Here is a 110,467-nt window from a genome sequence, read left to right as displayed (position 1 = left end):
CCGAGTCCCGTGGTGCCGACTTCCGTGGTGCCGAGGCAGTCGGTCGAGGTCCGCGACCGGCTGCGCGGTCTGGAGCTGGACGAGTGCGTGTTCGTGAAGGCCACCGGGCTGCGCAGCCGCTCCCTCGCGCCGTACGGCGAGGCGCACTTCGAGCGGGAGCGGGCCGAGGCGGTCGAGGAGGGCGGCGAGGTCCGGCGGCACTTCCTGCGCATCAGGGTCGGAGCCTGGAAGGAGGAGGTCGTCACCACCGTCTTCGTCCGGGTGCACACCCAGGGCGGCATGCTGATGCTGGAGTTCGCCCCGCATGTGCTGCGCCCGATCCGCCCGGACTTCCGCGCGATCGACCGGCTCACCGACTCCCACCGCCGAGGCGGGCTGCCGGGCAAGGCGCTGTGGGCGCTGGCCCGGACGCCCACGGCCGCGGGCCGCGTGCTGGTCCACGGCTTCCGGATGATCGCCTTCTTTGTGCGGATGTACACGGGCGCCTATGGCGCGGCCATCCCCGACGGGCCCTGGAAGTCCGTGCGCGAGCTGGGCAGCGACCACAGTGCCTCGCTCTTCCAGGAGATGGACGTCAGCCGCTATCTGAAGAGCGTCGAGGACCGGGTGGCCAACGGGGTCCGGCAGGCGCTGGACGAAGCCGGATGGGAGACCGGCGAGTTCGAGCAGAAGATCATCAACGTGAGCGGTGGCGGCATCTTCATCGAGTCCGCACAGGACAGCGCCATCACCGTCGGCGACAACAACACGGTCAGCAACACCAGGGGCAACAGAGGGGGAGGCGGCGATGGGGACGGCTGAGAGGGACGAGGAAAGCGGCGCGGGCACGGCCGGAGGCCAGGGCGGGCGGCGGTTCGGGAACATCCGCATCGGCAATGTGCGCGACGGTGTCGTCGGCATTGGCGACAACAACCGCATCGTGAACGGGCCCCAGGGCGGCGCCGTCTGCGACCCCGCGTACGAGGAGCTGCTGCGCGCCGTCGGGCAGCTCTCCGCCGATCTGGCGCGGCTGGTCGACAGCCCGCAGGTCAGCGCCCTGTCGGACGAACTGACCAGCACTCAGGACGAGATCCAGCGCACCGGTCGGGCCGGGGCGGGCCGTCTCGCCCGGCTCCGGGTGCTGCTGCAGGACGCCGGGGCCGGTGTCGGCATGCTGGCGTCGGGCGTTGCCGTCGGCCAGGCGGTCGGCGCGCTGCTGGGCGGCTGAGATGAGCACGCCGAGCGATGAGCGCGGCCCCCGCTGGGACGAGGCCGCGCAGCGCTGGGTGGGGGAGGGCGCCGAGCCGCTCGCCCCGGGCAGACGGCCGCCCAGCCCGCACCGGGGGCCGGTGCTGCTCGTGGTGCTGGCCGTGGTGCTCATCGGCGGCATCGGCGTCGGCGCCTGGCAGCTGCTGTCGGACAACGGCGATGACACGGCGCAGGAAAGCAGCGGCGGCCCGAGCGCGACCGCGTCCGGCTGGGACAGCGGCTCGCCCGCGCCGTCGGATGTGGTGCCGTCGTCGGCGCAGCCGTCCGTATCGCCGTCGGGGTCGATCGCCGCGGGCAGCGGTCCACCGCCGCAGGGGTATCAACGCACCGCCGATCCTGAAGGGTTCACGCTGGACGTCCCGGAGGGCTGGGACCGCGTCAAGCGCGATACGGGGGTCTTCTACGAGTCGTCCGACGCGAGCCGTCTGATCCAGGTGTTCGCCCTGACCAGCCCACAGATCACCCCGTACGAGGCGCTCAAGCAGGCCGAGACCAGCCTCAAGAAGAACCCCGGCTACAAGCGGTACGGGCTCAAGCGGCTCGGCGCGGGCGACGACTCCGAGGCGCAGCTGGAATACGGCTATCGCAGCGAGAAGTACGGCCCGCGCCGCGTCGTCGACCGTGCCTTCACCGGGCCGGACGGGGTGCAGTACGCGGTGCTGGTGGCGGGCCCGTCCGACGAGTGGCCGGATCAAGTGGAGCGGCAGCGGATCGTGTTGGACGCCTTCTGCCCCACCGCGTACTGCCCGGCGGGCTGAGCGCGCACAGCTGCCGCACATCTCCGGTGGCCAACTATCCGGCATCGGGGCGGTAGCGGAGGTGGCCGCGGCGCGCATACTGGGTACACCGTATGTCGGCTAACTCGGTTAACTCAGCTTATCGGTAGAAGTATGCGATTTAGGGGGAGCGGGCATGGCTGACGGGGGTTCGGGGGAGCGGTGGGAGCCGGGCGGCGAGGGCCCGGCGGAGCGGCCGGACACCGGTCCCGGAGCGGGGCCCGGAGCGGGGGACGAGACGCGGCGGGTGGTGCAGGCGGTCGCGGTCACGCTGTTCCTGACCGTCGGGATCGCGTTCTCCGGCTGGGTGGCCTTCGGCGGTGACGGGACGACCGGGAAACAGGCGGGGCCGCTGCCCTGGGACCGCGCGACCCCGACGCCCTCGGCGACCGCGGACGCCACCGCGCCCGGCGATGTCTATCCCGCGCCCGAGACCGGCGCGCCCACCGATCTGCCGTCGGGGCTGCCGAGCGCGGCGCCGTCCGGGCTGCCCTCGGCGTATCCGTCCGGGGCGCCGTCCGCGTCCCCCTCGGCGGGTCCGTCCCTGACGGGCTCCGCGCCGCCCGCGGGCTTCAGCACCGCGCGGGACCCCGAGGGCTTCGACATCGCCGTCCCCGAGGGATGGCGGCGGACGGTGGAGGGCCCGAGCGTCTTCTACACCTCGCCCGACGACTCGACCCAGATCCAGGTGTTCGAGCTGCACGGTCCCGAGGCCACGCCGTACGAGTCGGCGCAGGAGGCCGAGCGGCTGGCGTCCCGCAACCGCGGCTACGAGCAGATCACCCTCGCCCAGCTCGGCGCCGCCGCCATGGACCCGGCCCAGCTGGAGTACACGTATGTGAGCAAGGATTCCGGCGACCGCCGGATACTCGACCGCCGCTTCGCCGCGCAGAACGGCACCATGTACGCGGTGCTGATCATCGGCCCCGCCGGTGACCGGGCGCAGGAGCAGTCGCTGCACGACACCGTGCTGGAGACCTTCTGCCCCACCGCCTACTGCACCGCTTCGTAGGCCGCACACCTGCCTCGCACACGCCTGACACCCCGTGTCGCGCGTCCGTCCCGCGTGAGCCGGGCCACTTTCAAGGAAAAATTGCGCATACGTTTCCCGGTTCCGGTAAGGGGTCCCTGTTGCTGGCGTGGCCAGCGCAAACGCTCGCAACACCGGAAGGCTGAGGTAGACGTGTCGGCAGTCGAGACCATTCATGTGGACGGGGTGTGGCGAGCGGCCGCATCCAGCGCGCAGCGGGAGGTTCTCGACCCCGCGGACGCCAAGACCCTCGCGGTCGTCGCCGAGGGCGGCGCCGAGGACACCGACGCGGCCATCGCCGCCGCGCGCCGCGCCTTCGACAGCGGCCCCTGGCCGCACACCCCGGTCGCCGAGCGGTCGGCGCTGCTGCGGCGGGTCGCCGATCTGCTCCAGCGCGACCGTGAGGAGATCGCGCTCCTGGAGAGCCGCGACACCGGCAAGACGCTGGAGGAGGGCCGGGTCGACGTCGACGACGTGACCAACGCCTTCCGCTACTTCGCCGAGCTGGTCGCGGGCGAGTCGGCGGGCCGTGTGGTCGACGCGGGCAGCCCCGATGTGCACAGCGTCGTGGTGCGTGAGCCGGTCGGCGTCTGCGCGATGATCACCCCCTGGAACTACCCGCTGCTCCAGGCCAGCTGGAAGGTGGCCCCGGCGCTCGCGGCGGGCAACACCTTCGTCATCAAGCCCAGCGAAGTGACCCCGCTGTCCACCGTGCACCTGGTGAAGCTGCTGGTCGAGGCGGGCCTGCCGAACGGTGTGGCCAACCTGGTGACCGGCGCCGGTGACCCGGTCGGCGCCCGGCTGTCCGACCACCCGGATGTGGACCTGGTGTCCTTCACCGGTGGCCTGGCCAGCGGCACCAAGGTGGCCCAGGCCGCCGCGCCGAGCGTGAAGAAGGTTGCCCTGGAGCTGGGCGGCAAGAACCCGAACGTCGTCTTCGCCGACGCCTGCGCCACCGAGGAGGGCTTCGACACCGCCGTCGACCAGGCCCTCAACGCCGCGTTCATCCACAGCGGCCAGGTCTGCTCGGCCGGTGCCCGGCTGATCATCGAGGAGTCGGTGCGCGAGCGGTTCGTCGCCGAGCTGGTCAGCCGCGCCGAGAAGATCAAGCTGGGCCGCGGCACCGAGGAGGGTGTCGAGTGCGGCCCGCTCGTCTCGGCCCAGCAGCTCGCCAAGACCCAGGCGTACGTGGCGTCCGCCCTGGAGGAGGGCGCCGTGCTGCGGACCGGCGGCAAGCAGCCCGAGCCGTCCGACGTCCGCCCCGCGACCGGCTACTTCTACCTGCCGACCGTGCTCGACCAGTGCCACCGCGAAATGCGCGTCGTTCGCGAAGAAACGTTTGGCCCGATTCTTTCGGTGGAGACGTTCAGCACCGAAGATGAAGCGGTGGCCCTCGCCAACGACACGGAGTACGGCCTGGCCGGCGCCGTCTGGTCGTCCGACACCGCGCGCGCCCGCCGGGTCGCCGCGCGGCTGCGCCACGGCACCGTGTGGATCAACGACTTCCACCCCTACCTCCCGCAGGCCGAATGGGGCGGCTTCGGCAAGTCCGGCGTCGGACGTGAGCTGGGCCCGGCGGGCCTGGACGAGTACCGCGAGACCAAGCATGTCTACGAGAACCTGCGGCCCAGCCCGGTGCGCTGGTTCGGCGGCTGACGCCCCGCCGCCGGCCCCCGCCCGGGGCGGCACCGCCGGGCCCGGACCTCCCGCCGGGCCCGGGCCCTGTCGCGTCCGGTGACGGCGCCCGGCGGCTCCCCCTTCTCTCCCCTTCGTCCGAAACCCCCCAACCCTTCCGGGGGCGGCCCCCGGCCCGCACCCGTGTGTGCCGCCCCGGAAGACCGGAAGACCGCGAGGAGTAACCCCCACCATGCCCGTACCTGACGCATACGATTACGTCGTTATCGGCGGAGGCACCGCAGGATCGGTGATCGCCTCCCGGCTCACGGAAGATCCGGACGTCCGCGTCGCCGTCATCGAGGGTGGCCCCTCCGACATCGACCGCCCGGATGTCCTCACCCTGCGCCGCTGGCTGGGGCTGCTCGGCGGCGACCTGGATTACGACTACCCCACGGTCGAGCAGCCGCGCGGCAACTCACACATCCGGCACAGCCGCGCCCGGGTGCTCGGCGGATGCTCCTCGCACAACACCCTGATCTCCTTCAAGCCGCTGCCGGGCGACTGGGACGAGTGGGCCGAGGCGGGTGCCGAGGGCTGGGACGCCGCCGCGATGGATCCGTACTTCCACAAGCTGCGCAACAACGTCGTGCCGGTCGACGAGAAGGACCGGAACGCGATCGCCCGGGACTTCGTGGAGGCCGCCCAGGCCGCCGCCGACGTGCCGCGCGTCGAGGGCTTCAACAAGCAGCCGTTCCATGAGGGTGTCGGCTTCTTCGACCTCTCGTACCACCCGGAGAACAACAAGCGCTCCTCCGCGTCGGTCGCCTATCTGCACCCGTTCCTGGACCGGACGAACCTCCACATCATGCTGGAGACCTGGGCGCACAAGCTGGAGCTGGACGACAGCGGCCGGGCCACCGGCGTGCACGTGCGCACCAAGGACGGCGAGGAGATCCTCGTCTCGGCGAAGACCGAGGTGCTGGTCTGCGCGGGCGCGGTGGACACCCCGCGGCTGCTGATGCACTCCGGCATCGGCCCCAAGGCCGACCTGGAGGCGCTGGGCATCCCGGTCAAGGTGGATCTGCCGGGCGTCGGTGAGAACCTGCTCGACCACCCCGAGTCGGTGATCGTGTGGGAGACGGACGGCCCGATCCCGGACAACTCCGCGATGGACTCGGACGCCGGTCTGTTCGTGCGCCGGGACCCGGAGTCCAAGGGTCCGGATCTGATGTTCCACTTCTACCAGATCCCCTTCACCGACAACCCCGAGCGGCTGGGCTACGAGCGGCCCGAGCACGGGGTGTCGATGACCCCCAACATCCCCAAGCCGCGCAGCCGCGGGCGCCTCTACCTGACGAGCGCCGACCCCGAGGTCAAGCCCGCCCTCGACTTCCGCTACTTCACGGACGAGGACGACTACGACGGCCGCACCCTGGTCGACGGCATCAAGCTCGCCCGCGAGATCGCCAAGACCGAGCCGCTGTCCGGCTGGCTCAAGCGCGAGGTGTGCCCGGGCCCGGAGATCACCTCGGACGAGGAGATCAGCGAGTACGCCCGTAAGGTCGCGCACACCGTCTACCACCCCGCGGGCACCTGCAAGATGGGCGCCGCGAACGACGACCTGGCCGTGGTCGGCCCCGATCTGCGCATCCGCGGCCTGTCCGGCATCCGGATCGCCGACGCGTCGGTCTTCCCGACCATGCCCGCCGTGAACCCGATGATCGGTGTGCTGATGGTCGGCGAGAAGTGCGCGGACCTGCTGGTCGGGGAGCGTGATCAGGTCCGTTACCGATCGCGCGAGCGAGCCGCCCAGCTCGCCCCGGGAGGTGAGGCGTGATGGCGACGACCCTGGCCCCCGAGACGCCCGACACCCCCAAGACCCCCGAGACCGGCGATCGCACCCCGGTGTTCTCGGTCCGTGACATGTGGAAGGTCTTCGGTCCGAAGGCCGACCGCGTCCCCGGCTCGCCCGACGCCGAGCTGTCCACCGCGGAGCTGCGCGCCCGCACCGGCTGCACGGCCGCCGTCCGGGACGTCTCCTTCGACGTCGAGCCGGGCGAAGTGTTCGTGGTGATGGGGCTGTCCGGCTCCGGCAAGTCCACCCTGGTGCGCTGCCTCACCCGTCTGATCGAGCCGACCTCCGGGACGCTCAAGATCGACGGTGAGGACGTCATGGCCATGGACAAGGCCCGGCTGCGCGAACTGCGCCGCCACCGCGCCGCCATGGTCTTCCAGCACTTCGGGCTGCTGCCGCACCGCTCCGTCCTCGACAACATCGCCTACGGCCTGGAGATCCAGGGCGTCGGCCGGGCCGAGCGCCGCGCCAAGGCCGCCGAGATGGCCGAGAAGGTCGGTCTCAACGGGCTGGAGCGCCGCCGCCCCGGCCAGCTCTCCGGCGGTCAGCAGCAGCGTGTGGGCCTGGCCCGGGCGCTCGCCGTCGACCCCGAGGTGCTGCTGTTCGACGAGCCGTTCAGCGCGCTCGACCCGCTGATCCGCCGCGACATGCAGGAGGAGGTCATCCGGCTGCACCACGACGAGGGCCGGACGATGGTGTTCATCACCCATGACCTCAGCGAGGCGCTGCGGCTCGGCGACCGCATCATGCTGATGCGGGACGGCGGCATCGTGCAGCTCGGCACCCCGGAGGAGATCGTCGGCTCCCCGGCCGACGACTACGTACGGGACTTCGTCCGCGATGTGCCGCGCGAGCAGGTGCTGACCGTGCGCCGCGCGATGCGCCCCGCGAAGTCCGACGAGAAGGACGGCGGCCCCGCGCTGACCCCGAGCACCACCGTCGCCGACGCGATCGAGGCCGTGGCCCGTTCCGGCGGCCCCGCGCGCGTCGTCGACGGCGGCCGCTGCCTGGGCGTCGTCGACCACGCCTGCCTGCTCAGCGTCGTCGCGGGCCTGGACGGGAAGGAGGCGGCAGCGGCATGAGTACGCCCCTGACCTCCCTCCCGCGGGGCGGCACCGGGGGGCGCGTGTGAGCGCCACGACCACCCGCCCCCGTACCGACCCCGGCACCGGGCCGCCCGCGGGCAAGACCGGCGCGGACGAGTCGCGCCCGTCGCTGTGGCACACCCTCGTCCGCAGCCGCGCCGTCCACAAGCTCGCGGTGCTCGTGGTGATCGCCGCCGTGGTGATACCGCTCGCGCACGCCCAGTGGTCCGGCGGCAGCTGGCCGAGCGCGCTGAGCGTCGATGTGTCCGGACCGCTGGAGAAGTCCAGCGACTGGATCCTCGACAACCGCGACAGCCACTGGATCTTCCTCTACTTCTTCGGCCACATCAGCCAGGCCGTCATCACCGGCGTCCGCATCGTCTACGTCGCCCTGCTCGCCCTCGGCTGGGCCGGTGTCACCGCCGGTCTGACCCTGGTCGCCTGGCGGCTCGCGGGCGTGCGGGTCGCGGTGACGACCCTCGTGTCCCTCGCCGTCTGCGGACTGCTGGGCATGTGGGTGCCGACGATGCAGACGCTCGCGCTGATGGCCATCGCCGTCACCACGTCCGTCATCGTCGGCGGACTGCTGGGGCTGGCCGGCGGGCTCTCGGAACTGGCGTTCCGGGTGCTGCGGCCGGTGCTCGACACCATGCAGGTGCTGCCCGCGTTCGCGTATCTGCTGCCGGTCGTGATGATCTTCGGCAACGGTGTGCCCGGCGCGGTGCTGGCCACCGTGATCTACGCGGCTCCGCCCATGGCCCGGCTCACCGCCCTCGGCCTGCGCGGCGCGGACGCCGGGGTGCTGGAGGCCGTGACCTCGCTCGGCGCGACCTGGCGGCAGCGGCTGCTGTCCGCCCGGTTCCCGCTGGCCCGCAAGGAACTGATGCTGGGCATCAACCAGACGATCATGATGGCGCTGTCCATGGCCGTCATCACGTCCGTGATCGGCGGCGGTGGTCTCGGTGACCGCGTCTACCAGGCGCTGTCCAGCGTCGACGTCGGCAAGGCGCTCGCCGCGGGACTCCCGATCGTGCTTCTCGCCGTCGTGATGGACCGCACCATCGGAGCGGCGGGCGAGCGGCTCGGCACGCCCCCGGCCGAGGGCGGCTCCCGGCTGCTGCGCGGCTGGCCCGCGTGGGCGGGCGTCGCGGTGATCACCGCGGTCGTCACCTTCGCCGGACGGCTGTCCGGCTCCCAGACGTGGCCGGGCGGCTGGACCGTCGCCATCGAGGGGCCGGTCAACGATTTCAAGGAATGGATGGTCGACCACCTCTACACCGGTGTACCGGTCGTCGGTGGCACCGCCGAATGGGCCGCGAACTACCTCAAGTGGGTCCTCGACCCGCTGCGTGAGGGGCTCCAGGGCATCCCGTGGTACGGGATCCTGCTGATCGTCGGGGCGCTGGCCTGGCTGATCGGCACCTGGGCCACCGCGCTGACCGCCACCGCCGCGATGGCCGCGATCGGTGTGCTCGGCGTGTGGGAGGCGTCCATGGACACCCTCTCCCAGGTGCTGGCGGCCGTCTTCGTCACGCTGGTGCTCGGCTTCGCGATCGGCATCTGGGCCGCGCGCAGCGCCCGGCTGGAGCGGATGCTGCGACCGGTGCTGGACGTGTGCCAGACCATGCCGCAGTTCGTGTACCTGATCCCCGTGGTCGCGCTGTTCGGCGTCGGCCGCGCCCCGGCGGCGGCCGCGGCCATCGTCTACGCGCTGCCCGCCGTCATCCGCATCACCACCCAGGGGATCCGGGACGTCGACCCGTCCGCGCTGGAGTCGGCGCGCTCGCTCGGCGCCACCCAGGGGCAGCAGTTGCGCCAGGTCCAGTTGCCGCTGGCCCGTCCGGCGCTGCTGCTCGCCGTCAACCAGGGCGTGGTGCTGGTGCTGGCCGTGGTCGTCATCGGCGGTCTGGTCGGCTCGGGCGCGCTCGGCTACGACGTGCTGTTCGGCCTGGCGCAGGGTGACCTGGCGACCGGTCTGGTGGCGGGCGCGGCGATCGTCTGCCTGGGGCTGATGCTCGACCGGGTGACCCAGCCGACCGCGCGCCGCGACAGGAAGGGGGCCTGAGATGGCTACGGCCCATAACCCTCGCCGTCGGCAGCTGCTGATGGCCGCCACCGGGGTCACGGCCCTGCTCACCGCGACCGGCTGCGGCGCGGCGGACATGTCCAAGCAGTCCTCGCCGTACGCCAATGTGGGCGGCGCGAAGAGCGTGACGCTCTCCGTCCAGTCCTGGGTCGGGGCACAGGCCAACGTGGCCGTCGCCCAGTACCTGCTGGAACACGAGATGGGCTACCACGTCGACACCGTCCAGGTGGACGAGATCCCGGCGTGGGACGCGCTCAGCCAGGGCCGGGTGGACGCGATCCTGGAGGACTGGGGTCACCCGGAGCAGGAACAGCGTTACGTCAAGGACAAGAAGACGATCGCGTCGGGCGGCGGCCTCGGCGTCACCGGCCACATCGGCTGGTGGGTGCCGAAGTACTTCGCCGACAAGCATCCGGACGTCCTCGACTGGAAGAACCTCAACAAGTACGCCAAGACCTTCAAGACCGCGGAGAGCGGTGGGAAGGGCCAGCTGCTGGACGGATCCCCGTCCTATGTCACCAATGACAAGGCGCTGGTGAAGAACCTGGATCTGAACTACCAGATCGTCTTCGCCGGTTCGGAATCCGCCCAGATCACCCAGCTCAAGCAGTTCGCCAAGCAGAAAAAGCCCTTCCTGACGTACTGGTACGAGCCGCAGTGGCTGTTCAACCAGGTGCCGATGGAAGAGGTGAAGCTGCCCAAGTACACGGACAAGTGTGCGTCCAAGGGCGAGGAGGACCCCGACTCCATCGACTGCGCCTACCCGACCACCCCGCTGCAGAAGTACCTCAACGCGGACTTCTCGAAGAAGGGCGGCAAGGCCGCCGCCTTCCTGAAGAAGTTCCACTGGACCAAGAAGGACCAGAACGAGGTGTCCGAGCTGATCGCCTCGGACGGGATGTCGGCTCAGGACGCGGCCAAGAAGTGGATCAAGGCGCATCCGGACGTCTGGAAGAAGTGGCTGCCGTAGTCACCTTCTGAACGAGCCAGTCACCTTCTGACGGATGCACCCGGCGGGCCCCGCCCGGTCGCCCTCATGCGGTTCTTCCTCATGGGGCGGACGGAGCGGGGCCCGGCTGTCAGCGGCCCAGCTGCTCGGCGAGGTCCCGCGCGGCGGCCATCGTCGCGCGGAAGAGCCGGGGGCCGAAGGTGACGCGGGCGGCGCCGAGCCGCCCCAGCTCGGCAGGCGAGGGGCCGTCCGGTGCGAAGGCCGCCGCGTTGACCGGGGCGCCGATGGCGGCCGCGAGCCGGGGCAGCAGCTCCGGGGGCGCGAAGATCGGATAGATACAGTCCGCGCCCGCCGCCGCATAGGCCCGCCCGCGCTCGATCGCCGCCTCGGCCGCGCGCTCTATGTCGTCGGCCCCGCCCTCGAACTGGCCGTGGGCGAAGACGTCGATCCGGGCGTTGATCACCAGCCCGTCGCCCGCCTCGGCCCGCACCTCGGCCAGCCGGTCCGCCTGCTCCCGGGGGTCGGCCAGCCGCTTGGTCAGCGGGTCGGAGTCCTCCAGGTTGCAGCCCACCGCCCCGGTCTCCAGCAGCCGCTCGACCAGCTCCTTGGCGTCCAGGCCGTAGCCGCTCTCCAGGTCCGCCGACACCGGCACCTCGACCGCCCGGACGATCCGGGCCACCGCGGCGAACATCTCCTCGGCCGGTATCCGGCCGTCCTGGTAGCCCAGCGACGCCGAGACCCCGGCGCTCGGCGTCGCCAGGGCCGGAAAGCCCGCGTCCGCGAAGGCGCGGGCCGAACCGGCGTCCCAGGGACCGGGCAGCACGAGCGGCGCCTCCGCCTCCCGGCCGTGGTGCATCGCCCGGAACGCCCTGGCCTCGGCCGTGTCACTGGCCGTCATGAGAACCCCCTTGGTAGAGCCCGGTGTCAGCCCGCGGTCGGCTTGTAGGAACCAGGGACCAGGCGGGTGGTCACCCCGATCCGGTTCCAGGCGTTGATGGTGAAGATGACTGCGATGAGCTGGGCCAGCTCCTCCTCCTCGAAGTGCTTGGCGGCCCTGTCGTACACGTCGTCCGGGACGCCGCCGGTCAGAACGGTGACGGCCTCGGTCAGGGCGAGCGCGGCCTGCTCCTTCTCGGTGTAGACACCGGCCGCCTCCTCCCAGGCGTTGAGCAGGTAGATCCGCTCCTCGGACTCGCCCGCCGCCCGGGCGTCCTTGATGTGCATGTCGATGCAGAACGCGCAGTGGTTGATCTGCGAGGCGCGGATCTTGACCAGCTCGGTCAGCGACGGCTCCAGCCCCTTACGGGCCGCCACGTCCAGCTGGACCATGGCCTTGTAGACGGCGGGTGCCGTGTGGGCGAAGCTCATCCGGGGGCCGTGGTGAGGGGTGCTCTCATGCGTCGTCATGCGGTCCACGCTAGAAGCTCGGCAGCCCAGAGGTATGGTCCATTTCCATGGAGGATTCGTGGGCCACTTCCGGGTCCGGAGAGGCCCCTTCCGGGTCCGGAGAGGCCCCTTCCGGGTCCGGAGAGGCCCCTTCCGGGTCCGGAGAGGCCAGCCCCGGGCCCGGGGAGGCGACCGGGCTCGGCGCCGATCTCCATCTTGACCTGCCCCGGGGCGGGACCACCGGGGTGCGGGCCGCGCTGATCCGCTCCCTGCGCGACGCCGTACGCGGCGGCCGCCTCGCCCCCGGCACCCGGCTGCCCTCCTCCCGCTCGCTCGCCGCCGACCTCGGCATCGCCCGCAACACGGTGGCCGACGCCTACGGCGAACTCGTCGCCGAGGGCTGGCTCACCGCCCGGCAGGGCTCCGGCACCCGGGTCGCCCGGCGCGTCGTGCCGCCCGAGCCCGCGCCGCCGCGCACCCCGCCGCCCGCCGCCGTGGCCGCCACCCACCCGAAGTACGACCTGCGGGCCGGGTCGCCCGATGTCTCCGCCTTCCCCCGCTCCGCCTGGCTGTCCGCCGCCCGGCGCGCCCTCACCGCGGCCCCCAGCGACGCCTTCGGCTACGGCCACCCCAGTGGGCGGCCCGAACTGCGCCGGGTCCTGGCCGACTATCTCGCGCGCGCCCGCGGGGTGCGGGCCGCGCCCGAACGGATCGTGGTCTGCGCCGGGTTCATCCAGGGGCTCGGCCTGCTCAGCCGGACGCTGCACGGGGACGGCCACCGCGCACTGGCCGTCGAGTCGTATGGACTCGACATCCACTGGAACGTGCTGCGCCGCGCCGGACTGCGCACCGTGCCGCTGCCGGTCGACGGGCGGGGCGCCCGCACCGGCGAACTCGACGGCCTCACCGACGTACGCGCCGCGCTGCTCACCCCGGCGCACCAGTTCCCCACGGGGGTCGCCCTGGACCCCGACCGGCGGGCCGCCGTGGTCGACTGGGCGTCCCGGACCGACGGGCTGGTGCTGGAGGACGACTACGACGGCGAATTCCGCTATGACCGCCAGCCGGTGGGGGCGCTCCAGGGGCTGGACCCCGAACGGGTCGTCTATCTGGGCACGGCGAGCAAGAGCCTGGCGCCCGCGCTGCGGCTGGCCTGGATGGTGGTGCCGGACCATCTGCTGGACCGGCTGCTGGCGGTCAAGCGGACGGGGGAGTGGCAGTCGGGCGCCCTGGACCAGCTGACCCTCGCGGAGTTCATCGCCTCGGGCTCGTACGACCGCCATGTGCGCGGGATGCGGCTGCGCTACCAGCGGCGGCGCGACCAGTTGGTGGCGGCGCTGGCCGAACGCGCGCCCCAGGTGCGCGTCACGGGCATCGCGGCCGGACTGCACGCGGTGCTCGAACTGCCGCCGGGCACCGTGCGCTCCGTCCTCCAGGGCGCGGCCTGGCAGGGCCTGGCCATGGAGGGGCTGAACCGCTACCGGTACCGCGAGGAGAAGGAGCCCGGAAGCGGCGGATCGGAGCCGGAGGGACTGGTCTTCGCCTACGGGGCGCCGCCCGAACACGCCTTCGCGGGCGCCCTGGAGGCGCTGTGCCGGGTGCTGCCCTGAGTAGGAGCGCGGGCGGGCCGCTCCCCACCCCCGGCGTTCACCTGTGCGATAACCCCCTCTAGGGTGGGCGGTCAAACGAACGGGGGAGCAGTACCCATGGAACGGAAAAGTCCACGTCGGCTGCGGTCGAGCACGGTGATCCTCGGCGGCATGGGAGCCCTCGCGGCGGCCCTCACCTCCTGCGGGTCGGAGCCCGACAAGCGCTGTGTCGACCCGGACAGCTACGACATCAGGGGCTACCGCATCGTCGACTCCAGCGCCTGCAACAGCTCTTCGGGCTCCACGACCGGCAAGAAGAAGCGCGGCGGCGGTACCGGTACCAAGCAGCGGGTCGACGGCGACTGGTACTACGACGCCGACGTCGACGGCCGCTGGGCGGACTACGGCACCTTCAGCAAGAGCCAGGCCGCCGACCGCGGCGGCTTCGGATGCTCGGGATCCGGCGGCGGCTGACCGGACGACGACCCCATGAAGCGTCACACCATGGACCCCCGCCCCGGCTGGCAGGCCACGGTCGAGGAGCAGGGGGTCATCTACCCGCTGACCCGCTACCCGGACGGCTCGCTGCGCCCGTACTGGGACGAGAGCGCCTACTACGTCTTCTCGCTGCCCGAAGTCGAGGCGCTGGAGGAGGTGGTCGAAGAGCTGCACCGGATGTGTCTGGAGGCGGCCGCCCACATCGTCGACGCCGACCGCTTCGCCGACCTCGGCATCGAGGAGCCGCGAGTGGCCGGGCTGATCGCCGAGTCCTGGCGCCGCCGGGCCGAACAGCCCAGCGTCTACGGCCGGTTCGACCTGCGGTACGACGGCGGCCCGGAACCGGCGAAGCTGCTGGAGTACAACGCCGATACGCCCACCTCGCTGGTGGAGGCGGCGAGCGCCCAGTGGTTCTGGATGGAGGACCGCTTCCCGGGCGCCGACCAGTGGAACTCCCTGCACGAGCGGCTGGTCGACGCCTGGAAGCGCCAGGCGGCCCTGCTGCCGCCGGGTGTGCCCCTGTACTTCGCCCACTCGGCCGGGGACGAGCTGGGCGAGGACCTGATGACCGTCGCCTACCTGCGGGAGACGGCCGAACAGGCGGGGCTGCGGACCGAGGCGATCTCCATGGAGGACATCGGCTGGGAACGGCTCTCCGGCCGCTTCGTGGACATGCGGCACCGCTTCATCCGCGGCTGCTTCAAGCTCTACCCCTGGGAGTGGCTGGTCAGCGACCGGTTCGGCAGCCATGTGCTGGACACGATCGACAACGGCGGCGGCACCGGCTCCACCCTGTGGATCGAGCCCGCCTGGAAGATGCTGCTGTCCAACAAGGCGCTGCTGGCCATTCTGTGGGAGCTGTACCCCGGGCATCCCAATCTGCTGCCCGCCTACCTCGACGGGCCCCGCGAACTGGCCCGCGCCAACGGCTACGTGGCCAAGCCGCTGCTCGGCCGGGAGGGCGCGGGCGTGACCGTGCATCAGCCGGGCGCGGAGCCCGTCATCCGGGACGAGGCCTGCTGCTACCAGGAGTTGGCCCCGCTGCCCGACGTGGACGGCAACCGGGTGGTGCTCGGCGCGTGGGTGGTGGAGGACGAACCGGCGGGGCTCGGCATCCGGGAGTCGGCCGGGCTGATCACGGACGAGTACGCGCGCTTTGTGCCGCATGTGATTCTTTAAGCGGCGCCAGAGCGACCCGGGCCGCAGCCGTTCGCGGTTCCGGGTCATTCCGCCAGCACCGCCCTGAGCTGGTCCAGGCCCCAGTCCAGATCCTCCTTGCCGATCACCAGGGGCGGTGCGATCCGGATGGTGGACCCATGGGTGTCCTTGACCAGCACCCCGCGGTCCATCAGCCGCTCGGAGATCTGCCGCCCGGTGCCGCGCGACGGATCGATGTCCACACCGGCCCACAGCCCGCGCCCCCGCACCTTCACCACCGCCCGGCCATCGGCCATATGCGCCAGCTCCCGGTGCAGATGCTCGCCCAGCTCCGCCGCGCGCCCCTGGAACTCCCCGGTCCGCAGCATGGCGATCACCTCCAGGGCGACCGCGCAGGCGAGCGGATTGCCGCCGAAGGTCGACCCGTGCTCACCGGGGCGGTGGACGCCCAGCACCTCGGCGGAGGACACCACCGCCGACACCGGCACCACCCCGCCGCCCAGCGCCTTGCCCAGCACATAGACGTCCGGCACGACGCCCTCGTGCTCACAGGCGAAGGTCTTCCCGGTGCGGCCCAGGCCCGACTGGATCTCATCGGCGATGAACAGCACGCGCCGCGCCCGGGTCAGCTCGCGCACCCCGGCCAGATATCCGGGCGGCGGCACCAGCACCCCCGCCTCGCCCTGGATGGGCTCCAGCAGCACGGCGACCGTCTCCCCGGCCCCCGCGTCGAGCGCGGCCTCCATGGCCGCCAGATCGCCGTACGGCACGATATCGAACCCCGGGGTGTACGGGCCGTGGTCCGCGCGGGCCTCCTGATCGGTGGAGAAGCTGATGATCGTGGTCGTGCGGCCGTGGAAGTTGTTGTCCGCGACGATGATCCTGGCCCGCCCGTCCGGCACGCCCTTGACGCGGTAGCCCCATTTGCGGGCGGTCTTGATCGCCGTCTCGATCGCCTCCGCGCCGGTGTTCATGGGCAGCACCGTCTCCATGCCGCACAGCGCGGCCAGCTCCGCGCAGAACGCGGCGAAGCGGTCGTGGTGGAAGGCGCGCGAGGTCAGCGTGACCCGCTCAAGCTGTGCCTTGGCGGCGTCGATCAGCCGCCGGTTGTGGTGCCCGAAGTTGAGCGCGGAATACCCGGCGAGCAGGTCCAGATACCGGCGGCCTCCTACATCGGTCATCCACGCCCCCTCAGCGGAGGCGACGACGACCGGAAGCGGATGGTAGTTGTGCGCGCTGTGGGCCTCGGCGGCCGCGATGGCGCGCGCTGAGTCCTGCGAGGGGTTCGGGGAGCGTTCGGTCGAGGTCAAGACGTCCTCCGTTCTGTGACACCGTTCTGTGACACCCGTTCTGTGACACCCGTTCTGTGACACCACCGAGGGGCTGCGACACCACCCAGGGTGGGGCTGTGCACCGTGACTGGCGAGTCGGCCTCGCCACGGTCAGGGGCGAGAGGTCAGGGGCGAGAGGTCAGCGGCGAGAGGTCAGGGGCGGGGGCGCCGGGCCGGGGGCGGCCTGTCGCACCCCTGGTCCCGGTCCGCCGGTCGGCCGGGGCGGCCCCGGCCCGTGGGGCCCTGCCCGGCCTCAAGCCCCGGCAGGGCGTGCCACCACTGCTCCTCCCGGAACCGCCCGCCGGGCCCCGCCCTGTCCGACAGGCCCACGATCCGGGCCAGCACCCGCTCGGCCAGCGTCTCGCCGCCCGCCGGGAGGCCGCGCCCCGGCACCTCGGCGGGCGGTGGCTCCTCCAGCGCGCGCCCGAGCGCCCGCAGCTCGCCGGGCAGCCCTTCCCCGTCCATCCCCTATGCCTCCCTGCCGTGCCTGCCGTGTCTGCCGTGCCCGCTCCGGCCCCGCCTCCAGTAGCAGCTCCAGCCGCCGCAGCGCGCGGCTCAGCCGCGACTTCACCGTGCCGCGCGGCCAGCCCAGGGCCGCCGCGGTCTCCGCCTCGTCCAGATCCAGCAGATAGCGATAGGTGACCACCCAGCGCTGCGGCTCGCTCAGCTCTTCCAGCGCGGCCATCAGCCGCGCCCGCCGCTCGTCCGCGAGCGCCATGGCCGCCGGATCCGCGCTCTCCGGTATCGCCGGACCCTCCGGACCGACTCCGGCCATCGCCGCCTCCCGGTCGACCGCCGTCTGCTGACGGCGCGCCGAGCGCACCGCGTTCCGCGTCTCATTGGCGACGATCCGCAGCAGCCACGGCCGAAAGGCCGCGTCGCCCCGGAAGGTGCCGAGCGCGAGATACGCCTTCACGAAGGCGTCCTGCACCACATCCTCGGCGTCCGCGCCCGCGCCCATCAACGCTGCGGTGCGCACCGCTATCGGCGCGTGGGCACGCACCAGCTCGGCATAGGCCTCGGCATCCCCGGCCCGCACCCGAGCGATCACGGCCGCATCTGGTCCCGCAACGTCTTGCGTCGCTGCGTCTTGCTCTTCGTCCCGCGCGACGAGGTCCCCCTCCCGCGCCCCCTCACGAGTCCTCACACCTTTGATACACCGGCGGACCGAGTCTGGTTCCACACCTGAGAGAATGGGTGGCATGGCCCTTGATCGTCCCCGTGCGCTCTCCGGTATCCAGCCCACCGCAGGCTCCTTCCATCTCGGGAACTACCTCGGTGCGATCCGGCAGTACGTCGCGCTGCAGGAGACCCACGACGCGTTCTACACCGTGGTCGACCTGCACGCGATCACCGTTCCGCAGGATCCGGCGGAGCTGCGAGCCAACAGCAGGCTCGCCGCCGCCCAGCTGCTCGCCTCCGGGCTCGACCCGGACCGCTGCACGCTCTTCATCCAGAGCCATGTGCCCGAGCACGCCCAGCTCGGCTGGGTGATGAACTGCCTCACCGGCTTCGGCGAGGCCTCCCGCATGACCCAGTTCAAGGACAAGTCGGCCAAGCAGGGTGCCGACCGCTCGACCGTCGGCCTCTTCACGTACCCGATCCTCCAGGTCGCCGACATCCTGCTCTACCAGGCCAACCACGTCCCCGTCGGCGAGGACCAGCGTCAGCACATCGAGCTGACCCGCGATCTCGCGGACCGTTTCAACGGCCGCTTCGGCGAGACCTTCACCGTTCCCGACGCGTACATCGTCAAGGAGACCGGGAAGATCTACGACCTCCAGGATCCGACGGTCAAGATGAGCAAGTCGGCCTCCACGCCCAAGGGCATCGTCAACCTCCTCGACGAGCCGAAGGTCTCCGCGAAGAAGATCAAGAGCGCGGTCACCGACCTGGAGACCGAGATCCGCTTCGACGAGGAGAAGAAGCCCGGCGTCAGCAATCTGCTGACCATCTACTCCACCCTCACCGGCGACTCCATCGCGGAGTTGGAGGGGAAGTACGAGGGCAAGGGGTACGGCGCGCTCAAGACCGACCTGGCCGAGGTGCTGGTCGAGTGGGTGACGCCGTTCCGCGAGCGGACCCAGGAATACCTGGGGGACCCGGGGGCGTTGGACAAGGTCCTGGCCAAGGGGGCGGAGAAGGCGCGTGCCGTCGCCGCCGAGACGCTGGCCCTCGCCTACGACAAGGTGGGGTTCCTGCCCGCGGCGCGCTGACCGCCCACGGCGGGGCAGCCACGGGACAGTCGGAGGCGGGCGCCGCCGAAGTGTACAGCGGCTGACCCCTGACCAGGGGGTTCTTCGGCCCGTGTGCCCAAGAATCGAGGAATCTAGCCGCGAAGGCGGCACAGCCGCCACACTGGCACCGGTGCAGCGGACTGAAGCCCAGCAGCCCGGCAGGGCCAGGAGGGAGAACGCAGTGGGGACCGTAACGCTCGGCGTTTCGATCGCGGTCCCGGAGCCGTACGGCAGCTTCCTCCAGGAGCGGCGCGCGGGCTTCGGGGACCCGGCCGCTCATGGCATCCCCACCCACGTCACCCTCCTGCCACCGACCGAGGTCGAGGCCTCGGCGCTGCCCGCCATCGAGGAGTATCTGGCCCAGGTCGCGGCCGAGGGGCGGCCGTTCCCGATGCGGCTGGAGGGGACCGGCACCTTCCGGCCGCTGTCGCCCGTCGTCTTCGTCAAGATCGTCGAAGGTGCGGACGACTGCGCGACGCTGCAGGAGCGGATCCGGTCGGAGTCCGGGCCGTGCGCCCGTGAGCTGCAGTTCCCGTACCACCCCCACGTCACCGTCGCGCACGGTATCGACGAGGAGGCGATGGACCGGGCGTTCTCGGAGCTGAGGGACTTCGAGGCGGCCTGGACGATCAACGGCTTCGCGCTGTACGAGCAGGGCGAGGACGGGATCTGGCGGCTCGACCGCGAGTACCCCTTCGGGCCCGGCGGTTCGGGCGAACAGCCGGGCGCGGCCTCGCCCGTGGTGCCCCGTCAGGCCGATCTCACCCGCCCGGCCGCCCCCTCGCCCTGGTAGACCGCGCCTGCCCGCCCTGGAAGTCCCTGAGCCGGACGGCGTAGCGGAGTCGTGGAGCAGCGGATAAACGGGAACCCGCCGCCGAGGAGTAAAACTCGGCGGAAGGGTAGTTGTTGATCATGGACTGGCTGACCCGCTTGCCGCTCATCGGTCCCGCCCTCGCCCGGCTGATGCGCACCCACGCCTGGCGTTCGTACGAGCGCCTGGAACGCGTCCACTGGTCCCGACTGGCGGCCGCGATCACCTTCATCAGCTTTCTGGCCTTCTTCCCCCTCATCACCGTGGGGGCGGCGATCGGCGCCGCGACGCTCACCGAGGCGCAGATGCATCAGCTGCAGCGGAAGGTCGCCCAGCAGATCCCCGGCATCTCCGGTCAGCTCGATCTGAGCGGTCTCATCCAGAACGCGACGACCATCGGGATCGTCGCGGGCGCCCTGCTGCTGTTCACCGGCATCGGCTGGGTGGGCTCGCTGCGCGAGTGCCTGCGGGCCGTCTGGGAGCTGGAGGAGGATCCCGGGAATCCCGTGGTGCGCAGGCTCAAGGACGGCATGGTGCTCATTGGCCTGGGCGGCGTCACGCTCGCCTCGTTCGCCGTCTCGACGCTCGCCGTCACCGTCGTCCACCGGTTGACGCAGCTCCTCCACATCCCCGAGAACGGGGTGGGCGGCTGGCTGCTGCGGATCGCCGCGTTCCTGATCGCCGTCGCGGCCGACTTCCTGCTGCTGTGCTACGTCCTGACCTGGCTGCCCCGGGTCGAGCCGCCGCGCCGGAGGGTCGTGGTCGCGGCGCTCATCGGCGCGATCGGCTTCGAGCTGCTGAAGCTGCTGCTGAGCAGCTATCTGCGCGGGGTGGCGGCGAAGAGCATGTACGGGGCGTTCGGCGTGCCGATCGCGCTGCTGCTGTGGATCAACTTCACCGCGAAGCTCACCCTGTACTGCGCCGCCTGGACCGCCACCGGATCCGCCGCCGAGGAGGCGGGGGACGAGCCGGGGAAGGAGCCCCAGGAGGACTCCCCGTCCCTCGGGCCGAGCGACCGGGCCGATGGGCCCGGCCGCTCGGCGGCGTAACGTTCAGCCCCGGCGCGGCCAGCGGCGGTGCACCGCGTACGCCACCGCGCCCAGCACCGCCAGCGAACCGGCCGCGATCCCCGCCGCCGTCCACATGCCGCCCGAGTCGCCGCCGCTGGAGACGGACGCCTGGGTGTGCTCGTCGCCGTTCTTCTTGCCGTCCGCCGAGGTGTGGCTCTGCTCCAGGCCCGCCGGGCCGGGGCGGACGAGGGTGCCGACCGGATTCACCGAGTCCGCCGCGTTGAACCCCCAGTCGAACAGCTTCGCCGTCTCCTTGTAGACCCCGTAGGGCTCCGACTTCTGCGGGTTCATGACCGTGACCAGCAGTACCCGCTTGCCGCGCTGGGCCACACCGGTGAAGGTGGAGCCCGCCTTGCTCGTATAGCCGTTCTTGACGCCCGCCAGGCCCTTGTAGGCCTTGATGTCGATACCGGTCAGCAGGCGGTCGGTGTTCTGGATCCCGAAGCTCATGCGGACCTTCTTGCCCTTTTTGTTCTTTTTGTATTCCCCCGGGAACTGGGCAGTCGCCGTCGCGGCGTACTCCCGGAAGTCCGCCTTCTGCAGCCCGGACCGGGCGAACAGCGTGAGGTCGTACGCGCTGCTGTACTGGCCCTCCTCGTCGTAGCCGTCCGGCGTGACGACATGGGTGTCCAGCGCGTTCAGCTTCTTGGCGTGTGCCTGCATGTCCCGCACGGTCGCCGGGACGCCGCCGTTCATCGCGGACAGGACGTGCACCGCGTCGTTGCCCGAGCGCAGGAAGACGCCCAGCCACAGGTCGTGCACCGTGTAGTCGAGGTTCTCCTTCACCCCGACCAGGCTGCTGCCCGAGCCCATCCCGGCGAGGTCGGCCGCCCGCACCGTGTGCTTCTGATCCTTGGGGAACTTCGGCAGCACCGTGTCCGCGAACAGCATCTTCAGCGTGCTCGCGGGCGGCAGCCGCCAGTGGGCGTTGTGCGAGGCCAGCACATCGCCCGACTCGGCGTCCGCCACCATCCAGGACTTACCGCTCAGCCCCTTCGGCAGCGCGGGCGCGCCCTTCTTCGGATCCACCTGGGTACCGGGTCGGCCGAGCCGCGTCCCGCCCACCGTGGACATCCGGGCGGGCGGCTTCGCGGCCTCGGCGCCCTTGGCGCCGCCGGGGTCGTCGGCGGCGAGCGCGGGGGAGGCGAGCAGCGGGGACAGCAGGGTGGACAGCAGCAGGGCGGCGGTGGTGGCCAGCGGCGCGGCGGCGCGTCGCGACGTGAAGGTGTTCGAAGAGATCGGCACGTCTGCGAACGTACCCGTCGCCGTTCCGGACGGCGAAAGCACCGCCGTCTTACGGGCGGTGGCCCCCCGCGTGGAGGTACGCGACCGGGTGCCCATACTGGAGACCATGAAGCTCAGCCGCCCCGTGTCCTGGTTCCTGCTCGCCTTCGGGGTCTGGAGCTGGGTCATCTGGTTCACCTTTGTCAAAAACTTGTGGAAGGACGCCAGCGGGCTCGCTTTCGACGACGCAGGCGACCCCACCGCGTACTTTTGGGTGCATCTGCTGCTCGCGATCACGTCTTTTCTCTTGGGGACGGCCATCGGGGTGATCGGGTTGCGCGGGCTGCGTGCTTTGCGCCGAAATGACGCCGAAGAGTAGCCGTTCCGGGCGTTCCGGATTAGTCATACAGCCGCATAGGGAGGACCGGGGATGGTCGTGCTCTTCGCCTTGATCGCACTGGCCGTCGTCGGTCTGCTCGCCGGGGTGCACTGGTACGTGTGGCGGCGGCTGATCCGCGATACGACGGCGCCCGGCGGACGGGCGCGCCGTACGGGCACGGCGGCGGCCTTCGCGCTCCCGCTGATCAGCGTCGGGGCCCTGGTCGCGGGGCGTACGGGGGTGCCCTTCCCGGTTCAGCGGGTGCTGGCCTGGCCGGGCTACCTGTGGCTCGCGCTGCTGCTGTATCTGACCCTGGCCCTGCTGGTCGGCGAGGCGATACGCCCCGTCCTGCGCGCCTGGCTGAAGCGCCGTGCCGACGCAGTGGCCGGGCCGGACGCCGACGTTGCGGGGGTACGCGCCGAGGCTGCGCCGGTCGCCGTCGCGCACGCGGCACCGGCGGTGGCCGCGCCTGCGGCCGAGGTGGCGGGTGCGGCTACGGAGCCCCCCGCTCCGGCCGGGGTGGGGCCGGACGGCGCCGCGCCGGTCGCACGGCCCGCCGGGCAGGCGGCGCATCCCGTGGACGCCGCCCCGGAGGCCAGCCCGGTGGCGGGTGAGGGCGCGGCCGCCGGGGGTTACGACGCGGCCGCCACAGACCCCGCCCCCTCCCGGCGGCTGTTCGTCGCCCGGGCCGTGGCCGTGGGCGCCACGGCGGCGGCCGCCGGGACGGTCGGGTACGGGACGTACACCGTGCTGCGCGGCCCGCGCGTCAAGCGGGTCACCGTGCCGCTCGCGAAGCTGCCGCGCCGCGCGCACGGCTTCCGGATCGCCGTCGTCAGCGACATCCACCTCGGCCCGGTCCTCGGCCGCGCCCACACCCGGCGCGTCGTCGAGACGATCAACCGTACGAGCCCCGACCTCATCGCCGTCGTCGGCGACCTCGTGGACGGCAGCGTCGCGGACCTCGGCCCGGCCGCCGAGCCGCTGCGCGGGCTGCGCGGCAGGCTCGGGAGCTTCTTCGTCACCGGGAACCACGAGTACTTCTCCGGCGCCGAGCAGTGGGTCGACCACGTCCGCGAACTCGGCGTCCGCCCCCTGGAGAACGAGCGCGTCGAGCTGCCCTGGTTCGACCTCGCCGGGGTCAACGACGTGGCCGGGGAGGACGAGGGGCAGGGGCCCGACTTCGGGCGGGCGCTCGGCGACCGCGACCGGGCGCGGGCGTCGGTCCTGCTCGCCCACCAGCCGGTGGTGATCGACGACGCGGTGGAGCGCGGCGTCGATCTCCAGCTGTCCGGCCATACCCATGGCGGGCAGGTCTGGCCCGGCGAGTACGTCGCCGCTCTGGCCAACCCCACCGTGGCGGGGCTGGAGCGGTACGGCGACACCCAGCTCTACGTCACCCGGGGAGCGGGCGCCTGGGGCCCGCCGGTGCGGGTCGGGGCGCCGCCGGACGTGACCGTCGTGGAACTGGCCTCAACGCGCGCTTGAGGTGAGTTCCGGGCGGGCTCCGGGTCCTGTTCGTCGGCCGACCGCGCGCGGCTGTGCGGCAGCGCCTCGTTGCGCAGGCCCGAGGCGTGGTCGTGCGGGCCGAGCAGCTCCGGGTGGCGCAGCGTCTCCAGCGCACAGGTGACGGTGAGCGCGAACCCGGCGGCCACGGCGAGCAGTTGGACGGGGCCGAGCGTGGTGAAGACCGCCTCCGCGCCCCGGGCGCCCGCGTCATGGGCGAAGTCGAACAGGTCGCCCGGCCACGGCTCGTCCAGCACGATCAGCACGGCCAGGAACAGCGCCGCCAGCAGCGGCAGGACGAACGCCCCCAGCAGCAGCGCCCGCAGGGCCAGCCGCCAGGGCACCAGCGGGCCGCCGTCGGCCGCCACGAGCCGCAGTCGCAGCAGCCACTTGCCGGGTGTCGCGCCGGTCGCCAGCGGCACCAGGACGAACCAGGCCACGAAGGTCCCGGCGAGCAGCAGCCAGGCCGGGACCGCCGCACCCCGAGCGGTCAGCACGAAACCGGCGAATACCGTCGCGAGTACGTATCCGGCCAGGTCGACGGTCAGCGCCGCCAGCCGCCGCCCGAACGGCACCGGCCGCCGCCCCAGCGCCCGCCCGTCCAGCGCCTCCAGTACGGGCAGCAGCCGCGCCGCCGGTCCGGCGAGCAGCCAGCCGACCAGCGCGCCCGAGGTGTTGATGATCAGGTCGTCCACGTCGAAGAGCCGGTACGGGCAGTTGTACATGCCCCACACCCCGGTCACCTGCGTGATCTCGAAGAACAGCGCCGTTCCGGCCCCGATCATGGCGGTGGGCCGCAGCCCGAGCCGGAAGTGGTAGCGCAGGAAGAGGCCGAGCGGCACGGTCAGCAGCAGGTTGAAGAGCGCACCGGCGACGGCGGGATTCTGGAACACCAGCGCACCGGGGGCGAGCTGACGCCCCGCCTCCTTCCAGATGTCCGCGAAGGTGTTGCCCGGTATCCACTGCGGATGGGAGGCGGCGGCGAAGCGCGCGCACGTGATCGACGCGTCCTTCGGCAGCGGCACGACCGTCATGCAGAAGGCGGTGATCCCGTAGGAAAGCCGGGTAGGCGGTGGCCATGGCGGGGACTATACGTCATGTGTATACGCGGGGTGTATAGCGGGACGGGGGTGGCCCCGCCGCCGCCCCGCGAGGCCCCGGGGACGGCGGTAGCGGCAGTACGACCCCTACGAACCCTTCGTCGTCTTGGCCGGGGTCTTCTCGAAGGAGCTGAGGAAGATGCCGAGCGCCCGCTTGTTCTCCTTGGCGTTCCAGTCGTGCGCCGGTGTCGTCCACCGGATGGAGAAGCCCCGGCCGCCGCCGACCAGGAAGCCCCGGCCGAACGTGCGGAGCCGGTCCTGCCCGACCGCGGTGCTCCACTCCATGTCGGCGGCCTTCCAGTCGCGGTAGTCGACCGGGCGGATGTCGTCGATCCGCTGGAAGCCGGGGTAGATCTTCTCGATCGTCGGGATCAGGCGGCGCCAGCCCTCCACGGGGTCCTCTTCGGGGCCCTTCCCGAAGGTCACCACCAGATTGCGGGGGTCGCCCTCGGCGGCGAACTTGATGTGGAAGCGCGACCCGCTCTTGACCTGCTTCCAGCCCTTGGGGAGGTCGATGGAGAACCCGCCCGTCTCGCTCGTGTAGCGGTAGTAGCCGGGCGGCGGCGGGTCGTCGGGGCCCGGGTACGCGCCGCCACCGCCACCGGCGGGGGGCGCGGACGACGACGGCGGGGGCTGCTCGGGGGCGGACGAGCCGGGCGGGCGCGGGGTATCCGGCGCGGAGGGCGGGGGAGTTTCGCGGGGCAGGCTCGGGGCGGCGCCGCCCGCCGGTGGCGCGGAGGGGGAGGGGTCGGCGGCGCGGTCGTCGCCGCCGCCCAGACCGCTGGTGGAGGCCAGGGCCACCACCGAGACCGCCGTGCCGAGGACCAGGGTGGCCAGCGCCAGGGCTAACGGGGCGATCCGGCGGCCCTCGCGGCCGCCCTCCCGTCCCGCCTCCCGTCCCCCCTCCGGTCCTCCCTCGCGCTCGCCGTCGCGCCGCGCCGAGGGGAACCACGCCTCGTAGGTGGTACGCAGCCACGGCAGGCGCGGCGCCGCGCGGATCGGGACGGGCTCACCCTCGTTGAGGATGCGCTCCAGGGCCTGGCGCACCACCGGCGCGGTCAGCCGCTCCCGGGGATCGTCGCGCAGCAGCCCGTGGATGACCTGGACGAGCGGTCCCGCGTGCGGCGGGGGCGGCACCGGCACCTCCCGGATGACCCGCAGCGTCTCCTCCGGTGAGTCCCGGCTCCGGTGCGGCGGGCGCCCCTCGACCATGGCGAACAGGACCGCGCCCAGCGCCCACATGTCGGACGCGGCGCACGCGCCGGTCGCGCGCGCCTGCTCCGGGGAGGCGTACGCGGCGTCGGTGACCCGCCGGGACGGCTCGGTGCCGACCTGGCCGAAGCCGGAGAGGACGACCTCGCCGTCCGAGCGCAGCAGGACCCGCGCGGGGCTGATGTCCCCGTGGACGATGCCCGCGCGATGGGCGGAGTCGAGGACGGCGAGGAGTTGCAGGCCGATGCGGGTGGCGCGGACCGGTTCCAGCCCGCCGCGCCAGGCGAGTTCCTCGCTTAATGGGCGGCTGTCGCTCATGGGCCGGCCGATTCGTTCCGCTGTGCCGCGCTCCTGCGTGCCGGTCACGCTGTCACCCCTTGATGAACGTGCCCCATCCACCCTCTTCCCCAGGAGGTACGTCGAGGTCGCGGCGGGCGTTCAACGGCTGTGAAAACGCTATGAGCCGCCACAACGCGACGGGCCCGCCCCCGGATGAGGGGGCGGGCCCGTACGAACCAACTGGGGGCTCAGAAGCGCCGCGTGATCAGCGCGCGCTTAACCTCCTGGATGGCCTTGGTGACCTCGATGCCACGGGGGCACGCGTCGGTGCAGTTGAAGGTGGTGCGGCAGCGCCAGACGCCGTCCTTGTCGTTCAGGATCTCCAGCCGCTGCTCACCGCCCTCGTCGCGCGAGTCGAAGATGAAGCGGTGCGCGTTGACGATCGCCGCCGGGCCGAAGTACTGGCCGTCGTTCCAGAACACCGGGCACGAGGACGTGCACGCGGCGCACAGGATGCACTTGGTGGTGTCGTCGAAGCGCTCGCGGTCCTCGGCGGTCTGCCGCCGCTCGCGCGTCGGCTCGTTGCCCGTCGTGATCAGGAAGGGCATCACATCGCGGTAGGCCTGGAAGAACGGCTCCATGTCCACGACCAGGTCCTTGAGGACCGTGAGGCCCTTGATGGCCTCGACCGTGATGGGCTTCTCCGGGTTGATGTCCTTGATCAGCGTCTTGCAGGCCAGCCGGTTGCGGCCGTTGATCCGCATGGCGTCGGAGCCGCAGATGCCGTGGGCGCAGGAACGGCGGAAGGTCAGGGTGCCGTCGTGATCCCACTTGATCTTGTGGAGGCCGTCGAGGACGCGCTCCTTGGGGTCGATGTCGAGCTGGAAGTCCTCCCAGTACGACTCGGCCGCGATCTCCGGGTTGAAGCGCCGGATCCGGAAGGTGACCGTGATCGTGTGCGCGGCGGTGGCGTCGGCCGGCTCCGGGGCCTGGTCCTGCTTCTCAAGCGTGGGGGTGCTCATCAGTACTTACGCTCCATCGGCTGGTAGCGGGTCTGCACGACCGGCTTGTAGTCGAGGCGGATGGACTCGGCGCCGTCCGCGCCCACCTCTCGGTACGCCATGGTGTGCCGCATGAAGTTGACGTCGTCGCGGTTCGGGTAGTCCTCGCGGTAGTGACCGCCGCGCGACTCCTTGCGGGCCAGCGCGGAAATCGCCATGACCTCGGCCAGATCGAGCAGGTTGCCCAGTTCGAGGGCCTCCAGCAGGTCGGTGTTGAACCGCTTGCCCTTGTCCTGGACGGAGCAGTTCTTGAAGCGGGCGCGCAGGCTGCCGATCTCCTCGACGGCCTCCTTGAGCGTCTGCTCGGTGCGGAAGACCATGACGTTCTTGTCCATGGTCTCCTGCAGCGCCCGGCGCACCTCGGTGACCCGCTCGGTGCCGGTGGCGTCGCGCAGGTTCTCGACCTGGTCGCGGACGAACCCGGCCGGGTCCTCGGGGAGTTCGACGAAGTCGGCCGTGGCGGCGTACTCGGCGGCGGCGATGCCCGCGCGGCGGCCGAACACGTTGATGTCCAGCAGCGAGTTGGTGCCCAGCCGGTTGGCGCCGTGCACGGACACGCACGCGACCTCGCCCGCGGCGTACAGGCCCGGCACGACGGTGTCGTTGTCGGAGAGCACCTCGCCCTCGACGTTGGTCGGGATGCCGCCCATCGTGTAGTGCGCGGTCGGCTGGATCGGGATCGGGTCGGTGTACGGCTCGATGCCCAGGTAGGTGCGCGCGAACTCGGTGATGTCCGGCAGCTTGGCGTCCAGCTGCTCCGGCGGCAGGTGGGTCAGGTCGAGGAAGACGTGGTCGCCCTCGGGACCGCAGCCACGGCCTTCGCGGATCTCCGTGTAGATGGAGCGGGACACCACGTCACGGGAGGCCAGGTCCTTCATGACCGGCGCGTACTTCTCCATGAAGCGCTCGCCGTCCTTGTTGCGGAGGATGCCGCCCTCACCACGGGCGCCCTCCGTCAGCAGGATGCCCATGCGCCAGATGCCGGTCGGGTGGAACTGGAAGAACTCCATGTCCTCCAGCGGCAGCCCGCGCCGGTAGGCGACCGCCTGGCCGTCACCGGTGAGGGTGTGGGCGTTGGAGGTCACCTTGAAGAACTTGCCGCAGCCGCCGGACGCGAAGACGACGGACTTCGCCTGGAAGACGTGCAGCTCGCCGGTGGCCAGCTCGTACGCCACGACGCCCGCGGTGCGCTTGACCCCGTCGACCTCGGCCATCAGGAGGTCCAGGACGTAGAACTCGTTGTAGAACTCCACGCCCTCCTTGACGCAGTTCTGGTACAGCGTCTGGAGGATCATGTGGCCGGTGCGGTCCGAGGCGTAGCAGGACCGGCGGACCGGGGCTTCGCCGTGGTTACGGCTGTGGCCGCCGAAGCGGCGCTGGTCGATCGTGCCGTCCGGGGTCCGGTTGAACGGCAGACCCATCTTCTCCAGGTCGAGGACGGAGTCGATGGCCTCCTTCGCCAGGATCTCGGCGGCGTCCTGGTCGACCAGGTAGTCGCCGCCCTTGATCGTGTCGAAGGTGTGCCACTCCCAGTTGTCCTCCTCGACGTTCGCGAGGGCGGCGGCCATGCCGCCCTGGGCGGCGCCGGTGTGGGAGCGGGTGGGATACAGCTTGGTGAGCACCGCCGTGCGGCTGCGCTTCGTCGACTCGATGGCCGCGCGCATGCCGGCGCCGCCGGCGCCCACGATGACGGTGTCGTACTTGTGGATCTTCATGAGTGGTTACCTCAGCCCCGGGGCCTAGCGGATGTTCGGGTCGAAGGTGAAGATCACCAGGGTGCCGAGCACGATGGTGAATCCGGCCGCCGTGTAGAGCAGCCCCTTCAGCCACAGGCGGGTGTTGTCCCGCTCCGCGTAGTCGTTGATGATCGTGCGCAGGCCGTTCGCGCCGTGCAGCGTGGCGAGCCACAGCATGATCAGATCCCATGCCTGCCAGAACGGCGAGGCCCAGCGGCCGGCCACGAAGGCAAAGCCGATCTTGGTGACACCGCCGTCCAGCACGAGCTGGATCAGCAGATGGCCCAGGACGAGGACGACCAGCACGATGCCGGACAGGCGCATGAAGAGCCAGCCGTACATCTCGAAGTTGGTCCGGGTCGTCTTGGGCGTCTTACGGGTACGGGCCCGGGGCGGCTCGATGACCGGCGCCGGGTGGTCCACGTCGTACGCGCTGACCGCGTCGGTCGCGGGGGTGGTGGTCTCGGCGGACATGTGCGTCAGCTCCCGAACAGTTCGCGCAGCGTGTGCTGGAGGATCGGGTAGAAGGCACCGGCCATGAGCACGGCCCAGATACCGACCACGGACCACAGCATCTGGCGCTGGTACTTCGGGCCCTTCGACCAGAAGTCCACGGCGATGACGCGCAGGCCGTTGAGGGCGTGGAACAGGATGGCGGCCACCAGGCCGTACTCCATCACGTTCACGAGGGGCGTCTTGTACGTCGCGACCACGTCGTCGTACGCCTCGGGGGACACCCGGACGAGCGAGGTGTCCAGGACATGTACGAACAGGAAGAAGAAGATGAGGACGCCGGTGACTCGATGAGCCACCCAGGACCACATACCTTCCCGGCCGCGATACAGCGTTCCAGCCGGCACGGAAAACCCTCCGGAAGCGGGGACTGGGGCCTGCCGGCTTGACTGTCGGTCGGGCCCGGCCGGGTACGGTCCACCGGCCCTGGCCATCGTAGCGACGTGTTGTCGGCGGGTTCGCGCGGGGGGCTCAGGTGTGATCAAAGAGGCACGGGTGGGCGCTTCGCGTGCGCTTCACGCCAGGTCGAACCGGGCGATATCCGGCATAGCGCCATCCGGGGTCACCATCCGGGTGAGCCGCCCGCGAGCGATGCGGCGCAGCTCCTCGGCGGCGTGGGCCCGCTCCTCCTCGGGTTCGTTCCCCAGCCGGTCCCGGATTCCGGTCAGCAGCCGGTTCAGCCGCTCCTCGGGGGCCAGGCCGTCCAGGCAGATCACGAAGGCGTGGCCGAACCGCTGCTCGTACGCGGCGTGCGCGGCCCGTAACGCGGTGTGCGCGGCCAGCGAGCCGATCCCGGTCTCGGTGTCGGCGGGCAGCGGATGGCCGGTCATGGTCTCGTCGGCCAGCGCCTCGGCGAGGTCGGCCGGGGTGAGGTCGTAGCTCGCCTCGTCCCCGGCGGCCAGCAGCGCGCCGAGATCGGGATAGGGGCGGTGGTCCGCGATCAGCCGGGCCCAGCGGCGGCTGCCGCAGCAGGAGAGCAGCGCCGCCTCGGCGGCGTCGGCGGTCAGCCGGTTGAGCCGGTCGAGGCCGCCTGTGGTGCTGGCGCGGGGACGGGACCTGGGCAGCGTGGACTCCTTGGGCGCGCGGGGACACACGGTGGCGCGTGGGGGAGGTGTGCTGGGAAGCGTGAGCAGTACACGGTAACGACGTGGAGAGGTGGGTGTGGCGGAGAGAGCGTAAATTCACTCGTAGGGGGACGTTTTGTGGCGTGAAGTAGACAACGGCCCAGCACAGTCCGATAGCAGGAGGTGCGCGCCATGGGGTTGCCCGTCAGAGCCGCCAAGGCGGCCATCCTCCGCGGCGGCATCGCCGGTGCCGCCGCGACCGTCGTCCTGATCGGCCTCGGCTGCCAGCAGACGCAGTCGACGAACAACGGCTCGGGCTCCCCACGGGCGCCCTCCCTCCCCACGCGACACACCGCGGGCTCATCGGCCACCCATGCCGGTACGGCGCCCACGTCCACCGCGCCGCACTCCGCCGCACCCCGCACGATCCCCTCCGTACGCGACTTCACGCCGAAGTCAGGACCCGGCTGGAAGCCCGGCAAGAACAGCCGGGTGGTCGCCGACCTCAAGGGCCCGCTCGCCGACGAGGCCCGCATGATCGCCGACGAGCTGGGACTGCGCACCGCCTCCGGCGCCCCGCGCCGAGGTGATCTGTCCCTCGCCGTCGCTCCCGGTCAGGGCGGCGGCGCCGAGGCGTACCGGCTCACCGTCCGCAAGGGCGCCGCCCGCGTCACCGGCCCGGCCACCGCGGGCGTCTTCTACGGCACCCGGACCGTGAAACAGGCCCTGCGCTCCGGCGGCAAGCTCCCCGAGGGCGTCATCGACGACCGCCCCGGCCGCTCCCAGCGCGGGCTGAACCTGGACATCGCGCGCAAGTTCTACACCGCCAGCTGGATCGAGGCGCGGCTGCGCGAGATGGCCGACCTCAAGCTCAACCAGCTGGGGCTGCACTTCTCGGACGACCAGGGATTTCGTATCCAAAGCGATACCAACCCCGAGATCGTCTCGCCGCAGCACCTGACCAAGGCCCAGGTCCGCCGGATCGTCGCGCTCGCCGGGCAGCTGCACATCACGGTCGTGCCCGAGATCGACTCGCCCGGCCACCTCGGCGCGGTGATCCGCCAGTACCCGGACCTCCAGCTGCGCAACGCGGGCGGCACCTCGTTCCAGGGCGACGTGGACATCTCCAAGCCGGGCTCGGCCCGGATCGTGGACCAGCTGATGCGCGAGTACGCCCCGCTCTTCCCGGGCCGCTACTGGCACCTGGGCGCCGACGAGTACCTGGCGCTCACCGTGAAGGACCCCGAGGCCTCGTTCCCGCAGCTCGAAGCCGCGGCGAAGCGCAAGTACGGCTCACAGGCCACCGTCCAGGACCTGGCCACCGGCTGGCTGAACGACCGGGCGGCGGTCGCCCGCTCGCTCGGCAAGGAGCCCAAGGCGTGGAACGACGGCTTCTTCAGCGGCGGCGTCATCACCCCGGACAAGAACATCGAGGTCGAGTACTGGACGGGCCGCACCCGGTGGTCCGCCCGGCCGCCGGTGGAGTACCTGCGCGAGGGCCGGAACGTGGTGAACCTCAACTCCGAGTACCTCTATTACGTGCTCGGTGAGCCCAACGGCTTCTACTACCCCACCGGCAAGCGCATCTACGACGAATGGACCCCCGGCACCCTGCGCGGGACCCAGCCCGTCTCCGACAAAAAGCTGACCGGCCCGAGCCGCGTCCTCGGCGGCCGCTTCGCGGTCTGGTCCGACCAGCCCGAAGCCCAGACCGAGCAGCAGGTGGCCAAGGGCATCCGGCTGCCGCTCGCCGCGCTCTCCCAGCGCCTGTGGGACCCCGGGACACCCCCGCTGAGCTGGGCCGACTTCACCCGTCTCGCCAACCGGCTGGGAGTCTGAGCGGCAACGGCCTGAGCGGCAGAGGGGGAGAGAAGGAGGGACGGCCGGGGCCGCCACCCCCCACAGGAGAGGCCCCGACCGCCGTCCAGCTTGGGCCAGCTAAGGCCCTTGCTCCTTATAGCGTCGCACGCTTCGAATACGTCACACCCGCCGTGGACTCGAAACCTGACCGTTACGGGCACGCCGGTCGCGTCCATGCCCTGGGCCGACTCTGGACGGGACCGGTCGGATGCCCGTAACGTGCAGGTCCGCGCTGTGGGCGCGGTCAGCTTTATTTTCTCGCGTGGTTCCGGTCGGGCCACGTCCCCAGGGGGATCAAGAAATGTATCCGTGCGGGAACTGCCGCGCTGCCGCCGTCGGCCCCGACGGTCGCTGCGCTGCGTGCGGCACCTATCAGCAGCAGCAGCCGATGGCCGGGCCCGGGGGCTACCCCGCTGCGTCGCCGATGGGCATGCCGCCCGGCGGTGTCGATCTGCGGCGCGGGCTGGCCACGACACTCACCGTGCTGTTCGGCGTGACCATCGCCGTGCTGATCCTGGCGTTCATCGCCCGCGTCCAGCAGTACAACCTCTACGGGGACATCCTGGACGGCGGGTCGGTGTCCGGCTCGGACGCCGACGACGCCGACGACTTCTACGCCACCGCGCTGGTCCTCTCCACGCTGTCCATGCTCGCGGTCGCCATCGTGTGGCCCATCTGGTTCCGGCGGCTGCGGGTGAACGCCGAGACGTTCGCACCGGGCCAGCACCGCTTCAGCTCCGGATGGGCGGCGGGTGCCTGGTTCACCCCCGTGGTCAGCCTCTGGTTCCCCAAGCAGATCGCCAACGACATCTGGCGCGCCAGTTCCCCGCAGGGCCCGCACCAGGCCAACCGCAATCTGCTCAACGGCTGGTGGGTGTGCTGGGTCATCAGCGGCCCGCTCTTCAGCCTCTCCCTCGGGCAGTGGAGCAACGCCCGGCAGCGGGCCCTCGACAGCGGCATCTTCGGGGCGCGGGGCGCCATCGAGGACATGCAGACGGCGATCGGCACGAACTGCTTCGCGTACCTGCTCACCATCGCCGCCGCGATCCTCGGCCTGCTGCTCGTCCGGCAGATCACCGCGATGCAGGAGCAGCGCGCCGCGCTGCCGCCGCAGGCCCCGTACGGCCAGACGCCGCCGCAGGCCCCGATGGGTTCGGGTGCCCCGTACGGCGGCGCCCCCGCCAATCCGTACGGCGGTGCCCCGGCCAACCCGTACGGCGGCGGAGCCTCCGGCAACCCGTACGGCGCGCCCGCCCCGTCCCCGTACGGCGGCGGCGCACCGCAGATGCCGCCGGTCGTCCCGCAGGCCCCGCCCGCCCCGCCGTCCGGCCCGCCCGCCGGGCCGCAGCCGCCGTACGGGCAGGGCTAGCGCGCCGCCCGGCATCGCTGGACCGAGACTTCTCCGAGTGGGGCAGGAAGAGAGCGTGCAGGGGGACGACGCGGAACTGACCGCCGCGGTGAACGCGGCACAGGCCGGGGACGAGACCGCGTTCCGGGCCGTCTACCGGTCTGTCCACCCCCGCCTGCTCGGTTACGTGCGCACCCTGGTCGGCGACGCGGACGCGGAGGACATCACCTCCGAGTCCTGGCTGCAGATAGCCCGCGACCTCGGACGGTTCCACGGCGACGCCGACCGGTTCCGCGGCTGGGCCGCCCGTATCGCCCGTAACCGCGCCCTCGACCACATACGGATGCGCGGCCGCCGCCCGGTCATCGGCGCCGACGAGACCGAGCTGGAGTCCCGGGCGTCCGAGGCCGACACCGCCGGTGAGGCGCTGGAGGCCCTCGGCACCGGCCGCGCGCTCAGCCTCATCGCCCAGCTCCCGCAGGACCAGGCGGAGGCCGTGGTGCTGCGGGTGGTCCTCGGCCTGGACGCCAAGAGCGCGGCCGCGGTGCTGGGCAAGCGCCCCGGCGCGGTACGGACCGCCGCGCACCGTGGCCTGCGGCGGCTGGCCGATCTCCTCGGCGACACACCCGTGCTCGACGGGATACCCGGGCAGCGGGAGACGGGGGTGGCCAGGTCCGCGGGTGTGACGGAATCGGGCGCGCCAACGCAGAAAGACATGTGATGGCCGACGACCACCGCTACAGCTGGCTGGATGACAAGGCCGCGGAGCGGCTGCTTCGAGGTGAACCGGTCGAGGGGCAGCACGGCACCCCCGACGGCCGGAGCGATCGGCCGCACGCCGAAGCGGAACGGCTGGCCGCCGTGCTCGGCGCCGTGGCCGAGGAGGCCCGCCGCCCGGACGGCGCCGCCGAGGGCGCGAGCCCGCTTCCCGGCGAGGACACGGCGGTGGCCGCGTTCCGCGCCGCACACGCCAGGCCGACCCCGCCGACCGTGGTTCCCCTTTCGATAGAAGCCCAGGTCGGCGACAAGTCAACGCGCATAGCGCGACCGGCCGGAGGGCGCTGGACGCGGCGTCCGCTGCGCGCGGGCATGGTGGCCGCGGTCGCGGGCTGCGCGCTGAGCGGTTTCGCCGTCGCGGCGGCGGCCGGTGTCCTGCCCTTCGGGCAGAGCGGCGGCACCCCGGGCCCGGGGTCGAGCGTGTCGGACACCGGCCCCGGGGACTCCGTACGGCCGGAGATCTCCCAGGAGGGCGGCGCGTCGACGGCGCCCGACGACACCGGCGGGACCTCCGAGGGCCCCCAGGGCCGGGGCGTGCCGGGCGGTGGCGAGGGCCACGGCAAGGACAAGCACGGCAAGCACGACGGGCGCGACAAGCCCGGGAAGCGCGGCAAGGGGGAGAAGGGCGCCCCCGGGGCCTGGAAATCCGGCACCGGCATCGGCGACGGCAAGAACAACGGCACCGGACAGCGCGCCCTGGGCGCCTGCCGCCGCTACCTCGCGGCGGAGGCCGGTACCGGACCGGACGTCGGCCGGAAGGCGATGAACAAGCTGAAGCGGGCGGCGGGTGGCCGGTCCGCCATCCACGACTACTGCGTGCGGCTCGTCGGCGAGGACGCCGGTACGGGTGGCGGTACGGACGGCACGGGCACGCCCTCCGGTACGGGCAGCACCAACGGCAACGACGACTCCGGGAGCGGCGACGGCGGGTCCTCCAACCCCGCGCCCCCGCCGCCGTCCGGAGGCGGCGACGGTACGCAGAGCCCGGAGCCCACGCCGAGCGATGTCCCGTCGAACACCCTGTCCGGTACGCCGTCCGACAGCCCGTCGAGCACCCGGTCCGGCGCCTCCTCCGACAGCGCCTCCACGACTCCGTCGGACGCCGCGAAGCCAGCGAAATCGAGCACCCCATGAGGCTGGGGGATCTAGGTGTGACGTTTTTTTCAGGGGCGACGCAGTAAGAAACGGGCCGACTGGTCATCGGCCGCGCGAGAGCCGAGGTTCCCCCCGTACCGACGGCTCCGCGCATCGGCGCGGGCAGAGCACGTTCCCCCGGCTCTGCCCGCGCCACTTACCTCAGCCCCGCGTGGAGCCCTACTTGTAGACCACGACCTTGTCGCCCGCCTTCACCTGCTTGAAGACCGCCGCGATCTTCTTCTTGTCGCGCACGTTCACACATCCGTGCGACGCCCCGCTGTAGCCCCGGGCGGCGAAGTCGGCCGAGTAGTGCACCGCCTGGCCGCCGCTGAAGAACATCGCGTACGGCATCGGGGTGTCGTAGATCGTCGAGACGTGGTCCCGGCTCTTGAAGTTGACCTGGAACAGCCCCTCCCGGGTCGGCGTGTACTGCGAGCCGAAGCGCACGTCCATGGCCGACACGACCCGGCCGTTGATCATCCACGCCAGCGTCCGGCTGTTCTTGCTGATGCACAGCACCCGCCCCGTCAGGCACCGTGAATCCGGCTTGGCCAGCGGGTTGGTGGTCGGCGGGTACAGCTGGTCGCGGGTGGGCGGGGTGGTGCGGGACCGCAGGGAGGTCCAGGTGCGGCTGTCCACCGAGCCGGTGGCGGCGAGGCCCCGGGCGCGCTGGTACGAGGCGACCGACGCGCGCGTCACCGTGCCGAAGTAGCCGGTCGGGTTGCGGTCGAAGTGCCCGAGCTGGCGCAGCCGGGCCTGGAGTTCGCGCACCCGTTCGCCGCTGGTGCCGAAGGCGACGACGGGCGGCGCCACCCGCGGCGCGGTGCGGGGCTTCGCCGCCACCCGGGTGCGGGGCGGGGTCGCCGGGCGGTGGGTGGCCCGAGGGGTGTGGGTGTACGTGCGGTGCGGGCGCGGCGCGGCGGCCGCCGGGGTACGGGGCGCCGTGCTCGCCGTACTCGTGCCCGCCCGTGGCTCCGCCGCTCTGGTATGTCGCTGTCCGTCCAGGGTCACCGTCTCGCCCCGGCAGCCCGCCACGAGGGCCGCGGCGGCGGCTGTGGCGAGTGCGGTGCGGACGACCGATCTTCCGTGCATGCATCCCCCTATCGCCGGTTCGTCGCCCGGAATGTTGCCCGGGGCTGCCGTGCCGTGAACATCGGCGCATGCTGTGAAGAAGGCCCTGAATGGGTACAAGGGCAGATATAAGCCACCGGAAGGCAGGGACTCATGGCGCGCGAGTCGGAGTCGGGCTTCCCGATCGAGCCGGTGTACGGGCCCGCTGCTGATGACGCCCGCGTCGGTAAGCCCGGTGCGTACCCGTTCACCCGTGGCGTCTATCCGTCGATGTACACCGGCCGTCCGTGGACGATGCGTCAGTACGCGGGGTTCGGCACCGCCGCCGAGTCCAACGCCCGCTACCGGGAGCTGATCGAGCACGGCACGACCGGTCTGTCGGTCGCGTTCGACCTGCCCACCCAGATGGGCTACGACTCCGACGCGCCGCTCGCGCACGGCGAGGTCGGCAAGGTCGGCGTCGCCATCGACTCGATCGAGGACATGCGCGTCCTGTTCGACGGCATTCCGCTCGATCGGGTCTCGACGTCGATGACGATCAACGCGCCCGCCGCGCTGCTGCTGCTCCTCTATCAACTCGTCGCCGAGGAGCAGGGGGTGCCGGGGGACCGGCTGACCGGCACCATCCAGAACGACGTCCTCAAGGAGTACATCGCGCGCGGCACGTACATCTTCCCGCCCGCGCCCTCGCTGCGGCTCATCGCGGACATCTTCCAGTACTGCCGGACCGCCCTGCCCAAGTGGAACACGATCTCGATCTCCGGCTATCACATGGCCGAGGCCGGTGCCTCGCCCGCGCAGGAGATCGCGTTCACGCTCGCGGACGGCATCGCGTACGTCCGTACGGCCCTCGCGGCGGGCATGGGCGTGGACGACTTCGCGCCGCGCCTCTCCTTCTTCTTCGTCTCCCGTACGACCCTGCTCGAAGAGGTCGCCAAGTTCCGCGCCGCGCGCCGGATCTGGGCGCGGGTGATGCGCGACGAGTTCGGGGCGCGCGACCCGAAGTCGCAGATGCTGCGCTTCCACACGCAGACGGCGGGCGTCCAACTCACCGCCCAGCAGCCCGAGGTGAACCTCGTCCGGGTCGCCGTCCAGGGGCTCGCGGCGGTCCTCGGCGGCACCCAGTCGCTGCACACCAACGCCTTCGACGAGGCCATCGCCCTGCCCACCACCGCCTCGGCCCGGCTCGCGCTGCGCACCCAGCAGGTGCTGGCGTACGAGACGGACGTGACGGCGACCGTCGACCCGTTCGCGGGCTCGTACGCGGTGGAGGCGCTGACCGACGCCGTCGAGGAGGCGGCGGTGGACCTGATGCGCCGGATCGAGGATCTGGGCGGCTCCGTGGCCGCCATCGAACAGGGCTTCCAGAAGGACGAGATCGAGCGCAACGCGTATCGCGTCGCCCGGGAACAGGAGGCGGGGGAGCGGGTGGTGGTTGGCGTGAACCGGTTCCGGATCGACGCGGAGGAGCCGTACGAACCGCTGCGCGTGGACCCGGCCATCGAGGAGCGCCAGCGCGACCGGCTCGCCCGGCTCCGGGCCGGGCGGGACCGGGCGGCGGTGGCGGCGGCGGTGGCGGCGCTGAAGAAGGCGGCCGGGAGCGAGCCGGGCACGGCCAATGTGCTCTACCCGATGAAGGACGCGCTCGCCGCGCGGGCCACGCTCGGCGAAGTGTGCGACGCGTTGCGGGAAGTGTGGGGCACGTATGTCCCGGCCGATGCATTCTGAGCGGTAATCGCTTTATCAGGGGGGATGGTCCGATGAGGGCTTCATGGGGGCGAGCTGTGGCAGCGGTCTGGTGCGCGCTGGCCGTCGCGGGCTGTGGGGGCGGGGACGGGGACGGGGACGCGGGCCGGGTCTTCGACAGGCCGGGCGGAAGCGCCGTCGCACGCCCCTCCTCCGCGCCGCCGTCCTTCGCCGCGCCCTCCGCCGTGGCGCGGGACGCGGAGCCGCTGCGGTTCCTGCCCGTCGCGTCGTCCGTCCAGGGCCCCTGCCCGGGGCGTACGGCGCTGGGCGCGAGCCCCGGCGCGTACGCCACGTACCGCGACGCCACGACGGACACCTGCTACGTCGTCACGCCCGACTCCGGTATGACGGCGCGGCCCGCCTGGGCGAAGGCGAGCTACGAGACCTCGGGCGCGGGCTGGGTCGTGACCGTCGGCCTCACCGCCCGCGACCGCGCCCGGTTCGCGCAGCTCACCGGCACGCTGGCCGCCCGGCAGCCGCCGCGGAACCAGCTGGCCATGGTGCGCGAGGGCACGCTGCTGTCCGCGCCGTCCGTCGCGCAGGCCCTCACCGGCGGCACCGTCCAGATCTCCGGGAGCTTCACCGGGGACTCGGCGCGCCAGCTCGCCCGGGACATCCGGGGCGGGTGAGCGGGGTGGGTGAGCGGGGTGGGTGAGCGACACTGGGATCATGTCTGCTCCCCGCCGCACCTGTCCGGTCTGCACCCGTGAGATCGCGGTCGTCGGCGGTCGCTTCGCCCGCCACGACCCGCCGGGCCGCCGCTCCGACTACGAGCTGGTCTCCTGCCCGGGGTCGCGGCGGATCGCGCCGCTGCTGACCACCCCGCCGAAGCTGTTCGGCGGGGACGAGCCGCCGGCCCCGGGCCAGCAGCCGCTGTTCTGAGGCGCGGCCGGCGCCAGAAGCGGCGGCGCTAGAACAGGCCCAGCTGGGCGACGAACATCGCGATGGAGATGGCGAGGACCCAGCCGATGGCGTGCTCCATCAGTTTGTCGTGGTCGGAGCCGGAGGGGCCGCCGGTGCCGGTCCGGTGGACCGCGATGTCGGTCATGCGGGTCTTCCTTGCTGCTCGGAGACGCTGAGTCTGCTTGGGGATGTCGGGGAGGATAGTGATGATGGTGATGAAACGGGCAACCACTGTTGCCCAGGGTGCGTGGCCTTCCCCGCTCGGGTAAAGGGGGAGTGGTGTAACTCACCCACATGTTCGAGCGCGTCCGAGCGAGGAGGTCCATCGTTGACCAGCGTCATTCCGAAGGGGCTGGGCGAGCAGGTCAGGGCGCTGGCCGACGGCGAGGTGACCTCGCGGGCGCTGGTCGAGCAGGCACTGAGCCGCATCGCCGAGACCCAGCCCACGTTGAACGCCTTCCGGCGCGTCCGGGCCGAGGCCGCGCTGCGCGAGGCCGCCGACGCCGACCGGCGGCTGGCGGCGGGCGAGCGGCTGCCGCTCCTCGGGGTGCCCCTCGCGGTCAAGGACGACACGGACGTGGCGGGCGAGCCGACCGCGTTCGGCTGCTGCGGCGACTTCCCGGCCAAGACGGAGGACGGTGAGGCGGTACGGCGGCTCCGGGCGGCCGGGGCCGTGATCGTCGGCAAGACGAACACGCCCGAGCTGGGCCAGTGGCCGTTCACCGAGGGCCCCGCCTTCGGCGACACCCGCAACCCCTGGAGCCTCGCCCACACCCCCGGCGGCTCCTCCGGCGGCGCCGCGGCCGCCGTCGCCGCCGGGCTGGTCCCCGCCGCGCTCGGCTCGGACGGCGCGGGCTCGGTCCGTATCCCGGCCGCCTGGACGCATCTCGTCGGCATCAAGCCGCAGCGCGGCCGGATCTCCACCTGGCCGGACGCCGAGGCCTTCAACGGCATCACCTGCAACGGCCCGCTCGCCCGCACCGTCGCCGACGCCGCCCTGCTGCTGCACGCGGCCAGCGGCAACCGCGACGGCGACCTGCACTGCCCCGACCCCATCGACGTGCTGTCAGCCCCGGGGCGCGATCCGGGGCGGCTGCGGATCGCCCTGTCGTTCAAGCCCGCGTTCACGGGCACGCCGAAAAGCCTGGACCCGGCCGTCCGCGCCGCCGTGACCGGCCTCGCCGAGCGGCTGGCCGCCCTCGGCCACGAGGTCGAGGAGGCCGAGCCGCGCTACGGCGCGGTCGGGCTCGCCTTCCTGCCCCGCGCCACGGCGGGCCTGTGCGAATGGGCGGCGCGCGTGCCCGATCCGCTCCTGCTGGACGTCCGTACGCGCGCGGCCGTCCGCAACGGCCGCCTCCTGCGCGGCGGCGCCCTGCGGCTGGCCCGCGCCGCCGAAGGGCCCCTGCGGCGCCGGGTCGGCGCCATCTTCCGCCGGTACGACGTCGTCCTCTCCCCGACGACCGCCACCCCGCCGCTGCGGATCGGCGCCATGGCCCGGCTGTCCGGCTGGCACACCGACCGCGCGATGATCGCGGCCTGCCCGTACGCCTGGCCCTGGAACGTCTTGGGCTGGCCCGCCGTCAACGTCCCCGCGGGCTTCGCCGACCCCGCCGCCACCCTCCCCCTGGGCGCCCAGCTCCTGGGCCCGGCCTGCAGCGAACCCCTGCTGATCTCCCTGGCCGCCCAGCTGGAGTCCGACCAGCGGTGGTACGAACGCTGGCCTTAAGAGGTTGCTGTTTCTACTTTTTGCGGCGATTTGGGTTTCCAGGTTTTTCGAGAGGAGGTGCGGGCCTCTTTGCTCCGCTCAGGTCGCTTTGCTTGCCCTCGTTGGTCCCCTTGAGGGGTGCCGAAGAGCTGGAGGCGTTGGTCGCGGCTGACGGTTGCATCCACGCATATTGCTTCTTCACCACCCCTTGCGTCTCGAGTGCCCTATTCATGTTGGACGCGTTTTCTATCTCGAGTGCCCTGCTTACGGTGTCTCGCTCTCCAGGGGAAAACGAGTGGCTTTTTAAGGTGGTCCACTTCTGTATGGTGTCGCTGTCGACTTCGAAGTCCTGTCCGAATTGCTCAAACGAGTAACTCGGGTCTTCAATTTTCCTCCGCGCCCATTCTAGTGTGAATTCTTTTTTGTCCTTGGCTGACTGCTTGGCGTTTTTCTTTATCGCGTCGTCCACAAGGCCCCGTTCTTCGGGCGTGAGTGGAATGGTCTTGGGGGTATTGTTTGCCAATTCCCACAGCTGCTTGTTGCCGATATCGTTTCGCTTTCTCGCAAAAGTGCTGTAAGAGGTTTTGGTTGCTATGTTTTCTTCCGCCCACTGCATGAGAAGTATCTTGGCCCGTTCGTCCGAAAGTTCGGAATTGCTGGGCACGTGATATACCGGCATCCGTTGCCTCCATGTAAAAAGTTTTCACTTTGTGGCTGGGGGTGAGCCATCCGACCTTGCTGCACAAGGCTGCTACGGATGTGGCTGTCTGATGGTTCACTTGCCTCGACGTGTTGGCATGAAGCCACGCGATGGATGGCCACCGCGTCCGCCTGATGCCCGGAGGGCTCCCGACCGGCGGGTTCCACCGCATGTGGGGGCGGCGGACGGCGGGCCGGTCCGCGACCTCACCCTCTCGGGCGGGGGCCCAGCGCCGCGGCGATCGCGGACAGGTGGCGGTCCACAGGGCCGAGGGTCAGGAGGCCGCTGCCCGCGCCCGCGAGCTGGCCCGATGCCGGGAGGAGGCGGGCGTGGGCGCGGTGGAGGGCGTCCCGGTCGCCGAGTCGTAGGGCAGCCGCCGCCTCCAGGCAGCACAGCGCCTCGTACAGCAGGTCCGCGGGCGGCTCCGGCAGGGCGCGCAGGGCCGCCCGCGCCTTTTCGGCGGGCAGGGCGAACGGCTCGGCCCAGGGGCGGTACGGGCCCCAGTCCGCGTCCAGGTCGACGCCCAGGTCGGCCCCCAGACCGACGCCCCGGCCCGCGCTCGGGTCGATGCCCCGGTCCGCGCCCGGGTCGGCGCTCCGGTCCGTGCTCGGGTCGATGCCTTGGTCCGTGCTCGGGCCGACGCCCAGGCCCGCGCCCGGGTCGGTGCTCCGGTCCGCGCCCGGGTCGGCGCCCTGGCCCGCGCTCGGGTCGGCGCTCCGTCCCACGCCCAGGTCGACACCCAGGCCCGCGCCCGGGTCGGCGCCCTGGCCCGCGCCCGGGTCGGTGCTCCGGTCCGCGCCCGGGGCGGCACCCCGGCCCGCGCCCAGGTTGGTGCCCCAGTCCGCGCCCAGGTCGACACCCAGGCCCGTGCCCGGGTCGGCGCCCTGGCCCGCGTCCAGGTCGGTGCTCCGGCCCGCGCTCGGGTCGGCGCCCCGGGCCGCGCCCAGGTCGACGCCCCCGCCCGCGCCCGGGGCGACGCCCCGGTCCGCCGCCTCCCGCGCGGAGCGCTCGCCGCCTGACAGTCGCAGGCACAGCAGCGCCAGCGGCAACAGCCCCCGTTCCACCCCCGGCATCCCGGCCCCCGCCAGCCGCCCGGCCGCCGCCCGGTACGCGGCCTCGGCCCGCGCCGTCCGTCCGGCCGCGGCGAGCCGTAGCGCCGCGTACCACTCGGTGAAGACGCCCACCAACGGCAGCTCATGGCGCGCGGCCAGCCGGTCCGCGACGGCGGCGTGGCCGTCCGCGGCCGCGAAGTCGCCGAGCGCGCAGCGCGCCTGGAGCCGGACCAGGTGGCCCAGCACCTCGTACGTCACCAGCCCGTGCCGGGCGGCCACCGCGACCAGCTCCGCCCCGATCGCGTCCCGCCTCGGCGCGAGCCCGGCCCGGGTGCAGGCCTGCATGAACGCCCCGTTGAGGGCGAAGACCAGCAGCGCCGGATCGTCCAGCCGCCGGGCGATCCCCTCGGCCTCCCGCGCCGCCTCGGGCCCGCGCGGGGAGCGGGTGCCGCGCGACTCCAGCGCGATGGTGGCCAGCAGCCGACAGCGCGCCGCGCTGCCCTCGGGCGGCGAGGGCAGCGCGGCCAGGGCGCGCTCGGCCGCGCCGACGATCCGGGCCGCCAGCTCCGGGTCGTCGCCACGGGTCCAGATCGCGGGTACGTCGTACGCGCCGATCACCCGCGCGGTGAGTTCCGGATCGCCGCACTCCTCGGCGGCGGTGATGGCCGCCAACCGGTGCTGCCGGGCGGCCTCCAGCCCGTCGCCGCCGGTCACGGCGAGGTTCCGGATGAGCCCGACCGCCGCCTCCAGCCGAGCCCGCGCCCCACCACCGACGGTCCGCCCGTAGACGTCGGCCGCCTCGGCCCACACCCGAGCCGCCGCCCCGGGCGGCTCTTCGGGAGCGGCCCGGGTCGTTGCTTCGGCGGTGGGTGGCGGGCCGGGTGGCGGGCCGCTGCTGGGCGCTGGCCCGCTGTCGGTCGTGGCCTCCCGCGCCAGGCCCAGGCGGGAACCGGGGGCGGGGCCTCGCCGGGGTGCGGGGCAGCGCCCGGGCCGGGGGCTGGGGCGGAGCCCCAGGGGGGTCCGGGGCGGAGCCCCGGGTTCGGGAAGGGGCGGGGTGGGGGACGGCTCGCCGCAGGCGGGGGCGATCATCCCGGGCGGCGCCTCCAAGGCCGGATCCTGGGCCAGGATGTCCGCTTCCAGGCGGCGGAGGCGCGGGCCTGGGTCCAGGCCCAGGTGGGTGGTCAGGGTGGTGCGGGCCCTGCGGAGGGCGGACAGGGCGTCGGCCTGGCGGTCCGCGCGGTAGAGGGCGAGGGCCAGCAGGCGCCAGGCGTCCTCGCGCCAGGGGTGGTCGGTCAGGTGGGCGTTGAGGTCGGGGACCGCCTCGGCGGGGCGTCCGAGGGCGAGCAGGGTTTCGGCGCGCTGCTCGACGGCGCGGAGCCGCAGTTCGGCCAGGCGGGAGCGTTCGGCGCGGGTCCAGGGCTCCGCCTCGAACTCCGCGTACGCCGGACCGCGCCACAGCTCCAGCGCCTCGCCGAGCCGCCGCAGCGCCGCCGTGGGCGGCAGGGTCGCGGCGGCGCCCACGGCCGCCTCGAAGCGCCACGCGTCCACCGCGTCGGGCGCCGCCCGCAGCGCGTACCCGGGGCCCTCGGTGACCAGCAGCCGGGCCCGGGTGCGCGGCGGACGGTCGGGTTCCAGGGCGCGGCGGAGGGCGCCGACGAAGGTCTGTACGGCGCCCACGGCCCCCGCCGGGGGCTCGTCCCACAGGTCCTCGACCAGCCGCGCCACCGGTACGACCCGGCGGCGGGCCACGATCAGCCGGGCCAGCACCGCCCGGTGCCGGGGCCCCTTCAACGCGAGCGCGCCGCCGTCGCCCTCCGCCACCACCGGCCCGAGCACACCGAACGCGACCCGTTCCCACGTCACCCGGCCACCGTAACCGGGCGCGGAGTTGCCGTACCGACCAAGCCGGACTCCCCGCGCCCGGCCGGGCCCGATCGGCAAGGCGGCCCCCGCCCGCGCTGATCAGCTGCTGATTGGGGCGCGGCAGCCTCGTCCCATGCCACAGCACACCACCCCTGCCATCCCCGGCTTCGACTATCACTGCCTCGCCGCCCACGACGGCGTCAAACTCAACGTCGCCGTAGGCGGAACCGGCACCCCCGTCGTCCTCCTGCACGGCTTCCCGCAGACCCACCTGATGTGGCGGCACGTCGCCGCCGACCTGGCGGCCGACCACACCGTCATCTGCCCCGACCTGCGCGGCTACGGCGCGAGCGACAAACCGGCCGAGGCCGACGACGGCACCGCGTACGCCAAGCGCACGATGGCCGCCGACATCGTGGCCGTAGCCCGCGCGCTCGGCCACGACCGCTTCGCCCTCGCCGGGCACGACCGCGGCGCCCTGGTCGCTTTCCGCGCCGGGCTCGACCACCCGGAGGCCATCACCCACCTCGCCGCCCTCGACGTGCTGCCGACGCTGGACATGTGGGACGCGATGCACGGCATCACCGCGGCTGTCGGCTTCCACCTCTACCTGATGGCGCAGCCCCCCGGCCTGCCCGAGCGGATGATCGCCGCCGCCCCGGACGACTTCTTCGGCCACTTCCTCGACCTCTGGGCCACGGACCCCGCCGCGATCCCCGCCCCCATCCGCGCCGCGTACCTGGACGCCTGCCGCGCCGCCGTCCCGTCGATCGTCGCCGACTACCGGGCCTCCGCCGGGATCGACGCCGAACACGACCGGGCCGACCGGGAGGCGGGCCACCGGCTGCGGATGCCGGTCGCCGTCCTGCAGCAGGACTGGGGCGCCGCCCTCGGGTTCGACGCGGAGGCCCTGTGGCGCGCGTGGGCGCCCGATCTGCACCACGCGACCGTGTCGTACGGCCACTTCATGGCCGAGGAGGCGCCCGCCGACGTCGCGAAGGCGCTGCGCACGCTCCTGGCCCGCCCCGCCTGGAGGCCGTAAAACCGCCCTACGGGAAGTCAACTCCGGCTAGCTTGGCGGTAGATCATCCGAACGTACGGCCCCCACCCGTCAGGAGCCCGCTCCGTGTCCGACGATGTCGTGCAGCGCATCGACACCACCAAGCCGCACTCCGCCCGCTTCTGGAACTACTTCGTGGGCGGCAAGGACCACTACGAGGCCGACCGCGAGGTCGGCGACCAGATCAAGGAGATCTTCCCGGGCCTGGCCGACGTCGCGGTGGCCAGCCGCCACTTCCTCGCCCGCGCGGTCACCTGCCTGGCCGCCGAGCACGGCGTACGGCAGTTCCTGGACATCGGGACCGGCCTGCCGACCGCCGACAACACCCACCAGGTGGCGCAGCGCGTCGCGCCGGACGCGCGGATCGTGTACGTCGACAACGACCCGCTCGTCCTCGTACACGCCCGCACCCTGCTGAGCAGCACACCCGAGGGCGCCACCGACTACCTCGACGCGGACCTCTACGCCCCGGACACCGTCCTCGCGGCGGCGGCCGGGACGCTGGACCTCACCCGGCCGGTCGCGCTCGTGCTGCTGAACGTCCTCGGCCACGTCGCCGAGCCCGCCGAGGTCCGTTCCCTGGTGGGCCGTCTGATGGCGGGGCTGCCGTCCGGCAGCTATCTGGTGATCGGCGATTCCACCGCCACCAGCGAGGGCATGATCGCGGCCTCGGCGGCGTACAACGCGAGCGGCGCGGTGCCGTATTACGTGCGTCCGGTGGACGAGATCGCGTCGTTCTTCGACGGGCTCGACGTGCTGGACCCGGGCATCGTCCCGATCACCCACTGGCGGCCGGAAGACACCACCCACGCGGTAGACGCGTACGGAGGCGTGGCCCGCAAGCCGTAAGCCACCCAGGCACCTCAGGCCCGCGTCACCGCCACCGCCTGTCAGGCGTCGGGCACGTCGGGCACGTCGGACGCGTCGGCGTCGAGGTCGTCGGCGATCCTCCGCAGCCCCGCCGCCACGTCCCGCGCCGACGGAGCGTGCTGCGGATCGATCAGCCACTGCTGGGTCAGCCCGGCGACCAGCGCCATGTGCACCGACCCGACCGCGCGGGCCAGTTCACGCGCCTCCGCGCTGTCGGTGCCGTCGATGCCGTGCAGATCCGCCGCCATCTCCGTACGGGACGCCTCGAAGGCCTCCGCGATCTGCTGCCGGATCTCCGGGAAGCGCTCGGCCTGCGCGAGCGCTTCGGCGCTGGCCACCAGCAGCGGCCGGTCCGTGGCCTCGGACCCGACGACCCGCTCCCACATCGACTCGACGCGCCGCCCCGCCGCCGACTGGGCGCGGACCTTGTCGCCCCACTCCTGGAGCATCTCCAGGAGCGCGGCGTTGAGCAGCGCTTCCTTCGAGTCGTAGTGGTAGTTGATCGTGCCGAGCGGCGCGTTGGCGGCGGCGGCGATGTCGCGCGAGGTGGTGCGGGCGTATCCCCGCTCCTCCAGGCACTTCTTCGCCCCGGCCATGAGCTGTTCGCGGTGTCGCATGCGGGGCAGCGTACCTCACTTCTGAACGAACGTTCAGGACGTCTGTTCAGAAGGGTGTGCTGAAACGCTCCTGCGCAGCAGCGATAGCGAAGCGTGAACGGGGTACGGAGGTCTCATGCCTGCCAGCTTCAGTTCCGCGAGAACCCGCGCCGCACTCCGCTCATCAGCGCGCGTTTCCCTTGATTTCCTCCTGGTCCTCGTGGCGACGGCGGTGGTCCTATGGCTTCTGGGCCAGATGTGGTCGGTCGTCTGGCCGCTCATCGTCGGCTTGCTGCTCACCACGCTCACCTGGCCCCTGGCGCGCTTTCTGCGCGGACACGGGTGGCCGCCCGCCGTGGCCGCGTCGGCCGTCACCGTGCTGTTCCTCCTGCTCGCGACGGGCGTCGTGGCGCTGATCGCGGTCCCGGTGGCCTCCCAGTCCGGCGACCTGGTCGACGGCGTGACCCAGGGCGTGCACAAGGTGCGCGACTGGGCCGCCGGGCCACCGCTGAACATCGACGACGCCCAGATCGCCGACGCGACGGACAGCGCGGCCGCCAAACTGCAGAAGAGCGCCAGCAGCATGGTCGGCACGGTCATCACCGGAGTGAACGCCGTGGTCGGCGGTCTGGTCACCGCCGTCCTGGCCCTCTTCCTGATGTTCTTCTTCCTCAAGGACGGCCCGCGCTTCCTGCCCTGGCTCGCCCGCCAGCTGCCCGGTCGGCTCGCCACCGACATCCCCACCGTGGCCGCGCGCGGCTGGGACACGCTCGGCGCGTTCGTACGGTCCCAGGCGCTGGTGGGCCTGCTCGACGCCGTCTTCATCGGCCTCGGCCTGCTGATCCTGGGCGTACCGCTGGTGCTGCCGCTGGCGGTGCTGACCTTCGTATCCGCCTTCGTACCGATCGTGGGCGCCCTGTTCGCGGGCTTCGTCGCGGTGCTCATCGCGCTGGTGGCCAACGGCCCGATGGACGCGCTCCTCACGCTGGGGATCATCGTGGTGGTGCAGCAGCTTGAGGGCAATGTGTTCCAGCCCATGATCCAGAGCCGCGGGCTCGGCCTGCACGCTGCCGTGATCCTGCTGGCGGTGACGCTGGGCGCCAGCCTGGCCGGTGTCGTGGGCAGCCTGCTCGCCGTACCGGTCGCCGCGCTGATCGCGGTGGTCTGGAACTACCTGCGCGAGCAGCTCAGCGACCCGCCGCAGGAGCCGGAGCCGCTCGGTTAGCCGGACGTTAGCGGAGCGGTAGCGGGCGCCAGCGGAGCGGCAGGTTCGCGGTAGCGGCCCCGGCCAGAGTGGTTGTCGTACCGAGGAAACAACGACACCAACTGTCCCGGGGGGGACCTGAAATGAACTCCACCGCCACCGCCACCGCCACCGCCACCGCCACCACCACTGCCCGCACCGCCCGCCGCCGCACCCTGCGCGTCGCCGCCGCGGCCCTCACCGCGGCCGCCGCCCTGACCCTGACCGCGTGCAACGGCTCGGAAACCGGCGCGAAGGCCTCGGACAAGGCGGACTCCGCCGCGGCAGCCAAGGACGGCGCGGGCTCCTCCGAGGTGCAGGGCTCGGAGTCCGGCTCCGAGTCCCAGGCGGACTCCGGTACGAAGGCGGGGGGCGGGGGCAACCAGTCCGCCCCGACCTGCCACACCGACGGCCTGAAGGCGGCGTTCGCCACGGGCGAGGACGCGGTCCCGGACCCGAACGCGGAGGGCTCGACCACCACCTCCATCGTGCTCACCAACACCACCGGCACGTCGTGCAAGATCGGCGGCTTCCCGGGCGTGGACCTCAACACCGAGCACGGCAGCGCGGACTGGTCGCTCCAGCGCTCCTCGACCAAGTACAGCTCGATCACCCTGGGCCCGGGGGACAGCACCGACTTCACCATCAACCTCGCCCTGGCCCCCGAGGACGACGAGGACTCCTGGACGCCCGCCTACGCGGTCATCACCCCGCCGAACCAGACCAAGTCGATCACCCTCGACTGGCCCTGGGGCGGGCTCGTCGACCAGCGGAGCGCCACCCGCCCGGCCACCTTCGTGAACCCCATCGGCTGAGCCGAGTACGTAAGGCCGCCGCCCCGGTGTGACGCGACGTCACGCCGGGGCGCGCAGCTCTCCGTAGAGGCGTACGAACGCCCCGCACACCAGCGGCATGACCACCGGGGGCAGCAGGAGCAGGGCCACGCCCGTGGGCAGGATCTTCACCAGCACGCCGGTCATCCACACGTTGTCGTCGCTGAGCCACAGCATGCCGAGCCCGGCGTAGTGGGCGAGGGGCGCGGCCGCGTACTGGGCCAGTACGAAGACGACCACGGCGGCCACCATGCCCAGCGCGCCCAGGCCGAGCGTGCGCCACCGCGCGCGGCGGGTCAGCACCCACGAGCGGGACAACGCCCTGAACGGGTTACGGCGTTCCACCACCGTCTCGGCGGTGGCCAGCGCCAGCCGGGAGTACAGCAGCGGGCCGAGGCACCAGATGGCGATCGGCAGCACCCACCCCACCAGCGTGTACTGCCAGGACGCGGTTTCGCCCAGCGGCGTGGTCTCCACACCGGGCACCTTGTTGCCGTCGACGAGGGTGAACAGCACCAGCCCCGCCATCACCACGGCGCCCACGGCCAGCGCGGTCAGCGCGTTGACCGCGAGGGCGGCGGGAAACCGCCGCCGCGTACGCCGCCACAACTCGCGGATGGTCAGCGGCCCGTCGTCCCGCGTGGCATGCGAGCCACCGACGGCGTACGCGGTGTGCAGTACGGAGAGAGCGAGCAGCCCCAGCACGAGCAACAGCGGCGCCACCACGAACCCGACCCGCACCAGCGGCTCCAGGCCACCGTCCGCGTAGGCCACGTAGGAGTCCTCGTTGGCGATGTTGGCGTCCGCGTAGTCCCGGACCCTCTCGAACCCGTCCCACGCCGCCGCGAACCCACCCCCCACGATCGCGCACCCGACCACGGCGGTCAGGCCGGACACCCACAGCGTGAACCCGTACAACACCCGGCGCCCCGCCCGGTCGGCCGACTGATTTCCCTCGTGCCCCATCGACCTGCCCTGACCTTCGTACGACTCCGCGATAACGCCCCCCAAGACGATCACCGGGCGCCAGGGGTTCCACCGCCGCACGCCCGGGCGGCGATGCGTTCGCCGAGTTCGGCGGCTGGGGCACTCGGCGCTCGGTCTCCACCGGCACTCCACGAAAACACTTCCCCGCCCTGGTCTGCTCTCCTCTCACCATCGGAGAGAGAAAGAGCAGGCCATGCGAACCTCTGTACGCCGCACCAGTCGCGTCCTCGCACTCGTCCTCGGCGCCGTCACGTCGGTGACCGCGCTGTCCGGCAGCGCCTCGGCCGACGACATGGACGCCCCGTACGCCCGCGCCGCCGCGAAGGTGGCCCAGGACGGCACGGTCCTCGCGTCCAAGAACGTCGCCTCGGTCACCCGGGGGACCGGCACGAGTGCCGCAGGCGTCTACTGCGTCAGGGTCTCGGACCCCAACGTCATCGATGACCTGGCCGACGCGGCGGTCGTCGCCACGGTCAACGACTTCCGGGGCGAGATCACCGCCATCGGCGCACCGCACGGCTACTGCGGCAGGGCCACCGACACCATCACGATCGTGACCGGCGACAGCGCAGGCAGGGTGGTGGACAGGCCGTTCACCGTCGCCGTGCTCTAGCCCTGCTCGCGCGTTGAGGGCCCGACTGCCTGGCGTCGGGCCCTCAACGCGTTTCCGCCTCAGGCGTGGGAGGCGTAGCCGACGAAGGCCGTCCAGGCGGCCGGTGTGGCCGTCAGTTGGGGGCCATCGGGGACCTTGGAGTCGCGGATGTGGATCGTGCCGGTGGGGGTGGCGGCGACCTCGACGCAGTCCGGACCGTCAGCTGTGCTGTGCGTGCTCTTGGTCCAGCCGACCTCGACACAGGCCGGGCCGTCGTCGGTGCTGTAGCTGCTCTTCATCCATGCGACCTCGACGCAGTCCGGGCCGTCGGGCGTGCTGTAGCTGCTTTTTATCCACTCACAGGGCTTGAGGGTCATGTCTCTCCCAGCACTTTTTCGATGAGGGCCAGCGACTCCCGTGGCGTGAGAGCCTGCGCCCGGATGATCCCATAGCGGGTGTCGAGGACTTGCGCCTCTTTGGGGTTGGCGATCAAGCGGCTGAATAGCTGAACTTCGACGTATCCGACCATGGTGCCGTCCTTGAGCTTCAGCAGCCGGAATGATCCGTCGAGACCGGGGTTCTCCTGACAGCCCAGGGGGAGGACCTGGAGGTCTACGTTCCGCAACTCGCCCAGTGCCAACAGGTGTTCGAGCTGCCTCCGCATCACCATCTTGCCCCCGATGGGGCGGCGCAGAGTTGCCTCGCACTGCACGAAGTTGAGAACAGGGCGTGTTCTCGTCGGGTCGAAGATCTCCTGGCGCGCCATACGAGCCGCCATCCGCCGATCCACCTCTTCTTCGGTGAACCTTGGACGTCGGGTGGTGAACGACGCCAGCGCGTACTCCTCGGTCTGCAGCAGGCCATGGATGATCGAGTTGTTGTAGGCACACAGCTCGACCGACTCATCCTCCAGCTTCTTCAGGTTCCGTACCTTCTTGGGGTACCTGGCCTCGGCGACGTCCTTCTTCATCTCGGCGATCTTGCCGCCCGCCCCCAGGACCTCATCCGCCGCGTCCAGGAACTCCGGCTTGGGGATGCGCCTCGCGCGCTCGACGGCCGAGACCTGCTCCTCGCCGTACCCGATCCGCGCCCCCAACTCGGCCTGCGTCAGCCCTGCCGCTTCGCGCCACAGCTTGATCTGGCGGCCGACCGTCCGCAGCACCGCACCACTGTCGTCTTCGTCCAGGCCCAAGTCCTCGCTCATGTGTTGCCCCACCTCCGATGTGCCGTTCGTGCCGGTCACGGCGGACGGGCCGGACGGAATCCGACCAACGCCGGACAGTCACTTCACGTATTGGCGTCGCTACTTTTCAGCCTAAGCACGCACGGCCACTCTGAGTGACGTGAGCCAACAAATCACCCGAACCAGCACTTCCGCTTCGCACTACACCGTGCTGCTCTCCGCCACCCGCAAGGGCGCCCGCCTCGCCCGGCTGCTCGCGACCGAGCGCATCCGGGCTTGGGAGTTGCCCCACGAGAAGGCGGCGCTGATCGTCGCCGAGCTGGCCGCGAACGCCGCGCTGCACGGCCGCGTGCACGGGCGGGACTTCCGGCTGACGCTCAGCAGGACCGCCGACACGCTCCGCATCGAGGTGAAGGATGCCCGTACCGAACGGCTGCCTGCCGTCCGTCCCAAAAGCGACACCGACGAGCCACACGAATCGGGGCACGGGCTGCTGCTCGTCGAGGAGTTGGCGGACAACTGGGGTGTCCAGTCTGAGCTGATCGGCAAGACCGTCTGGGCCGAACTCGCCCTGCGTCCCTGACCCCTTCCCGCCGGAGGCCGGGAACCCTGGCTCCGGTGGGCCGCGTATCGGTGCGGCGGGCCGTCAAAGACCAAGAACTCGGGGAAAGAAACCCTCCCAACCCATCCAAACCTCATACTAGTCACCCGGACGGGTGATTTCGCCCAACTCGGCTGGCGCGGGAGCGGATTGGCACGGCAGGCTCGGCCACAACAACCCCAGACATGCGACGGCCCCCGGCCGGGACTGGCATCCCGAGTCGAGGGCCTGACCAACGAGGAAGACGGACCTTCCCGATGGCTGAGCAGCACCCTAGCGCGCGTTCGCGCGCCCTATCCCTTGTCCGCCGATTCACCGGCGGAGTCACCCAAGTGAGGGAACGCCACCCGAACCGCTATACGGTCGTCGGCAATCACCTCACCCAGCACCGCCACCTCTCCCTCACCGCGATCGGCCTCGGCGCGCACATCCAGTCGCTGCCGGAGGGCGCGTCCGTGGACATCCGCACGCTGGCCGAGCGGTTCCCGGAGGGGCGGGACCGGATCGCCGCCGCGCTGCGGGAGTTGGAGGCGTACGGCTACCTGGAACGCGTCCGGGAGCGCACTCCGGACGGCCGGATGGTCACCCTTACGCTCGCGTACAACCACCCGGAGGCCACCCGCGCCCGCCACGCCCGCGAGCCGCAGCCTGCGCGTCCCGTACGCGAGCCGCAGCCCGTACGCCCCGTACGGCCCGTACGCGAGCCGCGTCCCGAACCGCCGCCGCCCGCCGACGCCCCCGAACCCACCCCGCACCCCGCCGCGAACGCCCTCCTCGCCACGCTCCGCCGCGACGACGACCGGTTGCTGCTCTCGCAGCGCGAGGTGCACCGCCTCGCCCCGGCCGTGGCGGCGTGGCTGGTGCGCGGGGCCGCGCCCGCAGCCGTACGCCGTACCCTCACCGCGAACCTGCCGCCGGACCTCCGCCACCCCGCCGCGTTCCTGGCGCACCGCCTCACCGCGCTGCTCCCGCCACCGCTCCCGGCGGCGCCCACGCCCACACCTCGACCGGCGTTCGTACCGCTCCGGAACTGCGGCGGCTGCGACCGGGCCTTCCGCGCCCCGGCCCCCGCCACCCGCTGCCGGGACTGCCGCGAAGTCGCCGCACCTCTCGCGCCGCCCGTGGCCGTATGAGCGGTGCGTCGGCGTGGCCCGTCAGCTGCTGCGCCCGGCAGCCTTCCTGACCCTGCTGGGCACCTGGTCTTCAGCGCGGACTCTCCCCGTCCGGTGAAGCCGGGAGAAGGCGCCCCGTTCCAGCCCTTCGTGTACACCCTCGACCTCTTGATCCCCATCGGTGGCCTGGGACAGCGCACGGCCTGGTACTGGTCGGACGACAGCCTCCAATCGCTGGCCTATCTGCTGATCGCCTTGGGGTGGGTGCTGACGACCGCCGTCATCGCGGGTGTCACCCGCACGCTGCAGAAGAACTAGCGGGCGACAGCTGGGCTCCCAGCGGATCCACAGGCGGCGGTACGCGCCTGCTATCGCGCCCCCGGTGAGCGCCACGCGCCCTTGACCGGGGCACCGCACGAGCGGAAAGTCATGCGCTGTCGTGGAAGGCGGACGGCGCGACACTGAGGCACTGCCAGGAGGTGGGGCCTCGATTCCTGGTCACACCACCGACGAGCCCGACCACGAGACGGTGATCCGGCTCCCGGTGAACATGCGGCAGTTCATCCCTCAGCCTGATAGCGAGGTCAACAGTGGCAACGGCGGTACGTGAGGCTCTGGCTTCCGCACAACGTTCGGCAGTTCATCTTGAGTTGCGCGACATGTACACGCCCGGCGACCCCGATTTCGCCGACTGGCGCGCCGGGATCAGCTTCGACCCCGCCGAGCGGTGGCAGAGCTGGTTCGACCTCGTCGTGGCGACGGTTTCGCGCGGTGTGCGGATGAAGCGCGCCCGGGTCGTCTCGGAGCCCGTCAGCGAGTACATCAGGTTCGAGTACGACGTGACGGAGCGCCATAACGTGGCTGCCGGAGAAGAGGTGCGCTGGTTGCCCCGCAGACGCGCGGCCGATCTGGCGCTTCCTGGCGCGGACTGCTGGCTGATCGACGAGGAGATCGTCATCTTCAACCACTTCGACGGCGACGGGAACTGGAATCCCGCCACGGGGATGGAGGTGCGGTCCGACCCGGACACGGCAACGATGGTCGCGGCGGCATTCGAAGCCGTCTGGGAGCGGGCAGTTCCGCACGCCGCGTACCGGCCACGGTGAACCGCCCGCTCCACGCGACCTGGTGACGATTTCCTGTTCCGGAAACGGATGTCCCTTGCGCGAGGGCACTGCCACTCGCGAGCATCGACTCAACACAGCACACCAGGGAGGGGACTCATGAAGGTTTCGAAGCTCGTGAGTACGTGCGACATCAAGGACTGCCCGACCATCTACGCCACCGACCGGGATACCCTCCTCGTGCAAGGCGAGGTCCCCACCGACCACGGGTTGACCATTCCCGCACACGAGGGAATCGTGGAGATCCCGATGCAACTCATCCTCGACCTCATCCGGAAGGGCCTTCGTGACAAACTCGTCTAAGAACCTCGGCGAGCTGTTCGATACCTTCGAACGTGAGGCATTCCGGCTGGAAACGCTGGATGATTACGGCGGGTCGGGCAATACGGGGGCGTACGGGAGGTTCCTGGCGGGAGATCCCCGGCCGGAGGGCTACAACGCCGAGTGGGTTGCAGAGCTTCGCTCTCACACCGGCCAGGGGAAGCGCGTCTACCGGGTGCACATCCTTTCTCGGCCGCTCACGCCCTACCTCCGCTTCGAACTCGGCTGGGGGTACCGGACGAACCAGACCGGCGGTGAGGAGTTCTTCATCCTCGACACCACGGACAAGGCCAACCCACTGGCAGGCGTGGGGGACTTCTGGCTCTTCGACGCGCAGACTCCGGTCACCATGTACTACGACGCCTCGGGGACCGTCACCGGGCGCGAAACGCTCCCCGATGAGCGGGCGCGAGAGTTCATCGGCTACCGGGATACGGCCCTCGCTCACGCGGAGCCGTTCTCTGAATGGTGGTCGAAGCACGGGGAGTGAACAGAGGAGAGCTGGGAGCGGCGCTGCGGGCGCTTCGGCTGGCATCTGAGAAGGAGGCCAAAGCCGTCGCCCGCAGCGCTGTCATGTCCACCAGTAAGCTGAGCAAGATTGAGACCGGGAAAGTCGCTCCGTCCGTTGTGGACGTCGAGAGCATCCTGGTAGCGCTCGGTGTCTCTGACGAGGTCAAGGCTGAGTTTGTTGACGTCGTGCGGGTGGCGGCGACAGAGACCACGGCATGGCGACTCGTGCGCCGAATGGGAGTACACAAAGCGCAACAGCAAACGAGAGCGCTTGAAGCTCGCATGACGCTCTTGCAGCTGTTCCAACCCGCTTTGGTTCCCGGCTTGTTGCAGTCGCCCGAGTACATCCGCGCTGTCCTCGCTCGCCATGACCTCAGCGACGACACCCTGACGCGCACCATCGCAGCCCGCCTCGAACGCCAGCGGGTTCTGTACGACGACAGCAAGAGCCTACGTTTCGTCATCACCGAGAACGTGTTGCGCTGGCGCATCGTCTCGCCCTCGCGAATGGCCGAGCAGATGGACAGGCTCATCTCGCTGTCACGGCTGCCTCATATAGATATCCGCGTCGTGCCGTTCGCCGCCTTGCAGAGTGATATAGCGAACCACGCTTTCGTGATCCGGGACAACAGGACCGTTACCGTTGAGACCGTCCACGCCGAGCTGGTGGTGACGGACCCGAGAGACGTTTCCCTGTACGTCAATAAGTTCGAAGGGTTTGCGTCGACGGCCCTTTGCGGTGACGGCATGCGGAGAATGGTCGGGAGCGTGCGAGACGACTTCTTGCGCGAACGGGAAACCGGCTAGAGCCTCTTCCAAGGTGCCCATAGATTGAACCGAGTCCACACCGGCCGGGAGTGCGATCTATGAAGATTACCGAGGAACACATCGATGCCATGCGTTCTGCGCGCCATCGGGCGGCTGGTGCGGAGGCGAGGGTGGTTGCCGAATTGCTGCGGGAGGCGCTGGGGCGGCTCGGTTTCACTCCCGATGTGGCCGTTCCCCACGGCGCGCAGCGCGAGGACCTGTTCTGGCCGGTCCTGCGCGGAGAGGTAACGGTCTCGGGACACCCCATGGTCGCCCTGGGCCGCATTCCGCTCGACAGTGCCAACCGCCTCGCGGACATCCTCATGCGCGCCGCGCTGGAAGAGCAGACCAAGAAGGCCGCCACGAGCTGAGCGGCCCCCTTCTGAAGACCCCCGTCCCGGCTGGACCGGAGCCCTGGCAGGTCGAGCCCAGCGCGGAACGGGTGCACGTGCACGACGGCGCGAGGAGAGCCCCCGCGTCCGACAGCACCGAGAGGAATCATCCCGATGCACTTACGCGGACACAAGGCCGCCGTCCTCCGGCAGGACCCCGAGGACGACGAGCCGACCGAGGGCGGGCAACAGGGCGGCTGCGGTGACGGCGACGGCTGCGGCCGCCAGTAGCGGGTGAGACAGCACGCGGCCCCCGCCTCGGGTGGGGGCCGCTCTGTACCGAGAGAGCGAGCACATGCACCACCACGGCTACACCTGGCTCGGATCCGCCCACGACTTACACAAAGACGGCCCCCGACGCCCCCTGCACCCCGAATTCAGATCCAGCAAAGTCGTCCCCCTGGAACTGGCCCACTGGCTCCTCAAACCCACATCCTTCATCCAGGGCACCTGGACCGACCCGCAGCAGGCAGCCGATTGGTTCGGCGGGCAAGCGCGGGCCTCCGCAGCGTCATTCGCATCGGAGCACGAACGCGCCCGCCTCGCTGACTCGGCCAGCCGGGCAGCGGATCGGGCCGCGCACGGCGAAGACGTGGTCGGCGGGTGGTACCTCACCGGCCAGCGATTCCTGTCCGTATGCCTGATCGCATGCAGCCCACACCGTCTGCGCCCGGAGATCGCCTGTCCGCGAGGGTGACGCTGCCCCTACATGTAAAAACGGACGGTCGTGCCATCGGGGCCGGTGTGGACGCGGACGAGGTCGGCGAGGCTGTGGACCATCAGCAGGCCCCGGCCTCCCGGTTCGTCGGGCGGGGGCGGGCGGCGGCCTGCCAGGGGGTCTCGCAGCCATCCCCGGTCCCTCACCTCGCACACGATCTGCGGGCCGTAGCCCCAGACCGAGACGGTGCCCGAGCCGCCGCCGTGCTGCACGCTGTTGGTGGTCAACTCGGTGACGGCGAGGGCGAAGTCGTCCATTCGCTCGCCTGCCAGGCCGAGACGCCTGGCCAGTTCGACGGCGAGATCACGCGCGCCGGACAGACGGCCGACGTCGAAGGTGAAGACGACGGCCCAGGGCGGTGGGACGAGGAGTTCATTGAAGGTGGAGGCGGCGCGGTCGGCGTCGTAGGTCGTACTGCGCTCCTCCCTGCCGTCGACCACGACAACGGGGTGGGTGGTGTACGCGTCGGCAAGCCATCCGGCGTTGAGCCGTTCGGCGTCGTAGGGGCACAGGATGGTGACGTTCCGGCCGCGGAAGGCCTCGTTGATCAGTGCCTCGTGCTGCACACAGGCCGGGTATTCGGTGGGGGTGCGGGCGGGCCAGATCGGCTCGCCGATGATCCGTACCCGCTTGGCGAGATACGGGTCGGCGAATTCGCGCAGCACCTTGGGAATGATCCGCCCCGGATTCCGCCCGGCCCGGCTCATGTCGGTGAACCGCACCAGTTCGGCGCTCGCGCCCAGCTCCGCGCGCAGGGGCCCGAGGTTGCTCGCGGGAACGGCCACCGCCACCGGCTCGCCCGCGGCGAGGCCCTCCAGGATGAACGGGACCGTCCCGGCCACATACTCCTGGACGCCTCGGTAGAACAAGGCCTGATGCGCGAAGGGCTGGGCCGCGCACATCACGTGGTCACCTCGATCGCCACCAGCTCGGGCAGGAAGGCGGCCAGTGCGCGGCGCAGAGTGGGCGGCGGCCCCTTGATGACCAGGCGACGCCTGCCGTCCAGGCCCTGGGCGGCCAGCACCAGAGCGGTCGCGCCGCCGACATCGATGAACGTGAGCCCGGACAGGTCCAGCGTCACGTCGCCACTTCCGCGGACGGCGTCTTTCAGCGCCTGCTCCCACGAGGGCCGGGTGGTCAGGGTGACCTCGCCGGAGACGCGTATGCCAGCCCGATCCGAGAGCGGGCGGACCTTGAGTGCGCTCACTCTCTTCTCGGCGACCGGCCGTGGGCCCGACCGGTCCGAGGCGCCCACGTCGTCACCTCCAGCGGTCTCGACGCCGGAGTACCACCGCTTTCACCGTAGCGCGGTAAGGGGGACCTACCAAGGGGCTCCTTTTCTCAAGATCCAATGGCGTCCGGCCGCGCTGCTAGCGTGCTGACCTCAACGGGAGACGGGGGCAGCGGATGACATCGATGAGCCTTCGCATCGGCGGCGATCTGGAGGTACGGCGGCTCGGGTTCGGGGCCATGCGGTTGCCGACCGAGGCCGGACCGGAGCGGCAGGGGGCCATCGCGGTCGCCCGGCGGGCCGTGGAGCTGGGGATCACGCTGATCGACACCGCACACCTGTACGGCGGGGGAGCCAACGAGGAGCTGCTCGCCGAGGCGCTGTACCCGTACGCGGACGGGCTGCTCGTCACCACCAAGGTCGGCGTCGCGCGGACCGGGCCCGGCGGGGAATGGAAGCTGGACGGGCGGCCGGAGGTGCTGCGGGACCAGGTGGAGCAGGCGTTGCGGCGGCTGCGCGTCGAGCGGATCGAGCTGCTGCAGCTGCACCGTATCGACCCGGACACCCCGCTCGCCGACCAGCTCGGCACGCTGCGGGACCTGCGGGACGAGGGCAAGGTGGGCAGGCTCGGGCTGTCCGAGGTCACCGTCGCCGAACTCGACCGGGCGCGGGAGATCATCGACGTGGTGAGCGTGCAGAACCGCTACAACGTGCTCGACCGCGAGCACGAGCCCGTGCTCGCGGCCTGCGCGGCGGCGGGCATCGCGTTCCTGCCGTGGCGGCCCGTCGCGGCGGGGGCCTGGGAGGACGGGTCCGAGGTCGCCGCCGTGGCGGCCGAGACCGGCGCCACCCCGACCCAGGTGTCCCTGGCCTGGCTCCTCGGCCACTCGCCGGTCATCCTCCCGATCCCCGGCACCGCCCGGATCGACCACCTGGAGGAGAACTGGGCCGCGACGCACCTCCGGCTCACCCCGGAGCAGCGCGACCGCCTCGACCGCCTCGACCGCCTCGACCGGTTGGCCGGGCAGGCGTAGCGCCGTGCGGCTCAGCCCCTGGTCAGGGTGCGGTCGAGGAGGGGGAGGAGACGGTCCCAGTGGTGCTGGAGGGCGGTCGGGCTGAAGGCGTCGGTGTCGGACATCGTGAAGCCGTGGACGGTGCCGGGGTAGATCTCTGAGGTGTGCGCGGCACCCGCCGCGTCCAGCGCCTTGTTCAGCTCGTCGAGCGCATCCGGTGTGATGTCGGTTTCGGCGTGGCCGAGGTGGACCTCGGCGGTGATCTTGGAGAGGAGGCGGTGCAGGCTCTCGGGGCCGTCGGCGCCCACGGGGCCGTGGAAGCTGGCGACGGCGGCCACCTGATCGGGGTGGGCCGAGGCCGTACGCATCGCCAGGAGACCGCCGATGCAGTACCCGGTCACCGCGACCGGTCCGGGGCTGGCCTGGGGCTGGGCGCTGAGGAAGCCGAGGTAGGCGTCGGCGTCGCTCAGGATGCGGTCGTCGGTGCGGGTGTGCGCCTCGATCAAGGGCATCAGCTGGGCGATGATCGCGGGCCGTGCCTCTTCGCCGATGTGCTCGGGAAGGTCGACCACCGGCGTGGGGCCGTGCCGGTAGAAGAAGTTGGGGACGAGGACGTAGTACCCGTGCCCGGCCAGTTCGCGGGCCATCTCCTTCAGCACGGGCCGGATGCCGAAGGCGTCCGCGTACATCAGCACCCCTGGGTGCTGCTCGCCGTCGTCGGGGAAGGCGGCGAAGGCGTCGGACTGGCCGTCCGGGGTGGGGATGCGCAGGGTTTTGGTGGGCATGGCTGATCATCTTGGCGTGGCGGGCGCCGGTGCACAACAGGATCAGTGAGGCAGCGGGCGCAATCCCGCGATGAGCAGCTCGACCAGGCGGCGCGGGTCGTAGCGGTCATCGCTGTCCGCGCCGATGCACAGGTTCCCGACGCCCCGCATCACCTCGTACGGGTCCAGGCCCGGGCGGATCTCACCGGCCGCGGCCGCGGCGTCGAACAGCTCGGTGCAGACGGGCAGCAGGCGGTCGAGGAAGTAGGTGTGCAGCGTGTCGAAGCCGGAGCTGTCGGACTGCAGTACGGCGGCGAGGCCGTGCTTGGTGACCAGGAAGTCGACGAAGAGGTTGACCCACTGCCCCAGCGCGGCGTACGGAGTCGCGCTGGACGCCAGCAGCGCAGGACCGGCCTCGGCGCACGCCTCGACCTGGTGCCGGTAGACGGCGATGATCAGGTCAGCCCGGGTGGGGAAGTGGCGGTAGATCGTGCCCATCCCGACGCCCGCCTCGGCCGCGATGTCCCGTACGGGCGCCTCCACGCCTGACCGGATGAAGACCGCGGCGGTCGCGTCGAGCAGCGTCTCCTTGTTGCGCTGGGCGTCCTTCCGCTTGGACGGGGCGGCGCGCCCCGCACCGCCCCCGCCCCCGATTTTGGCGCCGTCGCCCACCGTGCCCTCCCTTTCCGCCGTCGCGCTCGCTCATACGGAACAGGGTTCCGTTTGCCCATGATGCCAGCTCCGCCGCCAAGACGGTGAACCGGTGTTCGTGGCGACCCGTGGTGCCAGGTAGGTCGGGGCGCTGACCGTTCTGGTCGCCGCATCGCGTCGGATGAAGGAGATGGATTGTCCAGCAAGCAGGAACGGGCGACTCGCCCGGCAAGTGGTCAGGAAGAGGAGGCCACGCCTGATTCGGAGCAGACGAACACGTCCGCGGCTTCGGCCGCGGAAGCGTCGTCGAACGCCGCGGACGCGGTCGACGCCATCGACGACGTTCTGGAGGAGTTCGACAACGTGATGCTGGATGAACTCGGACTCCGGGAAAAGGAAGTGCTCGACCCTGCCGAGGTGGACGAAGCCATCCAGAGGAAACTCGCGGAGTATGTGCAGAGGGGCGGTCAGTAGTCGATGGACCGGCCCGCATCCAAACCTGCGCTCTTGCTCAACGCCGAAGGACTCGGCGGACATGCCGGCCTGGCGAGTGAGCTGCTCGCCGCCGGTGTCGAGGTTGTCTTCCGTAGTGTCGAGGAACTCGCCATCAATGTCGGCCCAGAGGGAGTCTGCATCCGCGAGACGGTGAGCGGACGGGATCTGGGCGACTTCGGTCTCGTGCAGGTCGTCGCCTACCGCCGACCCACCACGATTCTGTTGAACGTGCTCGCGGACTATCTCGCCGCTAGGAATGTCCGCGCCGTCAACGTCGCGGGAATCGGCGCGCCCACCAAACTGTTCACCTACGTCCGGCTGGCCAACCGAGGGCTGTCTGTGCCCTCCACGGTGTATCTGCCGCTGCCCTTGCTCCACGGCGCGTTTCATGATGTGGCCCTGCAGCTTGATCTGCCGTTCGTACTGAAAACGGTCACGAGCGGCAGAGGCAGCAGGACGAGCCTCATCAGCAGCGAGGAAGCGTTCACCGAAGAACTCCGGGATTCCCGCCGTACACGCGGGTTCCTCGCCCAGGAACTCGTGCCGCCTGATGGGTCGTACTTCCTGCTCGTGCTGGGAGGCCACGCCGCGTTCGCCCTGCGGCATAGCCGCATCGGTGGCGGCGAACTGCTGGCGAAATCGGGCTGGGAGGACGCCACTCTTGTCGATCTGCGAAGGCTGGATCCAGAGGCGCGGGAGGTCGCTGTGCGGGCTGCGACGTCATTGGGGTACGACATCGCCGGTGTTCACCTCGTCCGGCACTGGACCACTGGGCGATGGTGCGTCCTGGACGTGAGCCCGAACCCGCCGATTGCCAGCGGCGCGTACACCGCCGACCGGGTCAGCGCATACTCGGCCTATCTGGAAAGACGACTCGCCTTGGATCCCGATGTCACTGGGCTGCGGGCCCAGTCGTAGTGCGGCCGTTGCGACCGCTATGCTCGGCCGGGTGACTGCCGGGTCGGCCCCTGAGGGCCATTCACGAGTGAGGCGCCCGGCCTCGGCGTGAGGCCGGGGCGGGCCGCCAGAGCCCCGCCCGTCCCTCTCCGCGTTCTCCGTTCGCACCGCGACCACGACGACACCGGAGAGACCTCACATGAACGACATCCAGCTGAACCACACCGTCATATTCGCCTACGACCGCACGCTGTCGGCCGAGTTCCTGGCCACCGTCCTCGGCCTGGAGGTAGGGGCCCCGTTCGGGCCGTTCCTCCCCGTCGACCTCGGCAACGGCGTCACGCTCGACTACTACGAGAAGCGCGACGAGCCGATCCAGTCGCAGCACTACGCCTTCCTCGTCCCCGAGGAGCGCTTCGACGGCATGATCGCCCACCTGGAGGCGGCCGGGGTCACCTACTACGCGGACCCCAGCCACACCCAACCCGGCGAGATCAACACCCTCTTCGGCGGCCGCGGCGCCTACTTCGGCGACCCGGACGGCCACAACCTGGAGATCCTGACCCGGCCGTACGTCCGCCCGTAAGGCCACGCGCTACGGCGCCAGGATGTCCAGCTCGCGCATCGCGCCCACGGTGATCTCGCGGGTGTAGCGCTCGGCGCGCTCCGGGTCGCCCGCGCGGATGGCTTCGGCGACCCGGACGTGGAGGGTGACCGCCTCCGGGTCCGGGTCGGTGAACATCACGCGGTGCTCGGTGCGGCCCGCCAGTACCTCGGCGACCACGTCGCCCAGCCGTGCGTACATCTCGTTGCCCGAGGCGCGCAGGATCGTCCGGTGGAAGGCCACGTCGTGGACGAGGTAGGCGGGGAGCTGCTGGCCGCGCGAGGTGGCGACCATGTTGAGGGCGTGTTCGGTCAGCTCGGCGCACTGGGCGGCGGTGGCGTGCTCGGCGGCCAGGGCGGCGGCGGCCGGTTCGATGGCCGAGCGCAGGGAGGTCAGGGAGCGCAGCTGGCGGGGGCGGTCGGGGCCCGCCAGCCGCCAGCGGATGACCTGCGAGTCGAAGACGTCCCACTCCTCCGGCGGGAGGACGGTCACCCCCACGCGGCGGCGGGAGCGGACCAGGTGCATGGCTTCCAGGACCCGCACCGCCTCGCGGACCACGGTCCGGGAGACGTCGAAGCGGCGCTCCAGCTCATCGGTGCGGAGCACGGTGCCCGGCGGGTAGTCGCCCGCGGTGATCGCGGGGCCGAGGGATGCCAGCAGCCGAGCGTGCAGTCCCCGCCCTGTCGTGGGCCCCTGGTTGTCCATGGGGGTGTCCATGGAGTCAGACTACGTGGCCGCCCCGCAGCGTTTAAGTATGACTTTTACATCACGAACTCTTGAATACGTCGTATCAGTGGGGTTGAGTGTGCTGCCAGCGGTGCCGAGGTCGAGAACGACAGTCGAGGCAGACAGCCGAGACAGACGGCAGCACCGGAGCAGACAGCGAGGTTTTCCACATGCATGCCCCCCTGGTCGTCGTCATGGGAGTGTCCGGCACGGGCAAGACCACGGTCGGCCCCCTGCTGGCCGACGCGCTCGGTGTGCCGTACGCCGAGGCCGACGACTTCCACCCGCCGGCCAACATCGCCAAGATGTCGGCCGGTACCCCGTTGGGCGACGAGGACCGCAGGCCGTGGCTGGACGCCATCGGCGCCTGGGCCCATGAGCACGTGGCCCACGGCGGCGTGGTCAGCTGCTCCGCGCTCAAGCGGAGCTACCGGGACCGGCTGCGCGCGGCCGAGCCCGGGGTCGTCTTCCTGCATCTGACCGGCGACCGCAAGCTGATCGCGGACCGGATGCAGGAGCGCAAGGACCACTTCTTCTCCGGGGCGATGCTCGACTCGCAGCTCGCCACCCTGGAGCCGCTCCAGCCGGACGAGAACGGCGTCGCCGTGGACATCGAGCCGGGCCCCGAGACCGTCACCGAGCACGCCGTCGCCGCACTGCGGCAGCGGTAGCCCGGACACCAGTAGCGCACGTTAGGAACCCCTCCGTGACACGACTCAGCGCCGAGTTGCTGGCAGCGGACACCGTCGACCCGATCACGTCGGCCGGTCACGCACAGCTGGGCATAGCCGTCCTCGTCGGCATAGCCGTTCTCGTCCTGCTCATCACCAAAACCAAGCTGCACGCGTTTCTGTCGCTGACGATCGGCTCACTGGCGCTCGGCGCCATCGCGGGGGCCCCGCTCGACAAGGTCATCACCAGCTTCTCCGGCGGGCTCGGCGACACCGTCGCGGGCGTCGGCGTGCTGATCGCCCTCGGCGCGATCCTCGGCAAGCTGCTCGCCGACTCCGGCGGCGCCGACCAGATCGTGGACACGATCCTCGCCAAGGCGAGCACCCGGACGATGCCCTGGGCGATGGTGCTCATCGCGGGGATCATCGGCCTGCCGCTCTTCTTCGAGGTCGGCATGGTGCTGATGATCCCGGTGGTGCTGCTGGTCGCCAAGCGCGGAAACCTCTCCCTGATGCGGATCGGCATCCCGGCGCTCGCGGGCCTGTCCGTGATGCACGGCCTGGTGCCGCCGCACCCCGGCCCGCTCGCCGCGATCGACGCGGTCCACGCCGACCTGGGCGTCACCCTGATGCTCGGCGTCCTCATCGCGGTGCCGACCGCCGTCATCGCGGGCCCGGTCTTCTCGCGCGTCGCCGACCGCTGGGTCGACGTCACCCCGCCGGACCGGCTGATACCGACGCGCCCCTCGGAGGACCTGGAGCGGCGCCCCGGATTCGCCGCCACCGTGGTCACCGTGCTGCTCCCGGTCGTACTGATGCTCATCAAGGCGCTGGTCGACATCGCCGTGGACGACCCGGAGAACACCGTCCAGCGCGTCGCCGACGTCATCGGCAACCCCCTGGTCGCGCTGCTCGCGGCGGTGATCGTGGGCATGGTCACGCTCGGCCGCGCGGCGGGCTTCACCCGCGACCGCATCTCCACCACCGTGGAGACCTCGCTCGCCCCGATCGCCGGAATCCTGCTGATCGTCGCGGCGGGCGGCGGCTTCAAGCAGACGCTGATCGACATCGGCGTCGGCAACATGATCATGGACATCTCGAAGGACTGGAACGTCTCCGCGCTGCTGCTCGCCTGGCTGATCGCGGTCGCGATCCGGCTGGCGACCGGTTCGGCGACCGTGGCCACCATCTCCGCCGCCGGGCTGATGGGGCCGCTCACCGCCGACATGTCCACCACACACGTCGCCCTGCTGGTGCTGGCCATCGGCGCCGGGTCGCTCTTCTTCAGCCATGTCAACGACGCTGGATTCTGGCTGGTCAAGGAGTACTTCGGGATGAGCGTGGGGCAGACGGTGCGGACCTGGTCCGTGATGGAGACGATCATCTCGGTCGTCGCGCTGGCCTTCGTCCTGCTGCTGTCACTGGTGATCTAGCACCGAGCTGACACCGGGGATTCTGAGAACCGAGAGGGTACGAACGCCATGACGACACATCCGCTCTTCGACATCGCGGGCCGCACCGCGCTGGTCACCGGCTCCAGCCGAGGCATCGGCCACGCGCTCGCCCGCGGGCTGGTGGAGGCAGGCTGCACGGTCGTCCTCAACGGCCGCGACCAGCAGGCCCTGGACAAGGCCGCGGCCGAACTCGGCGGCGCGGCGGCGGGCGTGCACACCGCCGCCTTCGACGTCACCGACGGCCCGGCCGTCGCCGCCGGGATCGCCGACGTGGAGGAGCGGGTCGGCCCGCTCGACATCCTGGTCAACAACGCCGGGATGCAGAACCGCGCACCGCTGCTGGAGTTCACCGACGAGGCCTGGCGCCAGATCGTGGACACCAACCTGACCAGCGCGTTCCTGGTCGGCCGGGAGACCGCGCGGCGCATGACCGCCCGTGGCCACGGCAAGATCGTCAACATCTGCTCGCTGCAGAGCGAGGTCGTACGCCCCGGCATCGCCCCCTACTCGGCGACCAAGGGCGCGCTGAAGATGCTCACCAAGGGCATGTGCGCCGACTGGGGCCAGTACGGCATCCAGGTCAACGGGGTCGGCCCCGGCTACATCGAGACCGAGCTGACCCGGCCGCTCGTCGAGGACGAGCAGTTCAGCACCTGGGTCCGCGGCCGCACCCCGGCGGGCCGCTGGGGCCGCACCGAGGACCTGATCGGCGCGCTCCTCTATCTCGCCTCGCCCGCCGCCGACTTCGTCAGCGGGCAGGTGCTGTACGTAGACGGCGGCATGACGAGCGTCCTGTGAACCCCGCGAACCCCGTGAACGCCGTGAAACCACTTGAGGAGGCTGGGCGATGGTGCTGGGCTGTGTGATCCATGGGCAGGGAGACCTGCGGGTCGACGAACTCCCCGAACCGGAGGTGGCGCCCGGACAGGCGCTGGTGGCCATCCGGTACGGCGGAATCTGCGGATCCGATCTTCACTACCACGCGCACGGCGGCGTGGGCGACTTCCGGCTGAAGCAGCCCATGGTGCTGGGGCACGAGGTCGTCGGCACGGTCGTGTCCTACGGCGAGGGCGCGAGCGGGCCCGCCCCCGGCACCCCGGTCGCCGTGCACCCGGCGACCCCGTGCGGGGTGTGCCCCGAGTGCGCGGGCGGCCGCGCCAACATCTGCCGCGACACCCGCTACCTGGGCAGCGCGGCGCGCTTCCCCCACGTACAGGGCGGCTTCGCGTCCCGTATCGCCGTACCCGCAGGACAGCTGCGGGTGCTGCCCGAGGGGCTGGAGCCGCGCCGCGCGGCGCTCGCCGAACCGCTGTCCGTCGCGCTGCACGCGGTGCGCCGCGCGGGCGATCTGGCGGGCCGTAATGTCCTGGTCACCGGGTCCGGCCCGATCGGCTGCCTGGCCATCGCCGCCGCCCGGGCGGCGGGCGCGGCGAGCATCACCGCGACCGATGTGCTGCCCCGGGCCCTGGAGTTCGCTGCGGCGGCCGGTGCGACGGCGTGCGTACGGGCCGACGACCCGGACGACCCGAACTGGCCCTCTGCCGAGGTGGACGTCGCGATCGAGGCGTCCGGCGTGGCCGCCGGGCTCGACACCTGCCTCCACCGGGTGCGGCGCGGTGGCGTGATCGTGCAGCTGGGCATGCTGCCCCCGGGGCAGAGCCCGTTCGCCGGAAACCTCCTGGTGGCCCGCGAGATCGACCTGCGCGGCGCGTTCCGCTTCCACGAGGAGTTCGACGACGCGCTGCGACTGCTGGCGGCGGAGCCGTCGTTCGACGCGCTGATCAGCGGGGTCCGGCCGGTGCGGGAGGCGAAGGAGGCGTTCGCCCAGGCCGCCGACCGCCGCGAGTCCTGCAAGGTGCTGCTGGACTTCGAGGCCTGACCCTCTGCGACCTACGACCTACGTCCGCCGCCCCGGTGCCGCACCGGGGCGGCGGACTGCTGTGCCCGGCCGCCTCCAGCAGTGAACTCGCCGCACCACGGCGCTGGAAGGACTGGAAGGATACGTCCAATGACTGAATGGGGGGTCGTGGATAAGCACCGCCATATGGACCACGATGGGGGCTATGGACCATTCGTTCGATCGCTCGTCCCTGGGGGCTTTCCTGCACAACCGGCGTGCGGCGCTGCAACCGGAGGACGTCGGATTGCGGCGTGGACAGCGCCGCCGCGCTCCGGGCCTGCGCCGCGAGGAGGTGGCGGAGCTGTGCGCCATGTCCGCCGACGACTTCGCCCGGCTGGAGCGCGGCGACGGGCCGCAACCGTCGGAGCAGCTGGTCGCGGCCATCGCCCGAGGTCTGCGGCTGACCCCGGACGAACGCGACCACCTGTTCCTGCTCGCCGGTTACCGCACCGCCCGCCGTAACCTGCGGCTCCAGCATGTGAGCCCCGGGCTGATGCGGGTCATGGACGGCCTGGCCGACGTCACCGCGCAGGTCATGGGCCCGATGGGCGAGACGCTGCTGCAGACGCCGTCCGCGGTGGCGCTGCTCGGCGACCAGACCCAGTACACCGGCCACGCCCGCAGTGCCACGTACCGCTGGTTCACCGATCCGGCCGCCCGCGAGCGCTACCACCCCGACGAACACGACACCACCAGCCGGACCAACGCCGCCCTGCTGCGCACGGCCGTCACCCGCGACGGCCCCGACTCCCCGGCGGCGGACCTGGCGGACATCCTGCTGCGCACCAGCGACGAGTTCGCCCGGTTGTGGGGGCGACACGAGGTGGGTGCGCGGTGGAGCGAGACCAAGCGCTTCGTCCACCCCGAGGTCGGAGAGCTGGGCCTCTACTGCCAGACCCTCCTGGAGCCGGACCAGGGCCAGTCGCTGCTCATCATCACCGCCACCCCGGGCACCGAAAGCCACGAGAAGCTGGCCCTGCTCACCGTGTTGGGCACCGACCACTTCTGCACCGACACATGACCTATGACGAAGGGGTCTGCTCGCGCGGTTCGCGAGCAGACCCCTGACGTGCTGCGTGCGTGACTACTTCTTGAAGCCGTAGTCCAGCAGCTTCTTCGCGTCCGTGGTGCGCGTGGGGACCGAGGAGGAGGCGAGGACGGTGCCGATGACCGTCTTGCCGCTCCGGGTGGCGGCGAAGACCAGGCAGTACTTGGCCTCCGGGCCGGAGCCGGTCTTCACGCCGATGGCGCCCGAGTAGGTGCCGAGCAGCGGGTTGGTGTTCTCCCACGTCATGTTGCGGTAGCCGCCGCTCTTGGTGACGGTCTTCTGCGTGGTCTTCTTCGTCTTCACGACCGTGCGGAACGTGGAGTACTTCATCGCGCTGCTCGCGAGCTTCGTCAGATCGCGCGGCGTGGAGTAGTTCTTGCCGTGCCCTATGCCGTCGAACGAGTCGAAGTTCGTGTTCTTCAGCTTGAGGGTCTTGGCCATGGAGTTCATCTTGCCGATGAACGACTTCACCCGCGCGGCGCGGGTCGAGCCGGTGCCGAACTTGTCGGCCAGCGCGTACGCGGCGTCACAGCCGGACGGCAGCATCAGACCGTAGAGCAGCTGGCGGACGGTGACCTTGTCGCCGACGATCAGCCGGGCCGAGGAGGCCCAGTTGTTGTCGACGATGTAGTCGCTGTACGCCTTCTGGACCGTGACCTTGGCATTCAGGTCCAGGTTCTTCTGGGCCAGCACCACCCGAGCGGTCATGATCTTGGTGGTGGAGCCGGTGGAGAGACGGGTGTCGGCGGCCTTCTTGTAAAGGTCCTTGCCCGTCCCGTTGTTCATCACGTACCCGCCCTTGGCGGTGATCGTGGGTGCAGCGGGCGCAGCCTGGGCGGCCGGGGCGACGGCCACGGAGGACAGCACGGCCCCCGCGGCGAGAACGCTCAGCGCGGAGAGGCGACGCATGCGCTTGGTGGTGGTTTTCAAATGAATACTCCAAATGTCCCCGTCGGCGCGGCCAACCAGAGGGAAAGCCGTAAGGCCAGGGACGTATGAGAGCGGTCAATGGATGTGCGCCCCGCGATGTTATCCGTACTCGCTGTGCGGTTTCCCGTCGTATCGTCTTACGCGCCCAACCTGGTCAGATATCCCGTCATCTCGGCCGTGCGGTCGGTTGCGCTGTCCGCTGTGTATCCCAGATATCCGTCCGGCCGGATGACGAAGACCCCCTGATCGCCGTATCCGGCGCGGATGTGTCCGTCCGGGTCGAGCAGATCGGGTGCCGGGCCGCCGACACGATACGTACGCACGGACGCGCGGCCGGGGGCGGGCGGTTCCGCGCCGCCGAGTGCGAGCACCGTCACATGCGGGCCGCGGAAGGCGTCGAAGAGGCGGAACGGGGTGCCGTCGGGGAGGGCGCAGGGGGCGTCGGGCGCGCGGTCGCCCGCCCGTAGCGTGGCCTCTTGCTGCCTTTGGTCGACCGCGAGCGCCGCGCCCCGGTACGTCAGCCCCAGCTGGTGCACCTCCGCCGTGCGCCGGGGCTCGCCTCCCGCTTTCGCGGCGCGCTCCGTCTCGGCGCGGTGGATGCGGGTGCTGATGCCCAGCACCCCGGCGGCGACCGGCATCCGCTCCTCCTCGTAGCTGTCCAGCAGTACGGGATCGGCGCCGCCGCGCAGCACGGCGCCCAGCTTCCATCCCAGGTTGTACGCGTCCTGGACGCTGGTGTTCAGGCCCTGGCCGCCTGCGGGGGAGTGGATGTGCGCCGCGTCACCGACCAGGAAGACCCGTCCGTCGCGGAACCGCTCCGCCATCGCCGCCCGGGCCCGGAACGGTGACGCCCACCGCACCTCGCCCACCTCGGCCTCCGTGAGGTGCGTCCGTTCGGTGATCAGCCGCCGCACCGCCTCCGGGGCCGGGTCGGGGGTGGCGTCGGCGTCCTCGTACTGGGCGACCGCCTGGAAGACGTCCGTCCCGGCGAGCGGGCACAGGGCGAGGACGCCGCCCTTGGCGTGCTGCCAGACGTGCCAGTGGCCGCGGTCCAGGCCTGCCAGTGTGACGTCTGCGACGAGCAGCGGGTGCGGGTCGACGGTCTCGCCCGCCATGCCGATGCCGAGCGCCTTGCGGACGGTGCTGCGGCCGCCGTCGGCCGCCACGGCGTAGGCGGCCCGTACGGTGCCGGTCGAGCCGTCGGCGTACGTGAGGTGCGCGGTGACGCGGTCCGCGTCCTGCGTCAGGCCCGTGCACGCCGCGCCGAACTCGACCTCGCCGCCCAGCTCGCGCAGCCGCGCGTACAGGATCTCGGCGGTGCGCCACTGCGGGAGCATCCAGATGTCGTGGTACGGGGTGCCCGGCGCCGGGCCGGTACGGACGATCATCTCGAACGCCCCGAGCCGCCGTCCGTCCTCCCAGCCCATCATCGGCGGGTACGGGCCGCCCGCCGCGCGGACCGCGTCCATGACGCCGAGGTCGTCGAAGACCTCCTGCGTCCGGGGCTGGAGCCCCTTGCCGCGCGACCCCGGGAACAGCCGCTCGCCCCGCTCCACGATCCGCGCCGCGACGCCGCGCCGGGCGAGGTCGATGGCCAGGGTGAGCCCGGCCGGGCCCGCGCCGATGATCAGCGCTTCCGCTTCCTTAACGTTGTTAAGTTCCATGCGTCCGAGAGTGCGCTTAACATTGTTAAGTTGTCAAGGGGGGTGGGGCTGAGCTGGGAGGATGACCACATGGCGACGACACGACTGGACCGGGACCAGGTGGTGGACACCGCGCTGCGGCTGCTCAACGAGGTGGGCCTCGAAGGGCTCACGCTGCGCCGGATCGCCAAGGAGCTGAACGTCCAGGCGCCCGCCCTGTACTGGCACTTCAAGAACAAGCAGGCGCTTCTGGACGAGATGGCCACCACGATCTTCCTGCGGTTGGCCGAGGAACCGGCGGACCCGGACGAGGCCACGACCTGGCAGGGACGCCTCCTCAGCTCCCAGCGCGCCCTGCGCCGCGCCCTGCTGCGCTACCGCGACGGGGCGAAGGTCTTCAGCGGCACCCGCTTCACCCGCACCGACCACGCCGTCTCGATGGAGGCTCACCTGCGCGTCTTCGTGGCGGCGGGCTTCACCCCGGGCGCCGCGGCCCGCGCCTCGTTCATCGCGTACGCCTTCACCCTCGGGTTCGTGATCGAGGAGCAGGCCGTCGAGCCGATGGCGGGCGAACGCCACCCCGGCTACGACGTCGAGGAGCGCGCCGACCTCATCGGCCCGGACTACCCCCTCGCGGGCGCCGTCGGCGCGGACCTCTTCCTCGACTACGAGTCCCGCTTCGAGGAGGGGCTGCGCACGATCGTCGCGGGCATCGAGGCCACGCTCGGCCCGGCTGGGCCCGGCGGCACAATGGCCCCATGACACCCGATGCCGCGACCGCCCACGCCTGGTCCGCCCTGGGCGGCGAGCCGTTGCTCGCCGAGCGGGTCTCGTACACCCCGGCGGGCGACGTGCTGCCCGCCCGGCTGCCGGTCCGCCAGCTGGCCCGGGCCACGGTCGGGGTCTGCTCGCTGGCCGCCGCCGAACTGGCCGCGCGGCGCGGTGGCGGCGGGATCCCCGCCGTACGGGTGGACGAGGGCGCGGTCGCCACCGCGTTCGTCAGCGAACGCCATCTGCGCATCGACGGCCGCCGCCCGACCAATTTCGCCCCGCTGTCCGGCTTCTGGCGCGCGGCGGACGGCTGGGTACGCACCCACGCCAACTACCCCCACCACCGGGCGAGGCTGCTTTCGGCGTTGGGCCTGCCGGAGGAGGGCGACCCCGACGCCCTCGCCGCCGAACTGGCCCAGCGCCCGTCCCGCGAAATCCAGGAGACGGCGTACGCGGCGGGCGCCCTGGCCGTGGCAGCCGTACGGCCAGGCGAACTCCCTGTCCGCACCCTCCCGTTGGTGGAGTACCGAGAGGTACGGAACGGCGGTAGCGGCGCGTGGCGGCAGTCCCTGCCGACGGTCGATGGTGCCCGGCCGCCACGCACGGCGGAGCCGCCCAGCGACGAGGGCCGCACAGACCCGTGCGGACGTTCACTTCCGGCAGAGGCGCACCCCTTCGGCTTCGGCTCACTCGCCTCCGCGCCCGCCGCAGGCGTCCGCGTACTCGACCTGACCCGGGTGATCGCGGGCCCCGTGGCCACCCGCACCCTGGCCCTCCTGGGCGCGGACGTGCTGCGCGTCGACTCCCCGCACCTCCCCGAGGACCCCGACGCCCACGCCGACACCGGCTTCGGCAAGCGCTCGACCCGCCTCGATCTCACCGACCCCCACGACCGCCGGACCTTCGACGAACTCCTCGCCCAGGCCGACGTGGTGGTCACCGCGTACCGCCCCGGCGCCCTCGACCGCTTCCTCACCCACCACCCCGGCCTGATCGTCGCCCAGCTCAACGCCTGGGGCTGGACCGGGGAGTGGGCCGACCGCCGCGGCTTCGACAGCCTGGTCCAGGCCGGAACCGGCATCGCCCAGCTTGAGGCTGGGGACGACGGCCACCCCGGCGTACTCCCCGCCCAGGCCCTCGACCACGGCACTGGCTACCTCATCGCCGCCGCCGTGCTCCGCGCCCTGGCCGACCGCTTGGACACCGGCGGCGGCCGCCACCTCCGCTTCTCCCTGGCCGGAACGGCGTCGTGGCTCCTCCACAACATCACCCCCACCCCGCCCCAGGACGGCCCGTACACCCCGGAGCCCTGGCTGTCCGAGCGCCCATCCCCGTACGGCCGCCTACGCCACGCCCTCCCCCCGATCGCCTACGACGGCGCTCCCCGCGACTGGACCAACCCACCCGGCCACTGGGGCACCGACACCCCGACGTGGGCCTCATGACCCGGGAGGTAATCGCGGGGCCGGTGCTCTCTCCGCGACAGTAGGGCGCAGCCAAGAAAAGGGAGTGATCAGCCGTGTCGTCAGCCACTGATACCACTGGTACGACCACCCGCGCCGTCGTGGAGGAACTGCTGCACCGCATCGCCGAGGGCGAACCCGAGCGCATCGCGGAGCTGTACGCCGAGCCGGGCGACTGGAAGCTGGCCTGGCCGGAGACCGAACACGGCCGTACCGCCACCCCGTGGATCCGCCACCGCTCCACCCGCGCCGACGCCGCCGCCCACTACCGCGAGCTGGCCGAACACCATGTGCCCGGGCAGGCGGCCACCGAGATCGAGCGCATCCTCATCGACGGCGACGACGCGGTCGTCCTGGGCGAGATCCGCCAGACCGCCCGCCCCACCGGCCGCGCCTACCGCGCCCGGTTCGCCCTGCACCTCACGGTCGAGGACGGCCTGATCACGCGACACCACGTCTACGAGGACAGCCTCGCGGTAGCCCAGGCCTTCGCCACCGGGCGGAGCCCCCATGACCAGTGACCACGCCGCGCGACGCAAACGCCCCTTCCTCGTCCTGCACGACTACGGCATGGGCGGTGTGTGGTGGCGGGTCCACGCCCGTTCCGAGCGGGAGATCCTCGAAACGTTCGCCTGGGTCGAGGTCGTCACCGACCCCGAGATCGTGGCCCGGTTCGAGGACAAGGAGCTGGACGAAGTCGACATCGACGCTCCCCACATGCCCGCCGGACTCGACGACCTTCGTGCCGAACGTGACGCACAGCGCGGACGCGAGGGCTTCGGCGCCCTCGCGGACCGGGACATCGTGCACCTGCGCCGCCGCTGGGACGAGGACGACGAGGAGCCCGTCGTGTACCTGATGGAAGTGGAGCCCGACGGCCGCCGGACTCGCCAGGTGGAGCTGGCCGAAGACGGCACCGCCGTGCGCAGCGGCCCCGACGACTGGGTGTTCAACACGCCGATCGTTGACCTCTACGACCCGGCGCTCGCGGCCCAAGAGATCACCCGGACCGAGTTCGAGGACCACTGGGCGAGGGCCCGCCACGTAGACGCCGACGGATAGGGAAGCCCCAGCGTGACCACACATGGTCGCTGGCATGCGCTGGGATTCCGGGTCAGGGGTGGCCGGGGGCGACGTCGAAGAGGGGATCGAGCGGATCGCCTTCGTACCCGACGACGAGGCAGGCAGTAGCGACCGGCCCCCGGGAGAGCTCCACGAGCCGGGCCAAGACCGTGGCCTCGGACGGCAGCCCGGCCGGGTCGAGGCCGAGCGCCTGGGCCGCGCGATCGCGTCGTTGGTCGAGGTCGGGCCAGCTCTCCCGGTACTCGTCGGCGACCGCCTGGAGTTGTTCGGCTGTCTGCCTGCGCGCGTCCCGCCACCACGGCGCCACGAGGCACAGCCGCACCAAGTCCGGCAGCCCGAGCGCGAGCGGTCCTGCCTCGCCGTCCAGGCTCACGTACACCACCGGGCGTTCCTCGCCGCCCTCGCCGACGAAGCAGAACGCGTCCCCCGAGCCCGCCCGCGCGAACTGCTCCAGCCGGAGTCCGGATGCGAGCCGTATGCCGTCTTCCAGCACATGGTCAGCCGGGTCCGTCGCGTCAAGGTCCGCGATCGCGGCGAAGAACGCGACGACTTCTTCGTCGGTGCCGAGGAGGGGGAGCAACGCGCCCGGCGCATCGGGTCCGACCGGTGCCTTCGATCCGTTCATCCAGCCACCGTAACCGGGGCCTCTGACACTGCCTCAGGTCTCTCCTCTATTCACTCTCCGTGCTTCGACCACCATTCAGAGAACGGCTCCGCGTGGGCGAGGGCCGTATCCCGGTAGCCGATGAACTCTTGCGCTTGCTCATCGGGGAGCGTTTCGCGCCCGATGACGGCCCCTGCGACGTCATAGCGCATGGTGACGGCAGTCTGTGCGTCGAAGAGCCAGAAGTCCCCTACCCCTGCGAGCGGGTTGGGCTTGTCGGTGGTGTCGAGGACGAAGAATTCCTCACCGCCGGTCTGATTCGTCCGGTAACCCCAACCGAGTTCGAAACGGAGGTAGGGCGTAAGCGGCCGAGAAAGGATGTGCACCCGGTAGACGCGCTTCCCCTGGCCGGTGTGAGAGCGAAGCTCTGCCACCCATTCGGCGTTGTAATCCTCCGGCCGAGGGTCCCCGGCGAGGAACCTTCCGTACGCCCCCGTGTTGCCCGACCCGCCGTAATCGTCCAGCGTTTCCAGCCGAAACGCCTCGCGCTCGAAGGTGTCGAACAGCTCGCCGAGACTCTTCATGCGTCCCCTCCTGGCCGGTACGTCGCGTGCGGAACTGCCCGCTCCCAGACGGATTCGAAGGCTGCGGCGACCATCCTCGCCATGGCCGGGTCGGACCGCACCTCCATGCCCGTGGCGGGGTCCCAGTTCCCGTCGCCGTCGAAGTGGTTGAAGATGACGATCTCTCCGTCGATCAGCCAGCAGTCCGCGCCCGGCAGCGCCAGATCGGCCGCGCGCCTTCGGGGCAACCAGCGCACCTCTTCTCCGGCGGCCACGTTATGGCGCTCCGTCACGTCGTACTCAAACCTGATGTACTCGCTGACGGGCTCCGAGACGACCCGGGCACGCCTCATCCGCACACCGCGCGAAACGGTCGCCACCACGAGGTCGAACCAGCTCTGCCACCGCTCGGCGGGGTCGAACCGCACCCCGGCGCGCCAGTCGGCGAAATCGGGGTCATCGGGTGTGTAGATGTCCCGCATCTCCAGATGCACCGCCGAGCGCTGCGCCTTCTCTAACGCCTCACGGACTGCTGTGGCCATCGATGTTGAACTCCTCATGAGGAATGGAGCGTCGCCAAACTGACTCGAAAGCGGTGGAGCAGAGCTTTACGACACCGGGGTCGTCGCTGAGCGACGGCCCGGCGGACGCACCGTCGCCGGTGAAGTGGTTGAACTCAACGAGCCGATCATCGAATACCCAGAAGTCATTGCCGGGCAGGGCCAGGTCCGAGGCCTGTCTGCGGGGCAGCCAGCGCACCAGTTCCCCGGCCTCGGTATTGTTGACCGTGCCCGCGTGTTCGAAGCGGATGTACTCGCTCACCGGCTCCGACACGATGCGCGCCCGCCGCATGATCACGCCTCGTCCGGCCGCTTCCGCGACGAGGTCCTTCCACGGCTGCCAGTACTCGGGGTTGTTCCATTCCCCGGTTTCCCGCCATTGGGCGAAGTCGCCAGTCTCGTAGTCGACCGCGTAAGCGTCGCGCATTTCCAGATGGACGGCCGACCGGCGGCAATCGGCTAGCAGTTCAGCGAAAGCCGGTACCTTCTGCGACATCGCACCCCTCCTTCCTGCGCTGCTCGCGAGCCCTACACGGCCTGAGGGCAAGGAATGTCCGGCCGCATGCGGTGGGGGCTGCATGCGATCAGGCACACGGACAGGAACCGTTGCCCGGTGAGGTACCAGCCGCCGACCACGTCCTCGCCCTGCGCGGCCCGGTCCACTGGACGGTTGACTGTATTGGCGAGGCGGTCGTCGTCGCGTTCGTGTTCCGATGCGAATGATGGTGCGGAAGCCCGCGCTTGTCCGCCGAACCATTCCGCTGCCTCCTGCGGGTCGGTCCAGGTTCCCTGGATGAAGGATGTGGGCTTGAGGAGCCAGTGGGCCAGTTCCAGGGGGACGACTTTGCTGGATCTGAATTCGGGGTGCAGCGGGCGTCGGGGGCCGTCCTTGTGTAAGTCGTGGGCGGATCCGAGCCAGGTGTAGCCGTGGTGGTGCATGTGCTCGCTCTCTCGGTGCAGAGCGGCCCCCACCTGAGGCGGGGGCCGCCCCGGAAACAACGACCCGGGCGACGAAGACGACACGCGGCCCCATCTGAGGCGGGGGCCGCGTGCTGGGTCACCTGCTACTGGCGGCCGCAGCCGTCGCCGTCACCGCAGCCGCCTTGCTGCCCGCCCTCGGTCGGCTCGTCGTCCTCGGGGTCCTGCCGGAGGACGACGGCCTTGTGTCCGCGTAAGTGCATCGGGATGATTCCTCTCGGTGCTGTCGGTCGCGGGGGCTCTCCTCGCGCCGTCGTGCACGTGCACCCGTTCCGTGCTGGGCTCGACCTGCCAGGGCTCCGGTCCAGCCGGGACGGGGGTCTTCAGGGGAAACGCGGCGCCTACCGACCCTGGGATGGGGCCTTCGGTTCGCCGAGGGCGCGGTAGCAGACGCGAGGGCCGTCGAAGGCAGTCCGGGCGTGCAGCCACCGGGTGTTGTCCAGGAGGTAGCCCTCTCCGGGCCGCAGGTGCCGCACCTGCTGGTGGCGGGCGATCACCGCCCGCAGGACGCGTAGGTACGGCTGGACCAGCGGCGAGAACCGCACCAGGGAGTCCCAGCGCAGCCGCAGCTCCGGACGCCCGTCGGGGCGGGTGCCGAAGACCGCGCCGAGATGGCCGTCCGCACCGCCGAAGTACGCGCTGCGGGGTGCGGAGAGGGCAGCCAGAGCATCGGGATGGTGCGCGGCAAGGTCGTCGCGGACCGTCCAGCCATCGGCGAGCAGGCACTCCCCGCCGCGCGTGGCGGGCCGATGGCAGACCAGCATCATCAGCCGTGGCGGCATGAGGGTGCCGGAGCGTTCGGTGTGCGGGAGGACTTCGGCGCTGGTGAGGCCCGTACACCCCGCCTGGTCGGCGTGATGCCCGGTGTCGCGGATGACGGTGAGGCCATCGGCATCGCTGTCAGGGTGCAGAGCGATGCGCATGATGCGGGACGCGCACTCAAGGACCGACCGGCGGGTAGCGAGTCCGTCGAGGTGGACCAGACCGGTGGTGTGGAGCCAGCCGACTGGTACGGGGAGTACGGCGCTGTCGACCTGCGCCGGAACAGGACTCATCCAAAGGCTCCTTGACGTGCGGGCATGGGAACTCTCTGGTCTCACTGTCGGGACCAGAGATCGCGACGTAAAGTGACTGATTGTCAACCTGCCGTGATGCCCGGAAGCCACAGTTGTGCTGTGGGCAGTGCTACGTTCCGGATGCCGCATCGTCGCCCTCGCGAAGGACTCCATGACACACGTGCCGCGCACCTTCCCCGTCTCCGTCAAAGGTGTCGCCATCGGCGGCGACGGCCGCGTCCTGCTGCTGCGCAATGAACGCGACGAGTGGGAATTGCCGGGCGGACGCCTCGAACTGGGCGAGACCCCGGAGCAATGCGTCAGCCGCGAGATCAAAGAGGAGTCCGGCTGGAGCGCTGACGCTCAGGCGCTGTTGGACGTCTGGGTATATCAGCCGATTCCCGATCGACACGTCTTGATCGTTACGTTCGGCTGTCGCGTCCTGAACCCGGACGTGGTTCCGGTGATGAGCGACGAACACAAAGAGATCGGGCTGTTCACCGCCGACGAGGTCCCTGGCTTGCGGATGCCCGATGGATACAAGGCGTCGGTCGCTGCCTGGTACCAACAGCACACCGGGTTGTAGGCGCCATGAGCGAGGGCGCAGCTGCGGCAGAGGACAATGGCAATCAGCTGCCGCTGCCGCGTGTGCTGCTCCCGCACGTTCAGTGGCACTGGGCGACCCCGCAAGCCGAATCCGTGCTGAGGTGTGGTGACCTGGGAGCGGTTCTGCGGTTCCACCGCCAGATTCACGGGTTGTCCCAGACCACGCTCGGGAACCTGCTCGGCTACGACAAGACGTACATCTCCATGGTCGAGAACGGACGGCGCACTATCGACGACGTGCCGTCACGGCGCCGCATCGCGGCCACGCTGCGTCTCCCACCCCACGTGCTCGGAGTGACCGATCCGACTGACGCCGACCACGTCGCCATGCTGCAGTTCGGAGACTCCACCGTCCGGCTTACCGAGATCGCCCGGCAGTCCGGCCACGCCAGGGAGGCGGTCGCAGAGCTGTGGCCGCTGGTCGCCCGGTTGGAAGGGCGCGTCGCCGATGGACACACCGAGCGCGAGGTTCTCGTCCTGCTGGCCCGCGCACGTGTAGGCCTCGGTGTCGCTCTGGGCCATGTTCTCCCCGAGGAACGTTTGCCCGTCGCCGCACGGTGGACCGGCCAGGGGCTGGCGGTCGCTCGGCACCTTGGCGATCCGGCGATGACCTCGTACGCGCTGCGCATGCACGGCAACGAACTCCGCAAGGCACGCCTCATCGGGGCCGCGGTGGACCGGCTTCGGCACGCGGTGGCCATCGCGCCGGGCGACGCGGAGCGGGCCGCGGCGCTCACACTGCTTGCCCGTGCGGCGGGAGAACTCGGCGATGGTGAACTGTTCGATGAGGCATTACGCGGCAATCGGGGCCTTCTCGAGCAGGTCGCGCACACGTCGCTGGTCAATCCCTTCGCACTCCACGAGATCCAGTTGCGCGGGCTGCTCAAGACCGGCCGGGCGGAGCGCGCGGTGCGGCTCATCGACTCGCAACCTCCGGCAAGTTACGCGGTCACCCCGCAGTGGCGCGTGATCGAGCACATCACCGCAGGCAGTGTGCTCCTGCGCCGAGGTGACCCCACCGGCGCCGACGAACGGCTCTCCGCCGCGGTCACCGACGCCACCGCGCACCGCCTCCCCCACCAACTGCAACGCGTCATCCGCGCCACCCGCCACGCCCTGCCCGCGACCCGCGAACGGGCCGAGCAGGGTCTGCAACGGCTGCGGCAGGACATGGCGGCCTGAAGGCTGACCTAGGCACCGCGCATTTCCAGATGTACGGCTGACCGGCGGCAATCGGCTAGCAGCTCGGCGGCCCGGCTGGCCGCGTCGGTGAGGCGGGCACGTTCGTGTTCCGACGTGAACGAGGCTGCGGAGGCCCGTGCTTGGCCGCCGAACCATTCCGCTGCCTGTTGCGGGTCGGTCCATGTGCCTGGATAAAGGAGGGCGGTTTGAGGAGCCAGTGGGCCAGTTCCAGGGGGACGACTTTGATGGATCTGAATTCGGGGTGCAGGGGGCGTCGGGGGCCGTCTTTCATGCGCCGCGTTCGAGGCGCCGGGCCACGCCAAGGGCATCCCGGAGAACGAGGCCGTGATCCGTATCCCCGCCAGGATGGTGCACATGATCAGGGAGGCTTGTGATGCCGTCGAGTGCGCCGACATTCGATGAGCTGATCGCCAACTGCACGCGCTCTGCCGTGCACCTGGAGATGCGCGACGCTTACGCCGTCGACTACGAAGAGGGCCCGTTCGCCGCATGGAGGAACGGTTTCCGCCACGACCCGGCGGACCGTGCGTCCTGGTGGCGTCCGTGGCTCGACTTGATCCAGGAGACCGTGAGCCGCGGCATCGTGGTGCGCCGGGCCCGTATCGTGTCCGAGCCGGTCAGCGAGTACAGCCGTTTCCTGTACGACGGCACGTTCACGAACGTCGCGGCTGGCGAACACGTGCGGTGGCTGCCTCGCCGACTGGCCTCCGACATCGCGTTGCCGGGCAACGACTTCTGGCTGTTCGACGGCCAGTGGATCCACTGGAATCACTTCGCCGGTGACGGATCGTGGACCGGCGAGGAGATCACCGACGACCCGGCCGCAGCCAAGCTGTGTGCCGAAGCGTTCGAAACGGTGTGGACACGCGCCACTCCGCACGACCAGTACGACATCCACTGACAGCGCGCACCGGACAGGCCAGCTCATGCCCATCTCCCCGTCCTCGTCCGCCCAAGCCGCACGCGCAGTCGTCGCGCGGAGGCTTCGCGACCTTCGCAAGAGCGCCGGGCTGACGGTCGTCGAGCTGGCCAACCGGTGCGACTGGCACCACTCCAAGACCTCCCGCATCGAGAACGCCCAGACCGGTCCGTCAGCGAAGGACATCCGTGCGTGGACCCATGCCTGCGCGGCAAGCGATCAGGCGGAAGATCTCATTGCTCAGTCCCTGCACGCCCGATGATGGTCCCGGGACTGTTGCAGACCGAGGGGTATGCGGCCGCGCTCCTGAGCAACATCGCAGACTTTCGCGGCATCCCGTTCAACGATGGCGCCGAGGCCGCAGCCGCGCGCGTTGAGCGATCCCGCATCATCCATGAACGGGGCCATCGGTTCGTGATGCTCATAGAGGAGGCAGTCCTATATGCCCAGTTGGGCGACGGGGACGCGATTGTGGCACAGCTTGGCTATCTGCTCACCGCCGGTGCACTGCCCCAGGTGTCGCTGGGCATCATCCCCATGGCCACACGTGAGCGGCGGCAGTGGCCGGTCGAGACGTTCCACGTGTATGACGACGCCCTCGTGTCGGTGGAGTTCGTTTCGGCGGAGGTCAACATCACCCAGCCTTCCGAGGTCGCCCTGTACCTGAAGGTGTTCGAGCAGTTGCGCGACATGGCCGTGTACGGGGCGGAGGCGCGGGCGTTGATCCTGAAGGCAATCGAGGCCCTGTACTGACCCCGGGCGCGACAAAAGCCCCCGCCTGGCCCAGCCCAGAGTCAAGACGGGCCCCCGCGACAGGGGCGGGGAGGGAATTCAGGAAGTCCAGCGGGCACATCGATCGGCGACGTGATCCAGCTGGCCCACCTTGGCGGCGCGTATGAAGGCTCTCAGGGGTGCCCGGGTGGTCGAGAGCACGGCCTCGGGGTGTTCGCTCTCGCGGAGCATGATGGTGTCGCGTTCCCCCGCCGCGACGTTCACGCAGGAAGCCGACTCCTGGCAGTACGAAGACTGGCGCCATGGGGACACGTTCATGTGCTGCTCCTTGTCACAGTTCTCGGATGAGGCCGTGGATGAAGTCGCGGGACTCCTCCTGGGTGAGCGCGATGCTCTCCATCTTGCCGATCACCAGCCGATACTTCTCCAACTGCGCCTCCGCGTCGAGGAGAAGCGAGCCGTGGGCCTGTTCCAGCAGGACCGTGTCGAGTTGGGGTACGGGGCCGGAGAAGTAGTTGATGGACTGGCCGGACCCGGCGAACGTGCCGTTGCGGAAGGGGATCACCTGGACGGTGATGTGTTCCCGCTCGCTCATGTCGATCACGTGCTGAAGCTGGGCCCGGGCCGTCTGCGGTCCACCGAATGGCATGCGCAGAGCGGCCTCGTGGATCACCGCTTTGCAGGGAGTGGGCTCGTCGCCGTAGAGGATGCGCTGCCGCTTGATGCGGTAGGACACGCGGTCCTCGATGTCGGGTGGCGGGAGGGCGGGGACGCCTTCGGCGAAGATCGCGCGGGCGTGGTCGACGGTCTGGAGCAGGCCGGGGATGTGCAGCACGGTGGCCAGCGCGATTGCTGATGCGTGGTGTTCGAGCTCGGCCAGGTCGAGCTGCCCCAGGGGCAGCAGGTCCCGGTACTCCTCCCACCAGCCGCGCTGCTGCTTGCCAGTCATGGCGATGAGAGCGGTGATGAGGTCTTCGTCGCCGCACGCGTAGTTCCCGGCCAGGGTGCGGATGCTGCGCTCACTGAGGCCGAAGCGGCCGGTCTCGATGTTGCTGACGCGGGCCTGCTTGGCTCCGATCAGCTCAGCGGCTTCCCGGGTGTTCAGACCCGCGCGCTCGCGCAGTTTGCGCAGCTCGGCGCCAAGGCGAAGCTGACGTGCGGTCGGAGTTGCTCTCGGCGGCATGCGGTTCTCCGTGTTCGAACTGGCGCTGTTGGCGTCACTGGAACGAGGGAAAGGTTAGATACCTCTCGTCATTCCGTAGAAGTAATTCTACCTTGCGCTCTACCCTGTGAGCCAGGCCACTTCGTGCGGCGGTGGTCCGCAACTGCCCAGACTCGGTCTTCCTTTGACCCAACTCCACCTCCCGGCAAGGAGACACGCATGGTCACCGTATCCCCGGAGCAGCCCGGCCCTGAGTCGTTCGACCTCGGCAAAGAACTCCGCGCTCTCGCCCTCGCCACCGCGCCGCGCCTCTTCGCCGTGGCTCGCATCCACCCGTACGAGGGCACCGACGAGGTGGACGTGGAGATCGCGGCGTGGGGCATGGACTACGGCGATGGGCGCACCGAAGTGGTCGGGTCCGGGCAGCGGTTGGTGCTGTCCTCGCCGGAGCGGGTGGAGGCGTGGTTCTCGCGGGGTGCGGTCACCGCGCAGCTCGTGTGGCTCGCGCCGTCGACGGGGGCCTCGCTCGACCCCGGCTTGGCGGCCTGACCTGCGGCCGCTGGCGCCTGACCTCCGGCTGCTGAGCTGATCCGCCACTTCCGCCGTAGTCTGAGACGCGCGCCTGAGGGACAGGAGAACACGGTGGCCGAGACGACGCTGACCGAGGTGATGGCCGAGCTGGCCGCGCTTGAGGATCCGAAGATCCGCGCGGTGAACGAGAAGCACGGTGACGATCACGGGGTGAACCTCACCAAGCTGCGCGCGCTCGCGAAGCGGCTGAAGACGCGGCAGGACCTGGCGCGTCAGCTCTGGGAGACGGGCGACAGCGCGGCGCGGCTGCTGGCGCTGCTGATCTGCCGCCCGAAGGCGTTCGAGCGGGACGAGCTGGACGGCATGCTGCGCGGGGCGCGCACGCCCAAGGTGCACGACTGGCTCGTGAACTACGTGGTGAAGAAGCATCCGGAGGCGGAAGAGTTGCGTCTGGCCTGGTTCGCCGATCCGGATCCCGTCGTCGCGAGTGCGGGCTGGGCGCTCACCACCGAGCGGGTGGCGAAGAAGCCCGAGGGCCTCGATCTCGGGGGACTGCTCGATGTCATCGAGGCGGAGATGAAGGACGCCCCGGACCGCCTGCAGTGGGCGATGAACCACTGCCTGGCACAGATCGGGATCGAGCACGCCCGGCACCGCACCCGCGCGCTCGGCATCGGTGAGCGCCTGGAAGTGCTCAAGGACTATCCGACGCCGCCGGGCTGTACGTCCCCGTTCGCGCCGATCTGGATCGGTGAGATGGTGCGTCGGCAGGAAGACAAGAGCTGACCTGTCCGGCAGCGGGCCTGTGAACCTTTCTGCCTCCCCTGCCGACTGTCTCGGTGACGTGTGGCGCGAGACAGGGAGGTGCGGTGAGCGACGACGGACGACGCGACGGGCTGCTGGTGGTGCGCTGCCAGCTCGGGGAGCGAGAAGCGTTCCGCGAGCTGGTGGGTCTCTGGCACGCCCCGTTGTGGCGTTACGTACGGGGCATGGTCGGCTCGCCGCACCTCGCGGACGACCTCGCCCAGGAGGCGTGGGTCGCGGTGGTGCGCGGACTGCCCCGGCTGCGGCAGCCGGAGCGGTTCGCCCCGTGGCTGTTCACCATCGCCCGGCGCGCGGTCGCCGACCACCTGCGGCAGGCGTACCGGGTGTCGGAGACGTCCGTGTCGGAGACGTCCGTGGAGGAGGCGGGCGCCGTCGTCGATGACGACGACTCGCTCAGCGGCGTGCTGACCACGATGCAGGTGGAAACCGGCCTGAACGGGCTGCCGCCGCTGGAGCGTGAAGTGCTGATCCTGTTCCACCTGCAGGATCTGTCTCTGGCGGCCTGCGCGGAGGTGCTCGGCGTACCGCCCGGCACGGTCAAGAGCAGGTTGCACCGCGCGCGCCGCATGGTGCGGAGCGTCCTCGCCGAGAGGGGATACGAGGCATGAGCGAGCAGAACCCCGCGGCCCAGAACCCCGCGCCCCAGAACCCCGCGGCTCAGCGGGACGTGCCCGAGGAACTGGACCGCGCGCTGGCCGCGGAGGTCTCGCTGGGCTCCCGCATGCGTCACGTGGCCGTGGGGCTGGTGGGAGGCTGCGCGGCGGCACTGATCGCGGTGCTGTGGGCCACCGAGCCGCAGTCGCTTCCCGCGCGCACCCGGGCCGCCTTCGCCGGGCTGATCGCCATCGGGCTGGCCTGGGCCGCCTTCGCGGGCTGGGTGCTGAGCAGGCGCCGCCCGCTGTTCGCCCGGGACCGGGTGCTCGGAGCCCGGCTCGCGCTCGTGGCCACGGCGGTGACTGGCGTGGCCGGGACGGCCCTGGCCACGGCACGCGCCACCCCGGCCGCTGCCCTGACCACCGCCCTGGCCGGTGCCGCCCTCGTCGCCATGGCAGGGCTCGCCCTGGCCCGGGCGCGGTCCCGCCGCCGCGAACTGCTGCGCCTGCGGGACGCTCTGCGACACGAAGCCTCGTGAACCCGCACGCCTCCGCGTCGCGAGCAAGCGCACCGCCGTCCTGGTCACCGTGCTGGCGTGCACCGCGCTGCTGATCGGGATCGGCCTGCTCCTGACGACCTGAGCCTTCGAGCGGGCCCACGCCCACCTATGCGGTCGCGCGCCTGCGGATCAGCAGCTTGATCTCCTCCGGCAGCGCGTCGGCGGCCAGCAGCCCCGGCAGAAGGGCCGGTTCGCGGGTCAGGGCGCGGAAGGCGAGGGCTATGGTCACGTCGTGGTCCGGGCGGTGGCCGATCTCGACCGGGTCGCCGGGGCGGATGGCGCCGGGGGTGAGGACACGGAGGTAGGCGCCCGGCAGCGCGGCTTCGGTGAAGCGTTTGATCCAGCCGTCGCGCTCCAGCCAGCCCTGGAAGGTCGCGCAGGGGATGCGGGGGCAGGAGACTTCCAGCACCACATCCGGCCCGATGTGCCAGCGCTCGCCGATCAGGGCGGCGTTGACGTCCAGCCCGGTGGTGGTGAGGTTCTCGCCGAAGACGCCGTTGTGCAGCGGCCGGTTGAACTCGGTCTCCCAGCCATCCAGATCCTCGCGGGCGTAGGCGTAGACGGCCTGGTCGGAGCCGCCGTGGTGCTTGACGTCGTACGCCCGGTCGCCGTCGAGACCGACCGCCCCCGTGCCCTTGGGGCCGGGGGCGGTGACGGTGACCGGGCCGTCGACGGGGCGTTTGTCGATGCCCGTCGCGCCGAGGCCCTTCCACGGGTTGGGCCGGGGCTTGCCGACGTTCACGGAGAGCAGCTTCATGGGGGTGACGGTATGGACCGCCGCCCCCTGGAGCCACGTATTTTCAGCGCACCCGGCCCGTGCGGCTCTGGTACGGCGGCTCGGCACGTGGGTCAGGCGCGGAACTGGAACTTGTCGAGGTCCCAGTGCTGGTTGCCCCGCTCAAGGAAGACCAGGGCGTTCAGCCGGCCTTCAGCGAAGTTGTAGTCGCAGGTCTTGGACTTGCCCTTGCCGCCCACCTTGCACACGTAGGTGTTGTCCGAGGCGGGTCCGAAGACACTGATGGCGAAGCTGCGCCCGTCCGCCTTGAGGTCCTTGACCTTGATCGTGTCGGTGGCCGCGTTGTACGTCACGGAGCCCTGGGCGTACGACTCGCTCACGTTCGTGGCGTGAATGTCGGCCGCACTCGTGCCCGCGCCGACCGTGAGGACGAGGCCGAGGGAAGCGGCGGCGACGGGGGCGGCGATCAGGGCCCGGCGTATGGACTTGCGCATATGTGGTGCTCTCTCTGTTGAGGCTCAACTGGCTTGATCGTTCATGTGATCGTGACGATCAAGGTTGACCATTTGGTTCCGGCCCGGCGCGCCCGGCTCAGCGCACCCGGGCCGCCGAGAGGGACCGCTTCAGCACGGGGGTGAGGCGCTGCTCTACGAAGCGGTAGAGCACCCATGCGAGGGTCAGCATCAGCAGCACGGTCAGCGGGAACGTCCCGTAGGCGGGGATGCCGAGGCTGCGGTGCAGGTACTGGACGACGACCCAGCCCAGGTGTTCGTGGACCAGGTAGAACGGGTACGTCAGCGCGCCCGCGACCGTCAGCCAGCGCCAGTTGGCCCAGTTGAGCTTGCCGAGCGCGACCAGGGCGACCGCGACGAAACCGAAGGCGACGATCGCCACGATGCCGAACGTGGACCGGTAGGAGAAGAAGTCCGGGTTCGGGCGGTGCCACAGCTCGGCGACCGCGTAGTGCTGGCCGATGAGGAAGCTGAGGGCGACGATGCCCCAGGCCGTGGCGTCGTGGCCGTAGCGGTGGATCAGGTAGAGGCCGATGCCGCCGATGAAGAACGGGGCGTAGTTCGGCATCAGGATCAGGTCCAGCATCGGCTGGTCCGCCGCGTCGGTGATCGCCGCGCCCAGGGTCCACACCGCGCAGAACAGGACGACGCGCTGACGGGTCGCGCCCGGCAGGACGACGAAGAGCGCGAAGAGGGCGTAGAAGCGCAGCTCTGCCCACAGCGTCCAGCACACGCCCAGCACCCGGTCCGCGCCGAGCGGTTGCTGGAGCATCGTGAGGTTGAGCAGGGTGTCGCTCGGCGAGACCGTCTCGAACGCCACCCAGGGGAGCGCGAACACGGCCGTGACCAGCAGGATCGCGGCCCAGTAGGCGGGGAACAGCCGGGAGACGCGGGAGGCGAAGAAGGAGCGCAGCGGGCGTCCCCAGCCGCTCATGCAGATGACGAAGCCGCTGATGATGAAGAAGATCTGGACGCCCAGGCAGCCGTACGAGAAGTACGGCGAGGCGGTGGGGAAGATCTCGCGCGGGGACGCGCCCCACGCCTCGGCGATCTCCCCGTCACGGCCGCCGTAGTGGTACGCGGCGACCATGAGCGCGGCCAGCAGCCGCAGCCCGTCCAGGGCGCGCAGCCGGACCGGCTGCCCCTTGCGCCCCGGGGACGGCTGGCCAGGGCCCTGGCCCGGCTCGCGCTGCGAGGGGACCGTACGGGATATCCGGCCCGCTTCGGGTGCGGGCGGCGCGCCCGCGCTCATGACGCCACCCCCGAGGCGCCGTGACGTATGTGGCTTGCCCCGTGGTCGGCGGTCACGCCGTTGCTCCTTCGCAGTCAGCAGTCAGCAGTCAAGTCAGCAGTCAGGGGACGACAGACGGGCGGCTCAGCCCGTCGCGGCCTTCTTCAGCGCCGCCTTCTTCAGCGCCCGGGCGCGCCGCGCGACCCGCCGTACCGTCTCGTTGCGCGGAATGAAGCCGAGTTGCGAGGGGACCGCCCCGGGCAGGGCGAGCGCGGTCAGGCGGCGGCGCTTGAAGTAGCGCCAGGTGTGGGCGTCGAGATGGGCGGCGAGATACCGCTCCGCGGCGGGCCGCAGCTCGGGGTAGATCTTCGCCTGCATGCAGAAGCCCACGGCGGCGACCAGGCCGGTCAGCTTCTGGCCGGACCGCTCGTCCACCGCACCCGCGCCAGCGGCCACCGCCCGGTGGTCCTCCAGGTCCGGCAGCAGCGCGTCCACGATGGTGACCGGCACCCGGTTGCTGTTCTGGTACGGGGTGAGCCGCTCCAGCAGCGTATCGGTGCCGATCCGGGCCACCGGAAGTCCGTAGAAGACGCTCGCGGTGAGCAGCGCGGTGGAGAAGCAGCCGATGACCAGGGCCGGTTCCATCCGCTGGTAGAGCACCTCGGCGAGGACCGGGGTGTCCATGACGGTCAGCTCCGCGCCCAGCTCGGCGGCCTTCTTCTCCAGCATCCGCGACCAGCGCGCCGGGGCGGTGGGGTGCGGCTTGAAGACGACGGTGCGGTGGCCGAGCGCGACCGCGCCCCGCAGCATCCGCACATGCAGCTCTTCCTCCTCCTCCGGGGTGAGGATGTCGAGCGCGGACAGGTACTGGCCCAGCATCAGGGCGGGTCCGGTGCCGGTGGCGACCCGTTCGGTCGCGGAGGCGACGGAGCGCGGGGCGGCCTCGCCGACCTCGGCGAGCACCTTGGTGAACGTCTCGGTCGGCAGCACCTCGGCCGGTACCCCGAACTCGGTGAGCAGCAGCGGCTTCAGCCCCGGTACGAGGTCGAGGTGGAGCAGACGCCGGATCCGGGTGCCGACCAGCGGGTGGAGCTTGTTGCGGGTCGGGCCGTAGCTCATCAGCCCGTCCGCGTAGACGTCGATGGGGGCGCCCTGGAACACCTGGGCGATCGCCATCGCCGGGTTGACCTGGATGGACTCCAGGACCAGTTCGATGTCGTCGTCGCCCAGGTTCCACAGCAGCCGCAGATGGCGCTCCCACAGCGGGGCGTCGTCCTGGCGCGGGCCCCAGCCGCCGGGGTGGAAGGGGCTGATCGTCTCGTTCCAGGACAGCACCCGGTCGAAGCGCGACCGCAGCCGCTCGAAGCCCGGCATGTCGTCGACGGCGGGCGTGGTCTCCGGCGTCGCCGCGTTGTTGCTGACCAGCAGCAGACGGCGGTCGGCCGGGCCGACGCTGCCCGCGTCGATCGCCGCGGCGAGGGTGGCCGCCCCGTACAGGGTGGAGGCCATGAAGATCTGGGTGCGCTTGCGCTCGCCGCGCGGGGTGTACGTCAAAGGCGTCACGGGTGTCAGGTTCGCGGACATCAGGCCGCCACCTCCGCACCCGCCGCGCCGCGGCGCTTCACTCGCCGCAGGCGCGCGGCACGCTCGTAGTCCATGGAATCCAGCGCGTCCTTCAGTACGTCCTGGGGCATGCGCTTGAGCGCAGCCGCCGACATCGAACGGAGCTTGCGGGCCACCTGCGGCTCGAAGCGTTCGATGTTGCCGAGATGGTGGGAAATGATCGCGCAGTAGGTGCGCACGGCCTTCGGCAGCAGGGTGTCCGCGTCGCGGTCCCGCGCCGTTTCGTCGATGACCTGGTCGAACGCGCGGATGAAGTCGAGCTGCCGCACATCGCCGATCTGGGTGAGCGAGGAGGAGACACCGCGCCGGTAGAAGACGCCGTGCAGGCCGAGGACGGCGAAGCTGCGCGCCTCGCGGTGCAGCCGCCAGATCCAGGGCCGGTCCTCGGCGGTGCGCAGCCCGTGGGTGAAGTGGAGAAGCCCCTCGTCGGCGAGGCGGCGGTGGTACATGCCCGCCCAGGCGAAGGCGTAGTCGACCGAGGTGGAGCGGTCGGCGGGGAGGATCACGTCCCGCGGGTTCATCACCTGGTCGCGCAGGCCGTGCGGCACCCGGTGGACCGAGCGCTTGCGGCCGGTGCACTGGACATGGTCGGTGCGGACGAAGTCGCACCCCAGGTCCTCCATGGCGGCGACCAGCTGCGCGTAATACCCCGGGGCGAGCCAGTCGTCACCGTCGAGGAAGGTGATGTACTCGCCGGTAGCCGCGTCCAGTCCGGTATTGCGCGCGGTGGCGAGCCCGCCGTTCTGCTCATGACGGATGTAGACGGCCCCCGGAAGCTCGCGTTCGGCGCGCTCCAGGATCTCCGGAGTCCCGTCGGTCGCATGGTCGTCGACGAGAATGAATTCGAAGTCCTCACGCGCGTTCGCACGAAGACTTCTGAGCGTGTCAGGGGCATAGGTCTGCACGTTGTAGAACGGCACGATGACGGAGAGCTTAACCACGCGGGTGACGCTAGGTCGCCGGGCGGCATTCGTCTTGACCGCAGGTGTACGTAAAGGTGAACGAAGAACGTCGGAACGGTTAACCCGCTGCTCCAGCCAGCCGATTCGCCATTCGTCGACGCGCTGTTAACCCTTTGTTGCTTCTGCGTTGGGCCGTCAATCGGAATCCCTTCCTAGCGTCTCCGACGTGTCCTCACGTATCAAATCCCCCGTGCGAGTAGCCGTGCTCGCCGACTCCGACACCCGGTGGAAATGGGGCGCGCTCACCGCGCAGCGCCTCGTCCCCGACAGCTCGGATTCCACGGAAGCGGGTTCCGCTGGTTCAGGCCGACGCCTGGACGGCTACCTGCTGCGCGGCCGCGCCACGCCGACCGTCCGGCAGCTGGCCGAGGTCGGGGTGCGTACGGACTCGCTGCGCGAGGTGACGGGCATCGAGTTCATCCGGTCCATGGACCGCGAGCGGTACGACGTGATCGTGCTGTCGCTGGTCGGCGGCGGCGTCCAGGCCATGCTGCACGGTCTCGCCCACGCCTGGGAGGGCGCCACCCGCCGCCCGGTGATCGTCACCGGCTATGTGGGCGTCGTCTACGAGAAGCTCGCCGACGGCCTGCTGCTGCGGCACGGCGCCGATGTGGTGCTCGCCAACTCGCGCCATGACGCGGACCGGTTCCGCGAGGTCTACACCGGCGTCGGCACCTCCGGGGACAGCGTCACCGAGTGCGCGCTGCCCTTCCTCGGCGGCGCCCGCTATGACGAGAAGGCCCGGCAGGCGCGGAAGTACCCCGGCGGCACGGTGGTGTTCGCCGTCCAGCCGTCCGTCCCGGACAACCGCGCCGACCGTACGTACCTGCTGCGCCGGGCCGTCGACCACGCGCGCCGCCACCCGGACCGCGAGGTCGTGGTCAAGCTGCGCTCCAAGCCGGGCGAGCACACCACGCACATCGAGGAACTGCCGTACCAGAAGCTGATCGCCAAGTTCGGCGACGGGCTGCCGCCCAACTTCCGTCTCGCGTACGGGAACATGGGCGAGGTCCTGGACACCACCGATCTGCTGGTGACCATCAGCTCCACGGCCGCCCTGGAGTCCCTGCACCGCTCCATCCCGACCGCGATCCTCACCGATCTCGGCATCCGGGAGCCGCTGGGCAACCACCACTTCCTGGGCTCCGGCTGCCTGGCCTCGTGGGACGAGCTGGACGCCGGATACCGGCCCGAGCCCGACCCGGAGTGGCTGGCCCGCCAAGGCGTGGCCGCCGACGGGTCGTACGAGACCGCCTTCGACACCGCCCGGCACAAGGTCTCCGCCCTGGCCGCAGCCGTTGCCCTCCCGGCGCTCGCCCCCTACTACACCCGGGCCACCGCGCCCGGCTATCTGCCCCGGATCCTCCAGCGGTACGGCTTCGAGCCGGACGGCAGCCCCCGCCCGGGCGCCGCCGTGGACGAGGCCGAGGTCAGCGGATTGCGGCGGGCCGTACGCAACACCATGCGGGACGCGGCGCGCGGCGCCTACCGGCATGGCGTGCAGCGCGTGGCCCCGGTCATCCGGCGGATGGGGGAGCTGTGACAGCCATCGATGAATCCCCTGAAGGAGCCGCCATGCCCGCATCGAGCCCCTGCGTGCTCGCCGTGATCCCCGCCCGCGGCGGATCGAAGGGCGTGCCCGCCAAGAACCTCGCCGCCGTCGGGGGTGTGCCGCTGGTCGCCCGCGCCGTCATGGAGTGCCGGGCCTCCCGCCTGGTGACCGACGTGGCCGTCTCCACCGACGACGCGGGCATCGCCGCCGCGGCGCGCGGCGCGGGCGCCGTGGTCATCCAGCGGCCCACCGACATCGCGGGCGACACCGCCACCAGCGAGGCCGCGGTCATCCACGCGATGGACGCGTACGAGGCGACGCACGGCACCACCGTGGACGTCGTCCTCCTGGTGCAGTGCACCAGCCCGTTCATCGCCCGCGAGGACATCGACGGGGTGGCGGGCGCGGTCGCCGAGCAGGGCGCGGACAGCGCGCTGACCGTGGCCCCGTTCCACGGCTTCGTGTGGCGCGAGGGCGAGGACACTCAAGGAGACGCGGCGAACGGCGTCAACCACGACAAGTCGTACCGCCCGCGCCGCCAGGACCGCCCCCAGGACTTCCTGGAGACCGGCGCCGCCTACGCCATGGACGCGCGCGGCTTCCGCGAGGCCGGGCACCGCTTCTTCGGCCGCACCGAGCTGGTGCGCACCGACGCCGCCCGGGTGCTGGAGGTCGACGACCCGCACGACCTGGCCCGCGCCCGCGCCCTCGCCCCGCTGCTGGACGCGGAGCGCCCGGGCGCCCTCCCCACCCGCGACGACATCGACGCGGTGGTACTCGACTTCGACGGCACCCAGACCGACGACAGGGTGCTGATCGATTCCGAAGGACGCGAACTCGTCTCCGTGCACCGCGGCGACGGGCTCGGGATCGCCGCTCTGCGCCGAGCGGAGCTGGCGCTGCTGATCCTGTCCACGGAAAAGAACCCGGTCGTCGCCGCACGGGGCCGCAAGCTGCAGGTCCCCGTGCTCCACGGCATCGACCGAAAAGATCTCGCACTGAAGCAGTGGTGCGAGGAGCAGGGCATCGCGCCAGAGCGCGTGCTCTACGTCGGCAACGACGTCAACGACCTCCCGTGCTTCGGCCTCGTCGGCTGGCCCGTGGCGGTCGCAGGTGCGCACGACGTCGTGCGCGGCGCCGCACGTGCGGTCACCTCCACGCACGGAGGAGACGGCGCGATCCGCGAGATCGCCTCGTGGATTCTCGGAAAGGAACTGTCTTAAGTGAGCTCCAACTCTCGCCTCCGCACCCTCGGCGCGAAGACCGCCGGCCCCGGCAACCCGGTCTACGTCACCGGTGAGATCGGCATCAACCACAACGGCGACCTGGAGAACGCGTTCAAGCTGATCGACGCGGCCGCCGACGCCGGCTGTGACGCGGTCAAGTTCCAGAAGCGAACCCCGGAGATCTGCACCCCGCGTGACCAGTGGGACATCGAGCGGGACACCCCCTGGGGCCGGATGACTTACATCGACTACCGCCACCGCGTGGAGTTCGGCGAGGACGAGTACCGCGCCATCTCCGAGCACTGCGCCAAGCGCGGCATCGACTGGTTCGCCTCCCCGTGGGACACCGAGGCCGTCGCCTTCCTGGAGAAGTTCGACGTCCCGGCGCACAAGGTGGCCTCCGCCTCGCTGACCGACGACGAGCTGCTGCGCGCCCTGCGCGCCACCGGCCGCACGATCATCCTGTCGACGGGCATGTCCACCCCGAAGCAGATCCGCCACGCGGTGGAGGTGCTGGGCAGCGAGAACATCCTGCTGTGCCACGCCACCTCCACGTACCCGGCCAAGGCCGAGGAGCTGAACCTGCGCGTGATCAACACGCTGCAGGCCGAGTTCCCCAACGTGCCGATCGGCTACTCCGGCCACGAGACCGGTCTGCAGACCACGCTGGCCGCCGTCGCGCTCGGCGCCGCGTTCGTCGAGCGCCACATCACCCTGGACCGCGCCATGTGGGGCTCGGACCAGGCCGCCTCCGTCGAGCCGCAGGGTCTCGCCCGTCTGGTGCGTGACATCCGCGTGGTCGAGGAGTCGCTCGGTGACGGCGTCAAGAAGGTCTACGAGAGCGAGCTGGGCCCGATGAAGAAGCTGCGCCGGGTCTCCGGTGTGGTCGCCGAGACCGAGGCCGCCGACCGCGAGCCCGTCTCGGTCTGAGGCTCATCTCCGTGATGCCTGTGGCCGGTCGGACCGGCCCGCGCCCGGAAGCGGCGGGATCCCTCGACTTCTCGGGGGACACCCGCCGCTTCCGGGCCCTGCCCTTGGACGGTGTGATGTCTTCGGACGGTGTGATGTCTGTGGACGGTGCAACTGTGGACGGTGTGATGTCCGGGAGCGGCGCGAAGTCCGCCACCACCCTCGCCTTCGTCGAAAGCCCGGTGCAGCTCCTCAACGTGCTGGAGTGGGCGTACGCCGACTCGCTGCGCGCCCCGGGGCAGGACGCCGCCGCGCTCACCGTCGTCGTGCTCTCCCCGCACGATCCGATGACCCGTGGCCAGCTGCGCCGGATGGCCGAGCTGGCGCGCGACGAGGGCGTCACGGTGCGCTGGGAGGACGCGCGGGGCGGGGCCGGTGCCCCGCTGAAGACCATCGGCGGGCTGCGCGGACCGCTGCGCCGGGCCTCCCGGGTGGTGATCGGGGATCCGTTCTCCCGCTACGTCCAGCTGCTGCTGACCCTCACCAAGGCCAAGGACCTGGTCGTGGTGGACGACGGCACGGCCACCATGGAGTTCATCTCCCAGCTGGCCAACGGGGAGCGCCTGGAGCGCTGGCACCGGCGCGGCAACAGCCGGGGCGCGCGCGACATGGTGTTCGCGCCGTTCTCCGCCACCGCGCGCCGCAAGCTCACCCCGGGTCAGAAGCGCCGAGTCGAGGTGTTCAGCTCGATGCCGGTCGAACCGCCCCCCGGGGTCACCATCACCGCCAACGACTTCGCCTGGACCCGGGCCCGCTTCGGCCCGCCCCGGCTCACCCGGGGCACCGACCTGGTGGGCACGTCCCTGGTGGAGACCGGCGTGGTCGACCTGGAGCGCTATCTGGAGGCGGTCGCGGGGCTGGCCGAGGCCCACGGGGCCACCCGCTACTTCGCCCACCGCCGGGAGAGCGCCGAGAAGCTCAGCCGGGTGTCGCACGAGGTGGGGCTGGAGATCGTACGGCCCGACCTGCCGCTGGAGCTGATAGCGCGGCGCGGCCCCATCGGGCACACCATCGTGAGCTTCCCGTCCACCGTGGTGCACACCCTGCCGCTCGCGCTCGCGGGCACCGAGGTGAAGGTCGCCGTGTACGACGTCGACCCCGCCTGGCTGACCAGCGACGCGTCCCCGCGCGCCCAGGGCTTCCTGTCGGGCGTCACCGACACCGCCCGGGACGTCCAGCGGCCCGGTACGGTGCCGTCCACCGCGGCCCCCGACACCCCGCTCGCCATGTCGTAGGGCCCCTGTCGCAAGCCAGGGGGTACCCCATGTGGCGCTTCTCACGAAACGATCACACGCTCGCCGAGAAGCGTAGCTTTCTACCCCCTGACTAGGCAGATCATGCACCGGCCGGGGTACTTTCCCGCCCCGAACGGGTTGAAGTTTTGTTGATCGACATTCGCTCCACCCCATGGTCGTTCTACGCTTCATTGGGTGAAGCAATTGATGTCCCTCGACGAGACCGATGCCACACCTTCCGCCGACGCGGCACTGCCCGGCGCGCTCCCCGATGAGCTGCGCGCCGAACTGATCGCCTTCCGGCGGGACTTGCACATGCACCCCGAGCTGGGCAACTGCGAGTTCCGCACCACCGCCGCCCTCAAGGCGCGGCTGGAGAAGGCGGGCCTTGAGCCCCGCGTCCTGCCCAGTGGCACCGGCCTCATCTGTGACATCGGCCCGTGGGACGGAGTGACCCCGGCGCTCGCCCTGCGCGGCGACATCGACGCCCTCCCCATCCCGGACACCAAGACCGTCCCGTACCGCTCCACCGTCGCCGACCGCGCCCACGCCTGCGGCCATGACGTCCACACCACCGTGGTCCTCGGCGCCGGTCTGGTCCTCGCCGAGCTGGCCCGCGAGGGCAGGCTGCGGCGCCCGGTGCGGCTGCTGTTCCAGCCCGCCGAGGAGGTCCTGCCGGGCGGCGCCGCCGACGCGATCGAGGGCGGCGCCCTGGACGGTGTGGGCCGGATCCTCGCCCTCCACTGCGACCCCAAGGTCGAGGTCGGCCGGGTCGGGCTGCGCACCGGGCCCATCACCTCCGCCTGCGACCGGCTGGAGATCTCCCTCGACGGCCCCGGCGGCCACACCGCCCGCCCCCACCTCACCACCGACCTGGTCACCGCGACCGCCAAGGTGATCACCGAGGTGCCCGCGCTGCTGGCCCGCCGGGTCGACGCCCGCTCCGGCCTCGCCGTCACCTGGGGCCGGGTCGAGTCCGGCCACGCCTGCAACGTCATCCCGCAGCACGCCGAGCTGTCCGCCACGGTCCGCTGCCTGGACCTGCCCGCCTGGCGCGCCGCCCCGGACCTGGTGCACGCCGCGATCGACGAGGTCGCCACCCTCCACCGCGCCAAGTCGGAGATCAACTACATCCGCGGGGTCCCGCCGGTGGTCAACGAGGAGACCTCCACCGAGCTGCTGCGCGACGCGATGGTGGCCCGCCGGGGTTCGTACGCGGTCGAGGACACCGAACAGAGCCTCGGCGGCGAGGACTTCTCCTGGTACCTGGAGCGGGTGCCCGGCGCGATGGCCCGGCTCGGCGTGCGCAGGGTCGGCGACACCACCCGACGCGACCTGCACGTGGGCGACTTCGACGTGGACGAGGGCGCCATCCAGGTGGGCGTCGAGCTGTTCACCGCCGCCGCTTTGCTTGATCGCAACGTGCTGTAGACCCAGCTGTCACAAGGGGTTCGCGACGATCCGATAACGGCTTCGGAGCGGGCCTTTATCTGGGATCTACGCGCGTTACGATGCGGCGGAGCCAGCGCCGCAGAGAGGCGCTTCGAGATTCAGAGGGGACCCTCGTGCGCCGGGTATCCACGATAGCTGTCGCGGGCATCGCCACCGCGGCTCTCGCCATGACCGTCACCGCCTGCGGCAGCAGCTCCGAAGAGGGAAGCAAGGACGCCGGCGTCGGCCTCGCCTATGACGTCGGCGGCCGCGGCGACCACTCCTTCAACGACTCCGCCGCCAAGGGCTACGACCGCGCCCTCAAGGACTTCAAGATCAAGGGCAAGGAGCTGACCGCGAAGGACGGCGACACCGACGCCGACCGCTACGACAAGCTCTCCAGCCTGGCCGAGGCGGGCTACAACCCCGTCGTCGGCGTCGGCTACGCGTGGACCCCCTCGCTGGCCAAGGCCGCCAAGAAGTACCCCGACACGGACTTCGGGATCGTCGACTCCGTCGTCGACTCCAAGAACGTCGCCAGCCTGGTCTCCGCCGAGCACGAGGGCTCGTACCTCGCCGGGGTGGCCGCCGCGCTCAAGACCAAGACCAACAAGGTCGGGTTCATCGGCGGCACCGACAGCGCGCTGATCAAGAAGTTCGCGGGCGGCTTCCAGCAGGGCCTGAAGGACACCAACCCCAAGGCGTCCCTCGACGTCCAGTGGGTCCAGGTCGGTTCGCCCAAGGGCTTCGGCATGCCGGACCGCGGCAAGGACATCGCCGAGGGCATGCTCTCCAACAAGACCGACGTGATCTTCTCCGCGGCCGGCGGCTCCGGCGCGGGCGCCATCGAGGCGACCGGCAAGAAGAAGGGCACCTGGTCGATCGGCGTCGACGGCGACCAGTACTACGACAAGGGCCTGTCCGCGTACAAGGCGTCGATACTGACCTCCATGGTCAAGAACGTGGACGGCTCGGTCTACGACTTCATCAAGAGCGTCGTCAAGGACAAGAAGTCCGAGCACGGCGTGCAGTCCTACGACCTCAAGCGCGGCGGCGTCGGCCTCTCGTACTCCGGCGGCTTCATCGACGACATCAAGCCGAAGATCGAGGCGGCGAAGAAGAAGATCGTCGACGGCAAGATCAAGGTCGCGGACACCTACAAGTAACCGGTCCCCCGTCGCCGACGAGCCTGTCGCCGACGGACCTGAGGGGGCGTGCCCTTGGGCGCGCCCCTTTACTACACGCTCTCGCCCCTCAGGAGTGCGCCATCACAGCCGCCAGCCCGCCCAAGGGCGCCCCCGCCGGTGACGTCGGAGACGTTGCCGTCCAACTCCGCGGAATCACCAAGCGGTTCCCCGGAGTCGTCGCCAACCACGACATCGACATCACCGTGCGACGCGGCACCGTGCACGCCCTCGTGGGCGAGAACGGCGCGGGCAAGTCCACCCTGATGAAGATCCTCTACGGGATGCAGCGCCCCGACGAGGGCACCATCGCCCTCGACGGCGCACCCGTAGAACTGCACTCCCCGGCGGACGCCATATCCCGGGGCGTGGGCATGGTGCACCAGCACTTCATGCTCGCCGACAACTTCACCGTGCTGGAGAACGTCGTCCTCGGCGCGGAGAAGCTGCACGGCATCGGCGGCAAGGCGCGCGCCCGCATCAAGGAGATCTCCGACGCCTACGGGCTCGGCGTCCGCCCGGACGTCATGGTCGAGGACCTCGGCGTCGCGGACCGCCAGCGCGTGGAGATCCTCAAGGTCCTCTACCGGGGCGCCCGCACCCTCATCCTCGACGAGCCCACCGCGGTCCTCGTCCCGCAGGAGGTCGACGCGCTCTTCGCCAACCTCCGCGACCTCAAGGCCGAGGGCCTGACCGTCCTGTTCATCTCCCACAAGCTGGGCGAAGTCCTCTCCGTGGCCGACGACATCACCGTCATCCGGCGCGGTACGACGGTGGCCTCCGTCGTCCCCTCCGAGACCGATCCGCGGCGGCTCGCCGAGCTGATGGTCGGCAGCGAACTGCCCTCCCCGGAGACCCGCGAATCCACCGTCACCGACACCGAGATGCTGCGGCTGGACGGGGTGCGGCTCACCGCCACCGACGTGGACGGCGTCGAGCGGGCCGTCCTGGACGACATCGGCTTCACCATCCACAAGGGCGAAGTCCTCGGCATCGCCGGGGTCGAGGGCAACGGCCAGGCCGAACTGGTCGAGGCCATCATGGGGATGCGCGACCCCGACGCGGGCACCGTCACCCTCGACGGTGCCGACATCTCCCACGCCCCCACCCGCAAGCGGCGCGAGGACGGCATCGGCTACATCCCCGAGGACCGCCACCGGCACGGCCTGCTGCTGGAGGCCCCGCTGTGGGAGAACCGCGTCCTCGGCCATGTCACCGAGCCGCCCAACAGCAAGGGCGGCCTGCTCAACCCGGCCGCCGCCCGCCGTGACACCGAGCGCATCGTCGCCGCGTACGACGTCCGTACCCCCGGCATCGAGGTCACCGCGGCCTCGCTGTCCGGCGGCAACCAGCAGAAGCTGATCGTCGGCCGGGAGATGAGCCACCACCCCAAGCTGCTCATCGCCGCGCATCCGACGCGCGGCGTGGACGTCGGCGCGCAGGCGCAGATCTGGGACCAGATCCGCACCGCGCGCCGCGAGGGCCTGGCCGTGCTGCTGATCTCCGCCGACCTGGACGAGCTGATCGGCCTGTCCGACACCCTGCGGGTCATGTACCGGGGCCGGTTGGTCGCCGACGCGGACCCCGCCACGATCACCCCGGAGGAGCTGGGCTCGGCCATGACCGGCGCGGCCTCCGGCCACCTGGAAAGCCCTGCGGAAGACCCCGCGGAAGACCCCGCGGAAGACCTTGCGGCGGAGACGACCGGGGGAGAGGACCGATGAAGAAGTTCGACAAGGAGCGGGTGCTCCTCGCGGTCGCGGCCCCGCTGCTCGCGCTCGTCGCCGCGTTCCTGCTGACCGCCCTGGTGCTGGCCGCCACCGGCAAGGCGCCGTTCAACGCCTTCGGCATCATGTTCGACCACGGCATCAAGGCGGACAGCCAGGTCTACATCCTCAACAAGGCGACGACGTACTACCTGGCGGGTCTCGCGGTGGCCGTCGGCTTCCGGATGAACCTGTTCAACATCGGCGTCGACGGTCAGTACCGGCTCGGTGCCTTCTTCGCCGCCGTCGTCGGCGGGGCGCTCGAACTCCCGGGTCTGGTGCAGATCCCGCTGATCATCCTCGTCGCCATGCTGGTCGGCGCGATGTGGGCGTCCATCGCCGGACTGCTCAAGGTCTACCGGGGCGTCAGCGAGGTGATCAGCACCATCATGCTGAACTCCCTCTCCTCCATCCTCATCAGCTATCTGCTGGTCGACGGGCGGCTGGCCGTCCTCGACAAGGACACCAACATCGTGGCCACCGAGCCGCTGCCCTCCTCCAGCCACTTCTTCACCATCCCGGCCGGTGGCGACCTCGACCCCATCTGGGGCTTCATCGTCGTCGCCGCGCTCGCCGGGGCCGGTTTCTGGTTCCTCCTCGGCCGCACCCGCTTCGGCTTCGACCTGCGCGCGGTGGGCCGCTCCGAGTCCGCCGCCCAGGCCAGCGGCGTGGACGTCAAGCGCATGGTGCTCACCAGCATGCTGCTCTCCGGCGCGATGGCCGGACTCATCGGCATGCCGACCCTGCTCAACGACACCCACCAGTTCACCTCCGACTTCCCCGCCGGTATCGGCTTCACCGGCATCGCCATCGCGCTGCTCGGCCGCAACAACCCGGTCGGCATCGCGCTGGCCGCGCTGCTGTGGGGCTTCCTGGAGCGCGGCGCCAACCGGCTGGAGTTCGAGGGCTACGACAAGGAGATCGTCGGCGTCATGCAGGGCGTGATCGTCCTGTGCGTCGTCATCGCGTACGAACTGGTGCGCCGCTACGGCCTCAAGCGCCAGCAGCAGCGGGTCGGCGCGGAACTCGCCGCCCAGGCGCGTAAGAGCGACAAGGGCGACAAGGACAAGAAGGAGGTGGCGGTATGAGCGCCACGGCTACCGTCACCAAGGACAGCACCACACCCGGGAAGGCGCCCAAGCGGGGCTCCCGGATGTCCGTCGCCACCGTCCTCCTGATCATCGCCGGGGCGCTGGTCGCGCTGTCCGTGCTGCGCGCCCTCGTCGGCGGCGGTCAGGAGTCCGCCTTCGAGAACATCACCTCCTCGGGCCAGATCGGCGCCGCCCTCTCCATGGCCGTGCCCATCGGGCTCGCCGGGCTCGGCGGACTGTGGGCCGAGCGGGCGGGCGTCGTCAACATCGGCCTCGAAGGCATGATGATCCTCGGCACCTTCTTCGGCGCCTGGGCGGGCTACCAGACCAACCCCTGGGTGGGCGTCCTCGCCGGGGTCCTCGGCGGCGCGGTCGGCGGTCTGGTGCACGCGATCGCCACCGTCACCTTCGGCGTGGACCACATCATCTCCGGTGTCGCGATCAACATCCTCGCGCTCGGCGCCACCACCTACCTCGCCAAGCGCTGGTTCGAGCCGCTGTCCGACATCGGCGGCAGCCCCAAGCAGTCCCCGCAGGTCGACGACATCCAGTCGTTCACCGTGCCGGGCCTCTCCGACGGGCTGGCCACCGTCGAGAACCACCACTGGTTCCTGGTCTCCGACCTCGCGGGCCTGCTCGGCGGCCTGGTCACCGACATCTCCGCGCTGACCATCGTCGCGATCCTGCTCTTCGCGGGCACCTTCTTCGTCCTGTGGAAGACCTCGTTCGGGCTGCGGCTGCGGTCCTGCGGCGAGAACCCCACCGCCGCCGAATCCCTCGGCGTCAACGTCTACCTCTACAAGTACGCGGCCGTGGTCATCTCCGGCGGCCTCGCCGGACTCGGCGGCGTCTTCCTCGCCCTCGTCCGCTCCCACATCTACAACGAGGGCCAGACCGGCGGCCGGGGCTACATCGGCCTCGCCGCCATGCTCTTCGGCAACTGGCGGCCCGGGGGCCTGGCCATGGGCGCGGGCCTCTTCGGCTACTCCGACGCCCTCCAGCTGCGCAACGGCGGCGCCACCGTCCACGCGCTGCTCCTCCTGGTGGCCCTCGGACTCGCCCTGCTGGCGGCCTGGCGGCTCTCCCGTAAGAAGTACGTCGCGGGCGCGGTGTGCGGCGGCGCCGCCGTGCTGCTTGTCCTGTGGTACGCCCTGACGGAGACCGTGGCCAACGACCTGGTCCCGGCGACCCCGTACATCGTCACCCTGCTGGTCATGGGGCTCGCGGCGCAGCGGCTGCGGATGCCCAAGGCCAACAACAAGCCCTACCGGAAGGGACAGGGCACATGACACCACCTGCCGCGGCGGCTCCCGACTGGGAGGCGCTGCGCGCGGAGGCCCGGGACGCCATGTCCCGGGCCTACGCCCCCTACTCCCGCTTCCCCGTGGGCGCCGCCGCCCTCGTCGACGACGGCCGCACGGTCAGCGGCTGCAACGTGGAGAACGCGGCGTACGGCGTCGCGCTGTGCGCCGAATGCGGCCTGATCTCCGCCCTCTTCGCCACCGGCGGCGGCCGCCTCACCGCCTTCACCTGCTGCGACCGCGACGGGGCCGTGCTGATGCCGTGCGGCCGCTGCCGCCAGCTGCTGTGGGAGCACGGCGGCCCCGAGCTGCGGGTGGACACGGCGTCCGGCATCCGGCCGCTCGCCGAACTCCTCCCGGACGCGTTCGGCCCGGCCGACCTGGCCCGTATCAGCGCGCCGTAACGCCTGCGCGCCCCCTGTCACGCCCGTTTACGAAAGGCCCCTGCGCCCATGGACGCCATCTCCGTCATCCGAGCCAAGCGCGACGGCGGCCGCCTGAGCGACGCCCAGATCGACTGGATCATCGACGCCTATACGCGCGGCGAGGTCGCCCACGAGCAGATGTCCGCCCTCGCCATGGCCATCTTCCTGAACGGCATGGACCGCGCGGAGATCGCCCGCTGGACCGCCGCGATGATCGCCTCCGGTGAGCGGATGGACTTCTCCTCGCTGCCCCGCCCGACCGCCGACAAGCACTCCACGGGCGGCGTCGGCGACAAGATCACCCTCCCGCTGGCGCCCCTGGTCGCCGCCTGCGGCGCGGCCGTACCGCAGCTTTCCGGCCGGGGCCTCGGCCACACCGGCGGCACCCTCGACAAGCTGGAGGCCATCCCCGGCTGGCGGGCCTCGCTCTCGAACGACGAGATGCTCGGCGTGCTGCGCGACGCGGGCTCCGTCATCTGCGCGGCGGGCGACGGCCTCGCGCCCGCCGACAAGAAGCTCTACGCGCTGCGCGACGTCACCGGCACGGTCGAGTCGATCCCGCTCATCGCCTCCTCGATCATGTCGAAGAAGATCGCCGAGGGCACCGGCTCCCTGGTCCTGGACGTCAAGGCGGGCTCCGGCGCCTTCATGAAGGACATCGACGCCGCCCGCGAACTGGCCGCCACCATGGTCGGTCTCGGCACCGACCACGGCGTCCGCACCACCGCCCTGCTCACCGACATGTCCACCCCGCTCGGGCTGACCGCGGGCAACGCGCTCGAAGTCCGCGAATCCGTCGAGGTGCTGGCGGGCGGCGGCCCCGCCGACGTCGTCGAACTCACCCTCGCCCTGGCCCGCGAGATGCTCGACGCGGCCGGTCTGACGGCCGCCGACCCCGCGAAGGCGCTGGCCGACGGCACCGCCATGGACGTATGGCGGCGCATGATCACCGCCCAGGGCGGCGACCCCGGCGCGGCGCTCCCGGTGGCCCGCGAACAGCACGTCGTCACGGCGGAGTCGAGCGGCGTCCTCACCCGCCTCGACGCGTACGCGGTGGGCGTCGCCGCCTGGCGGCTGGGCGCCGGGCGGGCCCGTAAGGAGGACCCCGTGCAGGCGGGCGCGGGCATCGAGATCCACGCCAAGCCGGGCGACCGGGTCACCGCCGGGCAGCCCCTGCTGACCCTCCACACGGACACCCCCGGCACGTTCGGGTACGCGCTGGAGGCGCTGGACGGCGCCACCGACTACGCCTCGGCGGACACCGCGTTCAGCGCGAAGCCGATCGTTCTGGAGCGCATCGCCTGACGGGCCAACTGAGGGGGCGCGGCGCGTAATTGGTTTGAACGCGCCGCGCCCTCCCACGTATTCTCGTCCGCATGTGCACAGGAATGTGGTTCATGAGGCCCCGCATCCGCCGCTGACGGCGGCGCACCGAGCCTTCTCCCTGCCCGCCGTTCCGGCCTTCCGCCGGGCGGCCTCTCGCATGCTGCCCGGCTCCATCCCGAGCTGCGGAGCACCCTGTGTCTTCCCCTTTTTCTGTGGGCTCTTCGAGCCTGCCCCAGAACGCCCAGCTGCGCGCCGATGACATCACCGTCACGCGTGGCGCGCGGCAGATCCTCCGGTCCGTGTCCCTCACCGTCTCCGCCCGCTCCCGGCTGGCCATCGTCGGCGAGAACGGCCGTGGCAAGACCACGCTGCTGCATGTGCTGGCCGGTCTTCTCGCGCCCGACAGCGGCTCCGTGCACCGGGCGGGCACCTTCGGTCTCGCCCGCCAGGCCCTGCACTCCCGCTCCGGCGAGACCGTCGGCACGCTGACCGCCGACGCGCTCCGGGCCGCCCACGCGGCCCTCGCCGCCCTGGACCTGGCCGCCGCCGACCTGGCCCAGGGGGCGGAGGGCGCCGACGACCGGTACGCCGAGGCGCTGGAGGCCGCCACCCGGCTGGACGCCTGGGATGCCGACCGGCGCGTCGACATCGCCCTGGAGGCCCTGCACGCGTGCACCGACCGCACCCGTGAGCTGTCCACCCTGTCGGTGGGCCAGCGCTACCGGGTGCGGCTGGCCTGCCTGCTCGGCGCCTGGCACGACATCCTGCTGCTCGACGAGCCGAGCAACCACCTCGACGCCGATGGCCTGGCCTTCCTCACCGACCGGCTGCGCGGCCACGGCGGGGGAGTGGCCCTGGTCAGCCACGACCGCGCGCTGCTGCGCGACGTCGCGCGGGAGTTCCTGGACCTGGACCCCAGCCAGGACGGGCGCCCGCGCCTGTACGCCGGTGGCTACGAGGCGTGGCAGGACGGCCGCCGCCGCGACCGCGAGCGGTGGATCCAGGACTACGAGGAGCAGCAGGCCGAACACCGCCGCCTGACCGTCGCCGTCGACCAGGCCCGCGACCGGCTCAGCACCGGATGGCGCCCCGCGAAGGGCACCGGCAAACACCAGCGCCAGTCCCGGGCGCCGGGCGTGGTGCAGGCGCTCAACCGCGAGCGGGAGGCGCTGGAGGCACACCGCATCACCGTGCCCCAGCCGCCGCTGTCCCTGCGCTGGCCCGACCTGGCCACCCGTACCGGCGCGGCGCTGGTCCGCGTGCGGGACGTGACGGTCGCAGGGCGGCTCACCACCCCCGTCACCCTCGATGTCGACGGCGGAGACCGCCTGCTGATCACCGGCGAGAACGGCACGGGAAAGTCCACCTTGCTGTCCGTCCTCGCCGACGCCCTCACCCCGACGAACGGCACGGTGCGCCACCTCTCCGGTGCGCGGGTGGCGATGGTCGCGCAGGAAGTCCCGTCCTGGCCGGGGGAGTTCACGGCCCGGCAGGTGTACGACCAGTACGTGGGGCGGCTGGTCGTCCACGGCGAGGTGAGCGAGCGCGACCTCGTACCGCTGGGCGCGACGGGCCTGCTGGACCGCGAGGCGATGCGCACCCCGGTGGCCCGCATGTCCCTGGGCCAGCAGCGCCGCCTCGACCTGGCCTTGCGGCTGGCCGCCCGCCCCCACCTGATCATCTTCGACGAGCCCACCAACCATCTCTCGTCCGTCCTGGTCGACGAGCTGACCACCGCCCTGCTCGACACCCCGGCGGCCGTCATCGTCGCCACCCACGACCGCCAACTCCTCACCGACCTGGCGCCTTGGCCGCGTCTGCGCCTCGCGCGGGATTAACCCATGGGCGGCGGCGGTGTCCGGTCATTACGCTGGCCCGTATTCCGCCCACCGACCGTCTGCTGGCCTTCGCGGCCATGTCGCTGCTGCTGATCGTCGTCCCCGGGCCCAGCGTGCTGTTCGTGATCGGACGGGCGCTGGCCCAGGGCCGCCGCGCCGCCCTCACCACGGTCCTCGGCAACACCCTCGGCTCGTACGCCCTCGGCCCGGCCCCTTACGGCCGTCTGCGCACCCTGGGCGAAGGGTTCACGGTCGGGGTGGCGAACCCCAAGACCATCGTCTTCTTCGCCGCCGTCCTGCCTCAGTTCGTGGACCGCGACCAGGGCCATGTGCTGCCACCGCCCGGGGCTGGTTCACTCGCTCCCCGCAGCGCCTCGCGCTGGTCGGCGGGGCCGGTGGCCTGACGATGATCGGCCTCGGCGGCACGGTTGCCGCCACGGGCCGTAAGGACTGACCGCAGGGCCTACGCGGTCCGGTAGGCCCGGAGGAAGGTCCGTACTCCCTCCACGACGAGCGGCCGGACGCGGGTGTCCTCCGTGGCGTTCGCGGAACCGAGCCTGTCCAGCGCGACGCCGAAGGTCAGCGCGATGAACTGGTCGGCCGCGAGCCGGGGGTCGGGGACGTCGAGCAGCCCGGCCGAGGCGAGGGCGGCGAACCGCTCGGCCAGGGCCTCGTCGGGGGTGTCGGCCATGGAGTTGTAGCCCCGGTGCGGCAGGTGGCCGGATTCGGCCCGGACCAGGCGTTGCAGCGTCGCGTACTCCGCCGAGCCGAGCATGTCGGTCGCGATGCGCATCGAGAACGTGACCAGGGCGTCCTCCAGCTCACCGGCCTCGGTGAGGCCGGTGAGGGTGTCGTCGAGGGTGCGCCGGATCGTCGTGATCAGTGACTCGCCAACGGAGTCGACGACGGCCCGCAGCAGCGTCTGCTTGTCGCCGAAGTAGTCGTAGACCGTCCGCTTGGACACCTCGGCCCGGGCGGCGACCGCGTCGACGCTGGACCGGTCGAAGCCGTCGGCGAGGAACAGTTCCCGGGCCGCCGTGAGGATGGCGGCCCGCTTGCGCGTGGACCCCTCGCGCAGGGTCTTCGTGGTCGGCATGGGTTCATCCTAACCGTTCTACACTGCACCGTGTAGTGTAGTAATGAGCGCCGGGCCTGGCATGGCTCGCCCGGCAATGACGGAAGGACGTCCATGACCGCAACTCTCGCTCCCCCGGTCCACATCGGCAGGGCCGCTGTCGGAGCCCTCGGCGCGCTGGCCGTCGCCACCGGTGCCCTGGAGTCGGTGGTGACGCCGACGCTCCCGCTCCTGCAGCGCGAACTGGACATGAGTCCCGCCGAAGGGGCGCTGCTCAGCATCATGTTGCTCATCACCGGCGCGCTCATCACGCCGGTCGCGGGCAAATTAGGCGACCGTTACGGCGGAAAACGGGTCCTGATCCGGCTGATGGCGGTGGTCTCGGCCGGTGGCCTGGTGTCCTCCCTGGCGCCGAACCTGCCGGTGCTGCTGCTCGGTCAGGTCCTGCAGGGGGCGATGGTGGGCGCGCTGCCCCTCTCGTTCATCGTGGTGCGCAAACACCTCCCCGAGGGGGAGTCGAAGGTGGCCATCGGGGTGGTCAGCGGGATGTTCGTGGGCGGCGGGATGGCGGGAACGCTGTCGGCCGGGCCCGTGGCGGAACAGCTCTCCCGGCACTGGATGTTCGCGCTGCCGACGATCGCGGTCATCGGGTCCACCCTGCTGGTGAACCGGCTGATGCCGCACGACCCGCCCGGCCGGTCGGACGAGACCGGGGTCGACTGGCCCGGTCTGCTCCTCCTGAGCGGGACGCTGATCACGCTCATGCTCGTGCTCGCGGCGGCGCCCGAACTCGGCTCGCAGCCACTCGTACTCGGCGCCCTCGTCGTGGTGCTGGCCGCCTTCGTGACCGGATGGATCGCCGTCGAGCGCCGCGCGGCCTCGCCGATGGTCGACCTGAACATGCTGGCCCGGCCCGCCGTGTGGAAGTCGTGCGTGCTGACGTTCGTGATCTGCGTCGGGACCTCGTTCGGGGTCTATCTCGTCCCGCAGCTGCTCGCGGTGGACTCCGACGCGTACGGATTCGGGGCCAGCGCCACCGCGATCGGCTTCTTCCTGCTGCCCGGCGCCGTGGCCGCGTCGCTGGCCGGGCCGCTCGGTGGGATCGGGGCGCGGCGGTTCGGCTCGCGCGCCGTGGTCACCGCCGGGGTCGTCATGATGGCCGCCGCCCTGCTCGCCCTGTCGGCCGTGCACACCGAGATCTGGCACCTCGTCCTCGGCAAGATGTTCATCGCGCTGGCCAACGGCCTGTGCGTGACGGCGATGGTGACCGGCACCGCCACCTCCGTCGATCAAGGTGACACCGGCATCGCCACCAGCCTGGTCCTGGTGACGCGCGTGCTCGGCTTCGCCGTGGGGGCGCAGGTCAGCGGGGCGCTCCTCACCGCCGCGACCCCTGCCGGGTCGGATGTCCCGGCCGAATCGGCCTTCGTCGCCGGCTTCGTCATAGCCGCCGTCGTCACGGCGCTGTCCCTGTTCGTCACCCGCACCATGGGCAAAGGAGTCAAAGAATGACCCGCACCGATCTGTTGAGACGCACGGCCCTGATATCCGGGGCCAGCGTCGCGGGGCCCGCCCTCGCGTACTGGCTGAACCGCTACGGATTCGAGGTCACGGTCGTCGAGAAGGCGGGCGCGCTGCGTGGCGGTGGCTACCCCATCGACGTGCGCGGCACCGCACTCGACGTCGTCCGGAGGATGGGAATCCTGCCCCGGCTGCGGGACGCCCACATCGACCTGCGCCGGTTGACCTTCCTCGACGGGGACGGCGGCGAGGTGGCCTCGGTCAACCCCCACCCCCTCACCGGCGGTGTCGCGGGACGGGACCTGGAGGTCCGGCGCGGGGATCTGACCAGCGCCCTCTACGCGGCGGTCCGTGACGACGTGGAGTTCGTGTTCGACGACTCCATCGCCACCCTCGACCAGTCCGGCCACGGGGTCGACGTCACCTTCCACGGGGGCGGCAGGCGTACGTACGACCTGGTCTTCGGCGCGGACGGGCTGCACTCCCGCACCCGTGAGTTCCTGTTCGGCCCCGAGGAGCGGTTCCACCGGTACCTCGGCTACTGCTTCGCCGGATTCACCATGCCCAACACCTTCGGGCTCCGCGATGAGCTGATGATGTGGAACACCCCGGGCCGGGCCGCCGCGCTCTACGCCGTGGGGGAGAACGACGACGTACACGCTTTCCTGAACTTCGCCCGCCCGGAACCGCCGTACGACGCGTTCCGGAACCCGGAAGCCCAACGGGACCTGGTCGCCTCGGTCTTCGCCGACGCCGGATGGGAGGTCCCCGGCATGCTCGCCGCCCTGCGCGACGCGGACGACCTGTTCTTCGACACGGTCAGCCAGATCCGCATGCCCCGCTGGTCCAGCGGCAGGGTCGCGCTGGTGGGCGACGCCGCGTACGCGCCCTCGTTCCTCACCGGACAGGGCTCCAGCCTCGCGCTCGTCGGCGCGTACATGCTCGCCGGTTCCCTGGCCGGCCGGGACCACGCCGAGGGCTTCGCCGCGTACGAAGACACCACGCGTGCGTTTGTGACCCTGAACCAGGACCAGGTCGGCGAGGGCGACGCCACCCTCTTCCCGACCACCGCCCGGGCCCTGGAGCAGCGCAACGACATGCTGCGCAATCTCAGCGCGATGCCCGCCGCCGCCGAGGGCCGACCGGCCCATTCGGCCCTCACGCTCCCCGAGTTCATGCCGGTGGGGTGAGCATGCCGGTGGGGTGAGCCGGGGGAGGCCGGGCCGACGGGAAACCCGGGGGGCCCGCCCACCCCCCGTCCCCCGCCCCCCCGCCCGGGGGTGGGGCAAAAAACAAAGCCCCCCACAAAAAACACACACC

General features: G+C 71.1%; 111 protein-coding genes and 4 pseudogenes (1 of these 115 running past the window's edge). 74 read left to right on the top strand and 41 right to left on the bottom strand.

What is annotated here, in order from left to right; genetic code table 11:
- The 9 genes from ACFV9T_RS11850 to ACFV9T_RS11810 form a co-directional block, all read left to right on the top strand.
- A protein-coding gene (locus tag ACFV9T_RS11850) for a hypothetical protein (RefSeq protein ID WP_385438832.1) crosses the window boundary here: on the top strand, positions 1-801 show its 3' end. It extends 954 nt beyond the left edge of the window; 801 of the gene's 1,755 nt are visible here — the last part of the coding sequence; its start codon lies beyond the left edge, outside the window; it ends in the stop codon at positions 799-801.
- Positions 788-1,207 carry a hypothetical protein gene (locus tag ACFV9T_RS11845; protein ID WP_385438830.1) on the top strand — a complete coding sequence of 140 codons (420 nt, stop codon included), beginning with the start codon at positions 788-790 and terminating at the stop codon, positions 1,205-1,207. Before ACFV9T_RS11850 ends, ACFV9T_RS11845 begins: the two co-directional genes overlap by 14 nt.
- Position 1,208: 1 nt before the next feature.
- Positions 1,209-2,006 carry a hypothetical protein gene (locus tag ACFV9T_RS11840; RefSeq protein WP_385438828.1) on the top strand — a complete coding sequence of 266 codons (798 nt, stop codon included), beginning with the start codon at positions 1,209-1,211 and terminating at the stop codon, positions 2,004-2,006.
- Positions 2,007-2,160: 154 nt separating this feature from the next.
- Positions 2,161-3,036 (top strand): serine/arginine repetitive matrix protein 2, encoded by an 876-nt coding sequence (locus tag ACFV9T_RS11835; protein WP_385438825.1) that lies wholly within the window; start codon positions 2,161-2,163, stop codon positions 3,034-3,036.
- Between the two features lie 171 nt (positions 3,037-3,207).
- On the top strand, positions 3,208-4,710 hold the full coding sequence (locus tag ACFV9T_RS11830; RefSeq protein ID WP_385438823.1) for an aldehyde dehydrogenase family protein: 1,503 nt from the start codon (positions 3,208-3,210) through the stop codon (positions 4,708-4,710).
- A gap of 211 nt (positions 4,711-4,921) precedes the next feature.
- Positions 4,922-6,508, top strand: coding sequence for a GMC family oxidoreductase (locus ACFV9T_RS11825; protein ID WP_385438821.1), 1,587 nt, complete (start codon positions 4,922-4,924; stop codon positions 6,506-6,508).
- Positions 6,508-7,608: a glycine betaine/L-proline ABC transporter ATP-binding protein gene (locus ACFV9T_RS11820; RefSeq protein WP_385438819.1), complete on the top strand. Its 1,101-nt coding sequence runs from the start codon at positions 6,508-6,510 to the stop codon at positions 7,606-7,608. The genes ACFV9T_RS11825 and ACFV9T_RS11820 overlap by 1 nt, the downstream gene beginning before the upstream one ends.
- Positions 7,609-7,654: 46 nt before the next feature.
- Positions 7,655-9,676 carry an ABC transporter permease gene (locus ACFV9T_RS11815; protein WP_385438816.1) on the top strand — a complete coding sequence of 674 codons (2,022 nt, stop codon included), beginning with the start codon at positions 7,655-7,657 and terminating at the stop codon, positions 9,674-9,676.
- Position 9,677: 1 nt separating this feature from the next.
- Positions 9,678-10,667: an ABC transporter substrate-binding protein gene (locus ACFV9T_RS11810; RefSeq protein WP_385438813.1), complete on the top strand. Its 990-nt coding sequence runs from the start codon at positions 9,678-9,680 to the stop codon at positions 10,665-10,667.
- A gap of 109 nt (positions 10,668-10,776) precedes the next feature.
- Here the strand turns inward: ACFV9T_RS11810 and ACFV9T_RS11805 are convergent, their stop codons facing one another.
- Together ACFV9T_RS11805 and ACFV9T_RS11800 are read right to left on the bottom strand one after the other, a co-directional pair.
- Positions 10,777-11,544, bottom strand: a complete 768-nt coding sequence (locus ACFV9T_RS11805) for an isocitrate lyase/phosphoenolpyruvate mutase family protein (RefSeq protein ID WP_385438810.1) — start codon at positions 11,542-11,544, stop codon at positions 10,777-10,779.
- 26 nt (positions 11,545-11,570) lie between these two features.
- Positions 11,571-12,053: a carboxymuconolactone decarboxylase family protein gene (locus ACFV9T_RS11800; protein WP_385438808.1), complete on the bottom strand. Its 483-nt coding sequence runs from the start codon at positions 12,051-12,053 to the stop codon at positions 11,571-11,573.
- A gap of 47 nt (positions 12,054-12,100) precedes the next feature.
- Here ACFV9T_RS11800 and ACFV9T_RS11795 point away from each other — a divergent pair, with 47 nt between their 5' ends.
- The 3 genes from ACFV9T_RS11795 (at position 12,101) to ACFV9T_RS11785 (ending at position 15,298) form a co-directional block, all read left to right on the top strand.
- Positions 12,101-13,642 carry a PLP-dependent aminotransferase family protein gene (locus tag ACFV9T_RS11795; protein ID WP_385438806.1) on the top strand — a complete coding sequence of 514 codons (1,542 nt, stop codon included), beginning with the start codon at positions 12,101-12,103 and terminating at the stop codon, positions 13,640-13,642.
- Positions 13,643-13,738: 96 nt separating this feature from the next.
- Positions 13,739-14,095 carry a hypothetical protein gene (locus ACFV9T_RS11790; protein WP_385438803.1) on the top strand — a complete coding sequence of 119 codons (357 nt, stop codon included), beginning with the start codon at positions 13,739-13,741 and terminating at the stop codon, positions 14,093-14,095.
- Between the two features lie 15 nt (positions 14,096-14,110).
- Positions 14,111-15,298 carry a glutathionylspermidine synthase family protein gene (locus tag ACFV9T_RS11785; RefSeq protein WP_385438801.1) on the top strand — a complete coding sequence of 396 codons (1,188 nt, stop codon included), beginning with the start codon at positions 14,111-14,113 and terminating at the stop codon, positions 15,296-15,298.
- Positions 15,299-15,342: 44 nt separating this feature from the next.
- Here ACFV9T_RS11785 and rocD read toward each other — a convergent pair whose 3' ends face one another.
- Both rocD and ACFV9T_RS11775 read right to left on the bottom strand, forming a co-directional pair.
- The gene (rocD, locus tag ACFV9T_RS11780; RefSeq protein ID WP_385438798.1) at positions 15,343-16,587 is read right to left on the bottom strand and encodes an ornithine--oxo-acid transaminase; all 1,245 of its coding nucleotides are present in this window, start codon (positions 16,585-16,587) and stop codon (positions 15,343-15,345) included.
- A gap of 514 nt (positions 16,588-17,101) precedes the next feature.
- A pseudogene (locus tag ACFV9T_RS11775) lies at positions 17,102-17,659 on the bottom strand (RNA polymerase sigma factor); the annotation flags it as partial.
- 151 nt (positions 17,660-17,810) lie between these two features.
- On the opposite strand from ACFV9T_RS11775, the gene trpS reads away from it, so the two are divergent.
- The 3 genes from trpS (at position 17,811) to ACFV9T_RS11760 (ending at position 20,705) form a co-directional block, all read left to right on the top strand.
- Positions 17,811-18,824, top strand: coding sequence for a tryptophan--tRNA ligase (gene trpS, locus ACFV9T_RS11770; protein WP_385438796.1), 1,014 nt, complete (start codon positions 17,811-17,813; stop codon positions 18,822-18,824).
- A gap of 202 nt (positions 18,825-19,026) precedes the next feature.
- Positions 19,027-19,638 (top strand): 2'-5' RNA ligase family protein, encoded by a 612-nt coding sequence (locus ACFV9T_RS11765; protein WP_385438793.1) that lies wholly within the window; start codon positions 19,027-19,029, stop codon positions 19,636-19,638.
- A 119-nt stretch (positions 19,639-19,757) separates the two neighbouring features.
- Entirely contained in the window at positions 19,758-20,705 is a 948-nt protein-coding gene (locus tag ACFV9T_RS11760; RefSeq protein WP_385438791.1) for a YihY/virulence factor BrkB family protein, read from the top strand.
- Positions 20,706-20,708: 3 nt separating this feature from the next.
- On the opposite strand, the gene ACFV9T_RS11755 is transcribed toward ACFV9T_RS11760, so the two are convergent.
- Positions 20,709-22,067: a D-alanyl-D-alanine carboxypeptidase family protein gene (locus ACFV9T_RS11755; RefSeq protein ID WP_385438789.1), complete on the bottom strand. Its 1,359-nt coding sequence runs from the start codon at positions 22,065-22,067 to the stop codon at positions 20,709-20,711.
- A gap of 10 nt (positions 22,068-22,077) precedes the next feature.
- Between ACFV9T_RS11755 and ACFV9T_RS11750 the strand changes: the two genes are divergently transcribed.
- Together ACFV9T_RS11750 and ACFV9T_RS11745 are read left to right on the top strand one after the other, a co-directional pair.
- Positions 22,078-22,329 (top strand): SCO4848 family membrane protein, encoded by a 252-nt coding sequence (locus tag ACFV9T_RS11750; protein WP_055547269.1) that lies wholly within the window; start codon positions 22,078-22,080, stop codon positions 22,327-22,329.
- Between the two features lie 51 nt (positions 22,330-22,380).
- Positions 22,381-23,814, top strand: coding sequence for a metallophosphoesterase (locus ACFV9T_RS11745; RefSeq protein WP_385438787.1), 1,434 nt, complete (start codon positions 22,381-22,383; stop codon positions 23,812-23,814).
- Here ACFV9T_RS11745 and ACFV9T_RS11740 read toward each other — a convergent pair.
- From ACFV9T_RS11740 to ACFV9T_RS11710, 7 genes are all read right to left on the bottom strand, one after another.
- Entirely contained in the window at positions 23,718-24,881 is a 1,164-nt protein-coding gene (locus ACFV9T_RS11740) for a VanZ family protein (protein ID WP_385438987.1), read from the bottom strand. The two genes, ACFV9T_RS11745 and ACFV9T_RS11740, sit on opposite strands and share 97 nt — an antisense overlap.
- Positions 24,882-25,019: 138 nt before the next feature.
- Positions 25,020-26,462, bottom strand: a complete 1,443-nt coding sequence (locus ACFV9T_RS11735) for an APA family fibronectin-binding glycoprotein (protein ID WP_385438785.1) — start codon at positions 26,460-26,462, stop codon at positions 25,020-25,022.
- A 209-nt stretch (positions 26,463-26,671) separates the two neighbouring features.
- Positions 26,672-27,445: a succinate dehydrogenase iron-sulfur subunit gene (locus tag ACFV9T_RS11730; RefSeq protein WP_385438783.1), complete on the bottom strand. Its 774-nt coding sequence runs from the start codon at positions 27,443-27,445 to the stop codon at positions 26,672-26,674.
- Positions 27,445-29,199, bottom strand: a complete 1,755-nt coding sequence (gene sdhA / locus ACFV9T_RS11725; RefSeq protein ID WP_385438781.1) for a succinate dehydrogenase flavoprotein subunit — start codon at positions 29,197-29,199, stop codon at positions 27,445-27,447. Before sdhA ends, ACFV9T_RS11730 begins: the two co-directional genes overlap by 1 nt.
- A 24-nt stretch (positions 29,200-29,223) precedes the next feature.
- Positions 29,224-29,694, bottom strand: coding sequence for a succinate dehydrogenase hydrophobic membrane anchor subunit (locus tag ACFV9T_RS11720; protein WP_123107238.1), 471 nt, complete (start codon positions 29,692-29,694; stop codon positions 29,224-29,226).
- 5 nt (positions 29,695-29,699) lie between these two features.
- Positions 29,700-30,080 carry a succinate dehydrogenase, cytochrome b556 subunit gene (sdhC, locus tag ACFV9T_RS11715; protein WP_385438779.1) on the bottom strand — a complete coding sequence of 127 codons (381 nt, stop codon included), beginning with the start codon at positions 30,078-30,080 and terminating at the stop codon, positions 29,700-29,702.
- A gap of 168 nt (positions 30,081-30,248) precedes the next feature.
- Positions 30,249-30,827, bottom strand: coding sequence for a 2-oxo-4-hydroxy-4-carboxy-5-ureidoimidazoline decarboxylase (locus tag ACFV9T_RS11710; protein ID WP_385438776.1), 579 nt, complete (start codon positions 30,825-30,827; stop codon positions 30,249-30,251).
- Positions 30,828-30,989: 162 nt separating this feature from the next.
- On the opposite strand from ACFV9T_RS11710, the gene ACFV9T_RS11705 reads away from it, so the two are divergent.
- The 4 genes from ACFV9T_RS11705 to ACFV9T_RS11690 all read left to right on the top strand — a co-directional run bounded on the left by ACFV9T_RS11705 (position 30,990) and on the right by ACFV9T_RS11690 (position 35,916).
- The gene (locus tag ACFV9T_RS11705) at positions 30,990-32,636 is read left to right on the top strand and encodes a glycoside hydrolase family 20 protein (protein WP_385438774.1); all 1,647 of its coding nucleotides are present in this window, start codon (positions 30,990-30,992) and stop codon (positions 32,634-32,636) included.
- Positions 32,637-33,045: 409 nt separating this feature from the next.
- Positions 33,046-34,026 carry a DUF4328 domain-containing protein gene (locus ACFV9T_RS11700; protein WP_385438772.1) on the top strand — a complete coding sequence of 327 codons (981 nt, stop codon included), beginning with the start codon at positions 33,046-33,048 and terminating at the stop codon, positions 34,024-34,026.
- Between the two features lie 55 nt (positions 34,027-34,081).
- Positions 34,082-34,726, top strand: coding sequence for an RNA polymerase sigma factor (locus tag ACFV9T_RS11695; RefSeq protein WP_385438984.1), 645 nt, complete (start codon positions 34,082-34,084; stop codon positions 34,724-34,726).
- Positions 34,726-35,916 (top strand): hypothetical protein, encoded by a 1,191-nt coding sequence (locus tag ACFV9T_RS11690; RefSeq protein WP_385438770.1) that lies wholly within the window; start codon positions 34,726-34,728, stop codon positions 35,914-35,916. Before ACFV9T_RS11695 ends, ACFV9T_RS11690 begins: the two co-directional genes overlap by 1 nt.
- A 180-nt stretch (positions 35,917-36,096) precedes the next feature.
- On the opposite strand, the gene ACFV9T_RS11685 is transcribed toward ACFV9T_RS11690, so the two are convergent.
- Positions 36,097-37,011: a peptidoglycan-binding protein gene (locus ACFV9T_RS11685; protein WP_385438768.1), complete on the bottom strand. Its 915-nt coding sequence runs from the start codon at positions 37,009-37,011 to the stop codon at positions 36,097-36,099.
- Between the two features lie 132 nt (positions 37,012-37,143).
- On the opposite strand from ACFV9T_RS11685, the gene ACFV9T_RS11680 reads away from it, so the two are divergent.
- From ACFV9T_RS11680 to ACFV9T_RS11670, 3 genes are read left to right on the top strand one after another with little or no spacing between them, the layout of a single operon-like run.
- Positions 37,144-38,718: a methylmalonyl-CoA mutase gene (locus ACFV9T_RS11680; protein WP_385438765.1), complete on the top strand. Its 1,575-nt coding sequence runs from the start codon at positions 37,144-37,146 to the stop codon at positions 38,716-38,718.
- A gap of 56 nt (positions 38,719-38,774) precedes the next feature.
- Positions 38,775-39,365 carry a hypothetical protein gene (locus ACFV9T_RS11675; protein WP_385438762.1) on the top strand — a complete coding sequence of 197 codons (591 nt, stop codon included), beginning with the start codon at positions 38,775-38,777 and terminating at the stop codon, positions 39,363-39,365.
- A gap of 40 nt (positions 39,366-39,405) precedes the next feature.
- On the top strand, positions 39,406-39,618 hold the full coding sequence (locus ACFV9T_RS11670; protein WP_385438760.1) for a hypothetical protein: 213 nt from the start codon (positions 39,406-39,408) through the stop codon (positions 39,616-39,618).
- A 28-nt stretch (positions 39,619-39,646) separates the two neighbouring features.
- Here ACFV9T_RS11670 and ACFV9T_RS11665 read toward each other — a convergent pair whose 3' ends face one another.
- Positions 39,647-39,784, bottom strand: coding sequence for an SCO1431 family membrane protein (locus ACFV9T_RS11665; protein WP_385438758.1), 138 nt, complete (start codon positions 39,782-39,784; stop codon positions 39,647-39,649).
- Positions 39,785-39,967: 183 nt separating this feature from the next.
- On the opposite strand from ACFV9T_RS11665, the gene ACFV9T_RS11660 reads away from it, so the two are divergent.
- Complete coding sequence (locus tag ACFV9T_RS11660) at positions 39,968-41,365, top strand: amidase (protein WP_385438756.1); 1,398 nt, start codon at positions 39,968-39,970, stop codon at positions 41,363-41,365.
- A 13-nt stretch (positions 41,366-41,378) separates the two neighbouring features.
- Here the strand turns inward: ACFV9T_RS11660 and ACFV9T_RS11655 are convergent, their stop codons facing one another.
- Together ACFV9T_RS11655 and ACFV9T_RS11650 are read right to left on the bottom strand one after the other, a co-directional pair.
- Positions 41,379-41,960 (bottom strand): hypothetical protein, encoded by a 582-nt coding sequence (locus ACFV9T_RS11655; RefSeq protein ID WP_385438754.1) that lies wholly within the window; start codon positions 41,958-41,960, stop codon positions 41,379-41,381.
- Between the two features lie 290 nt (positions 41,961-42,250).
- Positions 42,251-44,959, bottom strand: coding sequence for a BTAD domain-containing putative transcriptional regulator (locus tag ACFV9T_RS11650; RefSeq protein WP_385438751.1), 2,709 nt, complete (start codon positions 44,957-44,959; stop codon positions 42,251-42,253).
- 133 nt (positions 44,960-45,092) lie between these two features.
- On the opposite strand from ACFV9T_RS11650, the gene ACFV9T_RS11645 reads away from it, so the two are divergent.
- Both ACFV9T_RS11645 and ACFV9T_RS11640 read left to right on the top strand, forming a co-directional pair.
- Positions 45,093-46,001 carry an alpha/beta fold hydrolase gene (locus tag ACFV9T_RS11645; RefSeq protein WP_385438749.1) on the top strand — a complete coding sequence of 303 codons (909 nt, stop codon included), beginning with the start codon at positions 45,093-45,095 and terminating at the stop codon, positions 45,999-46,001.
- Positions 46,002-46,085: 84 nt separating this feature from the next.
- Positions 46,086-46,868, top strand: a complete 783-nt coding sequence (locus ACFV9T_RS11640) for an SAM-dependent methyltransferase (protein WP_385438747.1) — start codon at positions 46,086-46,088, stop codon at positions 46,866-46,868.
- 41 nt (positions 46,869-46,909) lie between these two features.
- On the opposite strand, the gene ACFV9T_RS11635 is transcribed toward ACFV9T_RS11640, so the two are convergent.
- Positions 46,910-47,506, bottom strand: a complete 597-nt coding sequence (locus ACFV9T_RS11635) for a TetR/AcrR family transcriptional regulator (RefSeq protein ID WP_385438745.1) — start codon at positions 47,504-47,506, stop codon at positions 46,910-46,912.
- Between the two features lie 115 nt (positions 47,507-47,621).
- Here ACFV9T_RS11635 and ACFV9T_RS11630 point away from each other — a divergent pair, with 115 nt between their 5' ends.
- Together ACFV9T_RS11630 and ACFV9T_RS11625 are read left to right on the top strand one after the other, a co-directional pair.
- Complete coding sequence (locus ACFV9T_RS11630) at positions 47,622-48,710, top strand: AI-2E family transporter (RefSeq protein ID WP_385438742.1); 1,089 nt, start codon at positions 47,622-47,624, stop codon at positions 48,708-48,710.
- Between the two features lie 122 nt (positions 48,711-48,832).
- Positions 48,833-49,543, top strand: a complete 711-nt coding sequence (locus ACFV9T_RS11625) for a DUF4232 domain-containing protein (RefSeq protein ID WP_385438740.1) — start codon at positions 48,833-48,835, stop codon at positions 49,541-49,543.
- Between the two features lie 39 nt (positions 49,544-49,582).
- On the opposite strand, the gene ACFV9T_RS11620 is transcribed toward ACFV9T_RS11625, so the two are convergent.
- Positions 49,583-50,527, bottom strand: coding sequence for a hypothetical protein (locus tag ACFV9T_RS11620; RefSeq protein WP_385438738.1), 945 nt, complete (start codon positions 50,525-50,527; stop codon positions 49,583-49,585).
- Positions 50,528-50,741: 214 nt separating this feature from the next.
- Here ACFV9T_RS11620 and ACFV9T_RS11615 point away from each other — a divergent pair, with 214 nt between their 5' ends.
- On the top strand, positions 50,742-51,161 hold the full coding sequence (locus ACFV9T_RS11615; RefSeq protein WP_385438736.1) for a hypothetical protein: 420 nt from the start codon (positions 50,742-50,744) through the stop codon (positions 51,159-51,161).
- Between the two features lie 59 nt (positions 51,162-51,220).
- Here ACFV9T_RS11615 and ACFV9T_RS11610 read toward each other — a convergent pair whose 3' ends face one another.
- Together ACFV9T_RS11610 and ACFV9T_RS11605 are read right to left on the bottom strand one after the other, a co-directional pair.
- Positions 51,221-51,517, bottom strand: a complete 297-nt coding sequence (locus tag ACFV9T_RS11610; RefSeq protein WP_385438734.1) for a DUF397 domain-containing protein — start codon at positions 51,515-51,517, stop codon at positions 51,221-51,223.
- Positions 51,514-52,344: a helix-turn-helix transcriptional regulator gene (locus tag ACFV9T_RS11605; RefSeq protein WP_385438732.1), complete on the bottom strand. Its 831-nt coding sequence runs from the start codon at positions 52,342-52,344 to the stop codon at positions 51,514-51,516. The genes ACFV9T_RS11610 and ACFV9T_RS11605 overlap by 4 nt, the downstream gene beginning before the upstream one ends.
- 139 nt (positions 52,345-52,483) lie before the next feature.
- On the opposite strand from ACFV9T_RS11605, the gene ACFV9T_RS11600 reads away from it, so the two are divergent.
- The 8 genes and pseudogenes from ACFV9T_RS11600 (at position 52,484) to ACFV9T_RS11565 (ending at position 57,169) form a co-directional block, all read left to right on the top strand.
- Complete coding sequence (locus ACFV9T_RS11600; RefSeq protein ID WP_385438730.1) at positions 52,484-52,906, top strand: ATP-binding protein; 423 nt, start codon at positions 52,484-52,486, stop codon at positions 52,904-52,906.
- Positions 52,907-53,256: 350 nt separating this feature from the next.
- Complete coding sequence (locus ACFV9T_RS11595) at positions 53,257-54,057, top strand: helix-turn-helix domain-containing protein (protein WP_385438728.1); 801 nt, start codon at positions 53,257-53,259, stop codon at positions 54,055-54,057.
- A 57-nt stretch (positions 54,058-54,114) separates the two neighbouring features.
- A pseudogene (locus tag ACFV9T_RS11590) lies at positions 54,115-54,354 on the top strand (oxidoreductase); the annotation flags it as partial.
- 272 nt (positions 54,355-54,626) lie between these two features.
- Positions 54,627-55,142: a DUF6879 family protein gene (locus tag ACFV9T_RS11585; protein ID WP_385438726.1), complete on the top strand. Its 516-nt coding sequence runs from the start codon at positions 54,627-54,629 to the stop codon at positions 55,140-55,142.
- Between the two features lie 117 nt (positions 55,143-55,259).
- Positions 55,260-55,463 (top strand): hypothetical protein, encoded by a 204-nt coding sequence (locus tag ACFV9T_RS11580; protein ID WP_385438724.1) that lies wholly within the window; start codon positions 55,260-55,262, stop codon positions 55,461-55,463.
- Positions 55,447-55,971 (top strand): DUF6879 family protein, encoded by a 525-nt coding sequence (locus ACFV9T_RS11575; protein WP_385438722.1) that lies wholly within the window; start codon positions 55,447-55,449, stop codon positions 55,969-55,971. Before ACFV9T_RS11580 ends, ACFV9T_RS11575 begins: the two co-directional genes overlap by 17 nt.
- Complete coding sequence (locus ACFV9T_RS11570; protein WP_385438720.1) at positions 55,947-56,798, top strand: helix-turn-helix domain-containing protein; 852 nt, start codon at positions 55,947-55,949, stop codon at positions 56,796-56,798. The genes ACFV9T_RS11575 and ACFV9T_RS11570 overlap by 25 nt, the downstream gene beginning before the upstream one ends.
- Positions 56,799-56,857: 59 nt before the next feature.
- The gene (locus ACFV9T_RS11565; protein ID WP_385438717.1) at positions 56,858-57,169 is read left to right on the top strand and encodes a hypothetical protein; all 312 of its coding nucleotides are present in this window, start codon (positions 56,858-56,860) and stop codon (positions 57,167-57,169) included.
- A gap of 726 nt (positions 57,170-57,895) precedes the next feature.
- Here ACFV9T_RS11565 and ACFV9T_RS11560 read toward each other — a convergent pair.
- Together ACFV9T_RS11560 and ACFV9T_RS11555 are read right to left on the bottom strand one after the other, a co-directional pair.
- Complete coding sequence (locus ACFV9T_RS11560) at positions 57,896-58,810, bottom strand: anti-sigma factor RsbA family regulatory protein (RefSeq protein ID WP_385438715.1); 915 nt, start codon at positions 58,808-58,810, stop codon at positions 57,896-57,898.
- The gene (locus ACFV9T_RS11555) at positions 58,810-59,115 is read right to left on the bottom strand and encodes an STAS domain-containing protein (protein ID WP_385438713.1); all 306 of its coding nucleotides are present in this window, start codon (positions 59,113-59,115) and stop codon (positions 58,810-58,812) included. The genes ACFV9T_RS11560 and ACFV9T_RS11555 overlap by 1 nt, the downstream gene beginning before the upstream one ends.
- Positions 59,116-59,315: 200 nt before the next feature.
- On the opposite strand from ACFV9T_RS11555, the gene ACFV9T_RS11550 reads away from it, so the two are divergent.
- Positions 59,316-60,173 carry an aldo/keto reductase gene (locus ACFV9T_RS11550; RefSeq protein ID WP_385438712.1) on the top strand — a complete coding sequence of 286 codons (858 nt, stop codon included), beginning with the start codon at positions 59,316-59,318 and terminating at the stop codon, positions 60,171-60,173.
- Positions 60,174-60,184: 11 nt separating this feature from the next.
- Here the strand turns inward: ACFV9T_RS11550 and ACFV9T_RS11545 are convergent, their stop codons facing one another.
- Positions 60,185-60,937 (bottom strand): dienelactone hydrolase family protein, encoded by a 753-nt coding sequence (locus tag ACFV9T_RS11545; RefSeq protein ID WP_385438709.1) that lies wholly within the window; start codon positions 60,935-60,937, stop codon positions 60,185-60,187.
- 42 nt (positions 60,938-60,979) lie between these two features.
- Positions 60,980-61,588 (bottom strand): TetR/AcrR family transcriptional regulator, encoded by a 609-nt coding sequence (locus ACFV9T_RS11540; protein ID WP_385438707.1) that lies wholly within the window; start codon positions 61,586-61,588, stop codon positions 60,980-60,982.
- Positions 61,589-61,762: 174 nt separating this feature from the next.
- On the opposite strand from ACFV9T_RS11540, the gene ACFV9T_RS11535 reads away from it, so the two are divergent.
- From ACFV9T_RS11535 to ACFV9T_RS11525, 3 genes are all read left to right on the top strand, one after another.
- A complete protein-coding gene (locus ACFV9T_RS11535; RefSeq protein ID WP_385438704.1) occupies positions 61,763-62,041 on the top strand; it encodes a hypothetical protein in 279 nt (92 codons plus the stop codon).
- 33 nt (positions 62,042-62,074) lie between these two features.
- Entirely contained in the window at positions 62,075-62,980 is a 906-nt protein-coding gene (locus ACFV9T_RS11530) for a RimK family alpha-L-glutamate ligase (RefSeq protein ID WP_385438703.1), read from the top strand.
- A gap of 178 nt (positions 62,981-63,158) precedes the next feature.
- Positions 63,159-63,545, top strand: a complete 387-nt coding sequence (locus tag ACFV9T_RS11525; RefSeq protein ID WP_385438700.1) for a VOC family protein — start codon at positions 63,159-63,161, stop codon at positions 63,543-63,545.
- Positions 63,546-63,554: 9 nt separating this feature from the next.
- Here the strand turns inward: ACFV9T_RS11525 and ACFV9T_RS11520 are convergent, their stop codons facing one another.
- Positions 63,555-64,268, bottom strand: a complete 714-nt coding sequence (locus ACFV9T_RS11520; protein WP_385438982.1) for a FadR/GntR family transcriptional regulator — start codon at positions 64,266-64,268, stop codon at positions 63,555-63,557.
- Between the two features lie 191 nt (positions 64,269-64,459).
- On the opposite strand from ACFV9T_RS11520, the gene ACFV9T_RS11515 reads away from it, so the two are divergent.
- The 5 genes from ACFV9T_RS11515 to ACFV9T_RS11495 all read left to right on the top strand — a co-directional run bounded on the left by ACFV9T_RS11515 (position 64,460) and on the right by ACFV9T_RS11495 (position 69,335).
- A complete protein-coding gene (locus ACFV9T_RS11515; protein WP_385438697.1) occupies positions 64,460-64,960 on the top strand; it encodes a gluconokinase in 501 nt (166 codons plus the stop codon).
- A 35-nt stretch (positions 64,961-64,995) separates the two neighbouring features.
- Positions 64,996-66,393 (top strand): gluconate:H+ symporter, encoded by a 1,398-nt coding sequence (locus ACFV9T_RS11510; protein ID WP_385438694.1) that lies wholly within the window; start codon positions 64,996-64,998, stop codon positions 66,391-66,393.
- 48 nt (positions 66,394-66,441) lie between these two features.
- Positions 66,442-67,212: a glucose 1-dehydrogenase gene (locus tag ACFV9T_RS11505; RefSeq protein WP_385438692.1), complete on the top strand. Its 771-nt coding sequence runs from the start codon at positions 66,442-66,444 to the stop codon at positions 67,210-67,212.
- A 49-nt stretch (positions 67,213-67,261) separates the two neighbouring features.
- Positions 67,262-68,293, top strand: coding sequence for an L-idonate 5-dehydrogenase (locus ACFV9T_RS11500; protein ID WP_385438689.1), 1,032 nt, complete (start codon positions 67,262-67,264; stop codon positions 68,291-68,293).
- Positions 68,294-68,468: 175 nt separating this feature from the next.
- Positions 68,469-69,335, top strand: a complete 867-nt coding sequence (locus tag ACFV9T_RS11495) for a helix-turn-helix transcriptional regulator (RefSeq protein WP_385438687.1) — start codon at positions 68,469-68,471, stop codon at positions 69,333-69,335.
- 63 nt (positions 69,336-69,398) lie between these two features.
- Here the strand turns inward: ACFV9T_RS11495 and ACFV9T_RS11490 are convergent, their stop codons facing one another.
- Together ACFV9T_RS11490 and ACFV9T_RS11485 are read right to left on the bottom strand one after the other, a co-directional pair.
- On the bottom strand, positions 69,399-70,271 hold the full coding sequence (locus tag ACFV9T_RS11490; protein ID WP_385438684.1) for a D-alanyl-D-alanine carboxypeptidase family protein: 873 nt from the start codon (positions 70,269-70,271) through the stop codon (positions 69,399-69,401).
- Positions 70,272-70,429: 158 nt separating this feature from the next.
- Complete coding sequence (locus ACFV9T_RS11485) at positions 70,430-71,956, bottom strand: FAD-dependent oxidoreductase (RefSeq protein WP_385438682.1); 1,527 nt, start codon at positions 71,954-71,956, stop codon at positions 70,430-70,432.
- A gap of 69 nt (positions 71,957-72,025) precedes the next feature.
- On the opposite strand from ACFV9T_RS11485, the gene ACFV9T_RS11480 reads away from it, so the two are divergent.
- The 4 genes from ACFV9T_RS11480 to ACFV9T_RS11465 all read left to right on the top strand — a co-directional run bounded on the left by ACFV9T_RS11480 (position 72,026) and on the right by ACFV9T_RS11465 (position 75,231).
- Positions 72,026-72,697, top strand: coding sequence for a TetR/AcrR family transcriptional regulator C-terminal domain-containing protein (locus tag ACFV9T_RS11480; protein ID WP_385438680.1), 672 nt, complete (start codon positions 72,026-72,028; stop codon positions 72,695-72,697).
- Positions 72,694-74,151, top strand: a complete 1,458-nt coding sequence (locus ACFV9T_RS11475; RefSeq protein WP_385438678.1) for a CoA transferase — start codon at positions 72,694-72,696, stop codon at positions 74,149-74,151. The genes ACFV9T_RS11480 and ACFV9T_RS11475 overlap by 4 nt, the downstream gene beginning before the upstream one ends.
- Positions 74,152-74,225: 74 nt before the next feature.
- On the top strand, positions 74,226-74,690 hold the full coding sequence (locus ACFV9T_RS11470) for a nuclear transport factor 2 family protein (RefSeq protein ID WP_385438676.1): 465 nt from the start codon (positions 74,226-74,228) through the stop codon (positions 74,688-74,690).
- Positions 74,680-75,231, top strand: a complete 552-nt coding sequence (locus ACFV9T_RS11465; protein ID WP_385438674.1) for a hypothetical protein — start codon at positions 74,680-74,682, stop codon at positions 75,229-75,231. Before ACFV9T_RS11470 ends, ACFV9T_RS11465 begins: the two co-directional genes overlap by 11 nt.
- A 52-nt stretch (positions 75,232-75,283) precedes the next feature.
- Here the strand turns inward: ACFV9T_RS11465 and ACFV9T_RS11460 are convergent, their stop codons facing one another.
- From ACFV9T_RS11460 to ACFV9T_RS11435, 6 genes are all read right to left on the bottom strand, one after another.
- Positions 75,284-75,877: a hypothetical protein gene (locus ACFV9T_RS11460; protein WP_385438671.1), complete on the bottom strand. Its 594-nt coding sequence runs from the start codon at positions 75,875-75,877 to the stop codon at positions 75,284-75,286.
- 50 nt (positions 75,878-75,927) lie between these two features.
- A complete protein-coding gene (locus tag ACFV9T_RS11455) occupies positions 75,928-76,440 on the bottom strand; it encodes a DUF6879 family protein (RefSeq protein ID WP_385438669.1) in 513 nt (170 codons plus the stop codon).
- On the bottom strand, positions 76,437-76,961 hold the full coding sequence (locus ACFV9T_RS11450; protein ID WP_385438667.1) for a DUF6879 family protein: 525 nt from the start codon (positions 76,959-76,961) through the stop codon (positions 76,437-76,439). The genes ACFV9T_RS11455 and ACFV9T_RS11450 overlap by 4 nt, the downstream gene beginning before the upstream one ends.
- Positions 76,942-77,475 carry a DUF6879 family protein gene (locus ACFV9T_RS11445; protein WP_385438664.1) on the bottom strand — a complete coding sequence of 178 codons (534 nt, stop codon included), beginning with the start codon at positions 77,473-77,475 and terminating at the stop codon, positions 76,942-76,944. Before ACFV9T_RS11445 ends, ACFV9T_RS11450 begins: the two co-directional genes overlap by 20 nt.
- A gap of 32 nt (positions 77,476-77,507) precedes the next feature.
- Entirely contained in the window at positions 77,508-77,918 is a 411-nt protein-coding gene (locus ACFV9T_RS11440; protein ID WP_385438661.1) for a hypothetical protein, read from the bottom strand.
- Between the two features lie 380 nt (positions 77,919-78,298).
- The gene (locus tag ACFV9T_RS11435) at positions 78,299-79,012 is read right to left on the bottom strand and encodes a TauD/TfdA family dioxygenase (protein WP_385438659.1); all 714 of its coding nucleotides are present in this window, start codon (positions 79,010-79,012) and stop codon (positions 78,299-78,301) included.
- 172 nt (positions 79,013-79,184) lie between these two features.
- Between ACFV9T_RS11435 and ACFV9T_RS11430 the strand changes: the two genes are divergently transcribed.
- The 4 genes and pseudogenes from ACFV9T_RS11430 (at position 79,185) to ACFV9T_RS11415 (ending at position 82,493) form a co-directional block, all read left to right on the top strand.
- Entirely contained in the window at positions 79,185-79,598 is a 414-nt protein-coding gene (locus tag ACFV9T_RS11430) for an NUDIX domain-containing protein (protein WP_385438657.1), read from the top strand.
- 5 nt (positions 79,599-79,603) lie between these two features.
- Positions 79,604-80,800 (top strand): helix-turn-helix domain-containing protein, encoded by a 1,197-nt coding sequence (locus ACFV9T_RS11425; protein ID WP_385438654.1) that lies wholly within the window; start codon positions 79,604-79,606, stop codon positions 80,798-80,800.
- Positions 80,801-81,194: 394 nt separating this feature from the next.
- Complete coding sequence (locus tag ACFV9T_RS11420; RefSeq protein ID WP_385438652.1) at positions 81,195-81,722, top strand: DUF6879 family protein; 528 nt, start codon at positions 81,195-81,197, stop codon at positions 81,720-81,722.
- 25 nt (positions 81,723-81,747) lie between these two features.
- A pseudogene (locus ACFV9T_RS11415) lies at positions 81,748-82,493 on the top strand (helix-turn-helix domain-containing protein).
- Between the two features lie 78 nt (positions 82,494-82,571).
- On the opposite strand, the gene ACFV9T_RS11410 reads toward ACFV9T_RS11415, so the two are convergent.
- Both ACFV9T_RS11410 and ACFV9T_RS11405 read right to left on the bottom strand, forming a co-directional pair.
- Positions 82,572-82,790 (bottom strand): DUF397 domain-containing protein, encoded by a 219-nt coding sequence (locus ACFV9T_RS11410; protein WP_385438649.1) that lies wholly within the window; start codon positions 82,788-82,790, stop codon positions 82,572-82,574.
- A 13-nt stretch (positions 82,791-82,803) separates the two neighbouring features.
- Positions 82,804-83,655, bottom strand: coding sequence for a helix-turn-helix domain-containing protein (locus ACFV9T_RS11405; protein ID WP_385438647.1), 852 nt, complete (start codon positions 83,653-83,655; stop codon positions 82,804-82,806).
- 198 nt (positions 83,656-83,853) lie between these two features.
- Between ACFV9T_RS11405 and ACFV9T_RS11400 the strand changes: the two genes are divergently transcribed.
- The 4 genes from ACFV9T_RS11400 (at position 83,854) to ACFV9T_RS11385 (ending at position 86,122) form a co-directional block, all read left to right on the top strand.
- Positions 83,854-84,183, top strand: a complete 330-nt coding sequence (locus ACFV9T_RS11400) for a hypothetical protein (RefSeq protein WP_385438645.1) — start codon at positions 83,854-83,856, stop codon at positions 84,181-84,183.
- A gap of 93 nt (positions 84,184-84,276) precedes the next feature.
- Positions 84,277-84,951, top strand: coding sequence for a DNA alkylation repair protein (locus ACFV9T_RS11395; RefSeq protein WP_385438643.1), 675 nt, complete (start codon positions 84,277-84,279; stop codon positions 84,949-84,951).
- An 83-nt stretch (positions 84,952-85,034) separates the two neighbouring features.
- Positions 85,035-85,598: an RNA polymerase sigma factor gene (locus tag ACFV9T_RS11390; protein WP_385438641.1), complete on the top strand. Its 564-nt coding sequence runs from the start codon at positions 85,035-85,037 to the stop codon at positions 85,596-85,598.
- Positions 85,595-86,122 carry a transmembrane transport protein gene (locus tag ACFV9T_RS11385; RefSeq protein ID WP_385438638.1) on the top strand — a complete coding sequence of 176 codons (528 nt, stop codon included), beginning with the start codon at positions 85,595-85,597 and terminating at the stop codon, positions 86,120-86,122. Before ACFV9T_RS11390 ends, ACFV9T_RS11385 begins: the two co-directional genes overlap by 4 nt.
- Before the next feature lie 127 nt (positions 86,123-86,249).
- On the opposite strand, the gene ACFV9T_RS11380 is transcribed toward ACFV9T_RS11385, so the two are convergent.
- The 5 genes from ACFV9T_RS11380 to ACFV9T_RS11360 all read right to left on the bottom strand — a co-directional run bounded on the left by ACFV9T_RS11380 (position 86,250) and on the right by ACFV9T_RS11360 (position 91,186).
- Positions 86,250-86,900, bottom strand: a complete 651-nt coding sequence (locus ACFV9T_RS11380) for an MOSC domain-containing protein (RefSeq protein WP_385438636.1) — start codon at positions 86,898-86,900, stop codon at positions 86,250-86,252.
- A gap of 92 nt (positions 86,901-86,992) precedes the next feature.
- Positions 86,993-87,373 carry a hypothetical protein gene (locus ACFV9T_RS11375; RefSeq protein WP_385438633.1) on the bottom strand — a complete coding sequence of 127 codons (381 nt, stop codon included), beginning with the start codon at positions 87,371-87,373 and terminating at the stop codon, positions 86,993-86,995.
- A 97-nt stretch (positions 87,374-87,470) separates the two neighbouring features.
- The gene (locus tag ACFV9T_RS11370; protein ID WP_385438631.1) at positions 87,471-88,643 is read right to left on the bottom strand and encodes an acyltransferase family protein; all 1,173 of its coding nucleotides are present in this window, start codon (positions 88,641-88,643) and stop codon (positions 87,471-87,473) included.
- Positions 88,644-88,766: 123 nt separating this feature from the next.
- Positions 88,767-90,131 carry a polysialyltransferase family glycosyltransferase gene (locus ACFV9T_RS11365; RefSeq protein ID WP_385438979.1) on the bottom strand — a complete coding sequence of 455 codons (1,365 nt, stop codon included), beginning with the start codon at positions 90,129-90,131 and terminating at the stop codon, positions 88,767-88,769.
- A gap of 74 nt (positions 90,132-90,205) precedes the next feature.
- Positions 90,206-91,186, bottom strand: coding sequence for a glycosyltransferase family 2 protein (locus ACFV9T_RS11360; protein ID WP_385438629.1), 981 nt, complete (start codon positions 91,184-91,186; stop codon positions 90,206-90,208).
- Positions 91,187-91,373: 187 nt separating this feature from the next.
- On the opposite strand from ACFV9T_RS11360, the gene ACFV9T_RS11355 reads away from it, so the two are divergent.
- From ACFV9T_RS11355 to ACFV9T_RS11295, 13 genes and pseudogenes are all read left to right on the top strand, one after another.
- Entirely contained in the window at positions 91,374-92,750 is a 1,377-nt protein-coding gene (locus ACFV9T_RS11355) for a DUF6716 putative glycosyltransferase (protein ID WP_385438627.1), read from the top strand.
- 32 nt (positions 92,751-92,782) lie between these two features.
- On the top strand, positions 92,783-93,982 hold the full coding sequence (locus tag ACFV9T_RS11350; protein ID WP_385438625.1) for a cytidylyltransferase domain-containing protein: 1,200 nt from the start codon (positions 92,783-92,785) through the stop codon (positions 93,980-93,982).
- Entirely contained in the window at positions 93,983-94,915 is a 933-nt protein-coding gene (locus ACFV9T_RS11345; protein ID WP_385438623.1) for an N-acetylneuraminate synthase family protein, read from the top strand.
- A 134-nt stretch (positions 94,916-95,049) separates the two neighbouring features.
- Positions 95,050-96,189 carry a hypothetical protein gene (locus ACFV9T_RS11340; RefSeq protein WP_385438977.1) on the top strand — a complete coding sequence of 380 codons (1,140 nt, stop codon included), beginning with the start codon at positions 95,050-95,052 and terminating at the stop codon, positions 96,187-96,189.
- Between the two features lie 207 nt (positions 96,190-96,396).
- Positions 96,397-97,620 (top strand): amidohydrolase, encoded by a 1,224-nt coding sequence (locus ACFV9T_RS11335; protein ID WP_385438975.1) that lies wholly within the window; start codon positions 96,397-96,399, stop codon positions 97,618-97,620.
- Positions 97,621-97,754: 134 nt separating this feature from the next.
- Entirely contained in the window at positions 97,755-98,786 is a 1,032-nt protein-coding gene (locus ACFV9T_RS11330; RefSeq protein ID WP_385438621.1) for a BMP family protein, read from the top strand.
- Positions 98,787-98,887: 101 nt separating this feature from the next.
- Positions 98,888-100,528 (top strand): ABC transporter ATP-binding protein, encoded by a 1,641-nt coding sequence (locus ACFV9T_RS11325; protein ID WP_385438974.1) that lies wholly within the window; start codon positions 98,888-98,890, stop codon positions 100,526-100,528.
- A complete protein-coding gene (locus ACFV9T_RS11320; protein WP_385438618.1) occupies positions 100,525-101,658 on the top strand; it encodes an ABC transporter permease in 1,134 nt (377 codons plus the stop codon). Before ACFV9T_RS11325 ends, ACFV9T_RS11320 begins: the two co-directional genes overlap by 4 nt.
- On the top strand, positions 101,655-102,950 hold the full coding sequence (locus ACFV9T_RS11315) for an ABC transporter permease (protein ID WP_385438616.1): 1,296 nt from the start codon (positions 101,655-101,657) through the stop codon (positions 102,948-102,950). Before ACFV9T_RS11320 ends, ACFV9T_RS11315 begins: the two co-directional genes overlap by 4 nt.
- The gene (locus ACFV9T_RS11310; protein WP_385438615.1) at positions 102,947-103,366 is read left to right on the top strand and encodes a cytidine deaminase; all 420 of its coding nucleotides are present in this window, start codon (positions 102,947-102,949) and stop codon (positions 103,364-103,366) included. Before ACFV9T_RS11315 ends, ACFV9T_RS11310 begins: the two co-directional genes overlap by 4 nt.
- A 48-nt stretch (positions 103,367-103,414) precedes the next feature.
- The gene (locus ACFV9T_RS11305) at positions 103,415-104,692 is read left to right on the top strand and encodes a thymidine phosphorylase (RefSeq protein WP_385438612.1); all 1,278 of its coding nucleotides are present in this window, start codon (positions 103,415-103,417) and stop codon (positions 104,690-104,692) included.
- A gap of 233 nt (positions 104,693-104,925) precedes the next feature.
- A complete protein-coding gene (locus ACFV9T_RS11300; protein ID WP_385438610.1) occupies positions 104,926-106,551 on the top strand; it encodes an ATP-binding cassette domain-containing protein in 1,626 nt (541 codons plus the stop codon).
- A gap of 41 nt (positions 106,552-106,592) precedes the next feature.
- Positions 106,593-107,005, top strand: a pseudogene (locus ACFV9T_RS11295) (LysE family translocator).
- 9 nt (positions 107,006-107,014) lie between these two features.
- Here the strand turns inward: ACFV9T_RS11295 and ACFV9T_RS11290 are convergent.
- On the bottom strand, positions 107,015-107,647 hold the full coding sequence (locus tag ACFV9T_RS11290) for a TetR/AcrR family transcriptional regulator (protein ID WP_385438608.1): 633 nt from the start codon (positions 107,645-107,647) through the stop codon (positions 107,015-107,017).
- Positions 107,648-107,740: 93 nt separating this feature from the next.
- Between ACFV9T_RS11290 and ACFV9T_RS11285 the strand changes: the two genes are divergently transcribed.
- Positions 107,741-109,138 carry an MFS transporter gene (locus ACFV9T_RS11285; protein ID WP_385438607.1) on the top strand — a complete coding sequence of 466 codons (1,398 nt, stop codon included), beginning with the start codon at positions 107,741-107,743 and terminating at the stop codon, positions 109,136-109,138.
- A complete protein-coding gene (locus tag ACFV9T_RS11280; protein WP_385438605.1) occupies positions 109,135-110,337 on the top strand; it encodes an FAD-dependent monooxygenase in 1,203 nt (400 codons plus the stop codon). Before ACFV9T_RS11285 ends, ACFV9T_RS11280 begins: the two co-directional genes overlap by 4 nt.
- Positions 110,338-110,467 lie beyond the last annotated feature (130 nt).

Origin of the sequence: Streptomyces sp. NPDC059850 (assembly GCF_042731515.1) — a bacterium.
Taxonomy (GTDB): Bacteria; Actinomycetota; Actinomycetes; order Streptomycetales; family Streptomycetaceae; genus Streptomyces.
The sequence above is the reverse complement of the archived record's forward strand: the minus strand, read 5'-3'. Positions and strand labels throughout refer to the sequence as shown.

Excerpts from the sequence above, each read along its gene's own strand:
- ACFV9T_RS11845 (WP_385438830.1), top strand. The coding sequence starts at position 788 with ATGGGGACGGCTGAGAGGGACGAGGAAAGCGGCGCGGGCACGGCCGGA.
- ACFV9T_RS11840 (WP_385438828.1), top strand. The coding sequence starts at position 1,209 with ATGAGCACGCCGAGCGATGAGCGCGGCCCCCGCTGGGACGAGGCCGCG.
- ACFV9T_RS11835 (WP_385438825.1), top strand. The coding sequence starts at position 2,161 with ATGGCTGACGGGGGTTCGGGGGAGCGGTGGGAGCCGGGCGGCGAGGGC.
- ACFV9T_RS11825 (WP_385438821.1), top strand. The coding sequence starts at position 4,922 with ATGCCCGTACCTGACGCATACGATTACGTCGTTATCGGCGGAGGCACC.
- ACFV9T_RS11820 (WP_385438819.1), top strand. The coding sequence starts at position 6,508 with ATGGCGACGACCCTGGCCCCCGAGACGCCCGACACCCCCAAGACCCCC.
- ACFV9T_RS11810 (WP_385438813.1), top strand. The coding sequence starts at position 9,678 with ATGGCTACGGCCCATAACCCTCGCCGTCGGCAGCTGCTGATGGCCGCC.
- ACFV9T_RS11805 (WP_385438810.1), bottom strand. The coding sequence starts at position 11,544 with ATGACGGCCAGTGACACGGCCGAGGCCAGGGCGTTCCGGGCGATGCAC.
- ACFV9T_RS11800 (WP_385438808.1), bottom strand. The coding sequence starts at position 12,053 with ATGACGACGCATGAGAGCACCCCTCACCACGGCCCCCGGATGAGCTTC.
- ACFV9T_RS11795 (WP_385438806.1), top strand. The coding sequence starts at position 12,101 with ATGGAGGATTCGTGGGCCACTTCCGGGTCCGGAGAGGCCCCTTCCGGG.
- ACFV9T_RS11790 (WP_385438803.1), top strand. The coding sequence starts at position 13,739 with ATGGAACGGAAAAGTCCACGTCGGCTGCGGTCGAGCACGGTGATCCTC.
- ACFV9T_RS11785 (WP_385438801.1), top strand. The coding sequence starts at position 14,111 with ATGAAGCGTCACACCATGGACCCCCGCCCCGGCTGGCAGGCCACGGTC.
- trpS (WP_385438796.1), top strand. The coding sequence starts at position 17,811 with ATGGCCCTTGATCGTCCCCGTGCGCTCTCCGGTATCCAGCCCACCGCA.
- ACFV9T_RS11760 (WP_385438791.1), top strand. The coding sequence starts at position 19,758 with ATGGACTGGCTGACCCGCTTGCCGCTCATCGGTCCCGCCCTCGCCCGG.
- ACFV9T_RS11755 (WP_385438789.1), bottom strand. The coding sequence starts at position 22,067 with ATGGGCACCCGGTCGCGTACCTCCACGCGGGGGGCCACCGCCCGTAAG.
- ACFV9T_RS11750 (WP_055547269.1), top strand. The coding sequence starts at position 22,078 with ATGAAGCTCAGCCGCCCCGTGTCCTGGTTCCTGCTCGCCTTCGGGGTC.
- ACFV9T_RS11745 (WP_385438787.1), top strand. The coding sequence starts at position 22,381 with ATGGTCGTGCTCTTCGCCTTGATCGCACTGGCCGTCGTCGGTCTGCTC.
- ACFV9T_RS11735 (WP_385438785.1), bottom strand. The coding sequence starts at position 26,462 with ATGAGCGACAGCCGCCCATTAAGCGAGGAACTCGCCTGGCGCGGCGGG.
- ACFV9T_RS11730 (WP_385438783.1), bottom strand. The coding sequence starts at position 27,445 with ATGAGCACCCCCACGCTTGAGAAGCAGGACCAGGCCCCGGAGCCGGCC.
- sdhA (WP_385438781.1), bottom strand. The coding sequence starts at position 29,199 with ATGAAGATCCACAAGTACGACACCGTCATCGTGGGCGCCGGCGGCGCC.
- ACFV9T_RS11720 (WP_123107238.1), bottom strand. The coding sequence starts at position 29,694 with ATGTCCGCCGAGACCACCACCCCCGCGACCGACGCGGTCAGCGCGTAC.
- ACFV9T_RS11705 (WP_385438774.1), top strand. The coding sequence starts at position 30,990 with ATGGGGTTGCCCGTCAGAGCCGCCAAGGCGGCCATCCTCCGCGGCGGC.
- ACFV9T_RS11700 (WP_385438772.1), top strand. The coding sequence starts at position 33,046 with ATGGCCGGGCCCGGGGGCTACCCCGCTGCGTCGCCGATGGGCATGCCG.
- ACFV9T_RS11690 (WP_385438770.1), top strand. The coding sequence starts at position 34,726 with ATGGCCGACGACCACCGCTACAGCTGGCTGGATGACAAGGCCGCGGAG.
- ACFV9T_RS11685 (WP_385438768.1), bottom strand. The coding sequence starts at position 37,011 with ATGCACGGAAGATCGGTCGTCCGCACCGCACTCGCCACAGCCGCCGCC.
- ACFV9T_RS11680 (WP_385438765.1), top strand. The coding sequence starts at position 37,144 with ATGGCGCGCGAGTCGGAGTCGGGCTTCCCGATCGAGCCGGTGTACGGG.
- ACFV9T_RS11670 (WP_385438760.1), top strand. The coding sequence starts at position 39,406 with ATGTCTGCTCCCCGCCGCACCTGTCCGGTCTGCACCCGTGAGATCGCG.
- ACFV9T_RS11665 (WP_385438758.1), bottom strand. The coding sequence starts at position 39,784 with ATGACCGACATCGCGGTCCACCGGACCGGCACCGGCGGCCCCTCCGGC.
- ACFV9T_RS11655 (WP_385438754.1), bottom strand. The coding sequence starts at position 41,960 with ATGCAGTGGGCGGAAGAAAACATAGCAACCAAAACCTCTTACAGCACT.
- ACFV9T_RS11645 (WP_385438749.1), top strand. The coding sequence starts at position 45,093 with ATGCCACAGCACACCACCCCTGCCATCCCCGGCTTCGACTATCACTGC.
- ACFV9T_RS11635 (WP_385438745.1), bottom strand. The coding sequence starts at position 47,506 with ATGCGACACCGCGAACAGCTCATGGCCGGGGCGAAGAAGTGCCTGGAG.
- ACFV9T_RS11630 (WP_385438742.1), top strand. The coding sequence starts at position 47,622 with ATGCCTGCCAGCTTCAGTTCCGCGAGAACCCGCGCCGCACTCCGCTCA.
- ACFV9T_RS11625 (WP_385438740.1), top strand. The coding sequence starts at position 48,833 with ATGAACTCCACCGCCACCGCCACCGCCACCGCCACCGCCACCACCACT.
- ACFV9T_RS11620 (WP_385438738.1), bottom strand. The coding sequence starts at position 50,527 with ATGGGGCACGAGGGAAATCAGTCGGCCGACCGGGCGGGGCGCCGGGTG.
- ACFV9T_RS11615 (WP_385438736.1), top strand. The coding sequence starts at position 50,742 with ATGCGAACCTCTGTACGCCGCACCAGTCGCGTCCTCGCACTCGTCCTC.
- ACFV9T_RS11610 (WP_385438734.1), bottom strand. The coding sequence starts at position 51,517 with ATGACCCTCAAGCCCTGTGAGTGGATAAAAAGCAGCTACAGCACGCCC.
- ACFV9T_RS11605 (WP_385438732.1), bottom strand. The coding sequence starts at position 52,344 with ATGAGCGAGGACTTGGGCCTGGACGAAGACGACAGTGGTGCGGTGCTG.
- ACFV9T_RS11580 (WP_385438724.1), top strand. The coding sequence starts at position 55,260 with ATGAAGGTTTCGAAGCTCGTGAGTACGTGCGACATCAAGGACTGCCCG.
- ACFV9T_RS11570 (WP_385438720.1), top strand. The coding sequence starts at position 55,947 with ATGGTGGTCGAAGCACGGGGAGTGAACAGAGGAGAGCTGGGAGCGGCG.
- ACFV9T_RS11565 (WP_385438717.1), top strand. The coding sequence starts at position 56,858 with ATGAAGATTACCGAGGAACACATCGATGCCATGCGTTCTGCGCGCCAT.
- ACFV9T_RS11560 (WP_385438715.1), bottom strand. The coding sequence starts at position 58,810 with ATGTGCGCGGCCCAGCCCTTCGCGCATCAGGCCTTGTTCTACCGAGGC.
- ACFV9T_RS11550 (WP_385438712.1), top strand. The coding sequence starts at position 59,316 with ATGACATCGATGAGCCTTCGCATCGGCGGCGATCTGGAGGTACGGCGG.
- ACFV9T_RS11545 (WP_385438709.1), bottom strand. The coding sequence starts at position 60,937 with ATGCCCACCAAAACCCTGCGCATCCCCACCCCGGACGGCCAGTCCGAC.
- ACFV9T_RS11525 (WP_385438700.1), top strand. The coding sequence starts at position 63,159 with ATGAACGACATCCAGCTGAACCACACCGTCATATTCGCCTACGACCGC.
- ACFV9T_RS11520 (WP_385438982.1), bottom strand. The coding sequence starts at position 64,268 with ATGGACAACCAGGGGCCCACGACAGGGCGGGGACTGCACGCTCGGCTG.
- ACFV9T_RS11515 (WP_385438697.1), top strand. The coding sequence starts at position 64,460 with ATGCATGCCCCCCTGGTCGTCGTCATGGGAGTGTCCGGCACGGGCAAG.
- ACFV9T_RS11505 (WP_385438692.1), top strand. The coding sequence starts at position 66,442 with ATGACGACACATCCGCTCTTCGACATCGCGGGCCGCACCGCGCTGGTC.
- ACFV9T_RS11500 (WP_385438689.1), top strand. The coding sequence starts at position 67,262 with ATGGTGCTGGGCTGTGTGATCCATGGGCAGGGAGACCTGCGGGTCGAC.
- ACFV9T_RS11495 (WP_385438687.1), top strand. The coding sequence starts at position 68,469 with ATGGGGGCTATGGACCATTCGTTCGATCGCTCGTCCCTGGGGGCTTTC.
- ACFV9T_RS11490 (WP_385438684.1), bottom strand. The coding sequence starts at position 70,271 with ATGCGTCGCCTCTCCGCGCTGAGCGTTCTCGCCGCGGGGGCCGTGCTG.
- ACFV9T_RS11485 (WP_385438682.1), bottom strand. The coding sequence starts at position 71,956 with ATGGAACTTAACAACGTTAAGGAAGCGGAAGCGCTGATCATCGGCGCG.
- ACFV9T_RS11480 (WP_385438680.1), top strand. The coding sequence starts at position 72,026 with ATGGCGACGACACGACTGGACCGGGACCAGGTGGTGGACACCGCGCTG.
- ACFV9T_RS11475 (WP_385438678.1), top strand. The coding sequence starts at position 72,694 with ATGACACCCGATGCCGCGACCGCCCACGCCTGGTCCGCCCTGGGCGGC.
- ACFV9T_RS11465 (WP_385438674.1), top strand. The coding sequence starts at position 74,680 with ATGACCAGTGACCACGCCGCGCGACGCAAACGCCCCTTCCTCGTCCTG.
- ACFV9T_RS11460 (WP_385438671.1), bottom strand. The coding sequence starts at position 75,877 with ATGAACGGATCGAAGGCACCGGTCGGACCCGATGCGCCGGGCGCGTTG.
- ACFV9T_RS11455 (WP_385438669.1), bottom strand. The coding sequence starts at position 76,440 with ATGAAGAGTCTCGGCGAGCTGTTCGACACCTTCGAGCGCGAGGCGTTT.
- ACFV9T_RS11450 (WP_385438667.1), bottom strand. The coding sequence starts at position 76,961 with ATGGCCACAGCAGTCCGTGAGGCGTTAGAGAAGGCGCAGCGCTCGGCG.
- ACFV9T_RS11445 (WP_385438664.1), bottom strand. The coding sequence starts at position 77,475 with ATGTCGCAGAAGGTACCGGCTTTCGCTGAACTGCTAGCCGATTGCCGC.
- ACFV9T_RS11440 (WP_385438661.1), bottom strand. The coding sequence starts at position 77,918 with ATGCACCACCACGGCTACACCTGGCTCGGATCCGCCCACGACTTACAC.
- ACFV9T_RS11435 (WP_385438659.1), bottom strand. The coding sequence starts at position 79,012 with ATGAGTCCTGTTCCGGCGCAGGTCGACAGCGCCGTACTCCCCGTACCA.
- ACFV9T_RS11430 (WP_385438657.1), top strand. The coding sequence starts at position 79,185 with ATGACACACGTGCCGCGCACCTTCCCCGTCTCCGTCAAAGGTGTCGCC.
- ACFV9T_RS11425 (WP_385438654.1), top strand. The coding sequence starts at position 79,604 with ATGAGCGAGGGCGCAGCTGCGGCAGAGGACAATGGCAATCAGCTGCCG.
- ACFV9T_RS11420 (WP_385438652.1), top strand. The coding sequence starts at position 81,195 with ATGCCGTCGAGTGCGCCGACATTCGATGAGCTGATCGCCAACTGCACG.
- ACFV9T_RS11410 (WP_385438649.1), bottom strand. The coding sequence starts at position 82,790 with ATGAACGTGTCCCCATGGCGCCAGTCTTCGTACTGCCAGGAGTCGGCT.
- ACFV9T_RS11405 (WP_385438647.1), bottom strand. The coding sequence starts at position 83,655 with ATGCCGCCGAGAGCAACTCCGACCGCACGTCAGCTTCGCCTTGGCGCC.
- ACFV9T_RS11400 (WP_385438645.1), top strand. The coding sequence starts at position 83,854 with ATGGTCACCGTATCCCCGGAGCAGCCCGGCCCTGAGTCGTTCGACCTC.
- ACFV9T_RS11385 (WP_385438638.1), top strand. The coding sequence starts at position 85,595 with ATGAGCGAGCAGAACCCCGCGGCCCAGAACCCCGCGCCCCAGAACCCC.
- ACFV9T_RS11380 (WP_385438636.1), bottom strand. The coding sequence starts at position 86,900 with ATGAAGCTGCTCTCCGTGAACGTCGGCAAGCCCCGGCCCAACCCGTGG.
- ACFV9T_RS11375 (WP_385438633.1), bottom strand. The coding sequence starts at position 87,373 with ATGCGCAAGTCCATACGCCGGGCCCTGATCGCCGCCCCCGTCGCCGCC.
- ACFV9T_RS11370 (WP_385438631.1), bottom strand. The coding sequence starts at position 88,643 with ATGAGCGCGGGCGCGCCGCCCGCACCCGAAGCGGGCCGGATATCCCGT.
- ACFV9T_RS11365 (WP_385438979.1), bottom strand. The coding sequence starts at position 90,131 with ATGGCCTCCACCCTGTACGGGGCGGCCACCCTCGCCGCGGCGATCGAC.
- ACFV9T_RS11350 (WP_385438625.1), top strand. The coding sequence starts at position 92,783 with ATGCCCGCATCGAGCCCCTGCGTGCTCGCCGTGATCCCCGCCCGCGGC.
- ACFV9T_RS11340 (WP_385438977.1), top strand. The coding sequence starts at position 95,050 with ATGTCTGTGGACGGTGCAACTGTGGACGGTGTGATGTCCGGGAGCGGC.
- ACFV9T_RS11335 (WP_385438975.1), top strand. The coding sequence starts at position 96,397 with ATGTCCCTCGACGAGACCGATGCCACACCTTCCGCCGACGCGGCACTG.
- ACFV9T_RS11320 (WP_385438618.1), top strand. The coding sequence starts at position 100,525 with ATGAAGAAGTTCGACAAGGAGCGGGTGCTCCTCGCGGTCGCGGCCCCG.
- ACFV9T_RS11315 (WP_385438616.1), top strand. The coding sequence starts at position 101,655 with ATGAGCGCCACGGCTACCGTCACCAAGGACAGCACCACACCCGGGAAG.
- ACFV9T_RS11310 (WP_385438615.1), top strand. The coding sequence starts at position 102,947 with ATGACACCACCTGCCGCGGCGGCTCCCGACTGGGAGGCGCTGCGCGCG.
- ACFV9T_RS11305 (WP_385438612.1), top strand. The coding sequence starts at position 103,415 with ATGGACGCCATCTCCGTCATCCGAGCCAAGCGCGACGGCGGCCGCCTG.
- ACFV9T_RS11290 (WP_385438608.1), bottom strand. The coding sequence starts at position 107,647 with ATGCCGACCACGAAGACCCTGCGCGAGGGGTCCACGCGCAAGCGGGCC.
- ACFV9T_RS11285 (WP_385438607.1), top strand. The coding sequence starts at position 107,741 with ATGACCGCAACTCTCGCTCCCCCGGTCCACATCGGCAGGGCCGCTGTC.
- ACFV9T_RS11280 (WP_385438605.1), top strand. The coding sequence starts at position 109,135 with ATGACCCGCACCGATCTGTTGAGACGCACGGCCCTGATATCCGGGGCC.